Source organism: Chelatococcus sp. YT9, assembly GCF_018398315.1.
Taxonomy (GTDB): domain Bacteria; phylum Pseudomonadota; class Alphaproteobacteria; order Rhizobiales; family Beijerinckiaceae; genus Chelatococcus.
On record NZ_JAHBRW010000002.1, the window covers coordinates 1492540 to 1607882 of the forward strand.

The following is a 115343-nucleotide window of genomic DNA, read 5'->3' on the forward strand; positions in this document are numbered from 1 at the left end:
CCACGCGCTGCACAGGCGTCTCTACACCTTCGACCAGAAGGATGCGCCGGTCGAGCTCACGGGGGTGCGTGTCAACGCGACCGGCCGGCTCGCGAAGCCGCAGGCGGCGCCGGTCGAGGCCGGCGCAAGCGTTGAGGATGCGCGCTCCGGCAGCCAGAAGGTCTACCATGCCGGCGAATGGCTGAGCTGCGACGTCTATGATCGCAGCCTGTTGCCGATCGGCGGCGTCATCGCCGGTCCGGCCATCGTTGAGCAGATGGACGCGACCACCTTCCTCCTGCCCGGGCAGGTCTGCCGCATGGATCTCCATGGCAACCTGATCATCACGGAACGCAGCACCGGATGATACCTGGCCGGCAGCCCGCGGAGATCCTCCGCGGGCGCTGCCCTCGTTGCTGTCAGCGGGAAGACAGGGCTCTTATGCGCACCGGGCCGAGGAGGCCCGAGGGCAGGAGCGGCGAATCCTTCCGATATACGGGGAAGACCGTGAAGCTGACGGTTTCGCCCGTCTCCTTGACGATTTCGTCGCCGATCATCCTATTGACCCAGAGATTGGTGACATCGACCTCGAGATCATTGTCGCCGTCGCGGACATGGTCGGTGATATCGACCTCGTAGGGCTCGGCCCAGCGCAGGCCGACCGGCTTGCCGTTGAGGCGGACGGCGGCGATCTCGCGCACGCTGCCGAGATCGAGGATCAGCCGCTCGCCGGTCTGCCGGGCGCCTTGCGGCAGGGCGAAGCGCTTGGCATAGGTCGCGGTGCCGGAGAAATGGCGGATGCCGGCGTCCGTGCTTTCATTCCAGGCTTCGAGATGCGCGAATGTCGCCTCCGCAGGCGCGCCGCGCTTCGGCTGGAAGCGCAGGTTCCATTCGCCCGCGAGCTCGAACAGCGTCCGCAGCGTCGGCGCGGAGGCCGGGGCCGTGCGGGCGCCGCCATTGCTCAGCACCACGAAGACGGTCTCCCTTGGCCGCAAGGTGAGCGGAACGACCGTGCGGTCGCCTTCAGTGCGGGCGTCGACCGGTGTGATGCGTCCGGTTTCGGGATGCCAGATTTCGGCTGAGCCGCGATTGACCCTGAAACTGAGGTCGAAGGCCGCATCGGTCGCTACGCGGCTATTGACGAAATAGATGTCGAGATCGGGCGTTTGCCGGTGCACAAACATGAGCTTGTGCGCCGGGTCGGCGCGCGTGTAGTCGAAATCGGCGTGCAAGCCGAGCGCTGTCAGGGCCTGTGCAAGCCGGCGCCCCTGGTAGAGACGTCCGCGGCCGATGCCGCGCAATCCCCGTGTCTCGTGATCACCCCACAACTCGCTGACGAGCGCGGCGAAGGCCTCGCGGTTATCGGCTTGGCTCGGGGTGAAGCGTGGGCGCTCGCCGATGACCGTGGCGCCCGCGGTGATGAGCGCCTTCAGCTTCCTGAGGACCGGCAGGGTCAGCGCCACGCTGTTGCCGCCGAGATAGAGCACGTGGTAGCGCATGCCGCTCGGTGTCGCGAGCCTGCCGTCCTCGACGGAGAAGAGATCGAGCAGGGCGTTGTCGTTCACGAAATCGAAGGCATAGCCTTCGGGAATATCCGTGAACTTGTCATGGGCGTAGAGCCCGGTGATGGGCGCCTCTTGCCCGTAGAAGTAGGCGACGTCGGCCACGAAGCGGCCCGCCTGCAGGAGATGTGAACAGCGCGTGAGATAGCTGACCCAGGCCCCGCCCGCGGGCTCCGCCCAGGTGTCGTTGCGGTTGAAATGCTGGCCATAGGGCCCGAGCGTCAGGCCGGGGGCGGCCTCCGCCAGCGGCTGGTGGACGGAAGTGTGGATGACGAAGCGGTTGACGCCGAGCGCCATCATCTCGTCCGCTACGGGCTTCAGCGAGCGCGGACTGTCGCTCCAGCCGCTGAGATCGCCGTTGGTGGTCATCGCCTCGGCCGCGACGAGGTTCTGGCCGTAGAGATGCGCGACCGAGGCCGTTTCCTGCAGGTCGACGCCGTAGTTCGGGATGTCCTCGCCGTGCTCGCGCCGCACCCAGAAGGCGCCCATCGGCACGTCGGAGCGCTCCTTGAAGGCCATGCCGTCGCCGATGGTCGGGCGCTCCCGCTCCATGGATTCGCAATAATGCAGCATGCCGTGGGCGTGGAGGGTGTCGGCGATCTCGCCGTAGTGGTTCTTGACCACGAGGTCGCCGATGGCCCGGCGGAAATCCCAGAGGAAACCCTCCGATTCCGCCACGCCGTCGACCACATAGCCGAACAGCGCCGGCATAAACGGCAGCAGCGGATAGCCGCGCTCCGCCGCGAAGAGCGCCGGCATGTCCTCCGTCCAGTTCTGGGTCCCGGCTTCCCAGCTGTCGGTGATCATGGCGGCGATGCCGCCCTTGCCCAGGGGCGCGCCAGAGGCATCGGCATATTGCGCAAGGTAAGTGTCGAGATAGGCCTTCACATGCGCCCGGTTGAGCTTGTCCACTTCAAGGCCCGTCGCCTCCGGCGAGGCCGGATGGTTCTTGGTGCCCACAAGCGAATAGCCAACGCGCAGTACGACCCATTGCCCGTCCGGCGCGGTCCAGTCGAGCGTCCCCGTCTCAGGATTGAAACGGTCCGTCAGGTCGACAACATCGGGCGACTTCACGATCGCATCCGGCGAGGCGGGATGGCTGGGAAAGGCGTAGAAGTCGTTCAAGGTGCCGAAGCCCGCCTTCTCCTCGAAGCGATTGATGCGCGCGCCGCTGCGCAGCACGAGCTGGCTGACGCGGTGGGCCTTGGGCCGCTCGCTGAAGCGGAAGGGCGAGGCGCGGAAATCGAGCGCCTCGGGCGGATTGGTGAAGGTTACGCGGAAGAAGCGCGCCGTGGTCGGTGTGATCGAGAGCGTGTGCTGCGGCGCGGAACTGCGCCCCAGCTCATAGCCGGGCACCTCGGCGACGGGTCGGAAAGTGACGCCGTCGTCGCTGGCCTCAATGGTGCCGAGCGGCGGCGCCGGCCGCCGCACCTTGGGCTTGGCCCAGTTGTCGGGAGCCACCGCCACGCTGAGCGAGCGGATGGTCTGCGGCGAACCGAAATCGAACTGGATAGAGGCGTGCGCCTCGCCGGGCAAGATCGGCAGGTCTATGGCGCCGATATAATCGTTGTCGCAGAGGATGCCTGCGTCGATTGCCCCGGCGTTCGAGGTGACCGTCGGCGTGGGCAGGGCGTTCCGCTCGCAGGCGGGTAGGGGAAAGGCGATGACGCGGCTGTCGCGGTAGAACGGATCGAGCGGCTTCGGTCCCTGGCCGCCGAGGGAGCCGACATGGCCCGCATTGGGGAAGTTCTGGAAGGTGCCGGCCACGTCATGGGGGCGGGGCAGGCTTTCAGCTGCGCTTCCGCCCTGGACGATGGTCTCGGTCCAGACCAGCTTCTTCATGGCCTGGTCGGGGCTGACCCACGGGCCGCCGGTCTCGCTCCAGCCAGGCGAGCCGGCGATCGCCATCTCGAAGCCGAATTCGCGGCCGAGGTCGACCGCATATTTCAGCGCGTCCTTCCACGGCGCGGTCATGTAGGTCAGGCGCTCGGGCACAACTTGCGGCGTGTTCCAGCCGGCGTCGAACATTTGGAAGCCGCCGATGCCGACGCGGTTCATCCATTCGAGATCGAGCCGGATGCCCTCTTTCGCGATGTTGCCGTTCATCCAGTGCCACCAGACACGGGGTTTGGCGGCATTGGGCGGCGCAAGAAAGCCAGCCTCGAGTTCGCTGCGTGTGGAGCGAGCGGTTTCCGACATACCCTTTCCCTTCCCCTGATCGTCCGTGGCGGCGAACGTTCTTGTGCCGTGATCCGCGGAGCGCGTGCCATCCCGGAGTTTCGACGTTGCGAGCGAAGTCTTGCGAACTCTTACGAAATATTGGCGCGATCTGATGCTCTTGGGCGTGTGGACAGTTGCCGCGGTGAAGCCACCGAAACCTCCACCGTCATCCCGGGGCGGGCCGCGAGGCCCGAGCCCGGAACCCATGAACACGACGGCAGACGCACAGGGTGTCAGTAGTCCGACGCATCTTCTTGTCCGACGCCGTGTTCATGGTTTCCGGGCGCTTCGCTGACGCGAAGCCCCGGAATGACCGCGACACTCCCACAAGGCGAACGTGACCAACTGTCCACATCACCTAACCTTTGATGCCGCTGGCGAAGCCTTTGATCATGTTCTTCTGCAGGAACAGGAAGGCGAGCATGACCGGAGCGATGCCGATGAGAAGCGCGGCGAAGACGATGCCCCATTGCGTCACGTATTGGTCGACGAAGGCATAGATCGCGACCGGCACCGTCGCCCAGCTCGAACCGCTGAGATAGAGGAGCGGCGTCATGAAGTCGTTCCAGATGAAGACGCCGTTAAGGATCAGCACCGTGCCGGTGATGGGTCGCAGCATCGGCAGGATGATGTGAACAAAGGCGACGAGGTCGCTCGCGCCGTCGATGCGGGCGGCTTCCTCATAGGTCCGCGGAATGGTCCTGATGAAACCGGCATAGAGGAAGATGGTGAAGGGCAGCTGGAGGCCGGAATAGAACAGGATGAGCGACAGCGGCGAGCCGAGCAGACCCATGTCGCGCATCAGCTGGTAGAGCGGGATGAGCGCGAGCTGGAAGGGCAGGATCAGACCTGTCAGGAAGAAGAGATAGAGCCCGTAGCCGAGCCGCGGCTTGCATCGCGCCACGAAATAGGCGGCTAGAGACCCGACGGCAACAAGAACCACGAGGCTGCCGGCGACGACTGTAATGCTGGAGATGAGCGCGTCGGCGAGATAGGCGTCGTGCCAGGCCGTCTGGAAGTTCCCGAGATAGGGATCGCTCGGCGGCGACAGCGGCGCCTCGCGCCATTCCGCCTGGGATTTGAACGCGAGGACCACCAGTATATAGATCGGAAAGGCGAAGACAGCCGCAAGGGCGATCATCACCACTTCGAGAACGAAGGTCCCGAATGTGTAGCGGCGGTCATCCACTGGGGATCTCCCTGCGTCTCAGGACATGTGTGGCGGCAAAGACGATGGCGGCTACAAGAAGAGCGAAGACAAGAGCTGTTGCCGACCCGTATCCGTATTCGCCAAATTGAAAGCTTGTTTTGTAGATGATGGTAGACAGTGTCTCGGTCGCGTAGCCCGGCCCCCCACCAGTCAAGACATAGATCTGGTCGAAGAACTTCAGGCCTTGAACGAGACCAATCACCACGTTGATCGTCATGGCCGGTGCAAGCAGCGGCAGGATGATGTAGCGCAGCCGCGCCCCGCTTGAGGCGCCGTCGATTTTGGCCGCCTCGATCAGTTCCTTGGGGACGCCTTGCAGGCCTGCGAGGAAAATGACCATGGCGAGGCCGACCGATCCCCACCCGGTGACGAAAATGACGGAGAACAGAGCGAGCGTGGGCTCGCCCAGCCATTGTTGAGCCCAGCTAGCTGGGCCGAGCAGCTTGATGATCTGGTTGAGTGCTCCGGTCGTGGAGAAGATGTATTTCCACGAGAACGACATGATCACCGGCGTAAGGACAACCGGCATGAAGAAGATCATGCGCAGGAAGTTGCGGCTTTTGATTTCAGTGTCGAGGGCAAGCGCCAGAAGAAGACCAACGATGATTTTGCCCACGACCAAGGCGAAGGCCATTATCAACGTGGTGCTGATTGCGGATAGCGCCTGTGGATCACCAAACATGCGCTGGAAATTGGCGAGGCCGACGTAGCTATAGTCGGGTGTGAGGCCATTCCAATTGGTGAATGCATACCCTGTGCCGGACAGCATCGGATAAACGATGATCAGGCAATAGAGCATAAGAGCGGGGATAACGAACCACCAGCTCAATCCGGCATTGAAAAGACCGCCGAATTTCCATCTTCGCATGCTTGGCGTCTTCGTTGAGAAATCAGCGGTATCGGCGATGCTGCTCATGGGATTAGCCGCCTTTCATGAGACAGGTTCGACGTCACGGCGCCTCCTTGCGGAGGAGGGGCCACGGCCCTCACCCTGACTGGTAGGCCTGGTCCATGCGCTTCAGCACATCGGCGATGGTGGCCGAGCCGGCGAATAGTTCCTGGATGCCGCTGAAGTGGGTTTGCTGCACGCGCGCGTTCGGCCATTTGTTGTCCATGAACATCGCGATCTTGCCGCTGTTCACCATTTGCATGATATCCGCGAAGATGGGATCATATTTGACGTCCTTGCCGAGGACGGGCAGATCCAGCTCGCTCCCCATCAAGCTCAGCATTTCAGGTGAGCCCATGAACTTGAGAAAGGCGAGCGCCGCGTCGGGGTTGCGGGTCTTGGCGTTGATGCCCAGGCTGTTTCCGAGGCTCGACGGCACCCGGGTCTCCGACGGATTATCGGTCGCGGGCGTCGGCCAGATGATGAAGTCGCGGTGGCCCGCGAAATTCAGGATGCCCTTCGTGCTCGGCGACGTCAGAATGGCCATGGCAGCTTCGCCGCTGCCGACCATCTGCAATGCCTCGTCATAAGAGGTGCCGTTCGGATTCGGGTTGAAGAAGCCGCGCTTGTTCAACTCCATGTACTTTTCAAGCGCTTCTCGCCAGCCGTCCGAATTCGCAAACGTGATTTTGCCAGCGCGCATGTCTTCGGCAAGTGCAGGATTGCGGGCGAAACCCGTGGTCGCGACGAGGGCATAGGTGACGAGCTGGGTGACCCAGGGCGAGCCGTTGCCAAGCGCGAGCGGTATCTTCCCAGCGTCCTTCACCTTCTGGCAAAAGGCGAGGAACTCGCTCCATGTTTTGGGCTGCTCAAGACCTAGTTGCTTGACCACCCGCAGATTGGCGTAAGTTCCGATGAGGCTTACCGTTGTCGGCAGGAAATAGGACTTGCCGTTGACGAAGAAGCTTTCCTGGAGCAACTCCGGCACCGCCGCGCCGAAATTCTCGCTCGTGAGATCCATGAGATAGCCAGCCGGCGCGATCTGACCGACGGAGAGCGGATTGCCGCTGCCCGGCCACACGGTGATCACGTCCGGCGCAGTGCCCGCACCAAGCTGCACGCGTGTCGTCGTCTGAATCTGGTCAGTGTTCGCGAACTCTGTCCGCACGTTCACGCCAGCGTTCTTCGCCACGAACGCCTTAGCGACGGCTTGCACGCCTGCTCGCAAGGAGCTGTTGGCGTAGACGCGCAGTTGCCCATCGAGCGCGAGCGCCTTCTCAACAGCGAGTGGGCTGAGGCTCAAGGCGGCCGCCATCTTCATGATAGCGCGGCGAGAATGGATATGCCCTTCGGCGTTCTTCCTAGGCATCGGGACCTCCCTGGCTCCCGTTGCGGAAGCCCTGTCTTTTTGCATTCCAGGCTTCGGCCGATCCATCCCGTTCGTCGCCATGCAGGCGCATGACAGGAGGGTCGGCATTGCCCGCGATCAAGAGAGGATCATAACTTGCTAAGGTCAGTCAAGAGCGAGCAAGTTCGATCAAAAGCGATTGACAGACTGGCATCATCCGCGGAAAGCTCACCGTGCAAAGGGGCTGGCGCAGCGGCGACGGTCGCATGGTTGAACGAAAATGAGCGATTTCGATCGAAACTCGTGGCGGCAATCGGCGCCGTGGTTTCTCCTAGGACGCTTGGACGCGATAGCAATCGCCGGCAAAGCCGGCGGGGAAGGAAACGCTGGGTAGCATCATGCAAGGCACCGATGTGAATATGATCGCCGATCTGGAGGCCGGTTTCGCCACGCCGCCGGATAGCAGCCGCATCATGATGCGCTGGTGGTGGTTTGGGCCTGTCATCGAAGAAGAGCAACTCGACCGAGAAATGCTGGCGATGAAGGATGCGGGGATTGGCGGGTTTGAACTTGCCTTTCTCTATCCAATGCATTTCGACGACGAACCCCAGGGCTTCAGGACGCATCGGTTTCTCTCCGAGGGCTTTCTCAAGCGCGTGAACTTCGTGTCGCGACGCGCCGTGGAGCTCGGGCTGCGTATGGATATCACCATCGGCAGCGGCTGGTCCTACGGCGGGCCCTACATCACAGAGGATCTTGCGGCGCAGAGGCTGCGCAGCGAAGTCCGCGAAATGGCGCCCGGCCGCGATCGCATTGCCCGACCCGTCCCCTATGAGCATGAAGGGCTCATTGCGGTCCTGGTGGGGAAGGGGTCGAAACAGGAGATGCCCCGCAGCTATGAAGTCGTCGATATCGCCGGCGAAGGCGAATTGCAGCTGCCCGCCTGGGACGGCCCGCGCGTGGTGGCGTTCTATTTTTCCGCACCGACCGGGCAGGTGGTGAAGCGCGCGACGATCGGCGCGGAGGGCTATGTGCTCGACCATATGAAGCGCGCCTCGATCGAGCGGCACCTCGCCGAGGTCGGCGACGCCCTTATGGACGCAGTTGAACCGGGGAGCGTCTACTCGATCTTCTGCGACAGCCTGGAAGTCTATGGCGGGAACTGGACTGACGGTCTTCTCGAGGAGTTCAGGCGCCGCCGAGGCTATGAGCTAACGCCCCACTTGCCTTTTATCGAGCATCAGATCGGCGAGACCTGGCCCGAGATCCGCCGCGATTTCGGGCGCACTCTGGCCGAGCTTTACGAGGAGAATTTCCTCGTGCCGATGCGGGCCTGGGCTGACCGGCGCGGCGTTCGCTTCCGCATCCAGAACTACGGCATGCCGCCGGCCTCCATCACCAGCCACCGTCACGCAGGCCTCATCGAGGGGGAAGGCTTCGGCTGGGCCGGCATCCCCCAGACGAAATGGGCGTCGTCGGCCGGGCACCTGTTCGGGAAGCCCGTCATATCCTCGGAGACTTGGACCTGGATCCACTCGCCCGCGTTCCGCGCCACCCCAGTTGATATGAAGGGTGAAGCCGATCAGCATTTCCTCTTGGGAATCAATCAGTTGATCGGTCATGGCTGGCCTTACTCGCCACCGGAGGCCGGCAAGCCAGGATGGATGCTCTACGCCGCCGGCGCGCTCTCCCACACCAATCCCTGGTGGCCTGTCATGCCCGATTTGGCGCGCTACCTCCACCGCGCCAGCTTCCTCTTGCGGCAGGGCGAGCCGGTGGCGGCCATTGGGCTCTACGCGCCGACCCATGATGCCCTCGGCGATTTCGAGGTTGGCACCAAGGAATATCTCAACCTGTGGAAGCAGACCGAGATCCGCATCGGCAAGGTCATTCCACGCACGATTCGCACTACGGGTTTTGACTTCGACCTGTTCGACGACGGGACGCTTAAGGAAGCAGAGAAGCGGTCGTTCGACTGCATCGTGCTGCCGAACGTGCGTTTTCTTCCCGAAGAATCCCGCCAATGGCTTATGGCCTTCGCGGCACGGGGCGGCAAGCTGGTGGCCGTAGGCCGGCGACCCGAGGGCGATTGGCCTGATCTTGCCGTCATCGCGGAAGAGGAACTCGGCGCATGGCTTTCGCGCCATGTCGCTCCGCATATGCAACTCGCGCAGCAAGTGCCAGATATAGGCTTCGTGCGGCGGCGTCTCGCTGATGGCGATATCTATTTCGTGGCCAATACGGGTGCGACGCCCGCGCAAATGTCGGCGCGCTTCGTGTCCGAGGGCACCCACATAGAGCTGTGGGATGCGCTGGAGAACCGGCGCTACCCTGTGGCTGGGCCAGATGTCGCGATTGATCTGCCGGCCTATGGCTCCATCTTCGTGATCCTGCGCCGGTCCGTGGGCGACCATGCATCGGAGGCTCCACGCGCTGCGGCTCTGCAAGCGAGCAGGCCGTTGCGGGATGGCTGGAGCTTCTCAGCCGATGACGGCGCCACCCAGCCCGTCATGCTGCCGCATGACTGGTCGAAGGCGCCGGGCCTCGCCTATTTCTCAGGCCGGGGACGCTATGTGACCCGCGCAACGCTCGATCAGCCGCTCGACGGCAACACGAGAGTGGAGCTTGATTTCGGCGAGGCGGGGCCGTATCGGCAAGAGCTCAACGAACACGGCACGATTCGCGGGAATTCCTATGCCGCCTCCCTGACCCCGCCGCTGCGCGAGGTCGCCGTCGTGCGCGTCAACGGCCGCGAAGTTGGCTCCGTCTTCGCGCCACCCTATGCGATCGATCTCACATCGGCATGGCAGGACGGCGAAAACGAGATCACGGTTGATGTCTACAACACGGCTATCAATCTTCTCGCCGAGGGAGGACGCCTGCCGGACATAGAGCGCCTTGTGGCGCAATATGGCCAGCGCGCGCGGCTTCAGGATCTCGACGATCTCAAGCCCTTGCCCTCGGGCCTCGTCACCGTGCCGATGCTGCGGATCCTGCGTTAAGGCTCAATCGGCAATCGGCGTTCTCAGCCGTCATGGCCGAGCTTGTCCCGGCCATCCCGATGAATTGAGGCGCCTTTCCGGTCGGGATCACCGGAACTCGGTGTTGCCGAGTTCCCTTTCAAGAGCCGAAATCGGGTAAACCCGATTTCGTGGACAGGCCGGGTAATGATAGTGCTGTCTCTTTGGCAATTCTTGAATGTCGATTGAGCCTAACGCGCGAGGCTGATATGCCCGGTGACGGCTTGGTGCCATTGCCGGGCATAGGCACGGTAGAGCTCAGTGAGAAGGGGAAGAGCCCGCGCTTCTGTATCCTGGGCCGGTTGTACAGGGGGCGCGGCACCGTGATGCTGCAGCCCGCTCTCGCCGAGAGCCAATAGGGCCGCGCCTGTGCTCGTGCCGGTCGCGCCTTCCGAGGGGATGACCGGCCGGGCGCTGACCGCAGCAAGGCAATCCCGATAGACAGCGTTGGCTGCAAAGGGGCCCTCGACGATGATCGGGCCGTCGGCGCCGATCAGTAGGAGATCAGTCAACGAAAGAAGCGCGGCATAGAGGCTTGCGACAGCCGTGCGCTCTCCCGCTGAAAGCGTGGCGGGGTCGCGCGTCCAGGTGCCGGCCCCGCTCGGGAAGGGCCCGGTTCCCGGCGTGAATGTGGGCAGCGCCATGAGCCCAGCTGCGAGAACGCGCGCAACTTCAGCTTCAGTGGGAAGCTGGGGCGCCCCTTGCGTGAGGATCTCGAATTCGCGTCCGCCCATGAAGCGCGCGGATGGCGTGGCGCGGCCGAGCGCATCGACATTGGAGAGCGTGTCGCGGGTGGGATCGAGTGTCACCGGCTTGCCGCCGACCGCGAAGGAGACCACCCAGGTGCCCGTCGAAATGACGGAGAATGGCGCAGGCCGCTGCAGGAGATAGGGCAGGAGCGACGCGTTGGAATCGTGGATGCCGGCATGGACCGGTACCGGTTGACGCCCAAGTCCGACGCGTGCGGCGACCTCCGGTCGAAGCGTGCCCAGCACGGCGAAGGAGGAGCGCACAGGCGCGAACAGGTATTGCCAGCCACGCTGTTCAGTAAGGCTGGAAAAGCAGCTTGCGTGCGGCCGCCAGAGATCCGTGTGGCAGCCGAGACTGGAGGCGTCGCAGGCGGTCTCGCCCGTGAGCCGGAAGGCCCAGTACTGCGGGTAGGTCACGATGCAGCGGGTGCGGGCGAATTCTTCCGGGTACGCCTGTTCCAGCCAGTAAAGCTGACGTCCCAGATTGAGCCCGTCGGGAAGCGCCGGCGAGGCTGTTTCGGTGAAATCAGGCCGTATGCGGTCATAGGCGGCGCTGAGCGCGGCGGGCGGCGTTGCCTCATAATCGAGGATGGGCAGGCTTAGTCCGCCGTCCGGATCATTGCCGGGCCGCCCGGAAAGCAAGGCGGCGCAGGCGCCATGCGTTGTGATCGAAATGGCGTCGATTGGGTGATCGGCGGCGATCCGCCCCAGAGCGTCGCAAATGAATCGCCACAGCCTGTCCACATCCACATGCGGATAGGGCTCGCTCGGCAGCGAGGCGTTGGCGCTTCGATGGACCACCACGTCGATCGCCATGGCAATATCATGCAGCACGAGCTTGGCATTGGTTTTGCCGATATCGATGACGGCAACGTAGCGCGGAACGCTCACGTGTCCTCCCTTCCAGCTCTGCGTGTCGGCCCTTGCGTTATCGTGTCGGCCGTGGGGAACAGGGGCCGCGTTAAAGAATCGTTGTTTCAAGTGGTTACGAGGATAAGCGGCAAGCGGGCGATTCACGCGCTTGACAACGCCATATCATTGTCGCGGCCACTCTCGCGATCTTCCTGCGCCACAATCAGTCGAATTCCTGCAGTCTCGATCATCTTGGCTGCAGCATCGGTGAGTCGATCGTCCGTTATAATGATCCCGGCGCGTTCGAGAGGAGCGACGATCATCGCTGAACGGCCGAGGAATTTCGACGAGTCCACCATCAGCACGATCTCTTCCGCTTGGCGCATGAGGCGCTGCTCGGACTGGATGATGAGCGGATCGGCCTCAGCAATGCCCATGGCAGACACGCCTTGCGCGCCCATGAACATGCGCCGGCCGCGAAAATGAGCGATGCCGTCGTTCTCGAAGGGGCTGAGAATGAGATTTTGTTCACGGTAGATTGCCCCGGCTGGCACCAGCACCGTGCATTTCGAATGCTTGAGGAGGTGCTCGGCAATTGAGAACGAATTGGTGAGCACATGCAGCCGTAGGCTGGTGAGATGGTGTACCATCTGGAAGGTCGTGGTACCGCCATTGATGATGACGGCGTCGCCCTCCTCGCAGAGGTCTACTGCCGCGCGCGCGATGGCACGCTTCTGGGCGGTGTTCAAGACCTCCGCGACATGAAAGGGCCTTCCCGAGATCGAGCCATAGGGTGAGGGGTTCAACGCCTCGGCACCACCCCGGACCTTACGAAGCTTTTTCTGCAGCGCGAGAGCGCCGATATCACGGCGGATCGTCGCTTCGGACGCGCCGGTCAGTTCCATGATTTCCTGCACAGAGGCGACCGGGCGTCCCTGGATGGCGCTGAGAATGATGCGATGACGCTCACGTTCGTGCATGAAAGCTCTCCCTCGCACAATCCTTCAGGCATCGGCGCTGCCAAGTCAATCATTGGGGGTCACAACCGACCACTCTTGATCGAATAATGACACATTATGAGCGATATTGTTGACATGTGATCGCGGGCGGGTCATTCCTTGATCATCATGACGGCCACGGGGAAACCCGGAAAGCGCCGCACCTCACGATGAGCGAGGAAACTCTATGTCCGACGTGCTAGACCGCAAGCAGAGCGACCGTCCGCTGCCGCATCTTCTCGCCAATCGCTGGGACCAGGTCCATGCACGCGGCCTGGATGAGCCGGGCTTGCTTCTCTACCGCTCAAATCTCCTGGGTAGTGATAAGCGCATCACCAATTACGGCGGCGGCAATACCTCTGCGAAGGTGCTCCAGCGTGATCCGCTCACCGGCAAGGACACGACTGTCCTGTGGGTCAAGGGCTCCGGGGGCGATATCGGCACGATGGCGCTGGATGGTTTCGCCACGCTCTACATGGAGAAGCTTGAGGCGTTGAGGGGCCTCTATCGCGGCGAGGCCCACGAGGACGAGATGGTCGGCCTCCTGCCCCACTGCACGTTCAACCTCAATCCGCGCGCAGCGTCCATCGATACGCCGCTGCACGCCTATCTGCCCTATCGCCATGTCGATCATATCCACCCGGATGCCGTGATCGCCATCGCGGCGACGCGCAACAGCCGGGCGCTGACGAAAACCATCTACGGTGATGAGATCGGCTGGCTGCCCTGGCGCCGGCCTGGCTTCCAGCTTGGGCTCGATCTCGCGCGCTTCGCCGCTGAGAATCCGCAGGCCAAGGGTGTCGTCCTGGAAAGTCATGGCCTGTTCACCTGGGGTGAGAGCGCGCAGGCCTGCTACGAGACGACCCTCAGGATCGTCAACAAGGCCATTGCTTGGTTTGAGGCCAAGACAGCCGGCGCCACAATCTTCGGTGGGGAACGGTATGAAGCATTGCCGGAGACAGAGCGGCGCGCCATTGCGGCGCGGCTGATGCCCGCGATCCGCGCCTACATCGGCCAGGATGAAAAGAAGATCGGCCATTTCGACGATCAGCCAAGCGTGCTCGAATTTACCGGTGCGCAGGCGCTAGAGGAACTCGCTGCACAGGGCACATCCTGCCCGGACCACTTCCTGCGTACCAAGATCAGGCCGCTTGTGCTGCCGTTCGATCCCACGCGCGGTAATATCGACGAGGTGATCGCCGGGCTCGAAGCCTCCATCGACACCTATCGCCAGGATTACGCCGCCTATTACGAGCGCTGCCGGCACGACAATTCGCCGGCGATGCGTGACCCCAACCCGGTGATCTATCTCGTGCCCGGCGTCGGCCTCATCGCCTTCGCACGCGACAAGGCGACAGCGCGCATCGCAGGCGAGTTCTATGTCAATGCCATTAACGTGATGCGCGGCGCAGCGACCGTCGATACGTACCAGGGGCTGCCCGAGCAGGAGGCCTTTGACATCGAATACTGGCTGCTTGAGGAAGCCAAGCTGCAGCGCATGCCGAAGCCGAAGTCGCTGGCGGGGCGGATCGCGGCGGTGACGGGGGGTGCCGGCGGCATCGGCCGCGCGATCGCTGCCCGGCTCCTGGCGGAAGGGGCCTGCGTCGTCCTCGCCGATATCGACGCGGCGGCGCTCGAGAGCGCAGAGAGCGATTTCGCCCGGCGTTTCGGCGCCGATCAGGTGCGCTCGCAGGTTATCGATGTGACCGATGAACAGGCCGTGCTGCGCGGCTTCCAGGATATCTGCAGCGCCTATGGCGGGCTCGACATTCTGGTGTCCAACGCCGGCATCGCGTCCTCGGCGCCGATCGAGGACACGGAGCTGTCGATGTGGAACCGCAACATCGATATCCTCGCGACCGGCTATTTCCTCGTCTCGCGGGAGGCCTTCCGTCTGTTCCGCGCCCAGAAGCTCGGCGGCTCCGTCGTCTTCATCGCCTCGAAGAACGGTCTGGCCGCATCGCAGAACGCGGCCGCCTATTGCACGGCCAAGGCCGCGGAGATCCATCTCGCGCGCTGTCTGGCGCTCGAGGGCGCGAGCGCCGGCATCCGCGTCAATGTCGTCAATCCCGATGCGGTGCTGCGCGGCTCGAAGATCTGGTCAGGCGAATGGCGCGAGCAGCGCGCGGCGGCCTCCAATCTCGCCGTTGACGATCTCGAGGAATATTACCGCAAGCGCTCGCTTCTGGGGCGGCCGGTGTTTCCCGAAGACGTCGCCGAGGCGGTCTATTTCTTTTCCTCAGATGCATCGTCAAAGTCGACCGGCAATATCGTTAATGTGGACGCGGGCAACGCGCAGTCTTTCACGCGATAGGTGAAACCGCTACTGGCTCTGGAAGCCATGCATCGGTGTCGCCCGCCGGGCGGTGGGTATCAGGGCTCAAAAAGACTGCGGGAGGATGGAATGGCCGATCTGCCGATCGCCGGGGATATCATCGAAGCATCGAACGACAAGCGCCGCCGCGATCTCGATACCGACTATGCGGCGCTCGGCGAGCGCCTGGCGCGCCGAGGCGTCGCCATCGATGCGGTGACCGCGCAACTCGCTGCGTTCACGGTTGCGGTCCCGTCGTGGGGCGTTGGCACGGGCGGAACGCGCTTTGCGCGCTTTCCAGGTGCTGGCGAGCCACGCGGCATTTTCGAGAAGCTCGATGATTGCGCCGTCATCTACCAACTGGGCCGCGCGACGCCGAAGGTCTCGCTGCATATTCCGTGGGACAAGGCTGATCCGCGCGAGCTTCGCGCCAAGGCTGAAAGCCTCGGCCTCGGCTTCGACGCGATGAACTCCAATACCTTCCAGGATCATCCGGGCGATCCGAACCAGCCGCTCACTTACAAGTTCGGATCTCTGACGCATACCGATGCCGCCGTGCGGCGTCAGGCCGTCACCCATAACATCGAGACGATCGAGATCGGCCGGGCGATCGGTTCCAAGGCCCTGACGGTGTGGATCGGCGACGGGTCGAATTTCGCGGGCCAGAGCGATCTGACGCGCGCCTTCGAGCGCTATATCGAGTCCATGCGGTCGATCTATGCGGCGTTGCCGGAGGATTGGCGGCTGTTCTCAGAGCACAAGATGTACGAGCCGGCGTTCTATTCCACCGTGATCTCCGATTGGGGATCGAGCTACATGGCCGCCCAGGCGCTCGGCCCCAAGGCCTTCTGCCTCGTCGACCTCGGACATCACGCGCCGAACGTCAACATCGAGCAGATCGTCGCGCGGCTCGTCCATGCCGGCAAGCTCGGCGGTTTCCATTTCAATGACTCCCGCTACGGCGACGACGATCTCGACGCGGGTTCGATCGATCCCTTCCGCCTTTTTCTGGTCTTCAATGAACTCGTCGGTAACGCCGGGGCGGTCGATACGCTCGATCCCGCGCATATGATCGACCAGTCCCACAACGTGACCGACCCGATCGAAAGCCTGATCCGCTCGGCCAACGAAATCCGCAGGGCCTATGCACAGGCCCTGCTCGTGGATCGCGCAGCGCTCGCCGGCTTTCAGGAGGAAAATGACGCGCTGCAGGCCTCCGAAACGCTCAAGGCAGCGTTCAGGCTCGACGTGGAGCCCATTCTTGCAAAGGCGCGTTTGGAGGCTGGCGGCGCAATCGATCCCATAGCGGCCTATCGCGCGAGCGGCTATCGCCAGCGCGTGGCAGCCCTGCGCCCTGCTTCGGTAGGATCTGGCGGGGGCATTGTTTCCTGAAAGCGGCGCATGCGATCGCTGCCTCAGGACGGCCCGTGATAGATGTAGCCGTTGCCGCGGGAGGTCTTGACGAGGTCGCCGTCGAGGCCGTGACTTTCCAGCTTGCGCCGCAATCGCGTTATTCGCGTGTCTATGCTCCGGTCGAGCGGATCAGTGCCATGGGCGGGAGCCAGCCTCAGGATCTCGTCGCGGCTTAGCATTCTGCCAGGATTAGTGGCGAAGGCCGCAATCAGGTCGATCTCTGTGGGGAACAGATTGACCTCGCGTCCGCCGGGCTCGAACAGCTTCCAGCATTTCAGGTCGAGCCAGAATGCGCCGAACGGCACGAGCGTGCTTTTGTCATTCCTTCTGCGCCGGAGGATGGCCTGAATTCGCGCGCCCAGCTCGAGCAGGGAAAATGGCTTGGTCACATAGTCGTCAGCACCGATCTCCAAGCCCACAACCTTTTCCGTCAGGTCATCGCTTCCAGTCACCATCATGATGCCGAAGTCATAGCCTTGGCGAAGGCGACGAGTGATGCTCAGGCCGTCCTCGCCCGGAAGACTGAGATCAAGCACGACAAGATCGGGAAGCCGCTCGTCCAACATCGCGGATAGGGTGCGGGCATCCATAGCGCAACGTACCCGATGGCCTTCCAAAGTCAGGAAATCCTCGAGCATGCCGCAGAGCGCCCGGTCGTCGTCGACAATAATCAGATCCGCCATTTTGCACTTTCTAAGCCTGCATGACCGTTGTGTCGGCCAGCCAGCCCCTACGCTCTGCGTAACATTATACCGAAAGTTCCCCTGAGCCGCGAAACTTAAGATTCCTTTCGCCCCCGATAACCGCGTCCTGCGACACGGTGACGCGGCGGGCGTCAGCCGGAGCGAGATGCCTTCTCCCCAGTTTGCCCAGCCTGCATCAGCCTGAGGTATGATAACGCGCAGGGGTGTCAATTTTTTTTACCGTGTTGCGCGTGAGTGGTCTTGCTCTACCACCAGTCTATGGCTCAGATCAGGTTGAAGCGGGATGTCGACATCGCGGTGAAACATCGGCTGAAAAGTACCAGGGCTGTCTAGGGAAATGGGGTTTTCAAGGGCTGGGAAAAGAGTCCTGTCTCGCATGTCCGGCATCGGTCCGTCGGCGCGTCTTTTGCTCGTCTGCTCGCTTCCCCTCGCAGGTCTGATAGCTGGTTTGGCCATAGAGCAGTTCGCTCCGCAGCGCCGCGCGTTATTGTCTGAGCTCAACACCTTTACGGCAGAGCAACACTTCGCGCTGCGTACGATGATGATGGGTGCTAGCCGTCAGGTTGAGCACATGCGGCTCACAGTCGAGCAGCATATCGCGATGGAGAGCGAAAACCTGAGTGAAGCCAATGCGCGGAAGTTTCGAATCGTAAACGTGCATTTGAAGCGGGGTTCACTCTCGGCGGTCGAATGGGGCCCTCCTACAAACGTGCAGGAGGATGGCAGTCTTTTTGGCATTCCGGAGCTGCCCGGCCTCCGCGGCGATGCGGCCGGGCCGGTCGATGCGGGCCTGGAGCTTCTTTCCATGCTCAGGCTCGACAAGATCGTGGGCTCGAACGCGCGATGGAGCTACTTCATGCCGGCGAATGCTGAGTTCCTCGCGATCTACCCCGGGGCTAGTCTGGCCGAGCTCGCCCAGGCCGCCGAGGATCGATTCGCTTTCGCCGACATGCGGCAGTTGCTGAGGCAGTGGCAGAATTATCCCGTCTTCCAGCTAGGCCTGCCGCAGAACAACCCGGATCGGAGGTCCTATTGGACGAAGGTCTATGACGATGCTGGAGATGCCGGTCTGATGGTGAGCCAGGCCGCGCCGGTCTATGTCCGTGGCGAGTTCCGTGGGATCGTTGGCGCCGATATCCTCTTAAGCTCCTTCGATGCCATCCTCACACCAATGAAGCAACCGCTCGGGTTGACCGTCATTCTCAATGACCATAACGAGATCCTTGGTCTTAACGGCGCAGCATTCGACGGCAATCTCTCGAAGATGCGCAGTTATCTCAACGCGGATGGACTACTCCAAAAACTACTTTCGTTGAAGCCGGACGATAGTTTCTCATTCATCGATGATAACTGGGTCATATCACGTGTGGGGCCTTACTCCGGTTATCGTCTGATCTATGTTCTGCCTGACGGGGATTTAAACGCTTATCTCTTGCCGCGTTTCATATCTTACGCCCTGATCCTCGGCGGGCTCATCGCCATGCTCGCGATCATTCTCCGATACTTGCACAAGTCTTACATTCTGCCGAGCTTCCGGTTAGCCGACTATCTCGGAGCGAAGGCTGCCGGCATCGAAGCGGCCGCGCCGTTGTTGCCGAAGGGATGGCAGCCGAGTTTCGAGAGGATATCGGAAGCTTTCGCCAACAGCCGGAATTATCAGGAAAAGCTCGAGGAAAGCGAAGCAAGGTTTCTCGCAGCAGCCTCAAGTCTAATCGATGGTTTCGCCATTGTGAGCTCCGAGGGACGCGTCGTCTTCTACAACGAGGCATTTGCGCAGCTCCTGGGATCTGAACGCCGAGCACGGATCGCCATCGGCAGCTACCTGGCCGACCTTCTCGATCAGGACTGGCTCGAGGCCCATGATCCGGAGCCGACGCTTCTCGACGGCCGCTGGTTGAGTTACCGGAAAAGCGCCATGCCGGACGGTGGGACGGTCATCCTCCTCCGCGACATCACAGAAGCGCGGCAAGCTGAGATGCAGTTGCGCGAAAGCGAGACGAGGCTGGCAGCGCTACTCGCCTACGCGCCCGTCGTGATCATGCTGATGAACGCGGAGGGCCACCTCATCATGGCCAATCCGGAGGCCGAGCGCATGCTGAACAGGGAGCTCGGCGTGATAACCGGCAAACGCATGTCGGACTTTATCAATTCGGAAGCGATGATAAAGCTCGACGCCAGAATCAAACATGTGCTGACAACGGGCGAGGTTCAGGTCAGCGAAGAGCACTATCCAGCGCGAGATCACTATCGGGACGCCCTGGCGATCCTGTTTCCGCTCCACAATCCAGAAGGCGCGATAGACGGCGTCGGCATCTTTGCCGTGGATCTGACCTTGCAGAAGGCGACCGAAGAAGAGCTGCGCCGGCAACGTGATGCACTCTACCAGAACGAGAAGCTCGCGGCCTTGGGATCCTTGCTCGCCGGCGTCGCCCATGAGCTCAACAACCCGCTCTCCATTGTCGTCGGATATGCGGGCATGCTTCAGGAACTCGCGTCAGATGAGCCGACCCGCCGCCGTGCGCGGGAGGTGCATGTCGCGGCCGAGCGGTGCGCGCGTATCGTCAAACGTTTCCTCGCCATGGCGCGCTCGAAGCCTGTCGAGAAGAAGTGGGTGGATGTCGAAGCCGTTATCGACGACGTGATGGAGCTCGCCGCTTATGGTCTGCGTGTGAACGCAGTTGAGGTGATCCGCGATAGCGCCTCTGACTTGCCGGCGATACTGGCGGACGCCGATCAGCTCCATCAGGTCTTCATGAATGTGGTGCTCAACGCCATGCAGGCGATGACGGGCATCGAAGGCCAGCGTCAACTGATCATTAAAACCCGTCTTCGTCATCAGGCGATCGTCATCGACGTGCTCGATACGGGCCACGGCGTGAACGATACGGTCAAGCAGCGGGCATTCGAGCCCTTTTTCACAACAAAGCCCCTTGGTGTGGGAACGGGCATTGGCCTGTCTTTGTGCAGCGGCATTGTGGAGGCGCATGGTGGTACTATCACGCTCGATCCCGGACCGGATGGGGGAGCGTTATGCCGCGTAGTCCTCCCCATCTCCGTGGCGCCCCCTTTGCAAGGCGCCGCTGAGCAAACGAGTCAGCGGCGGCCGCTGTCGGGCCGCGTTCTCATCGTTGATGACGAGGCCAGCATCGCGAACTTCATCGCTGAAGCCCTTGAGCGTGATGGCGCAGACGTTACAACCGTGACCAGCGGTTACGACGCGCAGACGGTGCTCGCTGAACAGCCATTTGATGTTGTACTTACGGATTTGCGTATGCCTGGCGTCGGTGGCGAGCGGCTGGTGGCGTTCATTGCGGAGGAGCGCCCCGATCTCGATGGCCGGGTCGTCGTTATGACGGGGGATGCCCTGACATCGGAAACAACCCCCCTTGGTGAGGGGGTGATCATGATCGAGAAGCCCATTGATATCGATGGCTTGAGAGCGCTGCTCCAATCGCTCCTCAACGTGTCAAATGAAGGAGGAAGCAATGAGACAGTGGTTGCAATGGAATAGCCCGACGGATAGGTGATGAACGCACCGACAGAAATTTTTGTCGTAGACGATGAGCCCGGACTCCGCAGTATGATCGAGGACTATCTCGGCATGCAGGGTTTCAGGGTGAGCGGCGCCGCAAATGGAGCCGAGCTCGATCGTCTGATGACATCCAAGACGCCCGATCTCATTCTCCTCGATATCAATATGCCAGGGGAAAGCGGGTTTTCTATCGTGCGGCGTTTGCGGAGCGCTGCGGAGCGCATGGGGATCATCATGCTGACCGCCAACGCCGACGAGAGAAGCAAGCTGCTGGCGCTCGGCCACGGCGCCGATGACTATCTGGTCAAACCCTTCGAAGTGCGGGAACTCCTCGCGCGCGTGCGCAGCGTGCTCCGGCGTATGCCCTCCCGTCCGCTGGACGTGCAGCGTCCGCGGCGGTCTCTGCCTTTAGGGCGTTTTCGCCTCGATCTCGATGGCAAGCGGCTTCTTGATGCCGCGGGCGACGATATCGAGATCAGCAGCATGGAGTACGAGTTGTTGGAGGCCTTTGCGCGCCATCCGCACCAGGTCTTGACTCGCGAGCGTCTATGCGAACTCGCCCATGGCCGGACCCTCGGAGAAGCGGACCGCAGTGTCGATATCCGCATTGCGCGGCTGCGCAAGAAACTTGAGGCAGACCCGTCCAGACCCGAGTTGTTCAAGACCGTTCGGGGCGAAGGCTATTTGTTCGCGCCTTCCGCGGGTTGCAACTAGGGCGCCGTGATCTGCGGATTGGCGCGTATTCATCCAACCGAAAGGCGTGACGTTACAGGTTCTCCTGATCGAGGTTGCGCAGGAGCTTATGGAGCGTCGCGATGAATGCGCGGAACTCGCTCTCGTCGACGCCACTGAACATCTCGTTGTACATCGCGTAGAAGTTCGGCCAGAACTGCGTAAAGATCTCACGCCCTTCCTCGGTGATGTGAATCTCGCGCACACGCATGTCATCGGGGCGTGCGCGCCGGCGGATCAGGCCCTGTTCCTCCAGCGCATCAAGCGTACGGCTCATCGTAGACTGCTCGGTCACGGCGTAGGTGGCCAGTTCGTTGATCGTAAGCCCGGAGGACACGCATAGAGTTGCTAACACGCGCATCTTCGTCGTCGTCAGATTAAAGTCCTTCAAGGCCTCCTGGACCTGAAGGTTCCATCGCGCCGACAGCCTGTTGAGCAAATAAGGCGCGAATTGATTAAGTCCGATTTCTCCGATCGACGGAATGCCTCCGTCAGGCGCGGCTTTCCCGTGAAGGAGGCCGCTGGGGAAGCGTCCGGCTTTCAATGTCTCCGCCCTTTCTCAACCCGAGCGCAGGTCGCGCCGGCCGCTCCTGAAGCCATGTTCACTTCCGGATAAAGCTGGCAGCGGTCTTCGAAATCCAGACGACGAAGCCGAGTGATATCAGGTGCCGCCAAGTTCGATGCCCGAGCCAAAATTCGACAAACCGGCAATCACGATGCCGGTTTGCGATGCTTTCCACGAGCCTTCGTCGTTGGTCAAGTCAGGATTTCGGCACGAGCGCGAGCGCGCGTACCGGGCTCCCCGTTCCGTTCAGGATCTTAAGGGGCGCCACGATGACCATCGCTCCCTTCGGCGGCAGCTTGTCCAGGTTGACAAGGCTGGCGAGGCCATAGCCGCCCTTGCCCAGGATGAGGGAATGGGCCGGGAAGGGAGGATCGAAGGCGGCGGCATTGCCCGCGTCGGTTCCGACGCATTCGTTGCCGAACCCGAGAACGCCCTTACTCACGAGATACTGCACACAGTCGACGCTCGGCCCCGGGGTATGGGGGCCATTCTCATCAGAGTTCAGGAAGGTCTCGGTGATCGTGTTGCGATGATACCAGTCTGAGCGCATCAAAACCCATGAGCCTGCCTCGATCGCGCCGTGCTTGGCCTCCCAGGCGCGGACATGGTCCGCCGTCAGGAGATAATCCGGATTCTCGGCCACCTCCCGGCTCACGTCGATGACATTGGCCGGCGCGACGAAAGTTTGTGGCGAGATGGTATCGGTTGTGTTGCGCGGCTGATCCTTACCGGAAATCCAGTGCGAGGGTGCGTCGAAGTGTGTGCCCGTATGTTCGCCAAGCTCCATCCACCCCCAAGCCCACCACGGCCCGTTGGCATCGTAGTTGGAGATCTCATGCATCTTGAAGTTGGGTGTGTTCTTCCCGAACTGCGGTGGCAGGTACAGAACGGGGGTGTCCGGCCCAAGTGTAGCGGTGAGATCGACGATACTGATATCGCCTGTCGCGAGTGCGGACGCAAGATTGCCGAGAAGTGCTTGAGTCTGCATGTCATGTTCCCTTGGAAAGGCAGCCGGTTGTTGTGTGGGAGGCTGGTTCGGTCGATCAGCTTCGCTCGAATATCGTAAAATGGGTCTATGAAACTTCAAGTATGAAAATCTGGAAAGCTGACCATTATCGTCGCTTGCAGATAACTCGATATATGAAGATGCATGAACTAAGCGTTATATTCGCCTGCCGTTGATTCCGGATTGTCCGGGTTGTCGAGGCCATTGATGGAAGACACGACGGCAGCGAGATCGCTGACGAAAGTCTCGGCATGGCCGGCCGCGCAGCAAAGCGTCAGCATTTGCAGGGTGGCCGGGGCGATAGTTGTGGCGAGGTTGGCTTCATTCGCCATTGCCACGAAATAGGCGACATCCTTGCGGGCGCTGCCAACCGTGAGCTTGCGGGCTTCACCAGGTCTGCCCATGGCAGCGAGAGCCATCGTCTGGAAGGTCGTGCTGTTCATGCCGCTTCCCGAGACCACCTCATGTATGGCGGCGATATCAATTCCAAAACGACGCGCAGCGGTCAGCGCTTCGGCCGTCGCATTGGCAATGGCCATGCCATAGAAGGCGATGATCAGCTTGGCGCGGTGGCCGCTCCCTATACCTCCGAAATGAAAGGATCGGCTGGAGAAGATCGTGAGCAAGGGCTGGATCTTCGCGAACACCGCATCCGATGCGCCGACCATGAGCGTGAGGGTGCCCGCCTGAGCGCGCTCCGGTGCGCCTGACATGCCGATATCGGCAAAATGTGCGCCCCTGTCAGCGTAAGCACGGGCAATTGCGACGCTGGTTTCAGGATCTCCAGAGGTCAGGTCGACGTGTACGAAGCCGAGCGGGGCGGCTACGGCCATCCCCTGGGGACCGTTAACCAGATCTGCAACGACTGCTGAAGAGGGCAGGCAGGTGAAGACAATGTCGCTGGTCGCCGCAAGAGCGGCCGGAGACTCCGCTACGCGATAGTTTGCCGCCAGCGGGGCGGACAGTCCTGTGGGTGTCGTCCGCGGCAGGACGGTGATGGCATTGCCGGCGGCGTGGAGGTGGGATGCAATTGGAGCCCCCATTCGGCCAAGTCCAATAAAGCCGATGTTCATCGCCACCTCATTCCCCACATAGTCCGTTGTGGATTTTGATCAAAAGATCGCAGCTAAGCCCGATCGTCAAGCTGTCACTTATCCGTCCGGCCGTGTTCTGGTGTCTGGACCGGCGCGTAGTCCGCTGGGAAAGCCGCTGCTCCTTGGCAGGAGCTCATGGCAGAGCTCAACATGAGATCGTTTGATCAAACGTCTTTACAGCCGGTGCCATCGCGGCAATACTGCATCGCATAGCGGCTCGGCCATCAGAGCCCACAATCAAGAAGCGGTGCAGGGGTTCTGGTGATGACATCTATCTTGTTGCGGAATGGCAATCTTTTCGACGGCGTGAACAAGGTCTTGCGTCCGGGGACGGACGTTCTGGTCGTCGACGGCACGATCGCGGAAGTGTCCGAAAAGCCGTTGAAAGCCAGCAGCGCGATTGAGGTTGATCTTGGCGGGCGTTTGCTCCTCCCGGGGCTGATCGACGCCCATGTGCATGTATTCGCGGTCAATCTGGTGGCCTCACGTAACGAAAATATGCCGCTGACGCTGATGACGGCTCGGGCTGTGCCGCGTATTCGTGCCATGCTCGACCGTGGTTTCACGTCTGTGCGCGACGTGGCGGGTGGCGACGTCGGCATCCGGGATGCCGTGGCGCAAGGTTTTATTCCTGGGCCGAGACTTTACGTGGGCGGGCCGGCCATGACGCAGACCGGTGGCCACGGCGATCACCGACGTCGCACCGATGATCACTATGACATCGACCACAACAGCAATGCCTTCGTGTTTTTCTACCGCTTCGCGGACGGGCCAGAGGAAATGCGGCGGGTCGTTCGCAACGAGCTGCGCAAGGATGTAGACCACATCAAGGTCATGGCTTCGGGAGGCGTCGGATCGCCGACCGACGCCATCGAGAACATCCAGTTCACACGTGAAGAGCTTGAAGTTGCGGTCTTCGAGGCCGCGCGCCGCGGGAAATATGTTTGCGCCCACACCTACACGGCTGACGCCATCCAGCATGCGGTGGCGAGCGGTGTGCGCACGGTGGAACATGCAAATTTTATCGATCGCAAGACGGCCGATTTTGTCGTCGAAAAGGGCGCTTATGTAGTGCCCACGCTCGTCTGCTACGAGGAGACGGAGAAGCACGGCGATCGCCTCGGCCTTTCGGCTTATGTGATGGATAAGCTGCGCTCAGTAAACCAGGCGGGAATAGAGATGCTAGGCATCTGCACCGACGCGGGCGTCAAGACAGGTTTCGGCACCGATCTCATGGGTGAGATGGAATATGCCCAGTCGGACGAATTCGCGATCCGCGGCCGCGTGCAATCGCCCTTCGACATTCTCTGCTCTGCGACGTCCGTGAACGCCGAGATCCTGCAGGAAAGCGGGCGTCTTGGCGTCATCGCGCCAGGCGCGCATGCGGATCTCATCGTCTGCGACGGTGATCCGACCAGGGATATTGCTCTTCTTGCCGATCCACAGAAGAACCTTCGGCTCATCATGAAAGGCGGAGCCTTCCACAAGAACGAGCTTGCGACGCGGCAAGCCTGACGGACCGGAACGGTTCTGCTGCATGGGTGGGGATGACGGAATGAGTGGTTTGGTTGATTTCGAGATCATTGGCAGGGCGCCTTTCGCTGGCGGCCATGCCTTCGGGCAGGCTGGCGCTTACGAGCGCATTGATGCCCGGGCCCATTTCGTAGTCGATCCAAGCGATCCCGCCTATGCGTGGATGATCGACATCGCGCTTGCCGAGCGGGGCAAAGATGGGCGCGTTCACGCCTCCACCGATCTCTGGCTCCTCAAGCCGGTGGATCTCGGGCGCGGCAATGGCGCGGCCATGATCGAGTTTGTGAATCGCGGCAACAAGCGAGCGCTGCAGTTCTACAATGACGGGCCCGCGAACAACGCGCCGTGCAGCCTAGGCGATGCCGGAAACGGCTTCCTCATGCGCCACGGCTATACCGTGGTCAGCGTGGCCTGGCAGGGTGATGTCCTTCCGGGAGATGGCCGCCTCGTCGCGCGGCTACCAGTGGCACGCCACTCCGATGGGCCGGTGACAGGGCGCGTGCGTGCCGAGTTCATCGTGGAGACCCGGGGCGTGACGTGCTTGCCGCTCAGCGCCAAGTCCGGGACTCGGCCGCTGCCGGCCGCTTCGCTGGATACAGGCGAGGCCACGCTGCGGCGCCGCCGCTATCCCTGGACCGAGGCCGAGCCGCTCGCGGCCAACGCGTGGCAGTTCGCTCGCGTCGAGGGCGGCGGGCGCGGCGGCGGGGGCGACATCTCCGGCGCGGAGCAGGGGATCGTCACTTCCGACAGCCACCTCTATCTCCCCGGAGGCTTCGAGCCGGGCTGGATCTACGAGCTCATCTACACCGCGCGGGATCCGCTCGTGCTCGATCTCGGCTATGCCGCCATGCGCGATCTCGTGAGTTTCTTCAAACACACGGAAGGCGGCGCCAATCTGCTGCGCGCTGAAGGCGCGCCGTCGCTGCGCTTTTACGGCTGGGGTCGGTCACAGACCGGCCGGGGTATTCGGGATTTCATCCATCGCGGCTTCAATGCCGACGCGAAGGGCCGCAGGGTCTTCGACGGGATGCTGACCCATATCGCAGGTGGCGGACGCACGACGATGAACCGCTTCACCAATCTCGTCGTAGCGGCCTCGCGCCAATATGAGGACTGGCTCAATCCATCAGACCGTTTCCCATTCTCCTATGCGACCAGCACCGATCATCTGACCGGCGCGGAAGACGGTATCCTCAAGCGACCCGAGACCGACCCGCTGGTGATCCATACCCAGACCGCGAGTGAATACTGGTATCGCCGGGGATCGCTGGTGCACACGGACACGCGCGGCAATGATTTGCCCCAGCCTGAAAATGTACGCATCTATTTCTGGGCGAGCTCCCAGCACTGGGCTGATCCGCTCGCCACACCCCCGGTGCAACGGGGCGTATGCCAGAACGCGCAGAACATCGTCGCAACATCGGCTTTCTTTCGCGCCACATTGGAACTGATGGATGCCTGGGTGCGCGACGGCAAGGAGCCGCCAGCCAACGCGGTGCCGAACCGCGCGGACGGCACGCTGGTGACTATGGACGAGTGGCGCCGGCAATTTCCGGCAATCCCAAGCGCCGCCTTGCCTGCCCGCCCGAATGAATTGCCCCTGGTTGACTACGGGCCGGACTTCGAGAAGGGCGCCGCCATCGTCGAGCCTCCGGCGGTGAGCGCCACGCAACATTACGCCGTCCTCGTGCCCGCCGTTGAGGCCGATGGCAACGACCGGGCCGGTCTACGCGCGCCCATGGTGGCGGCGCCGCTGGGCACCTATACGGGCTGGAACCTGCGCATCCGGGGACATGGCACGGGCGCGCTGCACGACTTCAGTGGCAGTTATATTCCTTTCCCCGAGACGCCGGAGGAATGCGAGATCACCGGCGACCCTCGCCGCTCGATCACCGAGCGCTATGGCACGCCTGGAGGCTACGTGACAGCAATTCGTCAGGCAGCCGACAACTTGGTGAAAGCGCGCTTCCTCCTCGCGGAAGATGTCGAACGAGCGGTCGTCGGAGCCCGCGATTGGGGGCGCACCCGCCACATTGTGCATTTGCCTTCCGACGCTGGTACGCGGGAATAGGCGAAGGTACCAGCTGCGCCGAGCAGGGGGTGCTTGCCTTGGAACACCTGACCGGCTGTCAAAGGCCGGTCGACCGCAGAACAGGGGAGGCCCGCCCATCGGCGCGATGAACCGGGGCGATCTGATGCTTCGGCTGACAACAACGAGGTTGACGTTATGACGCGATGGACGATTTCTTCAGGCTCGAAATTCGAGGACCTTGCCGGCTATTCCCGGGCTGTCGTGGATGGCGACTGGATCTTCGTATCGGGAACTGCTGGCTATGATCCAGCAAGCACCGCTTTCCCTGATAGTGTGGAAGAACAGACGCGACAGTGCTTGAAGACGATCCGTGAAACCCTGGAAAAAGCTGACGCAACCCTGGCGGATATTGTGATGGTGCGTGTCTATCTCGCAGACCGCGCCTATGTCATGCCGGTATCCGTGATACTTGGTCAAACGTTTTCCGACCCGCGTCCTACCAATACGACGATTATTTGTGGCTTCCCCGTCGAAGAAATCAAGGTGGAGATTGAGGTTACCGCCTTGAAGCGCAGGGGTGAGTGAGTGCGCGTCGGGACAACGACGGGGCACGTATCTCACCCCATAGGCTGTGCTGGGAACGGCGAAGTCGAAAGCCCCCACTGCACGGACTGCTCGGCCCCCGATCATGCCGACTGCTAGGGATGATCTCCAAGGTTTCTTGCGCAGGCCGGCTGTTTCCGAATTCGGGCAATACTGAAGATCCATCCGCGGAGGCGGGAGTAATATGAAACGCGTCGCCAAACGTATCTCCGGAACGTCAAAGAAGACTTTCGGAATGTATGAGAAAGCCTTGTCCTATGAAGGAAAGGACCTCATCCATCTTGAACTTGGGCGACCCTTCGCGGATACGCCAGATCACGTCAAGCAAGCGACCATCAAGGCGCTGCTTGATGGCCATGTTCATTATAGCGACCTGCGCGGCCTGAGGGATCTGCGGGTGGCATTGGCAGACAAGCTGCATCGCCACAACGGCCTCGATGTCTCGCCGGAGAATATCCTCGTCACCAACGGCCTGACCCACGCGGCCTTCGTTGCCTTCATGGCACTGTTCGAGGCCGGTGACGAAGTCATTCTGGTCGAGCCCTACTATCCGCAGCATATCGGCAAGATTGAGCTGACGGGAGCGAAAGTCGTCGTTGCGCAGCTCGACCCGGCCGAAAATTACAAGCTCGATCCCGAGCGTATTGCTACTCAGATCACAGAGCGCACTCGCGCTGTCGTCATCGTCAATCCGGTCAACCCTACAGGCCGCGTCTATACGTTGGAAGAGCTGCGAGGCCTCGCCGACCTCGCAATCAAGCACGACCTCATGGTGCTCGCCGATGAGGTCTATGACGAGATCGTCTACGATGGCCATCGGCATGTTAGCATCGGCGCGCTCGACGGCATGCAGGAACGCACCGTCTCGATGTACGCTTTCACCAAATCCTTCGCGATGGATGGATGGCGTGTGGGCTATCTCGCCGCGCCCTCATGGTTGATGCCGGCTCTTCTGAAGATCACAGCGAATGACGTCACTCATGTGAATACGTTCATACAGTATGGGGCACATGCCGCCGTCACGGGCCCGCGCGAGATTCTTGAGGCGCTTGTCGCGGATGATCGCCGAAAGCGCGATCTGACGGTCCAGCGCCTGAACCAGATTCCCGGAGTGACTTGCCGGCTCCCGGAGGGGACAATCTACGCCTTCCCAGACATCAGCGAGACGGGCATCCCTTCACAGCAATTGGCAGAGATGATCCTCGAGCAGACGCACGTCGTCGTGGAAGCCGGAAGCTTCTATGGCCCGAGCGGCGAAGGACATCTGCGCATCTGCTTCGGCTCAGAATCTTTGGAGCGCATTGACGAGGGCATGGCTCGCTTGGCGACGTTCTTCAATGGTCTCTAGCTTGCATGGCGCCGGCGAAGCCGGCGCTATCTGCCGTTGGGCTTCGGTCTGCGCCGAGCAAAGCGCGGACGCTAGGCTACGCTGGACTTCTGGTCATCCGCGGGGCAGAGCGTCTGGAGCAATGCCTGCGTCGTCTTGATATCTTCGATCAAATGCGCTTTTGCCGCGGCGGTGTCATTCTTCTTGAGCGCGGCGATAATCGCGTAATGATGCTGAGTGTAGATCCGCGAGTCGGTCGTCTTCAAGAGCGGCTCCATATGCCGGGTCAGCATACGCAGATAAGGACCGAAACGCAGCCATAGAGCTTCGATCAGTTGTATCAGCACAGGCGATTGCGATGCACGATAGATGGTGAAGTGGAACTCCTGGTTCCTCGCCATCATCGCATAGACACCGTCCTCAGCCTGAGCGTGGTCAGCCGCTGCCCGCTCGAGCGTTCGCAAGTCTCGCGAGGTGATATGCGGCGCAGCCAACTCCGTCGCAGCGCCTTCCACAATGACGCGCGTGTTGCACAGGTCGTTGAGGCGCGCGCGAGACACCGTCGGCACGCAGGCCGAACCAGTCGATACGACTTCGAGCGCTTTTTCCGCAGTGAGCCTGCGGAGCGCCTCGCGCACCGGCATATGGCTCGTGCCGAAGAGCTCTGACAGCGATGAGATGGTGAGAATCTGGCCAGGGTCGAACCAGCCCGTCATCAGGGCGTGACTGAGGCGCTGGTAGACTTCCTCCTGGATCGTCCGGCGCGAAGCCACGGGCCCTAGCCCCGGATGATCCGGGAGTCCTTGTCCGGTCTCACGCACTCTATCCTCCTCCTTCGCCAGTGACGACGGCCAATCCAAACGATCTTCTCCGCCGCGCGCCATGTGACGCCAGTCCCTATAGCCGAATAATCAGGGGAAATCGCCCTCCGCTCGACAAAAGCCGCATCAACCTGCGATGCCGGCATCACCGCAGCTTGGGGTCGAGCAGATCCCGCAGCCAGTCTCCGAAAATGTTGATCGACACGAGAATGAGCACGAGCGTGAGACCTGGAAAGATAACCACCCACCATTCGCCCGAGAAGAGATAGCCATAGCCGATGCGGATGAGCGTGCCGAGCGAGGGCTGGGTTGAGGGCATGCCGAAACCAAGGAACGACAGGGTGGCTTCCGACATGATCGCGAATGCGATATCGAGCGTCGCCAGCACGAAGATGGGGTTGAGCACGTTCGGCAAGAGCTGGACACCCATGATGAAGACTGGTCCGCGACCGACCAGCCGGGCTGCAGCGACATAGTCTTTTTGGCGCTCCACAAGAACGGCGCCTCGCACAAGACGCGCGAAATGCGGCCAGTGCGAAATGCCGAGCGCCAGGATCACGATTGGCATGGCGAGCGTCGCGCGCATCTCGTTGGATAGAAGCGATTGGCTGATCCCGCCGATCAGAAGCGCCAGCAGCATCGCGGGAAAGGTGAACTGGATATCTGCGATCCGCATGATGATGCCGTCCACCCAGCGGCCGAGATAGCCGCTTGCGAGCCCGGCGATCGTGCCAAGGGTGACGGAGAGTGAGACGGCACAGATGCCGACCAGCAGCGACGAGCGGAGCCCATAGAGGATCAGGGAAACAAGATCGGCCCCTTGGCTGTCCGTGCCGAGCCAATAGCGCGGATCACCGCCTTCCACGAAGGCCGGCGGCAGGTGGGAATCAAGGAGATCGAGCGCGGCGAGGTCGTAAGGATTGGTACGCGCCAACCAGGGTGCAAAAATCGCGCTGAGGGCGAGGATGATGAGCACGGCGAATGCGATGGCCGCGGCGGGCGCTCTCAACAGGCGTCTCACGAAAGCATTGCGCCAGAGAGAAGAGAGGCTCGACGACCGGGCTTTGGAGCTGACGACGGCAGACATGAATGGCCCCGTTATGAACGCGCCGACAGCGTCTTGATACGCAGGCGCGGATCAGCGACGGCATAGAGGAGGTCAACGACGAGGTTGATCCCGACGAAGAAGAGGGCGGCGACCATCAGGAAGGCCGAGATGACCGGAAGGTCGGTCTGGCCGAGGGCCTGCAGGAAAAGAAGGCCCATGCCTGGCCATTGGAAGACTTGCTCGACGACGACCGCGAAGGCAACGAGATAGCCGAGCTGAATGCCGCTCACCGTAATGATGGGGATCAGCGTGTTGCGCAAGGCGTGCGAGAAATAGACGGTGCGGTTCTTTAGCCCGCGCGCTCGCGCAAAGCGAATGTAGTCGCTCTTGAGTACGTTCAGCATTTCTGCCCTCGCGAGCCGGGCAACTAGCGCGATCTGCCCGATCGCGAGCGAGAGGGCTGGCATGATGAGCGATTTCAACCCGGAAACGGTAAGAAAGCCCGTCGTCCAGAAGCCGATGGTGACGACCTCTCCGCGACCGAAGGACGGCAACCAGCCCAAACCGAGGGAGAAGCAGAAGATCAGGAGGATTCCGACAACGAAGGTTGGCAGAGAAACACCAAGGACCGAAAGCGTCATCAAGGCGCTCGCGAAGAACTCGCGGCGTTTTACAGCCGCGTAAACTCCCAGCGGGACGCCGATCGCCAGGGAGAGTGTGAGCGCGACAGCGGCGAGTTCCATGGTTGCGGGGATGCGCTCCGCCAGCAAGGCGCTGACCGGCCTCTGGGCGGCATAGGAGACGCCGAGATCGCCGTGCAGCAGGTTCTGCACGTAATAGAGATACCGCAGCACGAACGGGTCATCGAGATGGAGCCGCGTGCGCAGGGCAAGCCGGTCGGCCGGTGTCGCATCAAGACCAAGAATGCTCGCGACCGGATCGCCGACGACATCGCCCAGTATAAAGGCGAGAATGCTGACGACGAAGACCACGAGTAGCGCGTGGAAAAATCGGTTCAACAGAAAAGCGAGCATTCCGATGGCCCTCGATGCCGACTACAAGACACATTCACTATCGAACTTGCGTCGCACATAATGTTGCGGGCGCAGGGTCAAGCCTCGGCCTGTCGAAAGTGGCATCAATCGCGAGCCACGGCGGATACTGTCCGCGGCTCGCAGCATGTCCGGTTATTTCATCTTGACGTTTTGCAGCATGACCGCTGCATCGGCACGCGCTGAAACGTTGACGGTATCCTTCATGCCCCAGCTGAGCATGGGCTGGAATAGATAGACACCATGGACCTGATCGCGTGCGATCGTGAGGCCCTTGCGGTAAAGTTCAGTACGTTTGGCCGGGTCAAAGGTCTGCACCAATTCATCCACGACCGCGTCGAACTCGGCGTTGGTCCACAGCGCCCAGTTCGTGCCGCCGCGACCCTTCGCCTTATCGCGTGTCGCCATGATCGACACGAAGGTATCCTGGATGTCACCGGAATTACCTGCGCCACCGATCAGGTGGAAGCTCGATGATGGCCCATTCACGAGCATACGTGCGAACTCTGGCCAGACCATCCCTTTGACGCGCACCTCGACGCCGATGCGGGCGAGCATGCTGGCCACCGCGCGGCAGATTTCGTCGGCGTTGGTATAGCGCTCCAGCGGACAGTTGAGCTGAATGGTAAAGCCGTCGGGATAGCCTGCTTCCGTCAGGAGCTTCTTTGCCTGCTGCACATCGTATGGCCGCCCTGTATCGAGATCCTTTTGGAAGCCATCCATTCCGTATGCGCCGCCAACACTTAGTGGCACAGCCTGATTGCGCATGACGCGCTGGACAATCAATTTCGAATCGATGGCAAGGGCGAAAGCCTTCCTGACGCGGACGTCCTTGAGCGGGTTCGCTTGGAGAGGCTTGCCGGACTTGTCGAAGATGTCGAGCGCCACATCGCGTGTGCCATCCAGCTCAAGGAACATGGCAAGCTGTTGCGGCACCTGCTCGATGTGAAAGCCAGGCGTGGACTTCACACGCTCAATATCCTGTATCGGCAGGTCGGTGATGAGGTCGAGCTCACCCGACAGGAGAGCGGCGACCCGCGTAGGCGCAGCACCGATGGGCGTGTAAATCGCCTCGGTGACATTGCCAGGGAATGGACCCCAGTAATTCGCGTTGCGCGCAAAGACGGTTTTACGGCCGGGATCCTGGGACACGAGCTGCATCGGGCCCGTGCCGTTGGCGTGGCGGAGCGAGTATGCCTCGGTGCCCTGGGCGCCCAGATCCGGAAGCTTTTCCACATTGTTGGCCTTGGCCCAGGCCTGCGACATGACGAAAAGACGGACCATCTTGCGCGGCAGGATGGGGTCTGGCGCGCTCGAGATGACATCGACGCTGGTGTCATCGACCTTGACCGCTTCCTTGATGCCGCCGAACAAGGCCGTATAGAGGGGGCTGCCTTTCTGGCGCATGATGGAAAAAATGACATCATCAACTGTCAGCGGCGTTCCATCGTGGAATTTTACGCCGTCGCGGATCTTGAAACGCCAGGTATTGTTGCCTTGATACGTCCACTCGCTGGCAATGCCGGGACCAATCTGCATGTCGTCCTTCAAGTCGACGACAGTGTCATAGATCTGGCGGACCAATGCTGCGGTGACAAAGTCATTGGTCACGTGAGGGTCCATGGTCAGGGGCGGAGTGGTGCCGCCGTAGCGGAGAGTTGCCGCAACACCTTGTGTCACGCCCGATATCGCCGTTGCCATGCAGAATGTCGCGCAGAGCGTTGTAAGCCACTTTGTCCGGATCATGGTCCGTCCCCTTCTCTGTTATAGGCCCATCGTTCACCAAAACGATCATTTGATCAAGGCACTTTACGCGGGCGGTGTTTTTCGTGCATTGTCGGGTATGCCGGCTTCGAGATTGACCGATCGAAGCAAGCCAACGCGGCCGGATGGACGCAGCTGCACGTTCGGCTGGCGCGGAGGCTGGGCCAATCAAGTTACGAGGGGAATAGCTGTGCTACCGTTGGTGACATCGGCTGCTTCTGCGATCGCCGCGCCTGGGCCGGCCTCGCCTCTGGTGGAAGTAAAAGACCTCTGCGTCGCGCTCAATGTCGAGGGAGGCGTGATCCCCGTCGTGCGGGACGTATGCTTCGACATCATGCCCGGCGAGATACTCGGGGTCGTCGGCGAATCGGGCGCTGGCAAATCGATGACAGGAACAGCCCTCACCGGCTTGATCGATCCGCCCCTTGCCATTGTTGGGGGGGAAATCCGTTGCAACCGTCGGCGCATCGACAATCTTCCCCCGGAGCAACTGCGCAAGGTGCGCGGTGCCGAGATCGCGATGATCTTCCAGGACCCGCTGACCTCGCTGAATCCTGTATTCACCGTAGGCAGGCAACTGATCGAGACCATCGAGGAGCATACAGACCTATACGGGGCGGCAGCGCGTCAGGAGGCCATCAACCTGATGGTACAAGTCGGCATCCCCGCCCCGGAGGCGCGTCTTACCAACTATCCGCATGAGTTTTCCGGTGGGATGCGCCAGCGGGTCGTCATCGCGCTTGCGCTGGCCGGTCGGCCACGCCTGATTGTTGCGGACGAGCCGACGACGGCGCTCGACGTCTCGATTCAGGGGCAGATCATCGCGCTCCTGCGCGATTTGTGCCGGCGCAACGGGACAGCCGTCATGCTCATCACGCACGACATGGGCGTCATAGCCGAGGCCGCTCACCGTGTCGCCGTCATGTACGCCGGTCGTATCGTGGAAATTGGCCCGGTAGCTGACGTGATCCGCACTCCCAAGCATCCCTATACACGTGGGCTCATGGGTTCCATTCCGGAGGTGGGGCGCCGTCTGCGTCGGCTGCCGCAGATCGCCGGCGCAATGCCACGGCTCGATGCTATCCCGACAGGCTGCGCGTTCGCACCGCGGTGCCCCTATGTCATGGACATCTGCCGAGACAGGCGGCCCGAGTTGCCACCTGCCACTCCGCATCGCGCCGCATGCTGGTTGACCGAACAGGGAGTGGCCGCGTGAGCACGAGTGCCGCATTGCGCATCGCGATCGACGATCCCGTCGCGCCCGTAGCAGAAGGCGCGCCTGCTGCTGCACTTGTTCGCGTCAGCCATCTGCGCAAGATCTTCGATGTATCTGCGCCATGGATCACCCGCGTCACGACCGGCCAAGGGCGCAAGACGCTGAAAGCCGTGGACGATATCAGCTTCGAGATCCCGCAAGGACAAACCCTAAGCCTTGTCGGTGAGTCAGGCTGCGGAAAATCGACCGCGGCCCGATGCATCGCGGGTCTGCAGAAGCCGACCTCCGGCCAAGTCAGCTATCGCGACACCTCCATCGAGGCGATCGCCGATGGCGCGAGCCCTTATCGCCGCGACATTCAAATGATCTTCCAGGATCCCTATGGCAGCCTCAATCCACGCTGGCGGGTGGGGCGGATCATTGCCGAGCCCATCCTGGCCCTGCGACTAGCGCATGAGGCGCGCGACGTGCAGGAGCGAGTCGCGGATCTTCTCGTGAGCGTCGGATTGTCCGCTACGGACGCCGACAAGTTCCCGCACGAGTTTTCGGGGGGGCAGCGCCAGCGCATCGCCGTGGCGCGCGCGCTAGCCAGTCGTCCCGCCTTTATCGTGTGCGATGAGCCGACCTCCGCGCTCGACGTGTCCGTGCAGGCGCAGATCCTCAACCTCATGCGGGATCTGCAGGATGAGCTCGGGCTCACCTATCTTTTCATCAGCCACAATCTCGCTGTTGTCGACCATATGTCCGACACGGTGGGCGTGATGTATCTGGGCCGGATCGTCGAGCTCGCTGACAAGGAAACCCTCTTCCAGTCGCCGCGGCATCCCTATTCCAGGTTATTGATGCGCGCGATGCCCACGCTCCAGAGCATTGGTGCCATTCGCGAGCCGATGCAGGGCGAGGTTCCCAACCCCATCGATCCGCCGCAAGGCTGTGCGTTCAACCCGCGCTGTCCTTTCGCCGTGGAGCGGTGTCGTCAGGAACGGCCCGAAATCCGGCTGGTCGATGGCAGCCAGGTCGCCTGCCATCGGGCGGACGAGATTGCTTGAGCCAGCCTCCGCAGGGCACCCCAGGCCCGTGTCACGATGATCGACAGCAGTGTGCAATGACCCGAGATATGTCGCGATCTGTTAGCGGTTCGCCTGAATACAGGCGGACGCTTTGGTGGCAAAATGCCGATCGGCTCGCGCCGACCGAACGGTTGACCGCCGACAAGACAGCCGATGTCGCCGTGATCGGCGGAGGGTTCACCGGGCTCACCGCAGCTTGGCACCTCGCGCGACGCGGCCTGCGGGTCACGCTTCTGGAAGCCGGGATGATAGGCGGCGGAGCGAGCGGATTTAACGCTGGCTTCGTCGTGCCCAATTTCGCAAAAGCGGATCCGCCGACGGTAATCGCGCAACTCGGTGAGGAGCGCGGTCGACGTCTGCTTGCGATGATCGGGCAGGGGGCGGATCGCGTGTTTGAGACAGCCCGCACCCATGGCATCGCCTGCGATGCCGAACAGGTGGGCTGGCTCCATGTCGCCCATTCGCAAACCATGCTCGATGTGCTCAGGGAACGCGCCGAAGCCTGGCGAAAGCTCGGCCGCCCTATCCGCATGCTCGAAGCCGCCGAGGCGCGCCAGCTTACCGCAGCACGACATTGCGTCGGCGCACTGCTCGATCCGAGTGGTGGCATGCTGCACCCGCTCAACTACGCCTTCGGGCTGGCGCGGCTTGCTGCAGCCGCGGGGGTGGCACTTTACGAGCAAGCGCGAGTCGATGCTGTCGCACGCAGCGGCTCGCGCTGGCGAGTGAGCACCGCCAAGGGCTCGATTCATGCGGACCAGGTTCTGTTATGCACCAATGCGGCCATGGGAGGCGTGGCGCGGCGGCTGGCCAGAATGGTGGTGCCCTTGCGCGTCTATCAAATCGCCACGAAGCCATTGCCCAGCGCAGAGGTGGAGCGGATCGCGCCGGCACGAAACCCGGTCGCCGACACGCGCGCCAATCTCTTCACGTATCGCCTCGATCGCGATGATCGCTTGATCAGCGGAGGTATGGCGATAGTCCCCATCGCTGCTCATGGGCGTATGGCGCGGATGATCGCAGGCCGCTTGGCTGCCGAGCTTGGTCTCAAATCGGTACCGGAGGTCGAGTTCGTCTGGCGGGGCACTGCGGCGATGACGACTGACTTCCTTCCGCATGTCTACGAATTTGCCCCAGGTTTCATTGGCGGCATCGGCTGCAATGGCCGGGGTATCGCACTCACCGCGATGCTGGGGGAGGTTCTCGCCGATGCTGCCACCGGCACGCCGCTCGCTGATCTGCCGATTCCACCCGCGTCGCCGCGCGCGATACCGTTCCATGCCTTTGCCCAGGCTGCGCCCTCCTTCGCAATCGCGCAGGCGAAATGGCATGATAGGCATCTGGCGAAATGAGATCCCGGCTGATTGTCTGATGCTAGCCATGGGCGGGCAGCTCTGATGTCCGGCAATCGCTCGAACACACCAAGAGGACTAGGCATGTCGCAAACTGAGGAAAAGTGCCTAACGATTGTCAACCCGCCAGGGCTCTATGATCCCTCGCCCTATGGCTATTCCCATCTGGCGTTGGTCGCGCCAGGCTCGCGCCTTGTCTATGTGGCCGGACAGGGGGGAGAAACCCTGGACGGGTCAATGGACCCCGATTTCCGTGCCCAGGTCCGGCAGTCGCTTGCCAATCTGCGGACGGCGCTGCAGGGAGCCGGCGCCACCTTCTCCGACGTCGCCAAGCTAACGGTGCTGATCGTTGACCACAGCGAGGAGCGCCTGGGGATTTTCGGCGCGGAGATGGCGGCCGCGTGGGATGCCGGATTGAAGCCGACGTGCACGCTTATTCCCGTCCCGCGCCTCGCGCTTGATGCCATGCTCGTCGAGATCGAGGCTGTCGCCGTGCTGCCCGCTTGAGCGAGCGAATTGCCCGTCGCTTCGCCTGGTTCGAAGGCCTGATCTCGTGCCATCATCCCCGGGCTTGTCTCGGGGACTTTGATCGGGAACACGTGAATCTCACGGATTGGCTGGCGGGAGACGTCCCGCCATGATCCTCACAGAACCAGGGTCTCAATCGATCTGGCCGTAATCCAGCGTCACGTTCTCTTGACGACCGCGATACATTCGATTTCGTAGCGGAGCGCCTGGGTCAAGCAGTTGGTGATTGTCGTGCGGGCCGGATAAGGCTCGTGGAAGTACTCGGGATATATTGCATTGAATTGCGCGAGGTCGCCCTCGTCGCGCACATAGTTCCGGGTCTGCACGACATGGGCCAGATCACTCCCGGCTGTCTCCAGAACCTTACGCAGATTTTCGATGGAGCGTCGCATTTCTCCAGCGAAGCTATCGGATATGATTTTGCCGGTCGCATCGACAGAGGCTTGGCCGGACACGAATATCAGATTGCCCACGCGCGTGCAGGGGCTGAACGGGAGGTGAGACCGTGGGGTATCGGCGTCTGAGGGATAGTCGATCATTCCGGCTTCCAGTCGGCATGGATGGGGAAAACGCCCGGGCGCAGGCGGCGGAAGGGTAGCGCCGCGATCTGACTCGTGCAGGGGCCCGCCGTCTCGACAGTGAAACTGCCGGCGGCGATGGGGTCATAGGCGCGACGGTGGGCGACCGCCGCCTTCACGCCGATCGCTTTAAGTTGCTCGGGGACAATGCCCTGTGAGCGGAACTGGGCGAGATCGAAGGGCGGCGTCTTGCGGCTGCTAATCAACACCTTGATGCCGTTGCCGACAGTGACCACCGCCGATGGACCCATCGCAAAATGGACACCCTGCGAGGCGGCGAGATGGCTGTTACGATCCTCGAGGGTGAAGTTCCCATCACTGCGGCTGACGAAGCGAACATCCACTTCGATCGGCGGATCCGCGATAGTACTTCCCTTGCCACCGAGGGAGAGACGGCGCGTCTCGCCGGGAGATGCGTCTGCCAGCGCCGCAACCGCGGCGGCGTCGGCGATGGCCACGGCCGCGTTGTCGAGACCATGCTTCAGAAAGGCGCGCAGCACCGCCGTGCCGTCGCCCGGCGCGCCCCCGCCGATATTATCTGAGGGTTCGACCACCACATAGGGTCCTCCAGGCAGCGTCTTGATCCGGGCGACCGCCTCGTCGAGGTTCCACTCCCTCGGCAGGCCCAAGGCGCGGAGATCGATCGCAAGGGCGCACAGGCGCTTCAATGCTGACTGGGCGACCGCATCATCTGCGGTTGTAATCACCGCGAAGGACACACCCGTATCGGGAGTGTCGGAGAAAGAGTAACCGGCGACGACGTTGATACCCCAGATCGCGGGCGTCTCCGTCTCGATCTCACGGGCGAGCGCTTCGAGATCACGCATCGGCCGATCTGCGGTACCTGTCCCGGTCGGCGGCCACATGATGGGCGCCGTCAGGGTGACCATATGCGGGAGCGCCCCTTCGCCCAATGCGCGCGCCAGCAACCGCGCCGAACGGATCGCCGAGTCCCGTGCATCGACGTGAGGGTTCTCGCGATAGGCAACCAGGCCGTTGGCGTGATCGGCCATAGCCCGGGTGAAATTCGCATGCAGATCGAACACGCCGAAAAGCGGCAAGTGCTCTGCCCCGGGAACCGCGCGGATGCGGCTGAGCAATTCCCCTTCGGGATCGACGTAATCCGTCGTCACCATCGCGCCGTGCAGCGCGAGCCAGATGCCGTCCAACCCGCCGTCGGTGAGCGCAGCGGTCAGCACCGTGTGCAGCTTCTCCCAGAACAGCTCGAAGACCGCATGGTCGGTGGTTCCGGAGGGAAGGGCGGTAAAGTCTGCCGCGGGCACGACCTCCCAGCCCTGCTCATCCGCGACCTCGAGGAAACCATCGACCGTGGAGCCATCACCGCGACGGTCTAGGACGTCCCGGATCGTGTAATCGTCGATCCGTGTAATCTCCTCGACGAAGGTGTGGGTCTCGTGGAAAAGGGCGGCCAGCAAGATTCGGGGTCGTTTCGTCATCTGGCGCTCTCTTCCGGGCTCTCTTTCACAGGGGAACGGGACATCTAACTGATGCGGTGAATTCTATGCGGCGGCGCCAGCCAGCAGATACCCCCGCAAGGCCGTGGAAACTGCCGCAAGGTCTAGCATGTAAAGGCTATCACCTTGTGCGCATCTTTGAACGCCGTTCACCACCGCGCAAGTGGCGATTATTCCATGGGACGAAACGATGTCTATTTGACAGCCCTTTCCTCTTGTCCGTTACTGCCTGCACGCCTGCATCGGGCCAATGAACGGAAACAGCCGGACTGACACTGTGCGGTCCGCACATCAGCGGGGATTATCGGATGCGTGTCTTTGCGGCGTCCTTGGCCACGGAAACGAATACGTTCGCGCCACTCTTCGTTGATCGGAGCGCCTTCGAGGGCGCGTTCTATTGCCCGCCCGGAACACATCCCGATACGCCGACCCTGTGCTCGGGACCCATGATCGCGGCACGCGAACTGGCCCAGCGCGAGGGCCTCACCCTGATCGAGGGCACCGCAACCTGGGCCGAGCCGGCCGGGCTCGTATCGCGTGAGGCTTATGAGAGCTTGCGTGACGAGATCATTGGGCAGCTCAAGGCGGCTCTGCCGGTGGATATCGTGCTCTTCGGGCTGCATGGCGCGATGGTCGCCCATGGCTACGACGACTGCGAGGGCGATCTTCTGGCCCATGCCCGCGCGATCGCGGGACCGCGCTGCATCATAGGCGCGGAACTCGACATGCATTGCCACCTCACCGACCAGATGGTGGAGGCGGCCGACGTCATTAACGCCTTCAAGGAATTCCCCCACACCGATTTTCTGGAACGCGGGCGGGACCTCGCGAGACTTTGCCTGAGGGCGGCACGCGGTGAGGTGCGTCCCGTGACCGCGGTCTTCGATTGCCGTGCCATAGCGGGCTTCATGACGAGCCAGGAGCCCGGGCGCGGCTTCGTGGACCGCATGTTGGCGATGGAAGGCCATGGGGACATCCTCAGTATTTCGGTGGCCCATGGTTTCCAGGCGGGTGATGTTTATGACGTCGGCACCAAGGTCCTCGTGATCGCTGACGGCGATGTTGCCAAAGCTTCTGTGCTGGCCGAGCAACTCGGCCGCGAAATTCTGAGCTGGGGGCCGGGCGGTGGCGTGCCGCCACATTACAAACCCGAGGAGGGTATTGCCGAAGCGGTGCGGCTCGCGCAGCCCGGCCGGCCGGTCGTGCTCGCCGACCGCTGGGACAATCCAGGCGGTGGCGTCGCCGGGGACTCCTCGGTGATGGTGGACGCACTTCTGAAGCATCCGGACATTCCGGCAGCGATCGGAGCGATGTGGGATCCGGTTGCCGTCGGCTTCTGCCGCGCGGCAGGAGTTGGAGCGGAATTCCGCTTGCGTTTCTGTGGCAAGGCGGCGCCGACATCGGGCCATCCGATCGATGCCGACGTCCGGGTGCGGGGAGTCACCGATGATTTGCTCATTCCTTTCGAGCAAAGTTGGGTATCGCTGGGGCCGGCCGCCGCGATCTCAATCGGGAGCCTCGATGTCGTCTTGTCCTCGACGCGCGCGCAGACCTTCAGCCCACCCGTCTTCACCAATCTTGGCATCGATCTTGGCGCGAAAACCCTCGTGGTGGTGAAGTCCTCCAATCATTTCTACGCCGCCTTCGCGCCGATCGCCGCGACCGTGCTCTATCTCGATACCGGGGGGCCCTATCCTTCGGACACCCGCATGATCCCCTACAAGAAGGCGCGACGGCCGCTCGCGCCGCTCGATCCAAACCCGCTCCTTTGATCCCCTTTACCTTCAAGGTCCGACGCGATGGCTTCGACCCACATCTCACCTCTGCCGCGGCTTGCGCTGGAGTCCTTGCGCACCGCCGTGCTCGATCGGTCGACCAAAGGCTTGCCGCCAGGCACGGAAGGGCTCAGGCTCGCCGCGGTGGGCGAGCAGGGATGGCATGTGCTTGCGGGAGACCTGCCCTTGCCTCTCGCGGTTATCCGCAAGTCGGTTCTTGAGGCCAACAGCCGCTGGATGAAGGCTTTCACGGCCCTGAATGGCCTGGAAATCTCTCCCCATGGCAAGACCACGATGGCGCCCCAGCTCTTCGACCTGCAGGCGGCGGACGGCGCCTGGGCAATCACTGTCGCGACGGTGCAGCAGCTCGATGTCTGTCGCCGTTTTGGCGTCAAGCGGGTGATCCTCGCCAACCAGCCAATTGGGCGCCAGGCCATCAATGCATGTTTTTCATCCATTCGTGAGGACGCTATCGAGCTCTACTGTCTGGCCGACAGTCTGACGGGCGTCAACCTTCTTGCCGAAGGCGCTACCCGGCTTCCGCCATCGCCTGCCAATCCACTCCAGATCCTTGTCGAGATCGGCTTCGAAGGCGGGAGGACCGGCACCCGCACCCGAGAGGAAGCGCTATCCGTCGCGCGGGCGGTCGGCCAAGTGCCCGGCCTGCAACTCGCTGGTTTCGAGTGTTTCGAGGGACTGCAGCCGACGCCGGCCGGCGCGGACCGGCTCATTGACGAGGTGATCGCCGTCGCCCGGGAAGCGGACGCCGAGGGCCTCTTTGTTACCGGGCGCGCCATGGTGCTCAGTGCTGGCGGATCATCTCTCTTTGACCGGGTCGGCGAGCGCCTGAACGCCGCCGCGTTCTCACGGCCTGTAGTGAAGGTGCTGCGGTCCGGATGCTATCTCACGCACGATTCCTTGAGCTATGCCGCCGCTTTCAAGCGCATCCTCAACGACACCTCGCTTGCCCTGCCCGAGGGCGGGCTCGAGCCTGCGCTGGAGGTCTGGGCCTATGTGCAGTCCCGACCGGAACAAGGACGTACCATGCTGACCGTCGGCAAGCGCGACATCAGTTATGATGCCGGGATGCCGGTGCCGCTCCGCTGGTATCGGCCGGACGGCAGCATGGCGGCGCCGCAATCCATGCCGCCAGGTCATACGGTGCTCGCCTTGAACGACCAGCATTGCCATCTCGGTACGCCTCTCGACAGTCCAATCGCTATCGGCGACATGGTTGCCTTCGGCATTGGCCATCCCTGCACCACTTTTGACAAATGGGCGTTCTTGGCACTGGTCGATGACAACTACCGGGTCGTGGACGGGATCCGCACGTTCTTCTGATCTGGTTCCAGGCGTCGGCTCCGGCTGCGGAAACATCGCTTTCCCGTATCTCCATCGGCGCCGAACGGTTTGGTCGACGTCTTCTCGGTCGCGGGTGTCGCATGGATGCGCTGCCGTGCGTGGGCTCAACTCACATGAAGATGGCCCGGCCTCTGCGCTCGCGCTTCGCAAGCGCCGTAACGTTTCTTGTGACGAAACGAGGGGTTCTTGACGCGAATTCTGCGCGTTACTACGCTTCGATCATGGGGACCGGACAAGGCGGAGGGTGACGCTAGCCGGGAAGTCGGAACAAGCAACGCCTTGGCGAGGAAAAGTATTTCCCAGTCAATTCGAAAATACCGGCCGTGATAAAGGCCAAAGGTGCTCGTTATTTCTGGTATTAACTTGTAAAAGGCGGGGGTGGTCAGGTGCGACTAGCGCTCATTCATATTGGCCAGGAAACCAATGACTTCAACCCGGTTTTGACCCAGCTGTCCGACTACGCCGCCTTTGGAATCCTCGAGGGCGCCGCCATCACGGCAGAGCTCAGCCAGCTTGGCCAAGTCGGCGGACACTATGCAGCGGTGGCAGAGTCCGGCCTTGCCGTCGAGACAATCCCGATCATCCGGGCCTGGAGCGGTGCGGGGGGCCGTATCTCCCGTGAAGCCTTCGACTTTTTCCAGAAGAAGATCAGTGAGGGCCTCGCCGCCGCCAAGCCGGTCGATGGCCTTGTTCTGCAACTGCACGGCGCTTGTGCGGCGGAGGGCATCGATGACGTCGAAGGCGAGCAAGTCGCCCTCTGCCGCAGCATTCTCGGGCCTGACGTTCCCATCATGCTCGGGCTCGACCATCATGCCAATATCACGCAGAAGATCATAGACAACGCCACCATTATTGTCGGACATCGCACGCAGCCTCACGACACCTTTGACACCGGCAAAGTGGGCACGGACGTCCTCCTCAGGGTCTTGCGCAACAAGCTCAAGCCAGCGATGGCATGGCGCAAGATCCCGTTGCTGTCGCACCAGGAGCAATTCCTGACGTCGAAGGGGCCCATGAAGATCTGGTTTGATCGCGCACGGGCTCTGGAGGCCGATCCTCGGGTTCTGCAGGCCTCGAACTACCCGATGCAGCCATGGCTCGACGTGGCCGAGGGAGGGTGGGCAACGGTGGTGGTGACCGATAACGACCCCGCACTGGCCGAGCGTCTCGCCGATGAACTCGCCGATCTCGCGTGGTCGTTACGCGACGATTTCCAGATCAAGGAAGCGGTTTCCGTTGACGAGGCCGTGATGATGGCCGACCGCGCTCCTGACGGCGTGGTTGTCATCAGCGATACCGGCGACACCGTTTTCGGCGGCTCGGCGGGCGACAGCAACCTCATTCTTGAGGCAATCCTTCGCCTTGGCATCAAGAGCCCGACGCTCATTCCGCTGATTTCGCCGCGGACGGTGGCGCGGCTCGCGGAGGCGGGCGAGGGTGCGACAGTGACGCTTCCGCTCGGAGGAGACGCGGCACCGGCATTCTTCTCGCCGCTTGAGGTGACGGGAACCGTACGCAAGGTCGCCGACGGCAAGATCCCCGTCGCTTTCAATCACCAGACCCATATCGACATGGGGCGCGTCGTCATTTTCGATGTGGGGCCATGCACGCTGCTGGTCTCGGAGTTGCGTGGCGTTGCGGGTAATATTCCCGCCGCCTATGAAGCCTTCGGGATCAATCCGCGCGAATACAAGATCGCGGTCCTAAAAACCGCATCCAATTTCCAGTACTTTGCGCCCATTTCAACTCAGGTCATTCGCGCCGATACGCGCGGCCCTGGACAATCCGATGTATTCACACTGCCATGGAGGAATATTCCGCGGCCGGTTTATCCGCTGGAGCGTTTCGAGGACTGGCGTAATCCACAACAATGAAGAGCGGGAACGGGACCTTGTAACGAGGCCCGATATGACAGAGTGGGAGAGCGGCATGACTTACAGGACAATGGGGCAGCGCTTGCGGATGCTCGGCATCGCGGCTTGCGCTGCGGCGGGTCTCGCGATTGCGGGTTTGGCCGTGCCGGACACGGCGTCGGCGCAGGCTTTGAAAGGCGGCACGCTGCGCATCGGCGTTCTCGACGAAATCGCCAATTATGATCCGCAACAACTATCGACGGTGAACTTCTACGTCATCAAAAACCTCTATGACAGCCTCATTGAGTATACCGCCGATGGAAAGCCGGTGCCGAGCCTCGCAACCGAGTGGAAGATCGCGCCCGACAACAAGTCGGTCACGGTGACCCTGCGTGATGGCGTGACGTTCCATAGCGGCACGCCCTTCAAGGCCGATGGGGTCGTTGCAGCCCTCACCAAGGGCGCTGACCCCGCACGCGGCAAGAACGTCTACTCGACCATGGCGGTCGTGAAAGACTGGAATACACCCGATGACCGGACTGTCACGATCAATTTCAAGGACCCGGTGCCGGACCGGCAGATCCTCGATCTTCTGCAATTTCTCATCCCAATCGATCCGAAAGGTGTTGAGACGGTGGAGACGGTGCCGGCGGGAACGGGCCCTTATCTGCTTGAAAGCCGGTCGGTTGGCCAAGGCATGAAGCTGAAGGCCAATCCGAATTACTGGCGCAAGGGCGAGCCGGTTTCGAAGGAGATCGTCTTCACGATCTTCAGTGAGGATGCCGCAGCGACAGCGGCGCTCGAGTCCGGTGCGATCGACATGGTTTATAACGGCTCCTCGCGCAGCGCAGCGCGCCTCAAGAATGCCGGCTATCAGGTATTCGATGGCCCCGGCAAGCTCGTTCAGGTGTTCCGCATCAACTCGACGCGTGGGCCCTTCCGCAACAAGAAGTTCAGGCAGGCCTTCAATTATCTGATGGATCGGGATGGCATTCTGCGCGTGGGCTATGCGGGGATGGGTCAGGTCGTCGCCTTGCCATGGGCGCCGGCGAGCCCGGCTTTCGATGCCTCCTACGCCAAGACCTACGCCTATGATCTGGAAAAGGCGAAGGCGCTCCTGAAGGAATCCGGTCTCTCTCCCGCCGAGATGCAGGACTGGAAACTTCTGGTCAACGGCAGCGATGAGCCCTCCGTCCGGATAAGCCAGGTGGTTCAGGCGACGCTTGCGCAGGCGGGCATTAAGATAGACCTCGACATCCGCCAGGGAGCCGAATTCGTCGATGCGCTGCTCAAGGGCAATTTCGATGCGGTTTTCGGCGGCGTCGGCAACGTGCAGAAGTTTCCCTCGCGGGTCGCCACGAATTCGATCTATCGCACCACGAAGAATCCGATCCTCAAGGATCCGCATCCACACCCCGACTATGTGGCGGCCATTGGCAAGGTCGACACTACTTTCGGCTCGGGCGCCGACGTGAAGGCTGCCTATGACAACCTGAACAAGGTCTTGGTGGAGGAATCCTTCGGCATCCCGACCAACTCCTACGAAGTCGGTCTGATCGTTGCTTCGGACAAGATCGGCGGAATTACACCAGACATGGACAACCTGCTTGTCGCCCGGACCATCGGGTTCAAGTAATGGGTGAAATGGGTCTGGTTTGTCTATCGGGAGATCTGTGCCGCAAGACCGCTGCTGCCGACTTCAGGCCGCGGTCACAAGACATCGACGATAGTCCCTTGCGCGGCGTCGCGGGAAGCCGTTGCTTGGTCTCTTGCTGGCTGGCCGGGAGGGGCTGCCGATGACGATCGGGCACGGCACGCCTGCCGGGCGGAGGTGGCACTCGCTGCCACCCCTGGGCTTGCTCCTTAGCGTCAGCTTCCTCGTCGTCGTGGTGTTCGGCGCGGTCTTCGCAGATGTTCTGCCGATCAATCCCCTCGCTCAGAACGTTGTCGACTCGTTGCAGCCGCCATCGAGCCGTCACTGGTTCGGCACTGACGAACTGGGCCGCGATATCATGGCGCGAGTGATCTTTGGGGCTCGCACGTCGCTGATTACCGCCGCGGGTGCTGTCGTCATCGCAGCGCTCGTTGGGGTACCGATCGGCCTCGTCGCCGGCTATTTCGGCGGATGGCGAGACACAGTCCTCATGCGTCTGATCGACGTGTTGATGGCCCTGCCGAACATCCTGTTCGCCATGGCACTGATCGCTGTGCTCGGCCGCAGCCAGACCGCCGCGCTGGTCGCCGTGGGCGTCGCGGGCATCCCGAGCTTCGCACGCATCGCTCGCGCACAGGTGCTGACCCTGCGTCAGCTCGATTTCGTCTCGGCGGTGCGCGGTTTCGGCTGCTCATCCAGCTACATCATGTTCCGCACGATCCTGCCGAATGCCTTGAGCCCGCTTATGGTGCAGGTGATCGTCCTCTCGTCGGTCGCGATTCTGCTGGAGGCAGCGCTCGCCTTCCTTGGGGTGGGTGTCCCGCCTCCGACGCCGAGCTGGGGTGAGATGCTGCGCACTGGCAAGTCTTATCTCTATGAAGCGCCCTATTACGCGGTTCTGCCGGGGCTCGTCCTGACGCTGACCATTCTCTCCTTCGACACGATCGGGAAGGAGCTCTCTATGGTTCTCGATCCCCGTTCGAGCGCCGGAACTCCCGGAGAACTCGAGCGAGCCAAGCCATGACGAGCTTCATCCTGCGTCGGCTGGCGCAACTCATCCCGGTCCTTCTCATCGCCTCCTTCGCTATCTGGGGCATGATATTCGCTGTGCCGGGCGGTCCGGTCGGCATGATGGTCGGTGAAAACGCGACAGCGGAAGAAATCGCTGCCGCTACCCGGAAGCTCGGCCTCGATCGCCCACTTCCCGTCCAGTACTTCAATTGGTTGACGAATGCGTTGCGCGGCGACTTCGGCCAATCGATCCATAGCCACGACCCCGTGACCAAACTGATCGGGGAGCGGTTGCCGGCGACGCTACAACTGGCATTGGTCGCAATACTCGTGGCGCTGCTCATTGGTATTCCGGTGGCCATCGCCGGCGCGGTGAAAGAAGGATCGTGGATCGACCGGCTGTTGAACGGCTGGAATGCGCTCGCGCTGGGCGTGCCGACCTTCTGGCTCGGCATATTGCTCATCCTTCTGTTTTCAGTCGAGCTACGCTGGCTGCCGTCCGCGTCCCGCTACATACCCCTTTGGGAGGATCCTGTTCAGGCGCTACGCAGCCTTATCCTGCCGGGCTTAACGCTCGGCCTTTATGTCTCCGGCATTTTGGCCCGGTTCCTTAAGGCATCACTCGTCAGCGAGGCGCGAGCCGACTATGTCCGGACGGCGCGCGCCAAAGGGGTCTCAGAGCGCCAGATCGTCGGGTATCACATTATGCAGAACGCGCTGTTGCCCTTCATCACGATCGTCGGCCTGATGGTGGCAAACTTCATCGGCGGTGCCGTCGTAACGGAGGCGGTATTCACCTACCCGGGCCTTGGCCGACTCCTGATCCAGGCGATCAGCACGCGGGATTATCCGCTGATTCAAGGATGCATCGTCGTGATTCTGGTGATCTACATGGCGATCAGCCTGATTGTTGACGTCCTCTATGCAGTCATCGATCCACGCATCGAGTACCGGTGAAGCTGCAGCCCACGCAATCCCGGCGCGGAGGGAAGCCGTTCTGCGTGGAGAGGACGGAGAAATAGGCCTTATCCGACGCAGCGGATTTGGCCGGATGCCCCGCGGTCAAAGGGGCTTGTCATGCGGCCGTCATCATCACGAGGGCAAATGCGGGAATGATGATTGCCGCTTCCCAACACCCTCCCTCCGGGAGGCTATTGCCGTTGGTCCATCCAGCTGCCGCGGCTGTGCCGCTGCTCGCCCTGGACAAATTCACGGTTTCCTTCAGCCATGCGGGAGGCCAAACGCCTGTGGTGCATGGCATTGATCTGACGCTTCAGCGCGGCGAGGCGTTGGGCATAGTTGGCGAATCGGGCTGCGGGAAGAGCGTGACCTGGCTTGCGGCGCTCCGACTTCTTGGCAAGCGGGCGGTGACATCAGGCCGTGTTCTGCTCGATGGCCGTGATATGTGCGCGTTCAGCGAACGCGAGATCGCAGATGTCAGGGGCGGCCGGATAGGCGTGATCTTCCAAGATCCGACAAGCTGCCTCAACCCCGTGTTGCGTATCGGCACGCAGATCGGTGAGGCGCTGCGCCTGCACCGCGGGCTCACCGGCAAGGCGGCAGAACGTGAAGCACTCCGTCTGCTCGATCGGGTTGGCATGGCCGACGCGCCGCGTCGTCTGCGCCAGTACGCGCATGAGTTGTCAGGTGGCATGAACCAGCGGGTCATGATCGCGATAGCGCTCGCCGGCGAACCGGATGTACTCGTGGCCGATGAGCCCACCACGGCGCTCGACGCGACCATTCAGGCCCAGATCCTTGACCTTATCCGCGACATTCGACGGGACACCGGCATGGGTCTCGTGCTGATCTCGCACGACCTCGGCGTCATCGCCGACCTATGTGACCGTGTGGCGGTAATGTATGCAGGGCGGGTCGTCGAGACGGCTGTGACCGACGATCTGCTCGGCTCACCCTGCCACCCCTATACGCGAGGGCTCCTGGCGGCATTGCCTTCCCTGGAGGGGCCACGCGTGCGTCTGACCCCCGTGAACGGCACGGTGCCCTCGCCGGAGGCGATGCCACCCGGCTGTGCCTTCGCGCCGCGCTGCGCCCATGCAAAAACGGAATGCAACAGTCGCATACCAGTGTTGGCATCGGCCGGTCAAAGCCATCTGTCGGCCTGCCTTCGGCTCGATGTGCTAATGGGTGAATGGAGGCGCCAGTCGGCGCGTGACGCGAGCCGCCACGATCCCGTTACGCAGGATCTCGGTTGGCAGGGTAGCGATGGGCGCCGGGAGTTGTCGGCGTGAGCGCACTCCTGAACGTGCGGGATCTCGCGCGCCAATATCAGGTCGCGGGCGATCGCGGCGAGAAACGTTGGCTGCACGCCGTGGACGGCGTCAGCTTCTCCCTTGATGCCGGGCGGACGCTCGGCCTGGTCGGCGAATCCGGCTGCGGCAAGTCAACGACCGCCAAGCTGGTCCTTGGCCTCCTGCCGGCGACCCGCGGGCGTATTACCTTCGCAGGGGAACCGGTCTCGGCAACACGCGACAGTCGGTGGCGTGCCATGCGCCGTAGCATGCAGATGGTGCACCAGGATCCTCTCGCGGCGCTCGATCGACGCCTCACCGTTGGCGAGCAGGTCGTGGAGCCGCTCGTTATTCACGGCTTGGAAGACGGTGCGCAGGCGCGACGGGAGAAGGCGCTCGCTTTGTTCGATGCCGTCGGCTTGCGTGCGGCGATGTTCGAGCGCTATCCTCACGAACTGTCCGGTGGCCAGAGACAGCGCGTCGTCCTGGCGCGTGCCCTTGTGCTCAATCCACAGCTGGTCGTCTGCGACGAACCAATCTCGGCGCTCGATGTGTCCGTCGCGGCGCAGGTCATCAACTTGCTGCAGGACCTGCAGCAGCGTTTCGGCATGGGCTATCTCTTCATCAGCCATGACCTCAAGGTCGTGCGACAGATCGCCGACGAGGTGGCGGTGATGTATCTTGGCCGGATCGTCGAGCAGGGCGCGCCTGATGACCTGTTCCACACGCCGGCGCATCCCTATACGGAAGCCCTCGTCTCGGCCGTGCCGACGGTAGCGCGCCCAGACCGCAAGCGTATCGTTCTTACGGGGGATCCGCCCAATCCGGTCGAACGTCCGGCGGGCTGCGCTTTCCACCCGCGCTGCCCGCGCGCGAATGCGGTTTGCCGGAGCGAAACCCCTCCACTGCGGCGCGTCGCGGACGGGCGGCTGGCTGCCTGCCACTTGGTGCCGGCTGCCCAATCGCAGCCCGTTGCTGCGTAAGGGAAGCCGCATCTACAGCGGCGGCATGAGCTTTGTCTATCAAGGAAGAATTGCTATGGCGCAAGATGACAAGCCGACGGTCCGCCGGGTGATCGTGACAGTCTTCGACGGGTTGCGTCCGGATCTGGTATCGCCGGAGCTTACGCCGAATATTCTCCGCGTCGCCGCACAGGGCACATGGTTCCGCGAGGCGCGCAGCGTCTTCCCCTCAGTGACGCGCGTGGCGACGACTTCCATCGCGACAGGTGCCCCACCGACGGTGCATGGCATTGTCGGCAACGCCTTCTATCATCGCGAAGCGCTACCCGATGACATCTTTCTGACCGGTGACATCGACCACATCCGCCGGGCTGAGCGCTATCACGGCGGGCGGATGGTTGACGTGGATACACTCGGTGACGTGCTAGCTCGGGCGGGTCGGCGTCTCGCAGTCGTGCATACAGGGTCGGCCGGCGCCGCGCATTTCATCAACCCGCGCGCCAAGACGAATGGCCACTGGACATTCTCGATGCACGGACCAGAAAGCACGCAGACGCCCGAGGCAGTCGCGGAGGCCACGGCGCATATTGGGCCGTTGCCGAAGCGCGAATTGCCGCGTCTCGGCGAGATGCGCTACGCGGGGAGGCTGATGGTGGACTATGTGCTCCCGAAGCTTCAGCCGGATGTAGCCATCGTATGGTTTAATGAGCCTGACACGACCTTTCACTATAAGGGGCTTGGATCGCAGGAGGCCAAGACCGGCCTCGCCGAGGCCGACCGGGCTCTGGGCGAGATTCTCGATTGGATCGAGAGCCAGCACGACGGCGAGAGCGTCGCCGTCATCGTGGCGTCTGACCATGGTCAGATCTCTACGGGCGCCGTCCAGCCGCTGTTCGCCGATGCGACGGCGGCTGGGTTCAAGGTCAATACGGGCCATGACATCAGCGATGTCATGCTGACTGTGACGGGGGGCATCAGCGGGGAAATTCGGTTGCGCGGTGACGATCAAGCCCTGGTCGGTCGCATGGCGCGCTGGCTTATGGAGCAGCCGCTCGTCGGTCATGTCTTTTCCCGCGCACGGAATGAGGTCGAAGGCGAGATCGCCGGCACGTTATCGCTCGACCTCATGGGTAACGGCCATCTTCGCCAGCCCGATCTCATGTTCATCCTGCGTTCTGACCTGTCCGAGGATCAGTTCGGCCTGCCTGGCCTTGGTGCCATGACGCCGGGCGACGTTCCGCTCGGCGGCGGAATGCATGGCGGCATCAATCCGCATGAGCTCAATACGGTTCTGATCGTCGGTGCCGAGACGGCAGAAGGTCGCGGCTCGCGGACGTCCATGCCAGCGGGAATCATCGACATCACGCCGACAGTTCTCGGGCTTCTCGGTATGGCGCCGTCCCAGACCATGCGTGGCCGTAATCTTACGCATCCATTTCCCGGGGAGCCGCAAGTCAAGCGGTATTCGGCTGGCGATGGTAGCTTCGCGCAGCATGTGGACATGGTCGAGCACGCCGGCAGACGGTTCATCCTGGGCGGCGGACATTGATCAGTCGCCTGCGCATCCCTCGCCATTGGCATCAATTGCCACGAAGAAGGATCTGATCTCCGCGCCTATACCGCATCGATCATAAGATTATCTCCCAATATCCTTTGGTTGGGAGTTCCGATGCAGCGGGCGTGGTGGTTTAAACTGGTAAATGCCTTTGTCGGATTCAGCGCAGCGTTCCGAGCGCCGGTGAACGCATCGGCTATGGGGTACGAGCAGTTTCGCGACGCCCTGGCACGTGGCGCCATGCCAGCTATTGTCGTTGACTTTGCCAGATGCCGAGACGACAAGGGAGAGAGAGGCCCGTCGGCGGTGGCTGTGATCCGCTTCCCAGCATACAATCTGTTGGATGCTTACATTGCGACATCAGGCACTCATCTTTTCGAAGCAGCTGATGGAACGATGAAGCTTGAGTATGTTCGGGCGCGGTTCAAGCCCGATAATGCCGTGGAGCTTACTCTCAAGCGCATCGATCCCGCGACTTACCAGCCAGCATCACCGATCTCGCGCTATCACTGCAATCTGCGCGATGGTTCGGTGCAGTTGAAGGGCGAATAACACGTCCGCGCCTTCCAAGAGGGGCGCCTTCTTGGGAGGGCGCTCATTGAACAGGCTGCCGGCACACTGCGGTCCATTCGCATCGAGAGCGTGATGTGGTTTTGCGATCTGCAGTGAAGATGAGGGAATGCGATAAACCGAATTAAGTAGATTATTCTATAGAATATCGTGTCTATTTCTCGAAATCTGACGCATATATAGTATATCAAATCATTCTTGATTATTCTGTTTCTTCGATCTTCTGCGCATGATATTCTCGAATATACTTGACTTCATCAAGTATTGTTTTCGGTGTAACGTCATCTGGAGAAAATCATGGCCAAAGAAGCAAAATGGTTGACGCTTGCGCGCGGCCACGTTGGCATGCGCGAGGTCCCGGGACCTGCGCACAACCAGGCCATTGTCGATTGGTGGAGGGACATGGGGGCGCCGTTCCGTGATGACGAGACGCCATGGGGTGGCGCCTTTATGGATCACATCCTTCGGAGCTCTGGCGAGGAGACGGTCGCCACGGGACAGGTTGCGCGCAAGTGGCTCAATTTGCCAGTCAAGCTCGACGCGCCGGCGGTCGGCTGCGTTGTTGTGCTCTGGCGTGATTCTCCCTCTTCATGGCAGGGTCATGTAGGCTTCCTGGTGGGGAAGACGGAGGCCGGCGATCTCCTCCTTTTGGCGGGCAATCAAAGCGATGCGGTGAGTATCGAAGCCTTTCCTGCCTCGCGGGTCCTTGGCTACCGTTGGCCGAGCGGGCAGCCTGATCGGGAGCTCTATGACCTCCCCACCCTCAGCAAAACGCAGATAGACGCTTTAAACGCGGCTGTGCCTGTTCATGACCACTCAGGGTCCGCGCGGTCGGCCCGCGCCGTCGATTTGCTCGCGGATGATGTCAGCGCACTACCGTCCGCTGACATCGACCTGAGGCCCGCCGTGGAGTTGGTTGGCCAAGTCGGTTCCGGGATGGCTACCATTGGCACCAGTCCGACAGTGGACGAGGTCTGGGCCTAGAGAAGTTCATCGCAATACTGAGACGACGTCACGCATCGGCTCCCAGCAAAGAGCGGGATCCGATGCGCTGCTGCTTACGCGACTGGTAACGATATTGATACCGGTAGCGGTGCGGATGATTACATCATATCTTTAGGCGCCGCGCTCGAGCGCGTCTTGATCGAAAGTCGAACTTCAAGGTCGCGCTATTGCCGTTCCGCTTCGGGGCGTGAACGCCTATGATGCGAGCGTGGCCTGACGTGATCCTCGCAGGTGAGCACGCCGTCGATGTTCGTTCCCGAGACCGGGGTCTCGGCGACTGTTCGTCGAGTGCAGCTACCTGAATCACAGGATCGTCGGGCCGGACAAATCCAAAAGGCAGAGATAACTGCCGCAGCAATATTGAATGGGAGGATTTGATGGGGCGTTTCGCCTGGAATCTCATGGCCGCTTGCGCCGTAGCCGCATTGTCAACGGCCGCCTTGGCGCAGGCCCCGACCAGCGTCAAGATCGGTGTGTTGAACGACCAATCGGGTGTCTATGCGGACTTTGGCGGGAAAGGGTCTGTCGAAGCGGCCCGGATGGCCGTTGAGGATATGAAGTCTGAGCTCGGCGACCTTAAAGTCGAGATCGTCTCCGCTGACCATCAGAACAAGCCAGATATCGCGTCCAATATCGCGCGGCAGTGGTATGATGTCGACGGCGTCGATATGATTACGGAGCTGACGACGTCCTCGGTCGCGCTCGCGGTCCAGGACATCACCCGCGAAAAGAAGAAGATCAACATGGTGGTCGGCGCGGCCACCGCAGCGCTCACGGGTGCGTCCTGTTCGCCCTATGGCTTTCATTGGGCCTACGACACGCGTTCCCTCGCGGTGGGCACAGGCGGAGAGGTAGTGAAGGAGGGCGGCGACAGCTGGTTCTTCCTGACCGCAGATTACGCCTTCGGCCATCAGCTGGAAAAGGACACCAGCGACATCGTCAAACAGTCGGGCGGGAAGGTCCTCGGCGCGGTACGCCACCCCTTGAATACCTCTGATTTTTCGTCCTTCCTGCTGCAGGCACAGTCATCCGGCGCAAAGATCGTCGGATTGGCCAACGCTGGTCTGGACACGACGAATTCGATCAAGCAGGCGGCGGAATTCGGCTTGGTCGCCGGTGGCCAGCGTCTGGCGGGGATGCTGTTCACATTGGCGGAGGTCCATGGGCTTGGTTTGCAGGCGGCGCAGGGGCTGGTGCTGACAGAAGGCTTCTACTGGGACAAGGACGACAAGAGCCGCGCCTTTTCCAAGCGCTATCTCGAGCGCACCGGCCATATGCCGAACATGATCCACGCAGGGACGTACTCGACAGTCGTCAATTATCTCAAGGCTGTGAAGGCGGCAGGAACAAAGGATGCTGATGCTGTCGCACGCAAGATCCGTGAGACGCCCGTAGATGACAATTTTGCCAAGGGTAAGGTACTTCCCAACGGCCGGTTCGTCCATGACATGTATCTCTTCCAGGTGAAAGCGCCGAATGAATCGAAGGGGCCATGGGATTACTACAAGTTGCTCGGCACCATTCCCGGCGAAAAGGCCTTCTTCACGGTTGAAGAGTCGGGCTGCAAGCTGGCCGGCTAAACACAGGCCCCTCTCACATCGGGCGGCGTCCTGCCGCCCGATCGTCGCGGCTGTCGGATTGGTCCCTGGTCGGAGTGTCCATGAGCGCTGATTTCGTTCTGGAAGCCTTTAACTTGCGTCGGGAGTTCAAAGGGTTCGTTGCCGTCCGGGACGTGAATCTCAAGATACGACGCGGATCGATCCATGCCCTGATCGGTCCGAACGGGGCCGGCAAGACCACCGTATTCAATCTCATCACGAAGTTTCTGAAGCCGACGTCCGGCCGGATCATCTACGACGGCACGGACATCACGGCCGAAAAGCCCGCCCAGATCGCCCGTCGAGGCCTCGTCCGCTCGTTTCAGATCTCGGCCACCTTCCCGCACCTGACGGTGCTTCAGAACGTGCGGGTGGCCCTGCAGCGCAAGGCGGGTCTCGCCACGCAGCTCTGGCTTTCGGAGCGCGTGCTCACACGGCTCAATGGCCGAGCAGGCGAACTGATCGAGGCGGTGAACCTGCAAGATTATATCCATACCGAAGCGGCCGAATTGTCCTATGGGCGCAAGCGGGCGCTGGAATTCGCGACGACGCTCGCGCTCGAGCCCACGGTTCTCCTCCTAGATGAGCCGATGGCGGGTATGGGGCACGAGGACATCGACCGCATTGCGCAACTCGTGCAACAGGCGGCCGTCGGACGAACCATCCTGATGGTCGAGCACAATCTTTCAGTGGTCTCGCGGCTATGTGACACGATCAGTGTGCTTCAGCGCGGCGAAATCGTCGCCGAAGGCAATTATGCAACCGTCTCAGCCGATCCGCGCGTGCGCGAAGCCTATCTCGGCACGGAGGTGGGGTGAGATGGCGGATGCGTTGCTCTCTGTCGCCGGACTTGAGGCGTGGTACGGCGAGGCTCATGTGCTGCATGGCGTCACGCTGGATGTGCACGAGGGCGAGACCGTTACGCTGCTCGGCCGCAATGGTGCGGGCAAGACGAGCACGCTGCGGGCCATCATGGGGATGATCGGGCGGCGCACGGGCTCCATCCGTCACCGCGGTGCCGAGACAGTCAATCTCGCCTCACATTTCATTGCCCGCCGCGGTATTGGCTATGTGCCTGAGGAAAGAGGCATCTTTGCAAGCCTTACGGTCGCTGAAAATCTTGTTCTCCCCCCCGTTGTGGCGTCAGGCGGCATGACGGTGGAGGCAATCTACAGGCTCTTCCCAAATCTGGAAGAGCGCAAGGGGAGCCAGGGCACGAAACTCTCGGGCGGAGAGCAGCAGATGCTGGCCATAGCCCGCATCCTGCGGACGGGCGCGCGCTTCATTCTGCTGGACGAGCCCACGGAGGGGCTTGCGCCGGTCATCGTACAGCGCATCGGCGAGGTCATCAGAGCCCTGAAAAGTCAAGGCTATACCATTTTGCTCGTAGAGCAGAATTTCCGCTTCGCGCAGGGCGTGGCAGACCGCCACTATGTCATGGAGGATGGCCGCGTTGTTGCCCATCTCTCCAGCACAGAACTTCCTAACAGGATGGATGTCCTGCATACTTACCTGGGAGTGTAGCCGGTGATTTCCACGCAGCTCCTCTTTGGACAACTTTTGCTTGGGCTGATCAACGGATCGTTCTACGCGCTCATGTCGCTTGGGCTTGCTGTCATTTTCGGCATGATCAATGTCGTCAACTTCGCGCACGGTGCGCAGTACATGCTTGGCGCTTTCGCCGCCTGGCTACTGCTGCGGTTTGCAGGAATCGGATTCTGGCCAGCGCTTATCGTCGCCCCCCTGATCATCGGCCTGATCGGTATCGTGATCGAGCGCCTGATGCTGTCACGTCTGTACAAGGTGGATCATCTCTACGGCCTCCTTCTGACCTTCGGCCTAGCGCTGATCATTGAAGGTGGTTTCACCCACATCTATGGCACGTCAGGGCAGCAATATGCCGTACCGGCCGCGCTGACAGGCGGCTGGAATCTCGGCTTCATGTTCCTGCCCATCTATAGGGCCTTTGTGGTGCTGGCCTCGCTCATCTTGTGCATCGGGACCTGGCTCATTATCGAAAAGACGCGGATCGGCGCCTATCTCAGGGCGGCCACCGAAAATCCGGCCCTGGTTCAGGCATTCGGCGTCAACGTGCCTTTGCTGATGATGCTGACCTATGCGGGCGGCGTCGCTCTGGCGGGGCTTGCCGGCGTGCTGGCGGCACCGGTTTATCAGGTCAGTCCGCTGATGGGCAGCAACCTGATCATCATCGTGTTTGCGGTGGTGGTGATCGGCGGCCTCGGCTCGATCATGGGCGCGATCGTCTCCGGCTACGTGCTCGGCGTTTGTGAAGGCCTGACCAAGGTGTTCTATCCCGAAGCGTCGAATATCGTCGTCTTCGTCATCATGGCGATCGTGCTGCTGCTACGGCCGGCCGGGCTGTTCGGCAAGGGGGACTGAGACGATGGACAAAAAGGCTCGCCTTGCCCTCGGCGCCGTGCTCGTTGCTCTCGCGCTGGTCGCGCCTTTCCTGCTCTATCCAACTTTTGCGATGAAGCTGCTTTGTTTCGCGCTGTTTGCAGTGGCCTTCAATCTGCTGATCGGGTTCACGGGACTTCTGTCGTTCGGCCACGCGGCATTCTTCGGTACGGGAGGCTACATTGCGGCTCACACGGCCAAGGTTTGGGGCCTCACCCCGGAACTCGCGATCCTCACGGGCATGGTCGCAAGCGCCTTCTTTGGTTTGATCATCGGTTTCCTCGCAATCCGTCGCAAAGGTATCTATTTCGCCATGATTACCTTGGCGATGTCGCAGATGATCTTTTTCCTCTACCTGCAGGCGCGCTTCACGGGCGGGGAAGACGGCCTGCAGCGTGTGCCGCGGGGTCATCTCTTCGGACTGATCGACCTCAGTCATCCACTGGCGATGTACTATACAGTCCTCGGCATCTTCCTGATCGGTTTCTTCATCGTCTGGCGGGTGGTGCATTCGCCCTATGGCCAGGTCTTGAAAGCGATCCGCGAGCATGAACCGCGGGCGATCTCGCTCGGATATGATGTGGATCGCTACAAGCTGATCGTCTTCGTCATCTCCGCCACGATCGCCGGAATGGCCGGCGGAACCAAGGCGATCGTTTTCCAGTTGGCGTCGTTGACAGATGTCACGTGGCAGGCATCGGGACAGGTCGTTCTGATGACGTTGCTCGGCGGTATCGGAACGATGCTCGGGCCGGTCGTCGGTGCCTTTCTCGTTGTCTCGCTCGAAAATTACCTTGCCGCCTATGCCGTGCCCGTGCCGGTCGTCATCGGTGTTGTATTCGTGGCCTGTGTGCTCCTGTTTCGGCGTGGCATCGTCGGAGAAATTGAGCACCGTCTGGCGCGCAGCAGGAATTGAGTGCACGGGATAGGCTTTCGAGCGGTATTCTTACCGGGACCCGCCGAGAAAAACCGACAGCACATGTTTCAGGAGAGCCACCATGCATAGCATCGCCTTCATCGGCCTCGGCAACATGGGAGCGCCGATGGCGCTTAATCTGGTCAAGGCTGGTCACGATGTTCGCGGATACGATCTCCTGCCGGCAAACTGTGAAGCCGTGCGCGCTGGTGGCGTGGCGATTGCGGAGTCTGCGCCTGAGGCGGCTGACACGGCCGAGATCGTCATCACCATGCTGCCGGCCGGCAAGCATGTTCTGGCGGTCTGGAACGATGTGCTGGCGAAGCGCGATCCGGGAAAGCCGGGCCCGCTCCTCATCGATTGCTCCACCATCGACGTTGCCAGCTCACGGCAGGCCCATGAGCGCGGTCAGGCAGCGGGCTGCCTGACCCTTGATGCCCCCGTGTCCGGTGGAACTGTCGGAGCGGCTGCCGCCACGCTGACATTCATGTGCGGCGGCAGTGCGGAGGCCTTTGCGGCCGCCGAGCCTGTGCTCGCAACCATGGGGCGGCGCGTGGTGCATTGCGGGCCGAACGGCAACGGCCAAGCGGCGAAGATCTGCAACAACATGATCCTCGGCATCTCCATGATCGGCGTGTCGGAGGCCTTCGTGCTCGGCGAGAAGCTCGGTCTCTCTCCCCAAGCCCTATATGATGTTGCTTCGGTCTCTTCAGGCCAGTGCTGGGCACTGACCACCAATTGTCCTGTGCCTGGCCCCCTGCCCACGTCACCGGCCAACCGGGGTTACAAGCCCGGCTTCGCTACGGCGTTGATGCTGAAGGATTTGACGCTGGCCCAGGAAGCGGCCGCCGCGGTACATGCCGCCACGCCGTTGGGGCTCGAGGCGGCAGCGCTCTACAACACGTTCGCGGCTCAGGGCCATGGCAACCTCGACTTCTCCGCGATCATCGAGTTCCTGCGCCGGCGCAGCGGGGATACGTCCACGCCGGGGAGCTCCGGCGTGGCGCCCTGAGGGGCTGGGCATCTGACGAAAAAGGGCGGCCGAAGCCGCCCTTTCCTGCTCATGGAGAGCTCGCGCTCAAACCTTGCCGAACGAGAGATTGTCCGGGCGCAGATCCATGAAATAGAAGGTTGTCGGACGCCAGGCGATCGACTTCTTGATCGCGTAGGCCTCGCTCGGCTGGTAGAGGATCGTAGCCGGGGCCTCGTCTTCCCAGATGTCGAGCATCTCGGTGAAGAGCGCCTTGCGCTTGGCGGGATCCGTCTCCGCTTCCAAGGCGCGGCCGGCCTTGTTGAAGGCGTCGGCGGATTGCCAGAAGCCCTGCTTCTGGATCTCGCCGTCGGCGCCCCAGGCCACCCAGATGGCTCCGAGCGGATCGGGCAGGCGCGTCGAGTTCGACCAGTTGAAGATCTGTGCACCGGGACCGCGCTGCTGCGTGGAGTTCTCGATGACTTGTAGTGAGGCGTTGATGCCGACAGCCTTCCATTGTTCGATAAGGATCTGGCCCGCTTCAAGCGCGTTCGTATAGTAATTCGCCTGCGTGCGATAGACGATCGGCTCGCCGTTGTAGCCGGCTTCCTTCAGCAGCGCCTTCGCCTTCTCCGGGTCGAAGGGCAGTTTGCGGCCTTCGACGAACATCTGGCCGTATTCCGGGAAATTGTGACTCTGAGGAACGAGCGCCGTGCCCTGCCACAGGCTGTCTACGAGCGCCTGCCGATCGATAGAGGCGACCAGCGCTTGTCGAATGCGCTTGTCGGACAGCACCTTGTCCTTCTCGTTGAAAGCAAGAACGTGGACATTGGCGAGGACGACCGAGCGAACGTCGATGTCCTTGTAGTCGCCTACCACGCTCATCTGGTCCGGCGGAATATTGGTGATCAGATCGTAGTCCCCCGCAACGAGGCCCGCGACGCGCGCCGCCAGTTCCGGGACGCGCTTGAAGGTCACGCGCTTGGCGGTGGGGCGGCCCATGAAGTAATCATCGAAGGCATCGAGCACAGTGGCTTCCGACGCGCTGTGATTGACGACCTTATAGGGGCCGGTCGCCACTGGCTTCTTGGAATAGGCCTCGAAGCCCATTTCCTCATAAGCACGCTTGTTGACGATCCACGCGCACCAGGACGCAAGGCGCTGCTCGAGCAGCACATCCGGAACCCGGGTGCGGAAACGGACGGTGTAGCGGTCGATCGGCTCGACGCTGGCCAGAACGCCAAAATAGGGTTTGCCGCCAGGGATCTGCGCCTTGTCGCCCCAGAGGCGACCGTCGCGGAAGGTATAGGCCACATCTTCCGAGGTCAGCTCGTCACCATTGTGGAACTTCACGCCTTCGCGGAGCGTCACGACAAGTTCCGACGGGGAGACGCGCTCCCATTTGGTGGCGAGATGCGGCTTCAGCTCCGAGCCGCCGCCGTCCGGCGAGCCAAGAAAATCGCGCCGGATCAGCGTGTCGAAGATCGAATAGGTCACGCGTGTGCCGACATTGGAGAGCTCGCGCGCCGGTTCGAGCGTTGCCGGGAGGTCGGCAACTGCGATCGTGAAGTTTGGGCGGTCACCAGTGGCCGCAAAGCCACGGGTCGCGCTCATCAGGAAAGGAGCCGCGACGGCTCCTTCCAGAAGGCGGCGGCGTGTAAGGGAAACCATGGTCAACTCCTTTGAAGTGTATGGATGATCTGCGCCGATAGTTGGCGTACTCGTGAAATGCGGGGCGCGCCTGGTGCCCCGCGTGGGGTTACGAGCGGCCGGAGGCGATGAGCCGTGGGTCATCGAGAAGGATGGCGTCGGGCGCGATGGCCGCGAGCCCCTCAAGCCCCTCGTGATCGATATGCCCGACTGGGAAGGGCGGATATTCGCCAGGCAAGGGTTGGCTCCGCGGCTGGCCCACCATGACCGCGAGGCGCAGGCCTTCCGCGCGCGCAGACTCGGCCCGCGGGGCGGTAGCGGCACCTTCCCACAGCCGGAACCAGTCGGCACCTGCGCGCCGCGCCTCGGGCGCTGAATCCGGATCATCGAGGAATGCGAGGATATTGACCGCGTCCGAACGCATCCGGGCGGCTTCGATCAGCGATAGATTGCGCAAGCCGAGCATGGTGCGCTCGATAGCCTCGCGTTCCGCCAGGAGCGCCATGATGGGAGCGAGGATCGCGCTGTCGGTGATCTTCACATCGAGAAGGACGCCTAACCCCCTGGAAACCGTAAGCGCTTCGTCGAGCGTCATCACGGCCGGGAGGCAGTGGCGCAAGTCGCGGAGGCTTAGCGTACTGACCTGGCGCGGGTCTCCCGCAAGCCGTGAGAGATCGGCATCGTGCACGCAGACCAGAGCACCATCGGCTGTACGTCGCACATCCGTCTCGACAGCATGCGCCCCGGCACTGCGCGCTGCGACAAAGGCGGCCGGGGTATTCTCAGACGCCAGCAGGGCGCCTCCGCGGTGAGCAATGACGAGTGGAGGCGCCGCAGGCTCCATCCAGGCAAAGGCCATGTCGGTTTATCCTCGGTCGACGGTTGGATCGAGACGGTCGCGCAGCCAGTCGCCGAAGAGGCTCATCGCGAGCGTCGTCAGGAAAATGGCACAGCCCGGAAAAACGGCGATCCACCAGGCATTCAGGAGGTAGCGCCTGCCTTCTCCCAACATGAGGCCGAGCGATGTCCCCGGCGGCTGCACCCCGAGGCCGAGGAAGGAGAGGGAGGTCTCCAGAAGGATGGTGCCTGGAAAGTTCAGCGTCGCCTGCACGACGAGTGCCGCGACGATGTTCGGCAGGAGGTGCTTGAGGATGACCCGGCCGGAACGCGCGCCGAGGGCCTCGACGGCATTGATATAGTCGCTCGTCTGTTCAGACACCACGAGACCGCGGGCGAGCCGTGTGTATTTCTCCCACCCGTCGAGGCTGACGAGGATGATGAACAGAAAGACATTGTTGCCGAAGAAAGCAAGCATTGTCAGGGCGAGCAGCAACGCGGGGATTGCCGCCTGCGTATCGACGAGCATCATGATCGCCTGGTCGGGCCAGCCTCGCAGCCGCGCAGCGATGAAGCCGAGTAGGGTGCCGAAGACGGCGCCAGTCAGCGTGCCGAGAACTGCGATCAGGATTGATGTGCGGATCGCGTAGATGAGCCGGCTCAGGATATCGCGGCCGAGCTGGTCGGTGCCGAGATAATAGGTGAAATCACCTTGCACACTCATCGGCGGCCGCAGCCGCGCGGCGAGATTCTGCGCGGTATAGTGAGCTGGCGCCAACCATTCGGCGAAGATGGCGACGAGGACCATGAGCACGAGAAAGGCGGCCGATACGATCACGACCGGCGACATGCCGAGAGAGGCGGAGGGGCGTCCGACTGGCGCCGAAGTATCGAGCGTCGCCATTACGCCTGGGCTCCCGAGGCTTTGCTGAAGCCGCCGAGGCGCGGATCGATCAGAATATGGAGGACGTCGACCAGGAGGTTTGCCAACACCATGATCAGGGTAATCGTGATGATCACCGCCTGCACCACCGGCAGATCTCGGGTCGCCACGGAGTCGACGAGCAGGCGGCCGATGCCCGGCCAGGCGAAGATGGTCTCGACAACGGCGCTGCCGGCAAGAATGTTGCCGATTTCGATGCCCAGAAACATCAACAGCGGCACGGACGCATTAGGAAGCGCATGGCGAACGATGACGCCGACCGGCATCACGCCACGACCACGAGCAGCTCGGATGAAGGGTTTGCCGAGAACTTCCAGCGTCGATGTGCGGGCAAAGCGGGCAAGGCGGCCCGCGAGGGGGAGGCCGAGCGTAACGACGGGCAGGATAAGATGAATAAGGCTATCGGAGCCCGCGGATGGAAGCACCCTGAGCTTTAGCGCAAAGAGGAGGATCAGCAGGATGCCGAGAAAGAAGACGGGTACGGCATAACCAAAGACGGCCGATGCCATCGCCAGCCTGTCAATCGCGCTGTTATGCTTGAGAGCGGCCACAATCCCGAGCGGGAGGCCAATGACGAGTGCCAACAAAAGAGATGAGAAGCCGAGGAGGGCGGTATTCGGCAAGGCCTCGATCACTGCATCGAAAGCGGGGCGGTCGTCCGCGAAAGATAAGCCAAAATCTCCGCGCAGCGCGCTGGTAAAATATCGGATATACTGGTCGTATATTGGCTGATCAAGGCCCCACAATTCACTGTAGTAGGCACGTACTTCAGGAGGGGTATCAACGGAAAGCATGATCTCGGCGGGGTCGCCCGCCAGCCGTAAAGTAATGAACACGGCTGAAACACAGATGAATAGCGTGAGAACGGCGCGAGCCGCCCGCACAGCCAGAAAGCGCAGCATGGTGAAACCAATCAGATTCTGGTGTCCATATGAAAGGACCTATGTGCTCTCTGTTCCACGACAGCCATATGACAGCCCTTGCCGCGGTGCGACTCCAGGCCCGGCCGTCCCCCGAACATTCTGCAGACGGGAGCGACTTGTCGGCTAAACCATGTTTCACTCCAAGATGCCGTCTCAGGCGCGTAGCGCTGCTGCCGGTGATTGCCGATAGGCGAGGACGGCGGGGATCAGCGCCAGGAGCGCCGCGAAGACGACGAGGAGCAGCGCGGACCAGAGATCGCTTCGGGCGAACTCCACGGGCAGCCTGACACCGCTGCCTTGGGTCACGAGCGCGGACAACGCAAGCGCTGCGGCATAACCAAAGACGAAGCCCAGCGCGATCCCGACGAGGATCAGCAGGAAAGGCTCCAGCCAGACGATGAGCGAGACTGACAGTTGGGGTGCGCCAAGCGCACGGAGCGCGCCGATCTGTCGGCGACGCTGGGAGAGATGAAGGATCGTCACGAGCACGAGGGAGGCGGCAACCAAAGCCTGCGCGCCGATCGCGACGGCGGTGAGGACGAGCTTTGCATCACCCAGCGTTGCATAGAGCCGTGTCAAGACCTCACCGGGAAAGACCGCCAAGGATGTCTCGCTGCGATAATCCTGGCGTAGACGATAGGCATCAGCGATAGATTTGGGCTTGACGAGAACAGCTGGGATGCCGGGGGTGCCAGCGCCGAAGTCCTCGTTCAGCGTTGCCAACTGGGCCTCGCCCTGATGATGTTCTTCTTCGCTCGCGTGGGTGCCCTCGCTTCCATGGGCGTGGTCCTGCTGGCCCACCTCCCCATGATCGCCATAGGCGTTCTTGCCATCGACACCTTCGCCGTTGTGACCTTCACCGGCAGGCTCATGGTCATGCCCGGCGTGGTCGTGCGCTTCCGCCATTCCATGGATGTGCCAGACGGCGCTGATCGGCACAAAAATGGCACGGTCCCATGGCGTTCCGGTCGGAGCCAGCTTGCCGACGACTGTATAGGCAAGTTCCGTATGGGTATGGCCACCGGTTTCGGCCGTACCGTGCACGGGCTTGATGACAGTATCCATTGGAAGATCAACGGCAGATCCGATCACTGCCTCGGTTTCCGAGGCGAAGAGACGGCCGGCTGAAAATCCTGATGACGTGTTCTGGACAAGGGTGGACGTCGTTCCGATGATGGGATACCCGGAAAAACTGTCGCCGAAGCCGACGGGCGCAGCCCAGACAACGCGCGGATCTTTTGTCAGATCCGCCAGGACGCCGCCACGGAGCAACGGCAAGGCTGCCGGCTGCAGAAAGACCGTGGACAGAAGAAGCTGGGTTTCGCTGCCGGGCGCGCCGATGATAACATCGAACTTGTCGGCAGCGCGCGCACTGCCGAGGCGCAGGGCGCGCTCCTGCAGAGTGACGGTGACGCCGAGCGCCGTCGCGAGGGCGACAAGGGCAATGATCACGATGGAGCCTGCCCAGAAGCGTCGCAAATCGGCGAGGATGAAGTGAAGCACAGCTGTCCCCTGGCTAGCACCGCGCCGTGTCAGCGACGATGCGTCCGTTCGCGAGCTCGATCCGTCGTTCGAAGCGCGCAATCAGGCGCTTGTCGTGCGATACGGTGATCAGTGTACTTTTCTCCGCCGTTGCCAGTTCGAAGATGAGGTCGCCAACCGCCTTGCCGTTGTCTTCATCGAGGCTGGCCGTCGGCTCATCCGCGACAATGATCGAGGGCTTGCGCAGGAGCGCACGGGCCACGGCGACGCGCTGCATCTCGCCCCGCGACATCGTCTCGACGCGTTGCTGCGGCTGCTTGAGCCCGGCGCGCTCGAGAAGATCACGCGCACGTTGCACATGCTGGGGCATGGTCGCGAAGGCAAGGCGTGCGGGAAGCAGTACGTTGTCCAATGCGGAGAGGCCAGGAAACAGGTGGAAATCCTGCATCACGAGGCCAATGGTCTCACCACGCCAACGGTCGCGCTCACCTTGCGAGAGGGTGCCGAGATCCGTGCTGTTCCACGTGATGCGTCCTTTGCTCGCGCGTTCGAGGCCGGTCACCAAATTGACGAACGTGCTCTTTCCAGATCCCGAAGCTCCGGCGATGGCGACCCGCGTTCCCGCTTCGATCCTGAGGCTCGCAATGCTCAGCACGGGTGCCGTGAGTCCCGGGAAAATCATCTCGACGCCATTGAGGCACAGATCGTGAAGCGCCATCAGACGATACTGTATTGAGCATCACGCAGGCGTAGAAGGCTGACGAAACCGGTCTCCGGATCGGTCCAGGATCCAGTTTCGAGCTTGCCATGAACTTCTATCGTCGTGCTCGGCTGAACAAAGGTCTGCTTGTCGCCGAGATAGACCACGACGATATCGTCGGGCCAATCAGCGTCTGACGAACAAAAGGGGCAAAGCGCCATCGGAATCTTTGTCAAAACGAAAAAGTTCGCTTCAGCTTTCAACGGCGGTGCCATGAATCCGCGCATCGCCACCGTTCGGCCCTTCAACGCATTGACCTTCGCCGAGAATTCGAGCCCGAGCACGCCGACCTTCCCGTAGAGCTCCTCGAATGTGAGGCTTGGCGCCGCAGCCCAAACCCTGGAGGCCCAGGCAGCGGCGGTTGTTCCGGCGAGCGTTCCCAGGATCTGGCGGCGCGTTGGGGCTGCGATGGTCTTTATCTTGGACATCGATGTCACTAATGTTTGCCAGTTTCCACGAATACAAACACACCCGGATGCGTGCCCGGGTGTGTTCATAGCCGTCGACGGGATTACTGCGTCTGCTTTACGCCGAGCGCCATGACATCGGCGAGGATCCGATAAACATCGCTCTGTTCCATGTAGCCTTTGAAGCTTTCAGAACCTGGGCCCGATGACTGCAGCACGACGTCGTCGACCGCATGGACGCCGGTGTCGTTGTCGCGCGGGATGTTGCCCGCGACAAAAACGGCGCCGGGCACGTCCTTGTAAGCCTCGTTGGCCACATATTCCTTCTTCTCGTTCTGGATAGCCGGAACGAAGGGGCCATCGAGCTTCGGGCGATAGGTCTCGTAGTGATCCGGGCCGTTGTTGGCGTTCAGGAACAGACGACGGGACACGTCGACGCGATCCGGATATCCATCGCCATTGCTATCCACATAGTTCGGGAAGCCCGCGGAGGCATAAGTGCCAACCTTCTCGCGCATTTCATCGCCGGCCTTGCTGTCGTCAACTGTACCGATGATCGACACGCCGTGGGTATGATCGCCCGTCACGATGATCAGTGTGTCAGGGTTCTTGGCCGCGAAGTCGCGCGCCACACCGACGGCCTTGTCGAACTCGATGGTGTCGATGGCTGCGCGATCCCAATCGAGCGGATGGGACATCTTGTCGATATTGGCCGCCTCGACCATCAGGAAGAAGCCATCGGGATTCTTCGACAGTTGGTTGAGCGCGGCCTGCGTCATTTCAACAAGACCGGGCTGGTTCGGGAACTTGTCGACCGTGCCCTTCTTCAGGAACTCACGGTCGAGCGTGGAGTCGAGATTGGCGGTGTGGAACAGGCCGAGCACTTTGCCCGTGTTTGTTCCGGCGACGTGAGCGAGCTCGGCCTTGTCGGTGGCAAGCGCGTAACCCGCATCCCGGAAAGATTTTATGAAATCCTTCTCGTCCTTGCGCTTCGAGCCAGGCGTTGTCTTCGGCAGGAAATAGGCGGAGCCACCGCCGAGCACGACGTCCGGCTTAATCTCGAACATCATCTCGGTGATCTCGGCCTTGTCGGCGCGCTTGCGGGTGTGGGCGACGACGGCGGCCGGTGTCGCGTCCTGCAGCTCCGACGTGCTTACGATGCCGATTGACTTCTTCGTCTGGCGGCGCAGGGCCTCGGCCAGCGTCTCCACCCTGGGATCGTCGAGACTGTCGGGGGTGCGGTCGGCATAGACGCCCAGCGCGTTGACGGCCGTCTTGTGTCCAGTCATGTAGGCGGACATCGTGTTGGCGCTGTCGGTCGCCACAGCCTCGGTCGAGGACGTGCCGATGAAGGCCATGTGGTCGAGGTCGTCCATGTTCAGACGGCCATTCGCCTTACCCTCCATCATGCCCTTGGACATGATGCGGGCAGCCGTGCGGTGGGCAACCGAGAGGCCATCGCCGATCAGGAAGATTACGTTCTTGGCCTTCGGCTTGTCGCCGGTATTGTAGACGTCCCAGGTGATGCTCTTCGTTTGGGAACCTGCCGACACATCGACCTTGTAGGCACCGGGAGTGGCGAGCGAGAGGCCGCGCAGGATGAGCGCAGAGCCGAGCACCTTGTCCTTTGCACCCTTTTCCTCGGCCACGAACTCGGCTTCCTTGCCGAAGACGGTCTTGTAGTCCTGGCCGTTGACGGTAACCTTGATGTCCTCGGGCTTCACCACACCGTCGAACTCAACCTTGAAATCGAAAGGCGAGGAGGTGAGGATGGTCGCGCGATCCAGCGGGTAGACCGTGGCTGCTTCGGCGGCGCCGGCAAGGGCCGTGGTCGCGAGCAGTGCGACAAGAAACTGCTTCATGGGTGCCTCGTAGAGCATCGGATGATCGATGCCGGGCGTATAGCCCCTCCACATGACAACTCTATTGCGGACTGAAAAGCTTACCCGGCAACGTATCCGCGGCTGAGAGGCAAAAAGTTGGAAGCCGGTGCTCCCGCTTTTGTGAAACCGGCCAGGGCGGTCGGCAGTGCGCCCCCGTCCAAACGCCCTCCCAACCGTGTGAATTACCCGTGAAGGATTGATCAGGATCAACCCTGCAGAAAGCTGACACCTTACGGTTCGTCGTTACAGTATGCCACGTTCTGCAAATCGGTTCCCTGTACGACTGGTAGGTAACGCCGTGAAAAAAGATAGTACCGTGAGAAACAAGTCCCGCGCGGGTGCTGTCGAGGCAGCGGTGATGCAGACCGGGCACGTCATGCCGTTCCCGGGGGTGTCGCAACCCTCACTGCGGCCGCAGGCACAGCCCGTGGCTTCGTCTCCAGCGGCACCCGTTCGTGCTCACCACCAGGCCGACGGCAGTGGCCATGAAGCCTTCGCGGCCGTTGACCGCATGCGCGAGGCGCTGACGGCTCAGATGACCGGGGGCTTGTCGCCGGCGGCGACGGCGCTGGCCCTGTTCGATTGGTCCGTTCATCTGGCTCATGCGCCGGGAAAGCAAACCGAGCTCCTGACAAAGGCAGTCCGGAAGGCGATCCGATTTGCGGGCCATGTTGCCGTGGCAAGCCATGAGCCGCAGACACCGCCATGCATCGAGCCGCTGCCCGGAGACAACCGGTTTTCCGGCGAGGCCTGGCAGAAGCCTCCGTTTAACTTTCTTGTTCAAGCCTTTCTGCTCAATCAACAATGGTGGCACAACGTGACACGCGATGTGCCCGGCGTGACGCCGCATCATGAGGACGTCGTATCGTTCACGGCGCGTCAGCTCCTCGATGTGGCGTCACCGTCCAACAACATTTTCACCAATCCAGAGGTCATCGCCAAATCCTGGCAGACCGCAGGCCTCAACTTTCTCGAAGGCTACAAGAACTGGCTTGACGATGTCAGTCGCCTTGCGACCGGCCAGCCTGCCGCCGGCACGGAGAATTTCGTGGTTGGGCGGGATGTCGCCGTGACGCCGGGCGAAGTTGTCTTCCGCAACCATCTCATCGAGCTCATCCAGTATAAGCCGGCGACAGCAGATGTTTTTGCTGAGCCCATACTGATCGTGCCCGCCTGGATCATGAAATACTACATTCTTGACCTCTCCCCGCATAACTCTCTTATCCGTCATCTTGTGGAGAGCGGTCATACGGTGTTCTGCGTGTCCTGGCGCAATCCGGACGGGGCTGATCGTGACCTTGGGCTCGATGACTACCGTCGGCAAGGCGTGATGGCGGCATTGGAAGCCGTCAATGCCATCGTTCCCGGTGTCAAGATCCACGCGACCGGGTACTGCCTTGGTGGCACGCTGCTGGCGATTGCTGCAGCGGCTATGGCGCGCGCAGGTGACGATAGGCTCGGTTCCCTCACACTTCTTGCCGCCCAGACGGATTTCAGCGAGCCGGGAGAGCTCGCATTGTTTATCGACCATAGCCAGATGCACTTTCTCGATAGCATGATGTGGAGTCGCGGCTATCTCGCCGCTGACCAGATGGCGGGAGCATTCCAGCTGCTGCGCTCGAATGATCTGATCTGGTCGCGGCTCGTGCATGATTATCTCATGGGCGAGCGTGCCCCGATGATCGACCTGATGGCCTGGAATGCGGATTCGACGCGGATGCCGTATCGCATGCATGCGGAGTATCTTCAGAAGCTTTATCTGGACAATGAGCTTGCGGCGGGCCGCTTCATGGTCGATGGACGCCCCGCTGCGCTTCAGAACATCAGGGCGCCGATCTTCGCGGTAGGGACAGAGCGGGACCATGTCGCGCCTTGGCGCTCCGTCTATAAGATCCACTATCTCACCGATACCGCGGTGACATTCGTGTTGACCAGCGGTGGCCACAATGCCGGTATCGTGAGCGAGCCAGGCCGCCCCCGTCGCCGCTTCCGTGTGGGGGAGAAAAAGGCGACTGATGTGTGCCTGAGCGCGGACGAATGGGCCGAGGCGACAGGGCAGCAGGATGGGTCATGGTGGCTGGCGTGGGGAGAATGGCTGGCTCGACATTCGACACCGGAGGGTGTCGCTCCTCCTGCGATGGGCGCTGAAGACAAGGGCTACAGGCCGCTCGGCGCAGCGCCCGGCTCCTATGTTCAACAGAGGTGAGGCTGAGGTGAACGATACTTTGCTCAAGAACCGGACGTTCGACGAACTCGCTCTGGGCGAAAGCGCCTCCCTGACCCGGACCGTTGGCCGCGATGATATCGACCTGTTCGCGACTGTCTCGGGTGACGTCAATCCGGCCCATCTCGATACCGCTTTCGCGGCATCCGATCGGTTTGGCCATATCGTCGTCCACGGCATGTGGACTGGAGCGCTGGTTTCCGCTTTGCTCGGCACGAAGTTGCCGGGTCCAGGAACGATCTATCTCGGGCAGGATCTGAAGTTCTGTCATCCCGTGCTGCCCGGCGATACCATCACGGTGACGGCGACGGTCAAGGAGAAGCGCGCAGAGAAGCACATCGTGCGCCTCGACACCCGCTGTACCAACCAGAGGGGTGAAGAGGTACTGACGGGCGTGGCGACCGTGATAGCGCCTCAAGCCTCGGTAAGCTGGCCGCGCATGAAATTGCCGGATGTCACATTGCGCCGTCATGACCGCTACGAGGCTTTCGTTCAAGCGGCTCGCGATCTGCCGCCTCTGCGCACCGCCATCGTGCATCCCTGCTCGCCGGAAGCGCTGAGCGCGGCCATCGAGGCGCGCGACGAGGGCCTCCTTGATCCGATCCTCGTTGGACCCGAAGGAAAGATCCGGGCGGTTGCGGCAGCGGCGAAGATTTCGCTCGCGGAACTGGCAATTGAGCCTGTCGCGCATAGCCATGCGGCCGCCGCGCGAGCCGTGGAGCTCGCGGTCGCCGGCAAGGTCGCGGCGTTGATGAAGGGCAGCTTGCATACCGATGAACTGCTCGGCGCCGTTGTCCATCCTAACTCGGGATTACGTACGGAAAGGCGCATCAGCCATGTCTATGCCATGGATGTGCCAGCTTATGGAAAGCCGCTGATCGTCACAGATGCGGCGATCAACATTCAGCCCACGCTCGAGCACAAGCGTGACATCTGCCAGAATGCGGTGGACCTCTTGCGAACGTTGGGCATTGCCGAGCCGAAAGTCGCAGTGCTCGCTGCAGTCGAAACTGTCAACGCCGCCATGCCGTCGACACTTGATGCGGCTGCCCTGACGGTGATGGCGGCGCGCGGGCAGATCATCGGCGCTTGCGTGGATGGTCCGCTCGCCTTCGACAACGCAATCAATCCCGAAGCGGCGCGAACGAAAGGAATCGTCTCACCGGTGGCGGGGCAGGCGGACATCCTCCTTGTACCGGATCTGGAGGCCGGCAATATGCTCGCCAAGCAGCTCATCTATTTCGCCGGCGCGGATGCCGCCGGCCTCGTGCTGGGAGCCCGTGTTCCTATCATCCTGACCAGCCGCTCGGACTCGCTCAAGGTGCGGATAGCGTCCGCCGCCTTGGCCAAGCTGGTTTCCGCCGGCCGTGCCATCGTCAAGGAGGCGGTGCGGTGAGCGATCGGCTGCTCCTCACGTTCAACGCAGGTTCGTCTACGGTCAAGATCGGACTGTTCGGGCGTGTCGACGGACGCTGCCTTCGGATTGGCAAGGGGACGATCGATTTCCGGCGCAGGCCGCTCACATTCCACCTCACCGAGGGGCCGGCTACAGCAGATGTAGCCCTTGCAGCGGCGCCTGACGGACCCATCGAGGACGTGCTGGCTGAAACCTTCCAGTGGCTAGCGCAGCATTTCGATATCGCTGCGGTGACTGCCGTGGCCCACCGCGTTGTGCATGGTGGCGACGCCTACTCCCAGGCGGTGCTGATCGACGACGCGGCACTGGACGGGATCACTGCGCTAACACCCCTCGCGCCATTGCATCAGCCGCAATGTGTGCGGTTGATCCGCGCGATCCGCCACCTGCGCCCAGCCTTGCCGCAAACGGCCTCCTTCGACACCGCCTTCCACCGCACCCAGGGCGACGTGGTGCGCCGTTTCGCGCTGCCGCGTGTGCTGCATGATGCAGGGATCAAGCGCTACGGCTTCCACGGATTGTCCTACGCGTTCATCGCCCGGGAACTTGCGCGGCTCGCACCAACTGCTGCCGAAGGCAAGGTTGTCGCGGCTCATCTCGGCAGCGGCGCAAGCCTCTGCGCACTCGAGGCCGGTGTGAGCCGGGATACGAGCATGGGCTTCTCAACCCTCGACGGCATTCCGATGGCGACGCGCTGCGGTGCGCTCGATCCGGGGGTGATCCTGTATCTCCTTGAGGATGGAACGCGGGATCTCGCCGCGGTCAATGATATTCTCTACAAGCAATCCGGGTTGCTCGGCATGTCCGGGATCAGCGCCGACAGCCGCGAACTGCTGGCGAGCGACGAGCAGGCAGCCCGTGAGGCGTTAGACGTTTTCGCATTCCGCATCGCGGGGGAGATCGCGCGTCTCGCTGCGACGCTCGGCGGCCTCGATGCGGTGGTTTTCACCGCGGGCATTGGCGAGAACCAGCCACAGGTGCGTGCCGCTGTCGCCAAGCGTCTCGCTTGGCTCGGCCTCGCGCTCGACGGGCGTGCGAATCTGGCGAATGCGGAGGTGATCAGCGCAGCGGGGAGCCACGTGAGCGCGTTCGTCATCCCCACCGACGAGGAACAGGTGATCGCCGACGAGGCCGAGGTGGTGTTGGCTCAGGCGCTTTCTAGCGGGGGCTAATGGAGCCGGCGCCCGACCTCAGTGGCTCGTGGATTGCGGAGCCGCTTTGGCAGGCTGGTATTCATCCGGCCGCGCGAGCCTTCCTTCCTCCGCCTTGAAGAAGAATTGGCTTGCGACCAACCAACCCTTAAGCGGCCTGAGGGGAAGGATGCAGGAAACAAGCAGCACGGGTAGGGTCGTGAGGAGATGAACCCACCACGGCGCTTCGAAGGCTACATCGATCCACAGGCCGAAAAGAACGGCCGGGATGCAGACGAACATCATGACGAAGAAGGCCGGGCCATCAGCGGGATCGGCGAACTTATAGTCGAGGCCGCAGACCTCGCACTCCGGCGCCAATGTCAGGAAGCCGTTGAAAAGATGGCCTTGCCCGCAGCGCGGACAGCGCCCACGCAAGCCTGTGCTCATGGGCGGCAACGGCGGCCACTGCTCGTTCTTCGACATCATGTCCCGGGACATAGCATGTTCCTCGATAGGGGAAGGCCGGCTGCTCACACAGTCTGTATGGTGAATGTATGCATACATAATCCGCGTTCAATGGCCAATAAGCCATGGTGTCGCTGGCGGAGCCGCACAAGGTGAAGAGAAAGCGGACTTGCGGAGGAATCCTGAGCTACGATCAGATCCATACATCATATAATTGTATGGCTATTCGCCCGTCATTTACGAAGCGGCCCTTCGCCGCCGGTATCAGGCGATGGCAGGCGGCGCGCCCGCGCCGTTCGCCTCTGGCCGGTTCCTCTCGACGCTCTCAAGTCAGGGCTTTGTAAGTTCGATGGGATGCTTCATCGTGGCGTATCTGAGCACATAGTCCGCGACGCGTCGGATCCCGCCCCTTCTTGTTCAATAAAGACGAGGCTGTCACCATGAATGCTGTCATTCAACTGCTTGGTCGCCGTTTGCGCCTCGGCCTCATCGGCGGGGGAGGGACCTCCCTCATCGGCCCGGTGCATCGTACCGCAGCCCGATTCGACGATGGCTTCGAACTTGTCGCCGGCGTTCTATCCTCCCAGTCCGACCGTGCGATGAAGGAGGCGGAAGTGCTCGGTCTGCCCCGGGGCTACAGCGACGTGGCGACTATGCTGGCGGCGGAGGCTGAACTGTCCGACGGCATCGATGCGGTTGCGATCATGACCCCGAATGATAGTCATGAGAGATTCGCCGAAATGGCCCTCGATGCGGGTCTCGATGTGATTTGCGACAAGCCGCTGACGAATGATTTGGTTTCGGCGCGTGCCTTGGTGACCAAGGCACGCGAGCGCGGCCTCATTTTTTGCCTCACTCACAACTATTCAGGCTATCCGATGCTGCGCGAGGCGAAGAGCGCGGTCGCGGCCGGTGAACTCGGCACCCTGCGGCTTGTCCAGGCGAACTACGTGCAAGGGTCGCTCGGCTCGCATGTCGAAGGCAACCCCGGCGCCATGACGGATCGCCTGCGCTGGCGTCTCGATCCGGCGCGCGGCGGGTTGAGCCATGTGCTCGGCGATATCGGTACCCACGCCCATCAGATGCTGACGTTCGTGACCGGGCGCAGGGTTGAGGCCGTGCTGGCGGACGTCGGCGCCGTCATTCCCGGCCGCGAGGCCCACGATACGGCGTCGGTGATCCTGCGGCTCGAAGGCGGCGCGCGCGGCGTGATGTTCGTGACCAAGGCGGCCACCGGTGCTGAGAACGCCCTGACCCTGGAAGCCTATGGGGAGGAGGGGGGGCTTGCCTGGGCACAGGCCAGCGCCAACGAGCTGCGCGTCATGCGCAATGCGCGGCCGGCGGAGGTGCGAACGCGGGGGCTGCCGACCCTCCATCCCTACAGCCGGCAGGCTGCGCGCCTCCCGCCGGGACATCCAGAAGCCTTCTTCGAAGCCTTCGCCAATATCTACCGGGATTTCGCATCGCTCGTCGCATCGCGGCGCGCGGGCCGTGAGCCGGACAGTTTCGCGCGCATGGTGCCGACGGCCGCGGACGGGGCGGAAGGTCTTGCCTTCATCGAGGCTTGTCTTGCCTCGACCGCAAGCGGCACATGGGCGCAGGTTCCGCACGTCTGACCGATTGTCGGGCGCAGGTCGCCGGGCATTCATACAATGACAGAGCAGGGGAGGACGTGATGACAAAGCCGGTCGTGCTTCTAGATCCCTTTCCGCGCCAGCGCCAGCGCATCTTCAATGCGGCGCAATGGGAGCGCCTATCGGCAATGGCCGAGATCATCGAGGACGAGCAGGGACCGATGCGCGATAGCCTGGTCGAGGCGCGACTTCCCGAGGCCGTCGCCATCATCGGGCAGACGGCTTTGCCGACTGCACGCGTGGAGCGCGCCGCCAAGCTGCGGGCCGTTTTGAATGTTGAAGGCAACTTCTACCAGAACATTGACTATCACGCCTGTCTGGCGCGCGGCATCGCGGTATTGTCCATCGCGCCCGCTTTCGCAGTGCCCGTGGCGGAGATGGTGCTGGCTTTGGCGCTCGACCTTGCACGGGGCATCACGGCGGCCGACGGCGCAGTACGTGCGGGGCGGGAGCGCTACGGCCTCGCAGGAAACGCCGATGCCCTGCTGATCAGCGAGGCGCGAGTTGGGCTGATCGGCTACGGCAATATCGGGCGAGCCCTTCGCCGCCTGCTCAACGGTTTCGCGGCCGATATCCAGGTCTATGATCCCTGGTTTCCGGATAACGTGTTGCGTGCCGAGCAGGTGCGGCCAGCGGATCTCGGCACCGTGCTGTCCACCTCCCGATTTCTCTTCATTCTCGCGGGAGTTACGTCAGACAACCAGGGGTTTCTTGGACGCCCGGAACTCGAGCGCATCGGGCGCGACAGTGTGGTTGTGCTTGGCAGTCGCGCGGGCGTGGTGGACTTCGAAGCTTTTGTCGACCTCGCCAATGCCGGACGTTTTCGAGGGGCAACGGACGTGTTTCCGGCCGAGCCGATCGGTGTTGGTGACCCCGTGCGCCAGAGTCGTCTATTGCTTTCTCCCCATCGCGCCGGTGGCATTCCCGCCGCGATGGAGATGATCGGCGAGATGGTGCTCGATGATCTCGGCCTCGTCCTGCGCGGCTTGCCGCCACAGCGCATGCAGCCGGCACGCTGGGAAACGGTCTGTAAGATGCGCAGCCCCCCGGCACAGGGCGGTCATCCCACCGACGAAAAGGATTGAGGGCTCGGGCCGCAACTGCCGCTATTCGGGCGGCTTGATCTGCCCTGCTTGCCAGAGAGTTGGCCGGGATGCCTCTTCACGTCCGGAGAACGCCTTCTCATGGCGCGGCTTAGCGCGCTTGTTCCTCATTCTGCATGACGATCCGCTCGGGTGGCCTGATTGATTTTCTGACGCAGAGGAGCATGCGTTGAATAGGACCTGCGTGAACGCCACCGTTGTGCTGGCCTTATCACAAAGATTAGAGAAATAATAATTTGTGATTGCTAAATATTTCCCTTCCCGTTTGACGGGGCGACTTGCGCTGAATCGAATTAGCCGATATGTGTGTGGCCGTCCGTGTATCGGAAGTATCGTTGATCGGAGGCCGTTTGAAAAATTCAGCGTCGTGATGAAGATATGATTTTTAAATTCGATTTATTCCGCTTTATGATCTATTTTTAAATATTTCAAATACTGGGATATATTTTATTGAACATTGGAAATGGGAGCGTTTTAGATTTTGCGCTGCCGCAATTTCCGAGGATATGGACCTGCCGATAATTCGGTTCGCACAGCGATGCTTCGCGAGCGGAAGCCTCCGGTGGAGATTGAGGATCGATATGAGCGTTATTCGTGAGCGCGATGTGGCGGCGGTCGTAGGAAGGGTGGACCGCTTAGTCGTTGAGGAGTTGCTGCGAACCGGTGCAACTAGACTGGAGCTGAAATGCGCCTATGCCTTTGTAAAAGGGCCGGCCAACGCGAGCGCGAGGGCCTATGACGTGCTGTCGCGACGCATGCAAAGGCTTGTCGATCTCCTGACCGTCGCGCTGGTCGATGCCGCGGATGCGCCGGTGTCCGCCGCCTCATGCGAGGAAAGGATCGGGTATCGTGCAGCGTAATACATCCTCGGAGGACAGGAGCTTCTACGAAGTCGAGCTGCGGCAGGCAGTCATGGCGGCATTCTGCAATGTGTTGCACGGCAGCCGTCTGCCGCCGATGACTGTCCTGAGCATGGCGGCCGAAGCACTAGGCTCGGTCTACAGGGAAATTCACGATGCTCATCGTGGCGACAATGCATGTCCTTGTGGTTGGCAACCGGATCCTCAAGCGGATATCGCAATGCTGCAAAAGGCACTGGTGATGACGGCGCAGCGCAGTTCCGACCCGGATCTCCGCCAAATGCAGATTGCCGGCCGCGCTTAAGTCACCGCAATTGGCTTGTAACGAGCCGCGCAGCTGTGACGTAACGCGGACCATCCTGCGGCAGGTCGCGGCGATAAATCTATCCCTCGAAGCCCCGCTTGCGTTCGCAATATTATGAACGCACCAGACGCGCGACGACCTTGTCCACCAAGGCATCCGGCGGTTCAGTGCCATCCAGGGTCAACACGCTTTCATCAGTGTCCGGTAGCTCGAGGGCTGCGAACTGGCTGTCGAGCAGCGATGGCGGCATGTAGTGGTCCGTTCGGCGCTTCATTCGTTCCGCGATCATGTCTCGATCGCCGACCTGGTGGACGAAGAGAATGTCGGGACAGCCTTCGCGCAGGCGATCACGATACCGCCTCTTGAGCGCCGAACACGCGAGCGCCACGGAGCGGCCTTCGGCGATCGAGTCATGCAGGAGCGCGGCGAGCCTTTCGAGCCAGGGAGCCCGGTCGTCATCGTTCAGTGGGATGCCGGCGGACATCTTGGCGACATTGGCCGGCGGATGGAAATCGTCGGCGTCATAGAACGCGACGCCGAAGCGCTCGGCAAGCGCGAGGCCGAGTGTGGTCTTGCCGCTACCCGCGACCCCCATGAGTACGATGGCGACCGGCTGATCAGAGTGTCGCAAGCACGCCTCCATCGACGTAAAGGATCTGGCCATTCACGAAGTTCGAGGCGCTGGAGGCGAGAAATATGGCGGCGCCCTGCAACTCCTCCACCTTCCCCCATCGGCCAGCCGGGGTACGGTTCTTCAGCCAGGTGTCGAATTCGGGATTGGCGACGAGCGCGGCGTTGAGCGGCGTGTCGAAATAGCCGGGGCCGATCGCATTGATTTGCAGCCCGTAACGTGCCCAGTCCGTGCACATGCCGCGGGTCAGGTTCTTCACCGCGCCCTTGGAGGCGGTGTAGGGCGCGATGGAATAGCGGGCGGCCTCGCTTTGCAGGCTGGCGATATTGATGATCTTTCCGCGCTTGCGCGGGATCATGTGCCGGGCGACGGCCTGCCCGACGTAGAAGACGCTGTCGAGGTTGGCGCGCATAAGTTCGTGCCAGGTCTCGGCCGGGTAATCCTCGAGGGGCGTGCGCCGCTGGATTCCGGCGTTGTTGACGAGGATGTCGATCGGGCCGACGTCACGCTCGACGATCTCGATGCCCGCGACAACGGCCTTTTGGTCGGTGACATCGAAGAGCGCGGTCGCGACGGTCAGGCCCTCGCCCCGGAGGCGCTCCGCGGCCGCTTCGAGGCGGGTGGCGTCACGGCCATTGATGACGATATGCGCGCCGGCCTTTCCTAGACCCTGCGCAAGTGCATAACCAATGCCCTGGCCGGCGCCGGTGACAAGCGCGATGCGTCCGGACAAATCAAACAATTGTAAACTCATGACGTTTTCTGTCCCGTGACGTTCCACCATCGGCGAACCGCAGTACCGAGCGGTCTTGATCATCGCGCGCCGTGTCGCTCCTCCCCGGGGCGACACCCTAGGCTCATTGAGGGTATCAGACCGGTGGCCATTCGTGATGGAAAACCCCATCCCGGTCGAGCCGGCGGAAGGTATGGGCGCCGAACAAGTCGCGCTGCGCCTGGATCAGGTTGGCGGTGCCGCGCGGCCGGCGCAGGTCATCGAAATAGGCGAGTGCGGCCGAGAGCGCGGGAACCGGGATGCCCGCGAGCACAGCCTGCGCCACCACCCGCCGCAGCGCGCCCTGGCCTGCCTTTACGCGGTTCACGAACTCTGGCACCTGGAGGAGGTTTTCCGGTGCCTCGCTCGCATCGAACGCGCGCGTGATATCGTCGAGGAAGCGCGAGCGGATGATGCAGCCGGCACGCCAGATCTCAGCGATCTTGCCGAGCGGCAGGTTCCAGCCAAAGGCTTTCGATGCCTCCTGCATGATGACGAAGCCCTGCGCATAAGCAATGATCTTGGCTGTTTCTAACGCCTTTTCGAGCGCGTCCAGGTCGATGCCGGAGAGCTTCTCGGCGGGCGCGAGATCATAAATTGCTCCCGTGCGGGCGCGTTCAGCCCGATGGGCGGAGATGATGCGTGCTGAGACCGCGGCTTCCAGGGTCGTGGCGCTGACGGCGAGTTTCTGCGCCTCGATCACCGCCCAGCGGCCGGTGCCCTTCTGACCGGCCTCATCGACGATCACATCGACCATCGGCTTGCCAGTGTCAGGGTCGATCTCCGCGAGGGTGACGCCCGAAATTTCGATGAGATAGGAGGAGAGTCCGCCCTCGTTCCAGCGGGTGAAAACCTTCGCCGCCTCAGCGGCCGGCAAGCTGAGACCATCGCGCATGATGCCGTAAACCTCGGCGATCATCTCCATGTCCGCGTATTCAATGCCGTTATGGATGGTCTTGACGAAATGACCGGCACCGTCGGGTCCCATATGCGCCACACATGGCACACCGTGGTACTTGGCGGCGATGCGCTCGAGGATCGGGCCGATGATCGCATAGACGTCGGCATCGCCGCCCGCCATGATCGATGGTCCATGGCGGGCTCCGAGCTCGCCACCCGACACTCCCATTCCGACGAAGCGGATTGGGCTGTCTTTCAGCGCTGCCGCGCGGCGGCGGGTATCGTTGAAATCAGCGTTGCCAGCGTCAATGACGATGTCGCCCTTTTCGAGGAGCGGCTCGAGCGCGGCGATCTGCTCGTCGACGGCCGCGCCGGCCTGCACCATGAGAATGATGATCCGCGGGGTGGAGAGGGCGGCGACAAAAGCGTTGAGGCTATCGGTAGGGACCAGGGACTGCGCGAGCGCCGGATTGGCCTCCACGAGTTCCTGCGCCTTGGTCGTCGTGCGATTAAACAGCGCGACCGTCTGTCCGCCTTGGTCCGCCAGGTTAAGGGCGAGATTGGCGCCCATGGTCCCGAGACCCAGAACGCCTACTGATGCCTTTGTCGTCATATCTCGTTCCTGTTTCGCGCGAAGGCGGGATATTCCCTGACCAGCAGGGCCGTCTCGCGATACGCCATCCCTGCTGAGGGCAGGGCCGAGGTTGGGCCGTCGATCAGGTGAAAGCCATCTGAACCTTGACGGCGCGTGAGCGGTCAAGCGCAAGGTTGAAGGCCTCATTCGCCTCCCGGAAAGGGATCGTGGCGGTGAGCAGCGGTTTCACATCGATCAGCCCACGATTCATCAGCTCAACCGCGAGGTTGAACTCGGAATCGAAACGGAATGTCCCACGCAGCTGCAGTTCCTTGGCCACGATGACATTGATGGGGAGGGTCATGTCACCACCGAGCCCAAGCTGCACGATGACCGCGCCCGGCCGTAGGGCGGTCAAGGCGCCCACGAGAGCGGACTGGTGTCCGGAGGCCTCGAACAGCACATCGAAGGTGCCCTTCTCGGCTCCATAAGCCTCAAGGGCATCAGGCTCGGCGGCGATATTGATGGCCCGCGTGGCGCCGACCTGGCGCGCGATCGTCAGGGGGAAATCGCTGACATCGGTGACGACGATCTCGGCCGCGCCTGCATAACGCGCGACGATCACGGTCAACATGCCGATCGGCCCGCAGCCGGTGACGAGCACGCGCTTGCCCATCAGCGGCCCGGCTTGGCGCGCGCCATGCAGGCAGACAGACAGGGGCTCTCCCATAGCGGCTTCACCCATGGTCACGGTATCCGCGATCGGCACCGCCTGTTCGGCCTGTATCGTCAGGCTCTGGCGAAAGCCGCCCTGAGCGTGCGGAAAGCGCATGGCGCTGCCGAGAAAATGCATGTCGAGGCACTGCCGCTGGGCGCCCTCGCGGCAATATTTGCAGACGCCGCACGGGCGGCTCGGATTGACGGCGACGCGGGTGCCGACGGCGAGATGACTGACGCCCGCACCGAGTTCCACCACCGTCCCGGCTATTTCGTGGCCGAGCACCATGGGCTCCTTGATCCGGATCGTGCCAAAGCCGCCGTGGCTGAAATAGTGCATGTCGGATCCGCAAATGCCGCCGGCCTCAATACCGACGCGCACTTCCCCCGGGCCTGGCGCGACAGCTGCAACCGCCTCGACGCGCAGATCCTTCGGTGCATGAACGACAACGCCCAATGGTGACGACATGTGGTTCCTCGAACAATTCTCATGGCTGGACCACGCCGGCCCATTTCCGCGTGAGAGTCTATATCGGTTTGCGCGATGTCCGTCATGATGACGAGCACGAGCAGCACAGTGCTTGTTCTACGCCCCGTATCGGGCCAACTCCAAGGATACAACGACCTCTTCCATCACTTTTTTGCACAGATGGAATGCGACGCGGCCCGCGGCATGGGTGATGATGCTTGCCGTGCCGTGGCTTGGCGGTTATCCACGGGACAGGGCATTGGCACTGCGGTAGTTTTTCCCATGGGTGAAGGCTCGATCCTGATCCGTTCGGCTGCGTCCGGCGCGCTTGGCCTGTGAATAAGCGCGAGGCACCGCCAGATGATGCTCCCGGCGCATCGAACCAAAGCACGGCGGCAGTGACATTCGTCGCCCGCGTTCAAAAACACTTCTTCTATGGTTGGATCATCGTCGCGGCTGGTTTTTGCGCGCAGATGATCACCAGCATCTCCATGCAGGGGCTTGCCATCTACGCCCAGCCGTTGCGCCAGGAGTTCGGCTGGACGGCGGCGCAGATGTCGTTCGGGCGCTCGATCCAGACGGTCGATACGCTTCTAGGGCCCTTGGGTGGTGCCCTTGTTGACCGGTTTGGCGCCAAGCGCCTGATGATTGCGGGAACGATCCTCTATTGCGCAGCCTTTGCCCTTTTTGGGACGATGAGTTCGCTGGTTGGCTTCTACATTGCCTGTCTGAGTATGGGCCTTGCCAATAGTCTGATCGGCCTTCTCACGGTCAGCCAACTCGTCAATAGTTGGTTTTCTGCACGCCGTTCCACGGCCATGGGGCTTGCTGTCGCGGGATTCGCGGTGGCGGGCTTTGTTGCGCTTCCGTTGATCGTCCTGGCTGAGAGCCATGTTGGCTGGCGTCTTACCGCTATCGGCACCGGCTTCGCGATCGTTGGTTTCGGCCTTCCGGTGATGCTGCTGGTGCGCAGCCATCCTGAAGCACTGGGGCTGAGGCCCGACGGGCAGCCAGTGCCCGTCGCGGGCGCGCTTCCCCCCAAGCCTTCCGGATCCGAGGGGCTTTCGCTGCGCCAGGCGCTCGGGACAAACGCATTCTGGTTCGTGACTGCGGCCATGGCGTTTTCGAATTTCCATCAGGCGGCGCTCCTGGTGCATCTCTTTCCGTATCTCGAGGGGGTCTCAGGCCGCGCTGTCGCTACCCTCTTTCTCGCCGAGGTGAATGTCTTCAATCTTGCCGGCCGCATCTTTGGCGGCATGCTTGGCGACCTTGCGCCGAAGCGTGTGCTCCTCGGCACCAACGTCGTCGCCGCGGCCGCGGCCCTCATGATTCTCGCTGCTTCACCCAGCGTGATCGCCATCGCGATCTTTGCCGCGATTTTCGGCTTCGCCTGGGGTACGCGCACCGCCGTATCAAGCGCCCTTATCGGGGAATATTTCGGCCGCCGCTCCTACGGCAAGATCGCGGGCATCGTGCAGACCTTCGCGGCGGTCGTCACCATCATCAGTCCGGTCGCTGTCGGGCTTATGCTCGACGCCTCCGTGGGCTATGCGCAGGTCTTCATCGCGCTCGCGGCGCTGACGGCCCTTTCAGGCCTATTCTTCTTTCTCGCTCACAGGCCAACTCCGAAAGGAGCGATGCCATGACAGCGCGTCCCATCCTGCGCTATCCCGATCCCCGCCTGCGTGACGTCGCGCAGGCTGTGGTCGCTTTCGATGGGGCGCTACGTCAACTGGCGGATGATGTCGCCGATACGCTCGAGGCAGCCGCCGGCCTCGGACTCACGGCGCCCCATATCGGGATCCTGCAAAGGGTTGTGGTCATCAGCATGCCTGAGGACCGGACCGCCCGCATCTATGTTAATCCGACGATCGTTGAGGCCTCCGAGACGCTCATGCGCCATGAGGAAGGCAGCTTATCCATGCCGGGTGTATCCGCCGAGGTGGAGCGGCCGCGCGAGGTGGTCTGGCGATATCAGGATCTGAATGGCAATGAGCACACCGAGAGGGCGGAGGGGCTCCTCGCGATCTGCCTGCAACACGAGATAGACCAGCTCGATGGCATCTTTTGGCTACAACGGCTGTCGCGCCTGAAACGCGAGCGGCTCGTCAAGCAGTACGACAAGCTGCATAAGCGAGGCTAGCGGGACTTAGCGGTCGTCATCATGAACGAAGCTGCAAAGATGGATGCGGGTTAGTCTTGCAAGCCGGCGTTCAAGCAAACCGCTTGCGCGAAAGGCGCCTGCGATCCTTTGCCGTGTCGCAAGCCGAGATGTCGCGGAAGGGGTCACGAACGGATGGCCGAACTTCTGAAAACGACGAAGTTATAGAGCAGGAAGTTGGAGACGAGCCCGGCGCCTACGCCGGCTGCCAGCGCAATGAAGGGGAGGAGGCCTTCACGTCCGAGCGCTGCGATGACGAGAAGATAGAGTCCGATGTTGATGGCGCCTGAAAAGAGCGTGCAGAGACCATAAAGGGCAAGCTCCGAGCCACGGCTACGGCCGCGGTCCCGCTGCCTGGCAAAGGCGATGCTGCGGTTGAGCACCCAAGTCGTCAACATGGCGGCGGTGAAGGAGATGCCCCGAGCCGAGAGCGCCGAGAGCTCCCAGCTGTTGAGGCCGACCCACAACAGGCCGGCATCGACCAGGAAACCGACACCGCCCGCAATAAGGAAGGCTGCAACCTTAGCAGCGCTCTCCCTGTTCAGCATCCCGTCGATCACCGACGATTTGCTGCGGGGGCTGCCAAGCTGAGATAGCTCAACAGCTTGAACTCGCGACGCGCGCGGGCGACGCTGTCGAGAACGAGCCCCGCCGTCAACGCCAGAAGCGACGAAATGACAAGTCCGGTCGCCAACAGAGCGGTCGGCAGTCTTGGCACGAGACCGGTTTCCGCGAACGTGACGACGACCGGCACGCCGAAGGCGATGGCAAGGAGCGCGAGCACGGCAGCGACTGCCGCGAAGAACTGCAGGGGCTTCTCGTCGCGAATGAGATGGCTGATCAACCAGATAATGCGGAAGCCGTCGCGATAGGTACGCAGCTTACTCTCTGATCCCTCTCCGCGCTCGCGATATGGGGTTTGGATTTCCGCCACGGGGAGACCAAGCTCGAGGACGTGAATCAAGAGCTCCGTTTCGATCTCGAAGCCGCTGCTCTTGATGGGGAAAGATTTCACCATCCGGCGGGACAGGGCCTTGTAGCCCGAGAGCATGTCGTTGTTGCGCTTGCCGAAGATCATGCTGACGAGGGTCGACAGCATCCTGTTCCCGAACTTGTGCCCGGCCCGGAAAGCGGCCTCGTTTGTGGGCACGCGTGCGCCATTCACGAGATCACAATTGTCACGCAGGACAAGCTCGACGAGGCGGGGAGCCGATGCGGCGTCATAGGTGTCGTCGCCATCGACGATCACGTAAACGTCGGCATCGACATCCGCGAACATGCGGCGCACAACGAAACCTTTGCCCTGCCGGGGCTCGCTCCGCACGATGGCACCTGCTGCCGTCGCGATGGCCACGGTATCGTCAGTAGAATTGTTATCGTAGACGAAGATGTCGGCTTGAGGCAGGCTTGCGCGAAAGTCCCTGATCACCGCACCGATCGACGCGGCCTCGTTGTAGCAGGGTACCAAAACGGCGATGCGTGGTTCGGACGACATGCTCACCTAGTCTTCGTTCGTGACAGCCTCAACGGGCTATCGCCGCCTGTTTCGGCGTTCATAGCGCATCATCCATGCGCGTTGGCAAGAGGGAAGTCGCTTCATCTTCCCGCCGAGGCCTCATCGTTCACTTCGGCGCGTCATCGAGAGGCTGGCAGGCGCTCACGCTCAATTGAGACACGGCAAAATTGAGTGGCCGTGTATCGTCCGATATCTTGAGGGTCGCTGGCGACTGGATGTCTGAATCTGTCTGGAAGGTCAGTAATATGGCACCCTCCTTGGGTAACTGCGCGGCTGGAATGCATAGATCCTGAGGGCCCGGGTCTCTTGTCAGGTTCAGGGTAGCCACCGGGGCGCCGCCGACCAAAACATGAACGACCTTGCTTCTATCTTGCGGTCGGGGCAAGGCGTGCGCGGTCAGGGTGAGGCGTACGCCATCCGGAAAATCATCGCCAACGAGGCGGAAGACGAGGGTCGCCGCCTGGCCACTGGCCCAGGTACCCCAGCTTTCAGGTCGAGACCATCCATCCGCCAGGAGAAGAGTACCTGCCTCTCCGCCAGCAAAAGAAACCTCTTCGCCCTCGCGCAGGCCGAGTGCCAAGCGAATGTCTGCTGGCTCCTTCACTGGTTCTCCAGCGCAGACGAGGAGGGGAGTGCTCTTGTCGGCGATCGTGCGGCACGGAAGGCGCAGTGTGCTGTCTCCATAGCGATGCGCCAAAAGTGTTCGCAAAGCGAGCGGGATCGGGCCGACCGGGCTCACAAGTCCAGCCATCGCCAGCTCCGGTGCCGGCGCAGCAGGGGGGGGCTGCGGTGGCGTAACAAGATGCCAAGTGAGGCTTTTAAGGTCGAATGCGCAAAGCCCGTCCGTCAGATCATGCGCTTTCGCATACTCGTAAACCCGCCAGGAGTAGTCCGGCGACAGCGGATCGGTAAGGTCCCATCCCGGCGGTATGAAGGTATGCATGCCGAGCAGAGTTGGGAGATTGATCCTTTCGGCGATTAGCATCGCTTCCGTGCTGTGAATGTAATACTTCGTATTGACCGCCGACTCCCCGTCAGAACGATAGGGATTGATCGTGTAGAACGTTTTGCACTCGCGGGGTGGTTTTCGAATGTCGCCCAGCGCTTTGACGTCCGCAGCCTTTACACGCGCGATCGGAAAGCCGGAATATTGCTCGGCGAGAACGGCCACACCCATCAAGATCGCGGCCAGGCTGCTCCAGGGCGCGCGATATCGGGCGAAAGCGTCAAGCGCGATCGCCAAGGCGATAGCTCCAAATGTCAGCAGCAATAATTCGAAGCGCACGATGACGCGTACCGCCTTCGCGCCGGGCACGACGTAATAGACGATCCCCCACAACGTGAAGCCGCCAACCTGAATGAGCAAGACGAGGCCGACTGCCAACCCCACGAGCAAGCATCTGAAGGCGAAATCTTGCCGCGTTGGCAGGATTGCCGGAAACTTGAAGGCACCAATGAGCGCCAAGACGAGCAACAGGAGGTGGAGGGGAGTAAACCCTCGCCAGAGCTCGAACTCGCCGATGCCTTCGCCGACCGTCGCAAAGCGCAGGCTCTCGAACGTCGCGCTCCATATCGGATTATCCGGACCGACATTGATGACATCGACCAGGCGGGGTGCATTATGAATGACGGCCGAGAACTGATGCATCCCGGTTATCGCGGCTGTGGGGCCGTAAGTTAACCAAAGCGGATGAAGTCCCACTGCGAAGATCAAAAGGCCTGGAACGAGGACGAGCCAGCGGTGGCCAGCCGTCAATTCGCGAGCAATCCCCATCACCGATCGACTGTCGACCACGAGCGCTGCACAGAGCGTTATGATCATGAATAGGCCGGTCATCCAGAAGGTGTAGAAGGACGTCATCGGCCAACAGGCTAGCAGAAGACCAGTTAGGCAGCCCGTGATCAGGGCCGCCCGCCGACGTTCCTTCATCAGCAGTTCATGGATGCGGGCTATCAGGCAGAACAACAGCGGGGCATAGGCGACCGTTGTTAGCTGTGTATGCATGGTGCCGAGATATATGCCGTTCGCGATCGTAGCCAGCGTCGCGCCAAAAGCCGTTGCGGGAATGGATAATCCGAAATATCGGCGCATGAGCACCCAAGCCGCAAAAAAGCCCACCGCTCGCGTACCCGCGTGGGTCACTTCCATGGCCGCGAAGGGGTTGAGGCCCGCAAACCTAAGGATTGAATAGGGAATGCTGGCTAGAAAATAGCTGTCGTTGTATCCAAGAACGTTCTCATAAGGTGCAAACACGATAGGATTGCGCCACTCGTACCAGCCGCGGAATACTCCGAACCAGTGTTCTAATATGGATGCCTGGATAACGGGATCGAACCGGTCAAACGTGTATCGGAATGTGTCTGAGCCGATATGCGTTCTGTAGAAGTATAGTAACGCTATTGCGCACAAGATGAGAGCAAGACAAGCTTCAAGAGCCGTGGAACGCCCTGAAATGCCGCGCCCACGCGCAAGATAATCGCTCGTCCGCATCATTGCTGGATATCGACGCCGGAAGGCGGAATAGCGCCAGCTCCTGCGGCGGAGAGACTCCGCGACGAGAGAGGGATGCACGCCGAAAGAGCACCGCACGACCGCATAAGATTATTTGCCACTGCGTGAGAAATACCCGTGTAGCCACGAGTTCACGCTCCTGCCTACACCGTCCCAGCGCGCCGTGGCAAGTGACATCCCCTGCTCGCGGCGCATCAAAATATGCGGCCTGTCTCAACGTGGCATGCCGTCTTCTCTAGGCAAGGTCACAATCCGTGCGTCCGCTATCGCTATCCCCCGGGAATCACGCGGCGCGCAGTTCGAAGCCCGCGATTGTACTGCGCATCACGGGCGGAGCGGACCAGGCGGCGCGCAGATCCGGATTAAGTTCCGGCCAGCGCCGATCCGGGTCAGGCCATGGAATGGCCTCAACCAAGCTGCGCGTATAGGGGTGAGCGGGCTTTTCTATGACCTCGGCGGGGGGGCCGGCCTCCACGAGATGTCCTTCGTGCAGCACCAGCACATAGTCGGCGACATGATAGGCGGTCGCCAGGTCATGGGTGATATAGATCACCGAGATGCCATGAGCGGTGCGCAGCTCCTGCATATTCGCAAGGATGGACATGCGGAGGGACGCGTCGACCATCGACACGGGTTCGTCGGCGACGATCAGCTTCGGCTTCAGCAGGAGAGCGCGGGCAACCATCAGGCGCTGACGCTGACCGCCCGAGAGCTCATGCGGGAAGCGGCCGAGAATTTCGCCGGCACGCAGGCCCACGGCGGCGCAGGCTTCTTCCATCCGTGCATAAATGGCCTTCCGCCCTTGGGCGAGGCCAAAGCTGAGGAGAGGTTGCGCGAGGGTGCGATCAACCTTGTAGAACGGATTGAATGAGCCATAGGGATCCTGGAAAATCGCCTGGACGTCCCGACGATAGCGACGCGCCGCGTCACGCGAAAGCTGCGCCAGGTTGTGCCCGCGATAGAGCACAGCGCCAGCACTCGGCGTCTCGAAGCCGAGGACGAGGCGGGCCATCGTGGTCTTTCCCGAGCCCGATTGGCCGACGACCGCCACAATGCGTGGCGCGTCGCTCTCGAGCCGAAAACTGCAAGGCGCCAGGGCCGTCTTGGGCGGGCCCGCGAAAAGACCTCCGCCGAATGTCTTGCTGACTTTCTCGAAGGCAAGCAGGGGCTCCGTCGATCGCGACGGCAAGGCACCATCCGCTCTACCATCGGGCTCCTGGCGCGCCCCAAGTGTTGGCACGCTCTCGATGAGCATGCGCGAGTAGCTGTGCCGCGGCTGGCGGAACAGGCTGCGTACTGCAGCGTCCTCGACGATCAGACCGTCCTGCATCACGATCATGCGGTCGGCGACCTGTGCCATGAGGCCCATGTCATGACCGATGAGGATCAGGCCGCAACCCATTCGCTCCTGAACTTGCGTCAGGGTTTTCATGACCTGGCGCTGGGTGATGACATCGAGCGCGCTCGTCGGTTCGTCGGCGATGATCAGGCTTGGCTTCAATGCAATGGCAATGGCGATGCAGGCGCGCTGCTTCATGCCCCCGGAGAGCTGATGCGGATAGCGCATGGCAACCGCTTCTGGCAGACCGACGCTCGTGAGCACCTCCGCCACAAGCGTATCCTGCGCGGCCTTCGCGAGAGGCCCGCCGTGGTCGGTCACGCCGTCCAGAATCTGCTCCCGGATGCGGAGCACCGGGTTCAGCGCATTCATCGCGCCCTGCGGAACATAGGAGACGTGGCGTAGACGCGCCTCACGGATCGCGCGCCCTTGCAAAGACAATAGATCCATCTCGCCGAGATGCGCGGTACCGCCCGCGATGCGGCCGGGCGGCTTGATCATACGCATGAGCGCGAGCGCCGTCGTTGTCTTGCCGGAACCGGATTCGCCGACGAGCCCGACGCGTTCGCCTGCCGCGACGTCGAATGAGACGTTGCGCACGGCATGGACGACTTTCGTGGCTGTGTAGAAATCGATGCTGAGATCCCGCACGGAGAGGAGCGGAGCTTGGAGGAGGGGGGCTTGGAGGAGAGGAGCTTGTCCGGCATCCATGGCGTCATGCCCTCCTTCGCAGGCGCGGATTGGCGAGTTCATCGAGGCCCGCATTGATGAGATAAAGACCGACAAAGAGAACGATGAGGATTCCGACCGGTGGGAGGATCCACCACCACAGCCCCCGCAGGAAGGCCGAGAACTCCATGATCCAGAATATTGTCATGCCCAGCGTCGGCTCGTTCTGTGGGCCGAGACCCATCGCCTCCAGCCCGACGCTGGCGAGAATCGCGGCCGCGACCGCGGTGACAAAGGAGGAGACAAGGAAGGGCAGAAGATTGGGCGCAATCTCGAAGAAGATGATGCGCAGCGGGCCAAGGCCCGAGAGCTTCGCCATATCGACATAGCCCGATGATCGCATCACAAGCATCTGGCTGCGGACCTGCCGGGCGGGGCGGCGCCACGCGAGTGCAGCGACGATGAGTGCCATCCCGACCGAGGTGAGGCCCGTCTGCACCACGGCGGAGATCATGACGAGGAAGAGGATGGCAGGAACCGTCAGCAGCACGTCGACGCACCAGGTGATAATGCGGTCCGTCGTGCCGCCGAAATAGGCGCTGATGAAGCCGATCGCACTGCCGACCACGACGCCGAGCCCGCCTGCGATGACGCCTGTTCGGATGGTGAGCCAGGTACCCTCGATCATCACCGCCATGAGGTTGCGGCCTTGCGGATCTGATCCAAGCGGCAAATCCGGGCCGGGTGGTGCGGCAGGCGGCGCTGAGAGGGGCGCGGCAAGCTTCACGTCCATGATGAGCCGGCCAAAAAGGGTGAAGGCACCGAGTGCAAGGATTAGCCCAAGGCCCATCACAAGGGAGGGATTGCGCAGGAGGTAGCGACCGCAGGCCAGCATCTTCCCGTGGAACGAACCCCAGTCGGCCTCTTCGGCGATCTGCACGACACGATCTGACATGGCTCAGGCCTCCACCCGCACGCGTGGATCGAGCAAGGGATAGATCAGGTCCACGATGAGCATCGACAGGGCGACCGTCAGCGTCAGGATGAAGACGATGCCGTATATCGTCGGGAAGTCGTAAAGCTTGATCGAGTCGAGTAACAAGGTGCCGACGCCGGGATACGCAAAGACGATCTCGACGAGAACTGCACCAGTGACAATCTGACCGAAATAGAGGGCAAGAGCAGTGACTTGCGGGAGTACCGCGTTGCGCATGCCGTAGCGCAGGAAGAGGCGGCCGGGGCGAAGGCCCTTTGCGTCGGCAAAGGTCATGTAGTCCTCGCCTTCGACCGTCACCATCATGCCGCGCATGCCGATGGCCCAGGTGCCGATCGAAGCGATGATGATGGACAGCGCAGGCAAGATGGAGTGGTACAGCACTTCCAGCGCGAAATCCCACGACCAGTCGGGAATGGAGATGATGCCGTAGCCGCCGGAGAGGGGGAACCAGCCGAGCTTGGCAGCAAAGAAGTAGATGAGTACGAGACCGATCAAATAGAACGGGATCGCCGAGAAGACCATCATGAGCGGCGACAACACCTGCAGTATGCGGCTGTCGCGCTTCCAGGCGGCAGCGGCGCCGAGCAATGTTCCGAGAATGAAGGCGATCAATGTCGTCGTGACCATCAGGCCGATCGTCCAGGGCATCGCCGCGCCGATCAGCGCTGAGACTCGCACGGGATATTGCGTGATGGACTGGCCGAAATCGAACGTGAATACATCATGGAGATAGCTCAAATACTGCTGCCAGAGTGGTTTGTCCAAGCCGAACTTGACGTTGAACGCTTCGGCCATTTCCTTGATCTTCGCCGGATCGACGCCGGATGTGCCCGCCATTTGCGTGAGCTTTTCGGCGATTGGATTCTTCGGCGCGATCCGAGGGATGAAAAAATTGATCGTGCCAGCAGCCCAAACAACGGCCAGCACCATCACGAGACGACGCGCTATCAGGCGAAGGGGCACGACTGCCTCCGTGTCCGCACGATGATTGATCAGGATGCCGGCTTAAGCTTCGGCATGACATAGCCAAAGCTTCCGGACGTATACCAGAAGCTCGGCTGCATATAAGGATCCTCCTCGCTCGGCCAGCCCGTCCAGTAAGTCTGGTTCATGGGAACGCGGTGGTACCATTCCGAAATGGGTGCCTCGACAGCTTCGCGCATCCAGATTTCCATCGCCGCTTTGACGAGATCCATCAAGCGCGGATCATTAGGCGGCACTTTTGCGGCCTCATCGACGATCTTGTCGTAATCGGCATTCGACCATCGGGCAGGCAGGAGGATCGGTTGCCCCACCGGCAGGGCATTGCGGCTGTGGTAGTTTTCCAGCGTCGCATAGGGATCGCTGATCGAGCCGCGATGGCCGAAGAGGCATAGATCGTATTTGCCGTCTCGCATGATCGCGCGGCTTTCTGGGGTGGAGCGGAAGCTCGCGTCGACCCCGGCGTTCTTCAATTGCTGGGCGACGACCGGCCCGATCGCATTCAGAACCGGGATTGCCTCAATCACGGCCGACAGCGGCTTACCGTCCTTCGCCCAGATGCCGGCATCGTTCTTCGTATAGCCCGCCTGCTGCATCAGCGCGTCGCCCTTGGCCTTGTCAAAATGGCCAATGCCGTATTTGTCCGCGATGGGGCGGATTGCGTCGATGTAGGGTTTGAGCGAGCCAAAACCGGGATAGGGATCGTATTTTGCCTCGCTCGCGCCGGCATAGGCGGTATCGATGAGTTGCTTACGGTCGAGATAATGGTTGAGAGCGCGGCGAACATTGACATCAGCCCATTTCTCGCTCTTGTGATTAAAATAGAGCGAGGTCGGCCACCAGTCCTTCGCTCCATAAGGCGAGTTCTTACCTGTAAAAGTCGTAATCTTCGGGTTCTGGGTGACGAGTTGCTTCATCACCTCACTGATCTGGATGTCGTTGACGATATCGACTTGGTTGGCTGCGACGAGCTGGGCCATCCGATCCCGGGTGCCGCCAGGGATCGTGATGACGCGCTCCATGGCGGGCATGGTCGCAAGGCCAGCCTTTGTCGCCCACCATTCCGGCCGCCTGTCCATGAAGATCTGATTGTCTGTGAAGCGCGTTACCTTCCACGGACCGGTGGTGAGAGGCCAGCCCTTGGCGACGTCAAAAAAGGAGAATGCCGCCGGGTCGGATATATCGCGCCAGACATGGGCCGGCAGCCATTGCAAGCCGATATCGAAGTAGTTGATCAGATACTTGAAAGCAAAGCGCGGGTCGCCTTTGTTGAGATCGATTTTCACAGTCAGCGGGTCGAGCTTGGAAACGGCTTTCACTGCCTCGGCGACGCCGGACGATTGTGTGAGATCGCGCTTCCCCTTGCCGTTCGCCATCAGCATCTCAAGCGTATAGACGACATCATCGGCGGTGAAGGGCTTGCCGTCGCTCCAGGTGACGCCGTCACGCAGCTTCACCGTGAACGAGGAATAGTCATCGTTGTTGTCAAGGCCAGCGGCAACCCACGGAATGACCTCATTCTTGTTGGAGTTGTAGTAAAACAGCGGCTCAAACATGTTGATGATCGAGCCGCGGAAATCTTCGTTATTGATCGAATAGGGGTTGGCTTGGCCGACGTTGCGATAGACCGGTGCCTCAGCCTGAACGGCGACGATCAGGGTCTTGTTGCGGGCAACACTGCCAGGCGCCTGGCTGAACGCGGCCTTCGGGGCGGCGACGCTCAGGGCGGCCATCGAGACGGCGAGGCTATTGAAACTCCGGCGGGTAATCATGCTGTTCCTCCTCGATCGGCGCTCCTGTCACGCGGAGCTTTTCTTACGAATTCTTTTGAATGGCGGAGCCTCGATCGTTACTCGGCGGCGTGCCTTCGTGAAGCGTTGGGACGCCATGGAATGTGAGCGCCGCCTGTGACCTGGATCGTCGCGCCCGTGACGAATGATGCGGCATCAGAAGCGAGATAGAGCGCCGCCCCGACGATATCATCGGGTTGTCCCGCGCGGCCGATCGGATTGGCGGTGGCCGCAACCGCCTGCCATGCCGCCGGGTCACGGCGGCGAAAGGCGTTGCGATCGGTCTGAACGAGGCCCGGGGCGATATTGTTGACAGTAATGCCATATGGAGCGTTCTGGACGGCGAGATTACGGACGAGATTCTCCAGCGCGCCCTTCGTCATGGCATATATAGGCATCTCGCCGGAAGGGGCCGTCTCCTGAACACTGCCGATAGTGACGACACGCCCCCAGCTTTGGTCGCGCATGAAGGGCAGGACGCCCTGAAGTATCGCGATATTTGACAGCACGTTGATCTGGAGCTGCTGCATGACATCGGCGTGGGATTGCTCAAGGAAGTCCTTGTGAATCTGGATGGACGCGCTGAGCACCAGAATGTCTATGCCCCCGAGTGAAGCGATAGCTTCTGCGGCGACCTGCTCTGCGCATCCGGGCAGCGTGAGATCTCCTTCGACAGTCGCGGCTATGCCCCCGGACTTTGCGATTTCGCCCCGCAGGCGATCCGCGGCATCGGCAAAGCCAGCGCGGTTGTCGGCCTGCGCGCAGTAATTCAGGGCGAGTCTCGCACCACATGCGGCGAAGCCACGCGCGATGGCGGCGGCGATGCCGCGGCTGGCGCCGGTCACCAGCACGCGACGGCCTGTGAGATCCGCCGTGAGAGGCATGGCCGCGGCAGAGGTGCGGATCGGAATGGTCATGCGTCACCTCCTGCGCCAGCGATGCCGGCAAGGCTTGCCGGGCGTGTCAAGTTTTGTGTCGTATGGCGCGCGAGGACCTGCCGATCAGGCTCTGTCCCGAACCCTGGCAAGGGATCGATCGCGATCACGCCTCCCGCGATCTGGCCGGCTGCGCCGCGGATTTCATCAAAGAGCGGGCTCTCGCGCACCTGCCGTTCAAGAATGAGGAAGGAGGGGAGTGCCGCTGCCATCTGGAGGCTGATGCGATCAAGCACCGGACCGACGGGATTGTGCAGGCTGACGGCGACACCGGATGCGGCCGCCAGTTCGAGAATTGCCAGTCCAGAGCGCAGGCCTGTCCAGCGCAGGTCCGGCAGGATGGCGTCGCATGTGCCGCGCACGAGGAAATCGCGGGCTTCGGTCATCGTCGCGAGCTGCTCGCCGCCGGCGATCCTGACCCCGCGATCATTCGCAAAGCTGCGCAACGCCCTTGCCGTTTCGCCGTCGAAGGCGTGCTCGTCAAGAGGCTCTTCGAACCAGAAGAGAGATGCCCCGTCGACGGCGCGCAGCGCCTCCCGAGCCATTACCGGTGAAAGGCGTGAGTGGCAGTCCACGAGCAGGGCCGCATCTGGCCCGATCGCTTCGCGCACGGCCTCGATCCGCGCGATGCCGTCAGCGAGCAAACGCTGGCCTGTGGCGTAGTCGGCGCGCGCCCAGTTCAGGCCATCGAACGGGGCGATCTTGACGGCCGTATAACCGTCCATCGTTACGACCTCGCGAGCGCGCGCGGCAAAGCCCGCGGGGCTGCGGTCAGCAATGCCGCGGTTGATATTGGCGTAAACGGGGATGCTCATGCGCTCGGGGCCCCCAAGGAGCGCTGCGAGCGACAGGCCCGCGCGGCGGGCGAGCGCATCAAGAACCGCCTGCTCCACCGCGCGCATGACAATTGTTCGGGCCAGGGATGCATGCGCCACGCGCAAGCGGCCGACAATCTCCGCGGGGCCGGCGAAGCCTACCCCGAGGAGCAGCGTGTTGGCGTGGGCGATTTCCGCGAGAACGGCTTCTTCCGCGCCGGCGAGCGTCGCTTCCCCCCAGCCTGTTGTGCCCTCGGCCAGGGTCAGTTCGACGATGATCCAGTGTGTCTTCTGCGAAACTGCCACGAGGTGGGCATGCAAGGTCTGGATCACCAGCGGCTTAGCCCCGTCCATGGACATTTTCTCTCCCCGCGTGTTATTAGTTCCATATCATGAGACTATTGCGATTGATGTCAACTTGATTTCTCATTTATGCAGATCTGAAACGGGAGACCGATGTGACGGAGCCGGCAAGTGAGACGGAGCAGGACGGTGATGTCCCGGGCGCGCAAGCTTTGTTGCGGGGGCTCGATGTCTTGCTCGCCATCGGAACGGCGCCGCAGCCGCCGCGCTTCCGGGACCTCGAGAAGTCCATCGGCATCCCGCGCGCGTCATTGCATCGGCTACTGGCTGCGCTGGCCAGCAGGCGCCTGATTCGCCATGATGACCGCACGCGCACCTATCATGTCGGGATGCGCGTGCTCGAGCTTTCGCGCCGCAGCCTCGATCAGAGCGGCATCATCCGCGCTGCCAAGCCCGAACTCGCCCGTGTCGCGCGCCTGCTGCAGCGTACGATCTGCGTGATGGTTCTCGATAATGAGGACGTCTTCGTTCTCGATTTCGAGGATGCTGATCCATCCTATGGGCGTCTGGTGCGCTTCTGGCCGCGCTCACGCGCCATCGAAAGCGCGGCGGGGCGCTCCTTGCTCGCCGCCCTTCCAGAAGATCGCTGTGACGCCTTCCTCAAGGGGCTGCTATCGCAGCCGCCCCTTGAAAAAGCGGCGATGGACAGGCTACGGGCCGATCTCGGCGTAGCCAAGGCTCTCGGTTATGCGGTGATGACGCGCGAGCCGGTCTCCGGGCGAGCCGGCGCAGCATCGGCTATCCTCGACGAGACGGGTTATCCCATCGGCGCCTTGGCCTGTCTGTTCGAGACCGATCAGGTTGCTGCGGAGGACCTCCATGATGCGGGCCGTGCCCTCGTCGAGGCGGCGCGCCGCGCCTCCGGCCATATCGGGATGGGCTACGCAACGCGCCCTGTTCAGCCGCGACCGGAGAGGCAGGTTGGAAGCCAAGTGGAGGTCTTGCCAACGGGACGCGACTTCGTGGGTGAGAATCCGGTCTGGAGCCATACCCGCAGGCGCCTCTATTGGGTGGACGTGCTGGCGCCGGCGCTCCGCTGGTGGGACCCGGCGAGGCGTGAGGCAGGACGCATGGAGCTTCCACGCTTGACAGCGGGCATTGCCTTTGACGATCAGGATCGCCTGATCGCCGCCGGTCAACATGGGTTGTTCCTGCTGGACACCGACAATGGTTCGGAGCGCCGGCTCGTCGATCCCGAGGCGGACCGTGTCGATAACCGCTGTAACACGGTCGGCGTCGACGCCAAGGGCCGGCTGTGGGTCGGGAGCATGGCCATCAATCACGAGATCGGGCGCGGTAGCCTCTATGCGGTGGAAGGAGATCTCGCCGTACACCGCCGCATCGATAAGGTGGGGATGGCTAAGAATGTTGCCTTCGATACCAGGAGCGAGCGGCTTTACTTCGCCGATTCGGCAAACAGTGTCGTTCTTGCTTTCGACTATGATTTGGAAAGCGGCCTGATCACGAATAGACGCGAGTTCCTGGACGCCACCGTGTTGCCGGGCAACCCGAATGGGATAACCGTAGATGCGGAGGATCATCTCTGGGTCGCGTGCCTTGGCGGCTGGCGCGTATGCCGCTATGCGCCCTCTGGCCGCCTCGCCGAGGAGATCATTCTGCCTGTCCCGATGCCGACCAACTGTGCCTTCGGCGGCGATGACCTTTCAACGCTTTACGTGACATCGACATGGATTCGCCTCCCGGCCGGTCTCTCCGCTCAAGCGCCGGCCTCCGGTCAGGTGCTCGCGATCCGCACCGGCACACGCGGCCAGCCGAGCCGGCGCTTTCGCGAAAGCGCCGTGGAGGTGCACCGCTCATCCGATTGAAGCACTGAACCTCAGCCGTCATGCCGGGCTGTCCCGGCTATCCCGAGAGGTGCGGTCCTCTGCAGTCCCGGTCCATGGGCAATATGGCAGCAGCCGCGTTGCCGTCCGCGGGTGAGGGGAGGCGCCTCACCTCGCAGCTGTTTCCCTTCTCCCTCTCCAGCCGGGAAGAGGCCCGGGGCGGCCTGCTTGGTCTCAGGCCAGCCGGACCGGACTATCCTGGCGTATCAGTCCGGCCGCCTTCAGCTCGTCCCAGAAGCCCATGGGGATAGGGAGCTGGATCATCTCCGCGGCCTGTTTCACTTCCTCTGGCGAGCTGAAGCCCGTGGCGACACTCGCAACGAGTGTATGTCCTAGCGCGAACTGCAGCGCGGCGGCGATCAAGGGAACGCCGTGGCGCTCACAAATAGCTTCGATGCGGCGGGTGCGGTCGAGAATGTCAGCCGGCGCGTCGGTATAGAAATATTTCGCCCCGTCGCGTGCGCCCGTTGCGAGTATCCCCGAATTGAAGGGCGCGGCCGCTATCACCGATATGCCCTCGCGCTCACATCGGGGAAACAGCGTATCGAGCGGCGTCTGTTCCAGCAGCGTGTAGCGCCCCGCGAGCATGAAGCAGTCGAACTGTCCGGCATCGGCAAAGCGAACGAGGATGTCGCTATCGTTGACGCCGACACCGATGGCTTTCACCTGGCCGGATCGCCGCAATTCATCGAGGGCGCGGTAGCCGCCCCCCATGACTTCATCGAAGCGCCGATCGACTTCGTCTCCGTGCCATCGCCTATTCACGTCATGAATGAAGACGATGTCGAAGGCGAGGAGTCCCATGCGCTGCTGGCTGTCCTCGAGCGAGCGCATGACCCCATCATAGCTGTAGTCGAACACGACCTCGAAGGGCAGCGGATCGACATACATGCTTTGGGGCCTGACACCGCTCGCCGGCGGGCGCAGGAGCCGGCCTATCTTCGTCGAGAGAACGCACTCCTCGCGCCTGTCGCGTAGAGCGTCGCCCAGGCGACGCTCGGCGCGCCCGAGACCATAGAAGGGCGCGACGTCGAAATAGCGTAGGCCGCAATCGAGCGCCGCGGCGACGGTCTGCTCGGCCTCAGCATTGCTCAGGCTGCGATAGATGCCGCCCAAGGGCGCTGCGCCAAAGCCCAGCACCGAAATGTCGAGCCCGCTGCGACCAAGTGGCCGCGTTGGCAGCAGCCCTTCGTTCGCAGGCGATCGTGTCATGGTCATCATACGCCCTGCTTCATGCGCACCGTCACGCCCGCTTTCTCCTCGCGCAGGCGCAATATTGAGGTCACGTCGAGGTCGGCAAGCCCGGAATTCTTCGCTTCCCGAAGGGTGGCATGGGCGGCGGCACCAACGGGTGTCTCGACGCCGAGGGCTTCGCCCATGGCGATGGCGAGGCGCTGATCCTTCTCGCCCAGCTTCACCATGAAACCGGCGCTGAAGTCGCCAGACAGGCCCTTTTTCGGCAGCGCAACGGCGAGCTGGTTGTTCCACGCCATCGTCGTGCGCATGACGTCGGTCATCAGCTCGAGAGAGAGCCCCGCCTTCGTGCCCATGACGAGAGCCTCGGTCGTCGCGGAGAGAATGGTCGCGGCGAGGAAATTGTTGGTCAGCTTCAGGGCCTCTCCCATGCCGAGCGCGCCGCAGTGGAAAAGGTCCGCACCCATGCAATGGAGGATGGGACGCACCCGTTCGATGGCGGCCGTGTCCCCGCCCACCATCAATGTCAAGGTGCCGGCGATCGCGTGATCGACCGTCTTGCCGACGGGGCTGTCGACCATGACGATACCTTTTGCGGCCAGTGCCGCGCCGACCCGGCGCGTCACGGCCGGGTCGATCGTGCTCATATCGATGAGGACCGAGCCCGGCTTCATCACGTGGATGAGCCCACCTTCGCCTAGGACTGCCTTTTCCACGTCGGGCCCGTCGGGCAGCATGGTGATGACGACATCGGCCCCCTCGGCGACGTCGCTGAGCGAGCGCGCCGCCTCACCGCCCGCCGCGACATGGGCTTCGATGGCGGCCGGATTGAGGTCGAAACCCTTGACCACATAGCCTTTGCGCAGAATGTTGCGCGCCATCGGACCGCCCATCGTGCCAAGCCCGAGAAACCCGATTCTATCCATCTTTACTGTCCTCTTCGGCTCGACGCCGTTGCTCACTTCTTGACTGTCCAGCGCTCACGCTCCCATGTCGGGAGACCACGCAGATCGCTCGCGTCGCTTGCCGTGAAAGCGCTCATTTCCGGCTTCGAACCGGCCATCTCATAGGCTTGGCGCATCAGCGGCGCGGCCTTGCCGACATTGTCGAGCACAACACTCCATTCGAGAGGCGCCGGGATGAGCTTGCCTTCCACCATGAACTTCGATGTCTCGACGATGGCACCGACGTCCCCCTGGGTCGGCCAGATCCAGCCGCGTTTGAAGAGCACCTCGTCTCCAACCACCTTGGCGCCGAGGTCGGATGGCAGTCCCCAATATTTTTCCACGCTGTCCGATATCGCAGCCGGCGACATACCGCCGAGAGCATCAACCGCTTCCTGCATGGCTACCATGAAGGCGACCGCGAGCTTCGGATTCTGCTCAAGCAGACTGTCACGCGCCATCCAGAAGGATCGATGGAGATAATATCCATCGGGGTAGAAGGCCGACTTTTTGACCGATTCCAGGAGATGTCCAGCGCCTTCTCCGGCCGGACCCTTGTAGTGATCCTCCGTATAACCGAAGGAATTGACGATCCCGACCGTGCCCACCTCCTTCTGGGCCTTGAGAAAGGCCGGATAGATGAGGACCGCCGCATCCATGCCGCGTGGAATGGTGGCGGCCTGCGCCTGGGTCGGCGTGTTGATCATCTTGATGTCGAAGTCGCGCGGATTGCCCGACCCAAGTTCCGCGAGAATGATCTGGGAAAACGCGTTGTAGGGGTCGCCACCAAGAAGTGCGCCAACGGTCTTGCCCTTGAGATCCTGAATGTTCCGGATGTTGGAATCGGCCCGGGTCGCAACGACGAAGCGGAAATGGCCCTCGCCCACATTGAGGACGCTCCAGGGCTGCTTGGCCGCGAGGCCACGAATGATTGGCGTGTTGCCCCACATGCCGAGGTCGAGGTTATTACTGACGAATGCTTCGACCATGGGCTGCGCAGACGGGTAGTCGCGCCAGTCGACCGTGAGGTCGTAGCCGAGCTCCTTCGCTTTCTTTTCGAAAGTCTTGTTGTTGATCATATATTGTGTTGTCGGCGAATTACCCGCGGCCCAGGGCTGACGGCCGATTGAAATCTTGGCTTCTTGCGCCCGCGCAAGGTGCGGTGCGGCGACTAGCGCCGTACCTGCGGCAGCTGCGGTGGCGATGAAGCGCCGCCGGGAAAATTGTTTCTCTGTCATGCCTTGTCCCTCCCTTGTCCGCTTCGTGCGGTGTTCATTATGAAGTTCAGTGCCTGTCTATCGTCGCCTCATAGGCCTCATGGCGGATGAGCTGCCAGATGTCGTCCGCGAGCTTCTGGAACTCCGCTGTCGCGCGCAGGCTCTCGCGGCGAGGTCGCGGCAAATCGATCGTCATAAGCGTTTTGATATGTCCCGGATTGTTGCTCATGACCGCGACGCGGTCGGCCAGAAAGACAGCTTCATCGATGCCATGGGTAATGAAGACGACCGTCTTGCGCTTGGCGCGCGGTAAATCTTCTCCCCAGATGCGCAGCAGTTCTTCCTGAAGGATCAGGCGCGTCTGCGCATCGAGCGCGGCAAATGGCTCGTCCATGAGCAAGACTTCAGGCTCGTTCGCAAGCGCCCGCGCGAAAGCGCAGCGCTGGCGCATGCCGCCGGAGAGTTCATGCGGATACTTCGCTTCTGAGCCCGTCAGCGAGACAAGATCGATATAATGGCGCACAAGCTTGTCGCGCTCAGTTGCGGGCATCGGCGCCGACGCCCTGTAGCGCGGGCCGAATTCGATATTCTCGCGCACGGTTTTCCACGGAAAAAGCGCATAGTCCTGGAAGACCACTCCCCTTTCGGCCCCGGGCGCGCGAATGGGCTTGTCGTCCATCGTCAAGCCGCCCCGGGACGGTGCGGCGAGCCCGGCGATCATATTCAGGATCGTGCTCTTGCCACAACCGGAGGGCCCAACGATGCACAGGAACTCGCCCTGGAAAATGTCCAGAGACACGTCGGAGATTGCGAGCGTGCGCTGGCCGGTCCGCGGCGCAATATATTCCTTCGTGATCCCCTCAAGGCGGATCTTGGGTACCGCTAAATCTAACGCTTCCATGGGATCATCCAGTGTTCGATAGCGCGTATGCCGCGATCAATGACCAGCGCAACCAACCCGACGCCGATCATGCAGACGATTATACCGGAGAGATCGACGCTGTAGGCGTAGAACACGAACATCATCTGGCCGATGCCGCCTGAGGAGCCTCCGCCGGCCTTTGCGCCGACGGCGAGCTCGGCGGCGATGATCGATGTCCAGGCCATGCCGAGCGCGAGCCGCGCGCCGACGAAGAGATTGGGGAGCGCGCCCGGCAGAACGATGGTTCTCAGGATCGTGGCCTTGCCGACGCCGAGCGTGCGCGCTGCCCGGATAAGCCCCTGGTCAATGCTGCGCACGCCGTGAATGGTGTTGACGAGCATCGGAAAGAAGGCCGCATAGCCGACGATGAAGGCCGCAGCTGGCGTTCCCGTGCCGAACCATAGGATGGCGAGGGGCAGCAGCGCGATGGGCGCGATTGGCCGGAAGCTCTCGACGATCGGATCAAGGTTGCGACCCACGGGCTCGAAGGCTGCCATGGCTGTTCCGAGGACGAGCGCGAGCGATGCGGCGCAAGCGAAGCCAAGGAGAACGCGCTGCAGGCTTTGGATCATCGCAAGCGGGAGCTCACCGCTGGACAGAAGCTGCCAGCCCGTGGCGACGACCTCGGCTGGAACCGGCATGCGGCTCGTCGAGGCGTAAGTCATGGCCGCGATCTGCCAGACAGCGAGAAGCAGTAGAGGCAGGACGAAGGGCTTGTAGCGGAGCTGGAGGTTCACGCGACAGTCCCCCCCGCCTGCGACCACGGCGTCAGCCGGCTTTGGAGGCCTCGCAACAGCCGGTCGAAGAGATAGCCGAGAAGACCGATGATGAAGACGAATGCCAATACTTTCGGAGTCATCAGCAATTCCCGGTACCACTCGATGGCGAAACCGAGCCCCGATGGCGCACCGATAAGTTCAGCAGCAACCATTGCCATCCAACCCGCGCCGGCTCCAAGCCGGGCGCCCACCAGAATATTCGGCAAGGCAGCCGGCAGAACAACGTGGCGCACGATGGAGTGCTGGTTGACGCCGAGAACCCGGGCGGCGTGGATCAGGCCGGGATTGACGGATGTGACGCCGACGACAGTATTGATGACGATGGGGAAAAAGGCGCCATAGAACATGATTGCTGTCGGCAGAGCTTCGCCAACACCCAGAATGAACATGCCAAGCGGGATCCAGGCGATACCGGAGATCGGCCGCAGCAGCTCGATAAGGGGATCAACGAGTTCGAAGACGGTACGATAGAGGCCCATGGCAAAGCCGAGGGCAATTCCACATATGAGCGCAAGCCCGAAGCTCACCGCGAGCCGAGATAAGCTTGCCGCTACATTGCTGAATATTTCTCCATCGGCAAAGAGTTCAAGCAAGGCCTCGAAGCTGTCGAGCGGCGAAGGCAGAAGAATAGGGTTGGCCACCCACATCGAGCCGAGATGCCAGACCACAAGGAACACGGCCATCGAACGCAGATAGACGAGGAAGGCGCTCAGCCAGCCGAGCAAGCGCACCATTGCAGGCGAGGGCCAAGCAGCACGCGAATTGGCATAGGCGCGCATGTCCTTGGCCGCTGATGCGGCGATGCCGTTGTCTTGTCGAGCCGCCAATGGGCTCCTCCCAAACGATTTTTGTTGAATTGCGAAGAATGGTACCGGTATCATTCGACAACGTCAAGCGACGAGAGTATGCGACAGGCATGGTCGATGTCTCGGAACCTCCAGGGCGCGGAATGAAGCGCGCCGGCATTCGCGATGTGGCGCGGCTCGCAGGGGTCGCGCCGATGACCGTTTCGCGCGCCATCTCCTTTCCGCATCTCGTGTCTGAAGAAACGCGCAAGAAGATCTCGGTTGCCATCGCGGCGACCGGCTATATTCCGAACCGCGTGGCGAGCAGCCTGTCGTCAAACCAGACGATGACCATCGGCGCGGTTATTCCAACCCTGCGCAACTCGATCGCTGCCGATTTCGCCGACGGTTTCGGCCATGTTCTCAAGGCGCGCGGTTATCATCTGCTCCTCGGCAACAGCGAATTCGCACCGAAGGATGAAGAGACCATCGTCGCTGAATTCCTCGCCCGGCGGGTTGACGGCATCTATCTGACAGGCGCGACCCATACCACCAGGACCCGCAAGATGCTGCGGGACAATGCGATTCCGACAGTTGAGATCGCGATCCTGCCGCAGGATCCCATCGATATGGCCGTCGGCTTCTCAAATTTCGACGCAACCTATGACGTCACCCGCATGTTGGCCGAGCAAGGTTACCGTAAGGTGGCGCTCTTCACGACCTTCACGAAGGACAATGAGCGGCAGAGCGAGCGACAGGCAGGATACCGTGCTGCGGTGCGCGATTGCGGGCTCGATCTTGATCCCGGCTTAGTCGTGGAATTGGAGATGAGCCTGAAGGCGGGTGGCCGCGAACTGCGCGCACTGATCGATCGGCGGCCGGACGTCGAGGCGCTGTTTTGCACCGGTGACTATATCGCCGCGGGCGCGCTGTTTGAGGCGCAGCGTCTCGGCATTCGCGTGCCGGAGGACCTCGCCCTCGCCGGTTTCGAGGGTTTGGAAATCGCCGAAAATCTCAATCCGTCGCTCACGACGGTGCGGATCCCGCGTTTCGAGATCGGCGCTCGTGCCGCCACAATGCTGCTCGACCGTGTGGCCGGGTTGCCGGTCGAACAGCGCGTCGTCGACATGGGATTCGAGATCATCAGGCGTGGCTCGACGGCTGCAACCGGCCGGAACGCGCCGGCTGTGGCCAAGAAGAAGGCGAGGGGAAAAGCAACGTGAGGGCCGTCACACAGGCAATAGACGTGCTGGGCGAATCGCCGGTTTGGTCGCAGTGCGAAGAAGCACTTTATTGGGTCGACATTCGCGCGCCGTCCGTGGCCAGACTTGACGCAAACGGCGTTGTGACGCGGTGGCCGCTGCCCGAGCTCGCGGGTGCGGTGATGTTGCGTCGTGGAGGAGGGCTTGTTCTGGGACTGAAGTCCGGCCTTTATGCGTTCGATACCGCCACCGCGGCTTTGCTGCCGCTGCTGCCGGTGGAGGAAGGCCACGCGGATAATCGCATCAATGACTCGCGATGCGACGCGCGAGGGCGCATCTGGTTCTCGACGATGTGGGATTTCGGACGCGCCACCACGGGAAGCCTCTATTGCGTCGGTCCTGGTGTGTCCTGCAAAAGGGTCCTTGACGGCTTGACAGTTCCCAACGCGATCTGTTTCTCCCCGACGGGCGACAGGGCCTATTTCGCCGATTCCTCACGCGGTGCGATCGAGTGCCTGGATCTCGATGTCGATACCGGTGAGATCAAGGGGCGAAGGCCATTCGTCCCGGCCGGCGTGGCGCCCGGCAAGCCCGATGGCGCGACCGTCGACGCGGAAGGCTTCGTCTGGAACGCGCGCTTCGGCGCGGGCCGCTTGGCGCGCTTCTCGCCGGATGGACGCCTTGACACGCTCGTGTCATTACCTGTCTCCAATCCCACCTCCTGCAGCTTCGGCGGGCCGGGGCTGCGCACGCTTTTCGTCACCACCGCGACGCAGGGTCTTACCCCGCAGCAGCGGGAGGCGGAGCCGCTCGCCGGCGCGGTGCTCGCCTTCGAGCCCGGCGTTGCAGGGCTTCCTGAGCCCTTCTACGCCGGCTGATCGCGACGACTGACAACAGTGACGTCCAAAGGAAGAATAGAATGGGGAAGGTTCAAGAAGTGATGCAGGGTGACACTGCGAGCTTCCTTGGTTTTCCGCGCGCGCACGGCCGGGCGGGTGTTCGCAATGGCTTGCTCGTGCTCGGGATCAACGGGTTGATCGCGCCCGCGGCCCATCGCATCGCGGCGGCCTTGCCCGGGAGCACATGTGTTGCGACACCCTACGGGCGGGGCCAGCTTGGGCCCGACAAGGCCATGCATACCGCGCAGCTGGTCGGTCTCGGTTGCCATCCCAACATCGGTGCGACATTGATCGTCGGCGTCGACAGGCCGAGCGCCGACGGCCTCGGCGCGGCTATCACGGCGCGGTCCGGCAAGCCCCTCGCTATCATCACGCTCGATGATGTCCATGAGGACGCGCTCCTGCTCACGGAGCGCGGCATTCGCCTTGGGGGCCGGCTCACGCGCGACCTGTCGGAGGAGCGCCGCAGCATGGTGCCCGTCAGCGATCTGTTCATCGGCATCGAATGCGGACATTCGGATGCAACCTCCGGCATCATAAGCAACCCCCTCGTCGGTGCGATCGCCGACAGCCTCGTTGATCTGGGCGGCACGGCTGTCATCGGCGAAACGCTCGAATGGCTGGGGGCGGAGCATGTGCTCGCCGAGCGCGCCGCTGATGCAATCGTCGGCGCAGCTGTGGTCGCTGCCGTCACCCGCCGAGAGCAGGAGGTCGCTGCGCTCGGCGTCGACCTGCTCTATAACAACCCCGGCCATGAGAACGTGCGCGGCGGGCTCTCGTCAATCGAGGAGAAATCGCTCGGCGCGATCGCCAAGGCGGGCGAGCGACCCATCCGATCCGTGCTCGACTTCGCCGAACCGCCATCGGCGCCCGGGCTGCATGTTATGGACGGGCCGGGCTTCTCCCCAGAATCGTTGACGGGCTTCGCTGCCGCTGGCGCGCAGATCATGCTGTTTACAACCGGTCCTGGAAACAGCTTCTGCAGCCGGCTCGCCCCGACGATCAAGATCAGTGGCCATCCCGGCACCGTCCGCGTGCTCACGGAGCAGATTGATTTTGATGCGAGCCCGCTGTTCCGTGGCGAGAAGGCTGCAGATGCCGTCGCGGCCGAGCTGTTCGACCTGATGCTTGCGGTCGCCTCGGGCACTGCGACCTGGGGCGAGATTTTCGGCGAAGGCGACGAGTGCTTCGCCCGCTTTGGAGGATCATTTTGATGGCCGCCATCCATGCGCCCAAGACCGGCGAAGCCTGGGATGCGATGGCGATCCATCCTGACGACACGGTCGCCGTGGCCTTGCGGGACCTTGCCGGAGAGGCGCAGGTGCGGATTGGTGGGAGTATCCATAAGGTCTTGCTCCGCGAGCCCATCCCCCTCGGGCACAAACTGGCGTTACGCAGTCATGGGATCGGCGAAGCTGTCCTGAAATACGGTCAGTCGATCGGGACCGCGACAGCGGCAATTCCCGCCGGCGCCCATGTCCATGTGCATAACATGGCGAGCCGTCGCGCGCGTAAGATGGACTAGCGTCGCCGCAGTGAGACCGGCCTGTCTCCTTGGGTTACTCACGCGGCAGTCCGCTTAACGGGCAGGGCCAGCTGGAATCAACGCAGGGCCTCGATGCAGCGGGAGAGTAATGCAGCCGCTTCCTCGTGGCGCTGCGCGATAGTCCAGGCGCCATGAGGCAGGCTGAGCGCGGCCACATAGCCGGCAGGGGTTGGCAGGCTGGCGACAGCGAGACCGGCAAGCTGAGGATGAGGCTGCAGCAGCGTGATGGCACGGGGGACGGTATCAGGAGGCGGGACGCTGAAGTCCACGAGCGGCACGGAGAGGCCTGTCCCTGCCGCCTTGAGGACGGCTTCCTTGGCTGTCCAATACTGATGGAACAGAATATCACGCCGGACTCGCGGGGCAGCCTCGATGGCGGCCGCCTCCATTGGGCTGAACCATTCACGCGCAAGCACCAGCGCGTCGCTGCCCGCGATTTCCTCAATATCGATTCCAGCCGGACAATCGGCCGTCGCCACAGCGACATACGTCCCAGAATGGGCGAGGCTGACATGTATGCCGTCCTCTTCGCAGACCCATTGCCCGCTCGTCTTGCGAATGAGCGGAACAGCAGCCGGGTGGCGCCCGATCTTCATGCCGAGCGCTGCGCGCAGCAGCCCATGCGCCGTCACGAAGCGGCCGCGGTCGGCAGCATGGCGAAAGCCTTCGGCGCGCGTGATCTCGCTCGGTGCGAGAACGTCGGTGAGCGCGGCGAGCTTCGCCGCATCGGTCTCGACAGACGCGAGGGTGACTTCGGCATGGAACGTCTTCATGAATGCCAGACCCCCGCGTCATGCGATTTGCGATCATAGGGTGAGTTGCGACCATCGCAAAAGACCGGTCTTTGTCGTCAGCCATTGGTGCCAGCCGGCGACCATCACTGGCAGCCAGGACGCGGCCCTTCTGCCCGATCAGGTAAGCCCGAACACGGTGGCCGACATCTATGTGGACGCTGACGCAACTGAGTACACCTGATGTGGCGAGACGCAGGGATGCGCTTCGCAGCGTTTGATAATATTCCTCGATCTTACCGACGCGTAATATTACGATCGACAAGAATAAGTGTCACCCCCGCGACCAGGCCGCAAATCCCCGCCACGACGGCCGCCACGGAAAATCCATCGGCGAAGGCCTGCGAGAGCATTGCCCGCAGCACGCTATGCGCCACAGCCAGCTCCGGAGCCGGCGCATGTCCTTTCATCAGGTGCGCTGCTACGGCTGAGGCGTCCGCGACGGCGTGGGATGAAAGATTGCGGGTGAGGGAGGTGACGGCGCGCTCGCTCATAAGAGACCCAAGCAGGGCGATCCCCACTGTCATGCCACTTTGGCGCAGGGCGTTCATCATCGATGAGGCAGCGCCCGTTCGCTCGCGTGGCGCTGCCATCATGACGGCGGTTCCCGTGGAGGGGACCGCAAGTCCCATGCCGCAGCCAAGCAGCGCGAAGAGAAAGGCTATCGTCCCATAAGGCGTCGTTGGAGTGAAGGTGCTCATCGCCAACATCGCGAGGCTGATCAAGGCATATCCCAGCAGCATCAGGCGGGGGATGCCGAAGCGCCCCGCCAGCCAGCCGAAGTTCGACGACATAATCGCCATCGCCATGAACACGGGCGACATGCGCCATCCCGTGGCTGATGCCGACCATCCTTGCGCCTGCTGCAGAAAGAGGGAGAAGAAGAAAAGGCTCGTATAAGCCGAGAATCCCAAGACAAATGAGATGAAGTTGATATTGGCGAAGCTCGGATCGCGGAACAGATCAAGCGGCAGCACGGGCCGCGTTACCCGCATTTCGATGATGAGGAAGGCCGGTAAGGCGACTGCGGCGACAAGAAAAGCCGTCAGCGTGGCCGGAGCTGTCCAGCCGCTGCTGCCGACGCTGATCAGCGCGTAGGTCAAGGCTCCGAGGAACAGGATGCTGAGCACTTGGCCCCACGGATCGAGAGCCGCATGCGTTGGATCGGAACTCTCGGCGATGCCACGTATGCCAAGGCTGATCGCGAGTATGCCTATCGGTATGTTGATCAGGAAAATGCTGGGCCAGCCGACGTTGTCGACCAGCAGACCGCCCAGCATCGGTCCAAGCACCAGTGAGACGGCACCAAATGAAGACCAGCCGCCAATCACGTGGGCGCGCTCCCGCGGATCGCTGAACGCCTGGGTTAGTATCGACAGCCCGCCGGGAACAAGGAGAGCGCCGCCGACGCCCTGCGTCGCGCATCCTGCGATGAGAACCGCGAGGCTAGGCGCTGCCGCCGAAACTGCGGACCCGAGCGTGAACAGTCCAACCCCCAGGAGCCAAATCCGTTTGCGGCCGTAGCGATCCCCCGCGGAGCCTGCCGAGAGCATGAAAGAGGATAGTGAAAGCGCGTATGAGCCCACCACCCATTGCAGGCCAGCCAGATCCGTCCGCAATGCGACCTGTATCGCGGGCAGGGCAACGGTCACGATGCTGATCGCGAGGGTTGCCATGAAGGTGCCGAGATAAACAGCTGCGACGAGGATGGTTCGCTGAGGAAGGGACATGAAAAATGCACGTCGTCCGAAGGTATCCAGAGGTGTTAGGGATGATAAGCGGGCGCGTCAATTAAAATGAAACCGGCGCGAGATTATCGCTTGTGCCTCAGATCGAAATTTTCAACGGAACGTTCCAGGGAATTGCATCAGCGATGTAATGCTTGCGTTATTTGCTCAATACCTGGAGGAAAGCTCCGCGAATCGTAACCCCGGCGCTCGTCCGCCCCGTAGCAACAGTTCGCGGAACGGTACATGGACGAGCTTGGACAGGCGCTGTCCAAGAACAAGGTGCTGGATCGGCAGGTGAGGGCGCTATACCTATAGCTCCGGAACGAACCAAGTCCGGGAGCAAGGCCATGACCGCGTTCATCTGCGTCACCTGCGGAACGCAATATGCGCCGGGAGATGCGCCGCCCGAGCGCTGCATCATTTGTGCGGAAGAACGGCAGTTCGTGGCGCCGGGGGGCCAGACGTGGACGACGCTCGCGCGCCTGCAACGTTCCCACATGCCGATCTTCCGCTATGAGGAGGAGTTGATGGCGGTCGGCATGGCGCCGGCTTTCGCGATCAATCAGCGGGCGCTCATCGTGCCATCGAGCGGCAGCAATATCTTATGGGACTGCGTCAGTCTCGTCAGCGACGCCATGGTGGATCTCATCAACGGCATCGGTGGTCTCAAGGCGATCGCCATCTCACATCCACATTACTACACGACCCTGGTGGAATGGAGCCGCGCGTTCGGCGGCATCCCCGTCTATCTCAACGCGGCCGATCGGCAATGGGTAACGCGGCCAGATTCCTGCGTCGTCTTGTGGGAGGGCGATTCCCTGGAGATCGACCCGGGTGTCACGCTCGTGCGGACCGGGGGGCACTTCGATGGAGGCACGGTGATGCACTGGGCGGCAGGGGCAGGCGGGCGAGGCGCGATTTTGTCGGGGGATCTGCTGCAGGTCGTTCCCGATCGCAGGCATCTCGGCTTCATGCGCTCCTATCCCAACCTCATTCCCCTCGGCGAGGACGCGGTGAGAGCGGTGGCGGCCCGGGTTGAGCCCTTCGCCTATGATGCCATCTACGGCGCGTTCTGGGACCGCGTCATTCAGACCGGCGGCAGAGAAGCCATGGCGGCTTCGGTCGCGCGCCATATCGACTGGCTTGGCCGGCCTGCGCCCTGAAACGGCTTCCGCCCGCCCGCGCATTGCGCATCCGCAGAAAATCGATCACAGAGACAGCGCAGAGACAAGCGAGGATGCATCATGGGCGGGGTCTGGGAGTTGATCGCCAAGGCGATCCCGATCGGTATTGGAGCCACTTTACTTTTTGACATCTGGCAGCAGGTTCTTCGCTTTGCCCTGAGTGGTCCCGCCCCGTCCTGGAAACTGCCCGGGCGCTGGTTCGGTTACATGCCCCGCCTCACATTCGTCCATCCCGAGGGGGTCGCCAAGGCGGCGCCACTGCCGGGGGAAGACGCCATCGGCTGGATCATGCACTATGTGGTCGGCATTTCCTTTGCCGTCGCCCTGCTCGCCATCTGGGGCACGGACTGGACAATCGCGCCGACTTTCGGCCCGGCGCTCATTGTCGGCCTCGTCACCGTCGGCCTCGGGTGGTTCCTTATGCAGCCCGCCATGGGAAACGGGGTTGCCTGCAACCGGGCGCCCAATCCCACGAAAGCCAGGGCGCTCGGCATCATTGCGCATGTGGTCTTCGCGATAGGCCTTTATGGCACCGCGTTGCTGTTGGCTTAGCGCATGAATACGCAGGTGTGCGTATCCCTCAAGTATTGGCGTTTCCGATGTCAATCATCTTCTTGGCGAGTATCGCCGCGGAGAAGCCGCCGTCGATATTGACCGTGGCAATCCCGGGCGAGCAACTGGCCAGCGCCGTGCTCAGCGCGGCCTGGCCGCCTGCCGCGACGCCATAGCCGACCGAGGTCGGCACGGCGATGACGGGCGCCTTGACGAGGCCCGCGAGCACGCTGAACAGGGCGCCTTCCATGCCGGCGACCGCGATAACCACGTCGTGGTGCCGGATCTCCTCAATCCGCGCCATCAGCCGCCATAGCCCTGCGACGCCGACATCGGCGATCAAAGGCGCGTCGATACCGTGAAACCACAGCGTCCGCTGCGCTTCCAGCGCGACGCCGAGATCCGATGTGCCGGCGGCGACGATCACCACGGAACGCGATGGCTGGGGGCCCGCGTCTCGCCCCCCGAGACAGGCGGTCCGCGAGCGTGCGTCATAGTCGAGCCCGGCGCGGCTCGCCTCGGGAAGGCCGGCCCAGATTTCCGGGCTGAGGCGCGTCAGGAGGAGGGGCCTTTCTTCGCCGCGCGCGGCGGCGATGATCGCGGCGATATCGCCGGCCGTCTTGCCGGCACAGAACACGGCCTCCGGCACGCCGGTGCGCGCCTCCCGCTCCCAATCCAAGATGAAATCTGCCATGATGAAATCCGCCTGATGCAATCCGCCCCGGTCAGGCCCTCAGGAAGGCCGATCCGCGCCTGTAGGAGCGAATGCCGGCGAATTGGCGGCCCGCCTCACGGCACATGTCGCGGGCGATGGCCGCGACGGCTGCCCTGTCGCCGTCGCTCTCGATGACGATGCCCTGATGCGTGACCCGGCAGCGCAGGGGAGCAGCCCGTCCCGCACCCGCACCGACGGCCGCCGCGAGACGCGCTTCCACTGCCTCCACGAAGGCAAGGTCCTCGGCACGCACGGTGAGCCCCGTCTCGATACGGCTCGACAGGCAGGGCTGGGCCGGCAGCTCGGCGAGGTCGTCGAGGCCGTGGACGGCGGCGAGCGCACGGACGGCGGCCTTGTCCAGAGCCGCCTCGATATAGGGATGAATGACGGATCGCTCCTTGGCCGCGATCAGGCCCGGCCGGTAGTCGTCGAGATCGTCGAGATTGGCGCCGGATGCGATCACCGATTCCCCGCTCAAGGCGCGGATGCGGTCATAGAGATGAGTCTTGCAGAAGTAGCACCGGTTGACCGGATTGCTGAGATAATCGGGATCGTCGAACTCTCCGGCTCCGACCACGTCGAGCGCCCAGCCGTGGCGCGCCGCATGCGCCTTCACCCGGGCCGTCGCCGCAGCCGGGACAGCGGGCGAGACGGCATGAACCATCCTGGCTGTCCGGGGATGCCAGCGATGGGCGACATAGGCGAGGGTCATGCTGTCGACCCCGCCCGAGACGGCGATGGCCAGCGGCTGGAGCTTTGCAAGAACCACGCGGAGCCGGTCCTGCGCGGCGATGGTGCGTACCTCCATCATGGCTTCCCCCGGCGGGCGTAGCCCGCAGCGAGCCGGCGACGGGCGGCCAGACCATCCGCAGCGGCAAGCGCGTCGCTTTCGACCTTGATCGTCGTGCTGCCGTCCGGCCGCGAGGCCTCCTTGGCCGGCAGCGCCGCCCCTTCATGCTCCACGGTGACGACGGCCCGCTGCAAGATCTCGCGCGCCGCGTGATGCCAGCGTAGGCCAAGTGTCGAGGTTTCGAGGAAACAGACCTGCGCCACCGCCTCGCGCCGGGCTGGCTCGACAAGGAGCCGGAAGGTGTGGATGAGCCGTCCCTTCTTTCCCGAGGCCGTCGCGACGACGACATCGCGCACGCCGGCGGTGGCGCGCAGCTTGTCGGCGGCGATGGCGATCTCCTCGCCGGTCATGTCGTCGATGTCGAAGGCCATCACCACGACCTCGTCCTGGGCGGGTGGACTTTGCGTCTCGGCCGCGACGGGCGCGCCGAAGGCCAGCGCGCGCAGAATGTTGGGCATGACCTTGAGGTCGCGTGTGCCGGCTCCGGTGCCGGTTGCGACGAGCCGGCCCGCGGCGGTGGCCGCTCCGTCCGGTGCCGCTACCAGATGCTTGAGGATCGCCGCGCCGGTTGGTGTCACCCGCTCGCCGGCCACGCCGTCATCGCGGAAGGGAAAGCCGATCAGGATCCGCGCGGTCGCAGGGGCCGGCACAGGAAGAAGTCCATGCTGGGTCTGGACGAGCCCGGCCCCCCGCGGCAGCGCGGAGACGCTCCATCGGGTTCCCGGCAGGGCGGCGATGATTGAGCCGGCGGCGACCACGTCCGCCAGCGAGTCCCAGTCGCCGATCTCATGGAAATGGACCTCGTCGATCGGAACCCCGTGGATGAAGGCCTCCGCTTCCGCCAGAATGCTCAGGATCGCGATCGCGTGGGGAGCGGTGCCGGGCTTCAGGTCGGCCTCTTGGATGCGTCCGACCATGTCAGTGAACCGGCTGCCAGGCCCATGATCCGCATGCCGGTGGATCGCAACATGCTCCGGGGCAGCGCGCTCATCGCTGCGCGCCTCACTGTCACCGTTTGGATGGTTGTGATCAGCTCCGCCACCGTGACGGCTGCTTGTGTGTCCGCGGTGGTGGTGCGCCTCCGGCGGTCGCGTGGCCTGGAGCTTGAACCGCTGTACCCGGATCGCGCCGCTCGTGCCAGCCGTAAGCGAAGGTCGCCCGGCCGCTTCGGGCAGAACCGCTTCCAGATCCCTCAGCACCCGCTCCATGAGTTCCGGAAACGTGTCGATGAGCGCTGCGCAGAACATGTCGCCGGCAACGCCGCCAACCGCGTCGAGATGGATATGGGCGATGCCCTCGCTCATGCCGCAACGACCGGGACGACATAGGGTCCTTCGGGGATTATGGCGATGCTGCGGTCCTCGTGCCGTGCGATGCTTTCGGCGATGGCCGCGTCGAGCGAGGTGGTGATCTCGACACCCGTTGCGGCCCTGTCGGCATCGTTGAGGCCAGTGGTGTAGAGAACCACGCGGCCGGCATTCAACGGCTTCAGCTGCATCTGCGTCTGCCACTCGTCGATGTCGGCGAGTGACTTGG

At 62.1% G+C, this 115343-nt stretch carries 99 protein-coding genes (2 of these 99 only partly in view); 49 read left to right on the top strand and 50 right to left on the bottom strand.

Annotated features, from left to right (window positions below; translation table 11 throughout):
• Nucleotides 1-346: the end of a hydantoinase/oxoprolinase family protein gene (locus tag KIO76_RS26825; protein WP_213326622.1), read on the top strand. Its footprint begins 1733 nt before the window's first position; only the last 346 of its 2079 coding nucleotides appear in the window; the start codon falls outside the window, past its left edge; it ends in the stop codon at nucleotides 344-346.
• A gap of 52 nt (nucleotides 347-398) precedes the next feature.
• On the opposite strand, the gene KIO76_RS26830 is transcribed toward KIO76_RS26825, so the two are convergent.
• The 4 genes from KIO76_RS26830 to KIO76_RS26845 all read right to left on the bottom strand — a co-directional run bounded on the left by KIO76_RS26830 (nucleotide 399) and on the right by KIO76_RS26845 (nucleotide 7229).
• Entirely contained in the window at nucleotides 399-3740 is a 3342-nt protein-coding gene (locus KIO76_RS26830) for a glycosyl hydrolase (RefSeq protein ID WP_213326623.1), read from the bottom strand.
• A 379-nt stretch (nucleotides 3741-4119) separates the two neighbouring features.
• The gene (locus KIO76_RS26835; protein WP_213326624.1) at nucleotides 4120-4950 is read right to left on the bottom strand and encodes a carbohydrate ABC transporter permease; all 831 of its coding nucleotides are present in this window, start codon (nucleotides 4948-4950) and stop codon (nucleotides 4120-4122) included.
• A complete protein-coding gene (locus KIO76_RS26840) occupies nucleotides 4943-5887 on the bottom strand; it encodes a carbohydrate ABC transporter permease (protein ID WP_213326625.1) in 945 nt (314 codons plus the stop codon). The genes KIO76_RS26835 and KIO76_RS26840 overlap by 8 nt, the downstream gene beginning before the upstream one ends.
• 70 nt (nucleotides 5888-5957) lie before the next feature.
• On the bottom strand, nucleotides 5958-7229 hold the full coding sequence (locus KIO76_RS26845; protein WP_213326626.1) for an ABC transporter substrate-binding protein: 1272 nt from the start codon (nucleotides 7227-7229) through the stop codon (nucleotides 5958-5960).
• A 377-nt stretch (nucleotides 7230-7606) separates the two neighbouring features.
• On the opposite strand from KIO76_RS26845, the gene KIO76_RS26850 reads away from it, so the two are divergent.
• Nucleotides 7607-10210: a glycosyl hydrolase gene (locus KIO76_RS26850; RefSeq protein WP_213326627.1), complete on the top strand. Its 2604-nt coding sequence runs from the start codon at nucleotides 7607-7609 to the stop codon at nucleotides 10208-10210.
• A gap of 209 nt (nucleotides 10211-10419) precedes the next feature.
• Here the strand turns inward: KIO76_RS26850 and KIO76_RS26855 are convergent, their stop codons facing one another.
• Together KIO76_RS26855 and KIO76_RS26860 are read right to left on the bottom strand one after the other, a co-directional pair.
• Nucleotides 10420-11868 carry an FGGY-family carbohydrate kinase gene (locus KIO76_RS26855; protein WP_213326628.1) on the bottom strand — a complete coding sequence of 483 codons (1449 nt, stop codon included), beginning with the start codon at nucleotides 11866-11868 and terminating at the stop codon, nucleotides 10420-10422.
• A 122-nt stretch (nucleotides 11869-11990) separates the two neighbouring features.
• Nucleotides 11991-12809, bottom strand: coding sequence for a DeoR/GlpR family DNA-binding transcription regulator (locus KIO76_RS26860; protein WP_213326629.1), 819 nt, complete (start codon nucleotides 12807-12809; stop codon nucleotides 11991-11993).
• Nucleotides 12810-13014: 205 nt separating this feature from the next.
• On the opposite strand from KIO76_RS26860, the gene KIO76_RS26865 reads away from it, so the two are divergent.
• A complete protein-coding gene (locus tag KIO76_RS26865) occupies nucleotides 13015-15141 on the top strand; it encodes a bifunctional rhamnulose-1-phosphate aldolase/short-chain dehydrogenase (protein ID WP_213326630.1) in 2127 nt (708 codons plus the stop codon).
• 90 nt (nucleotides 15142-15231) lie between these two features.
• The gene (rhaI, locus tag KIO76_RS26870; RefSeq protein WP_213326631.1) at nucleotides 15232-16533 is read left to right on the top strand and encodes an L-rhamnose catabolism isomerase; all 1302 of its coding nucleotides are present in this window, start codon (nucleotides 15232-15234) and stop codon (nucleotides 16531-16533) included.
• 23 nt (nucleotides 16534-16556) lie between these two features.
• Here the strand turns inward: rhaI and KIO76_RS26875 are convergent, their stop codons facing one another.
• The gene (locus KIO76_RS26875) at nucleotides 16557-17237 is read right to left on the bottom strand and encodes a response regulator transcription factor (RefSeq protein WP_213326632.1); all 681 of its coding nucleotides are present in this window, start codon (nucleotides 17235-17237) and stop codon (nucleotides 16557-16559) included.
• Between the two features lie 397 nt (nucleotides 17238-17634).
• Here KIO76_RS26875 and KIO76_RS26880 point away from each other — a divergent pair, with 397 nt between their 5' ends.
• Nucleotides 17635-20769 carry an ATP-binding protein gene (locus KIO76_RS26880; protein ID WP_213326633.1) on the top strand — a complete coding sequence of 1045 codons (3135 nt, stop codon included), beginning with the start codon at nucleotides 17635-17637 and terminating at the stop codon, nucleotides 20767-20769.
• A 15-nt stretch (nucleotides 20770-20784) separates the two neighbouring features.
• The gene (locus KIO76_RS26885) at nucleotides 20785-21504 is read left to right on the top strand and encodes a response regulator (RefSeq protein WP_213326634.1); all 720 of its coding nucleotides are present in this window, start codon (nucleotides 20785-20787) and stop codon (nucleotides 21502-21504) included.
• Between the two features lie 52 nt (nucleotides 21505-21556).
• Here KIO76_RS26885 and KIO76_RS26890 read toward each other — a convergent pair whose 3' ends face one another.
• The 3 genes from KIO76_RS26890 to KIO76_RS26900 form a co-directional block, all read right to left on the bottom strand.
• Nucleotides 21557-21913, bottom strand: a complete 357-nt coding sequence (locus tag KIO76_RS26890) for a MarR family winged helix-turn-helix transcriptional regulator (protein WP_349629432.1) — start codon at nucleotides 21911-21913, stop codon at nucleotides 21557-21559.
• Nucleotides 21914-22283: 370 nt separating this feature from the next.
• Entirely contained in the window at nucleotides 22284-23075 is a 792-nt protein-coding gene (locus KIO76_RS26895; protein ID WP_213326635.1) for a cyclase family protein, read from the bottom strand.
• Nucleotides 23076-23242: 167 nt separating this feature from the next.
• A complete protein-coding gene (locus KIO76_RS26900) occupies nucleotides 23243-24166 on the bottom strand; it encodes an NAD(P)-dependent oxidoreductase (protein WP_213326636.1) in 924 nt (307 codons plus the stop codon).
• Between the two features lie 285 nt (nucleotides 24167-24451).
• Between KIO76_RS26900 and KIO76_RS26905 the strand changes: the two genes are divergently transcribed.
• The 4 genes from KIO76_RS26905 (at nucleotide 24452) to KIO76_RS26920 (ending at nucleotide 29703) form a co-directional block, all read left to right on the top strand.
• On the top strand, nucleotides 24452-25702 hold the full coding sequence (locus KIO76_RS26905; protein ID WP_213326637.1) for a metal-dependent hydrolase family protein: 1251 nt from the start codon (nucleotides 24452-24454) through the stop codon (nucleotides 25700-25702).
• A 40-nt stretch (nucleotides 25703-25742) separates the two neighbouring features.
• Nucleotides 25743-27791: an alpha/beta hydrolase domain-containing protein gene (locus tag KIO76_RS26910; protein ID WP_213326638.1), complete on the top strand. Its 2049-nt coding sequence runs from the start codon at nucleotides 25743-25745 to the stop codon at nucleotides 27789-27791.
• Between the two features lie 156 nt (nucleotides 27792-27947).
• Entirely contained in the window at nucleotides 27948-28337 is a 390-nt protein-coding gene (locus KIO76_RS26915; RefSeq protein ID WP_213326639.1) for a RidA family protein, read from the top strand.
• A 202-nt stretch (nucleotides 28338-28539) separates the two neighbouring features.
• Nucleotides 28540-29703, top strand: a complete 1164-nt coding sequence (locus KIO76_RS26920) for a pyridoxal phosphate-dependent aminotransferase (RefSeq protein WP_213326640.1) — start codon at nucleotides 28540-28542, stop codon at nucleotides 29701-29703.
• 71 nt (nucleotides 29704-29774) lie between these two features.
• Here KIO76_RS26920 and KIO76_RS26925 read toward each other — a convergent pair whose 3' ends face one another.
• The 4 genes from KIO76_RS26925 to KIO76_RS26940 form a co-directional block, all read right to left on the bottom strand.
• Nucleotides 29775-30503, bottom strand: a complete 729-nt coding sequence (locus KIO76_RS26925; RefSeq protein ID WP_291975879.1) for a GntR family transcriptional regulator — start codon at nucleotides 30501-30503, stop codon at nucleotides 29775-29777.
• A 145-nt stretch (nucleotides 30504-30648) separates the two neighbouring features.
• Entirely contained in the window at nucleotides 30649-31590 is a 942-nt protein-coding gene (locus tag KIO76_RS26930; RefSeq protein ID WP_213326642.1) for an ABC transporter permease, read from the bottom strand.
• Nucleotides 31591-31601: 11 nt separating this feature from the next.
• Nucleotides 31602-32585, bottom strand: coding sequence for an ABC transporter permease (locus KIO76_RS26935; RefSeq protein ID WP_213326643.1), 984 nt, complete (start codon nucleotides 32583-32585; stop codon nucleotides 31602-31604).
• A 153-nt stretch (nucleotides 32586-32738) separates the two neighbouring features.
• Nucleotides 32739-34349 carry an ABC transporter substrate-binding protein gene (locus KIO76_RS26940; RefSeq protein WP_213326644.1) on the bottom strand — a complete coding sequence of 537 codons (1611 nt, stop codon included), beginning with the start codon at nucleotides 34347-34349 and terminating at the stop codon, nucleotides 32739-32741.
• A 208-nt stretch (nucleotides 34350-34557) separates the two neighbouring features.
• On the opposite strand from KIO76_RS26940, the gene KIO76_RS26945 reads away from it, so the two are divergent.
• From KIO76_RS26945 to KIO76_RS26960, 4 genes are all read left to right on the top strand, one after another.
• Complete coding sequence (locus KIO76_RS26945) at nucleotides 34558-35583, top strand: ABC transporter ATP-binding protein (RefSeq protein ID WP_502761907.1); 1026 nt, start codon at nucleotides 34558-34560, stop codon at nucleotides 35581-35583.
• 26 nt (nucleotides 35584-35609) lie between these two features.
• On the top strand, nucleotides 35610-36632 hold the full coding sequence (locus KIO76_RS26950) for an ABC transporter ATP-binding protein (protein WP_502761914.1): 1023 nt from the start codon (nucleotides 35610-35612) through the stop codon (nucleotides 36630-36632).
• A 68-nt stretch (nucleotides 36633-36700) separates the two neighbouring features.
• Entirely contained in the window at nucleotides 36701-38005 is a 1305-nt protein-coding gene (locus KIO76_RS26955) for an NAD(P)/FAD-dependent oxidoreductase (RefSeq protein WP_213326647.1), read from the top strand.
• Nucleotides 38006-38089: 84 nt separating this feature from the next.
• Nucleotides 38090-38512 (top strand): RidA family protein, encoded by a 423-nt coding sequence (locus KIO76_RS26960; RefSeq protein WP_213326648.1) that lies wholly within the window; start codon nucleotides 38090-38092, stop codon nucleotides 38510-38512.
• Between the two features lie 179 nt (nucleotides 38513-38691).
• Here KIO76_RS26960 and KIO76_RS26965 read toward each other — a convergent pair whose 3' ends face one another.
• Both KIO76_RS26965 and KIO76_RS26970 read right to left on the bottom strand, forming a co-directional pair.
• Nucleotides 38692-39072: a RidA family protein gene (locus KIO76_RS26965; RefSeq protein ID WP_213326649.1), complete on the bottom strand. Its 381-nt coding sequence runs from the start codon at nucleotides 39070-39072 to the stop codon at nucleotides 38692-38694.
• The gene (locus tag KIO76_RS26970) at nucleotides 39069-40568 is read right to left on the bottom strand and encodes a M81 family metallopeptidase (protein ID WP_213326650.1); all 1500 of its coding nucleotides are present in this window, start codon (nucleotides 40566-40568) and stop codon (nucleotides 39069-39071) included. Before KIO76_RS26970 ends, KIO76_RS26965 begins: the two co-directional genes overlap by 4 nt.
• A gap of 326 nt (nucleotides 40569-40894) precedes the next feature.
• Between KIO76_RS26970 and KIO76_RS26975 the strand changes: the two genes are divergently transcribed.
• The 17 genes from KIO76_RS26975 to mmsB all read left to right on the top strand — a co-directional run bounded on the left by KIO76_RS26975 (nucleotide 40895) and on the right by mmsB (nucleotide 60529).
• A complete protein-coding gene (locus tag KIO76_RS26975; RefSeq protein WP_213326651.1) occupies nucleotides 40895-42358 on the top strand; it encodes a M81 family metallopeptidase in 1464 nt (487 codons plus the stop codon).
• A 27-nt stretch (nucleotides 42359-42385) separates the two neighbouring features.
• Nucleotides 42386-43702, top strand: coding sequence for a type III PLP-dependent enzyme domain-containing protein (locus KIO76_RS26980; RefSeq protein ID WP_249730057.1), 1317 nt, complete (start codon nucleotides 42386-42388; stop codon nucleotides 43700-43702).
• A 407-nt stretch (nucleotides 43703-44109) separates the two neighbouring features.
• The gene (locus KIO76_RS31690; protein WP_213326652.1) at nucleotides 44110-45597 is read left to right on the top strand and encodes a M81 family metallopeptidase; all 1488 of its coding nucleotides are present in this window, start codon (nucleotides 44110-44112) and stop codon (nucleotides 45595-45597) included.
• Nucleotides 45598-45652: 55 nt separating this feature from the next.
• Nucleotides 45653-47212 carry an ABC transporter substrate-binding protein gene (locus KIO76_RS26990; RefSeq protein ID WP_213326653.1) on the top strand — a complete coding sequence of 520 codons (1560 nt, stop codon included), beginning with the start codon at nucleotides 45653-45655 and terminating at the stop codon, nucleotides 47210-47212.
• Nucleotides 47213-47372: 160 nt separating this feature from the next.
• Nucleotides 47373-48254 (top strand): ABC transporter permease, encoded by an 882-nt coding sequence (locus tag KIO76_RS26995; protein ID WP_213326654.1) that lies wholly within the window; start codon nucleotides 47373-47375, stop codon nucleotides 48252-48254.
• Nucleotides 48251-49198 carry an ABC transporter permease gene (locus KIO76_RS27000; RefSeq protein WP_213326655.1) on the top strand — a complete coding sequence of 316 codons (948 nt, stop codon included), beginning with the start codon at nucleotides 48251-48253 and terminating at the stop codon, nucleotides 49196-49198. Before KIO76_RS26995 ends, KIO76_RS27000 begins: the two co-directional genes overlap by 4 nt.
• A 203-nt stretch (nucleotides 49199-49401) precedes the next feature.
• Nucleotides 49402-50493 carry an ABC transporter ATP-binding protein gene (locus KIO76_RS27005; RefSeq protein ID WP_502761908.1) on the top strand — a complete coding sequence of 364 codons (1092 nt, stop codon included), beginning with the start codon at nucleotides 49402-49404 and terminating at the stop codon, nucleotides 50491-50493.
• Entirely contained in the window at nucleotides 50490-51476 is a 987-nt protein-coding gene (locus tag KIO76_RS27010; RefSeq protein WP_213326656.1) for an ABC transporter ATP-binding protein, read from the top strand. Before KIO76_RS27005 ends, KIO76_RS27010 begins: the two co-directional genes overlap by 4 nt.
• A gap of 55 nt (nucleotides 51477-51531) precedes the next feature.
• Nucleotides 51532-53004 (top strand): alkaline phosphatase family protein, encoded by a 1473-nt coding sequence (locus KIO76_RS27015; RefSeq protein ID WP_213326657.1) that lies wholly within the window; start codon nucleotides 51532-51534, stop codon nucleotides 53002-53004.
• 120 nt (nucleotides 53005-53124) lie between these two features.
• Complete coding sequence (locus KIO76_RS27020) at nucleotides 53125-53562, top strand: VirK family protein (protein WP_213326658.1); 438 nt, start codon at nucleotides 53125-53127, stop codon at nucleotides 53560-53562.
• A 315-nt stretch (nucleotides 53563-53877) separates the two neighbouring features.
• A complete protein-coding gene (locus tag KIO76_RS27025; protein WP_213326659.1) occupies nucleotides 53878-54564 on the top strand; it encodes a TIGR02594 family protein in 687 nt (228 codons plus the stop codon).
• A gap of 422 nt (nucleotides 54565-54986) precedes the next feature.
• Complete coding sequence (locus KIO76_RS27030; RefSeq protein ID WP_249730187.1) at nucleotides 54987-56165, top strand: ABC transporter substrate-binding protein; 1179 nt, start codon at nucleotides 54987-54989, stop codon at nucleotides 56163-56165.
• Between the two features lie 80 nt (nucleotides 56166-56245).
• Nucleotides 56246-57001 carry an ABC transporter ATP-binding protein gene (locus KIO76_RS27035; RefSeq protein WP_213326661.1) on the top strand — a complete coding sequence of 252 codons (756 nt, stop codon included), beginning with the start codon at nucleotides 56246-56248 and terminating at the stop codon, nucleotides 56999-57001.
• A 1-nt stretch (nucleotide 57002) separates the two neighbouring features.
• A complete protein-coding gene (locus KIO76_RS27040) occupies nucleotides 57003-57707 on the top strand; it encodes an ABC transporter ATP-binding protein (RefSeq protein WP_213326662.1) in 705 nt (234 codons plus the stop codon).
• A 3-nt stretch (nucleotides 57708-57710) separates the two neighbouring features.
• A complete protein-coding gene (locus KIO76_RS27045; protein ID WP_291975894.1) occupies nucleotides 57711-58583 on the top strand; it encodes a branched-chain amino acid ABC transporter permease in 873 nt (290 codons plus the stop codon).
• A 4-nt stretch (nucleotides 58584-58587) separates the two neighbouring features.
• Nucleotides 58588-59517 (top strand): branched-chain amino acid ABC transporter permease, encoded by a 930-nt coding sequence (locus KIO76_RS27050; RefSeq protein WP_213326663.1) that lies wholly within the window; start codon nucleotides 58588-58590, stop codon nucleotides 59515-59517.
• Nucleotides 59518-59599: 82 nt separating this feature from the next.
• Entirely contained in the window at nucleotides 59600-60529 is a 930-nt protein-coding gene (mmsB, locus tag KIO76_RS27055) for a 3-hydroxyisobutyrate dehydrogenase (protein WP_213326664.1), read from the top strand.
• Between the two features lie 66 nt (nucleotides 60530-60595).
• On the opposite strand, the gene KIO76_RS27060 is transcribed toward mmsB, so the two are convergent.
• The 8 genes from KIO76_RS27060 to KIO76_RS27095 form a co-directional block, all read right to left on the bottom strand.
• A complete protein-coding gene (locus KIO76_RS27060; RefSeq protein WP_213326665.1) occupies nucleotides 60596-62158 on the bottom strand; it encodes an ABC transporter substrate-binding protein in 1563 nt (520 codons plus the stop codon).
• 88 nt (nucleotides 62159-62246) lie between these two features.
• A complete protein-coding gene (locus tag KIO76_RS27065) occupies nucleotides 62247-62996 on the bottom strand; it encodes a glycerophosphodiester phosphodiesterase (RefSeq protein WP_213326666.1) in 750 nt (249 codons plus the stop codon).
• Nucleotides 62997-63002: 6 nt separating this feature from the next.
• Nucleotides 63003-63878: an ABC transporter permease gene (locus KIO76_RS27070; protein WP_213326667.1), complete on the bottom strand. Its 876-nt coding sequence runs from the start codon at nucleotides 63876-63878 to the stop codon at nucleotides 63003-63005.
• Nucleotides 63878-64819, bottom strand: a complete 942-nt coding sequence (locus KIO76_RS27075) for an ABC transporter permease (protein WP_213326668.1) — start codon at nucleotides 64817-64819, stop codon at nucleotides 63878-63880. Before KIO76_RS27075 ends, KIO76_RS27070 begins: the two co-directional genes overlap by 1 nt.
• A 174-nt stretch (nucleotides 64820-64993) precedes the next feature.
• Nucleotides 64994-66343 carry an FtsX-like permease family protein gene (locus tag KIO76_RS27080; protein WP_213326669.1) on the bottom strand — a complete coding sequence of 450 codons (1350 nt, stop codon included), beginning with the start codon at nucleotides 66341-66343 and terminating at the stop codon, nucleotides 64994-64996.
• Between the two features lie 13 nt (nucleotides 66344-66356).
• Complete coding sequence (locus tag KIO76_RS27085) at nucleotides 66357-67040, bottom strand: ABC transporter ATP-binding protein (protein ID WP_213326670.1); 684 nt, start codon at nucleotides 67038-67040, stop codon at nucleotides 66357-66359.
• Complete coding sequence (locus KIO76_RS27090) at nucleotides 67040-67510, bottom strand: hypothetical protein (protein ID WP_213326671.1); 471 nt, start codon at nucleotides 67508-67510, stop codon at nucleotides 67040-67042. The genes KIO76_RS27085 and KIO76_RS27090 overlap by 1 nt, the downstream gene beginning before the upstream one ends.
• Before the next feature lie 83 nt (nucleotides 67511-67593).
• The gene (locus KIO76_RS27095) at nucleotides 67594-69351 is read right to left on the bottom strand and encodes an alkaline phosphatase (RefSeq protein WP_213326672.1); all 1758 of its coding nucleotides are present in this window, start codon (nucleotides 69349-69351) and stop codon (nucleotides 67594-67596) included.
• A 397-nt stretch (nucleotides 69352-69748) separates the two neighbouring features.
• Here KIO76_RS27095 and KIO76_RS27100 point away from each other — a divergent pair, with 397 nt between their 5' ends.
• From KIO76_RS27100 to KIO76_RS27110, 3 genes are read left to right on the top strand one after another with little or no spacing between them, the layout of a single operon-like run.
• The gene (locus KIO76_RS27100; protein WP_213327133.1) at nucleotides 69749-71578 is read left to right on the top strand and encodes a PHA/PHB synthase family protein; all 1830 of its coding nucleotides are present in this window, start codon (nucleotides 69749-69751) and stop codon (nucleotides 71576-71578) included.
• Complete coding sequence (locus KIO76_RS27105; RefSeq protein ID WP_213326673.1) at nucleotides 71562-72992, top strand: bifunctional enoyl-CoA hydratase/phosphate acetyltransferase; 1431 nt, start codon at nucleotides 71562-71564, stop codon at nucleotides 72990-72992. The genes KIO76_RS27100 and KIO76_RS27105 overlap by 17 nt, the downstream gene beginning before the upstream one ends.
• Nucleotides 72989-74185: an acetate/propionate family kinase gene (locus KIO76_RS27110; RefSeq protein ID WP_213326674.1), complete on the top strand. Its 1197-nt coding sequence runs from the start codon at nucleotides 72989-72991 to the stop codon at nucleotides 74183-74185. The genes KIO76_RS27105 and KIO76_RS27110 overlap by 4 nt, the downstream gene beginning before the upstream one ends.
• Nucleotides 74186-74203: 18 nt before the next feature.
• Here KIO76_RS27110 and KIO76_RS27115 read toward each other — a convergent pair whose 3' ends face one another.
• On the bottom strand, nucleotides 74204-74644 hold the full coding sequence (locus KIO76_RS27115) for a DUF983 domain-containing protein (protein ID WP_249730058.1): 441 nt from the start codon (nucleotides 74642-74644) through the stop codon (nucleotides 74204-74206).
• Nucleotides 74645-75051: 407 nt separating this feature from the next.
• Here KIO76_RS27115 and KIO76_RS27120 point away from each other — a divergent pair, with 407 nt between their 5' ends.
• The 4 genes from KIO76_RS27120 to KIO76_RS27135 all read left to right on the top strand — a co-directional run bounded on the left by KIO76_RS27120 (nucleotide 75052) and on the right by KIO76_RS27135 (nucleotide 78512).
• Complete coding sequence (locus tag KIO76_RS27120) at nucleotides 75052-76227, top strand: Gfo/Idh/MocA family protein (protein WP_213326675.1); 1176 nt, start codon at nucleotides 75052-75054, stop codon at nucleotides 76225-76227.
• Between the two features lie 59 nt (nucleotides 76228-76286).
• Complete coding sequence (locus KIO76_RS27125) at nucleotides 76287-77330, top strand: NAD(P)-dependent oxidoreductase (RefSeq protein WP_213326676.1); 1044 nt, start codon at nucleotides 76287-76289, stop codon at nucleotides 77328-77330.
• Between the two features lie 599 nt (nucleotides 77331-77929).
• Nucleotides 77930-78208, top strand: a complete 279-nt coding sequence (locus KIO76_RS27130; protein ID WP_213326677.1) for a hypothetical protein — start codon at nucleotides 77930-77932, stop codon at nucleotides 78206-78208.
• Nucleotides 78198-78512, top strand: coding sequence for a hypothetical protein (locus tag KIO76_RS27135; RefSeq protein ID WP_291975905.1), 315 nt, complete (start codon nucleotides 78198-78200; stop codon nucleotides 78510-78512). Before KIO76_RS27130 ends, KIO76_RS27135 begins: the two co-directional genes overlap by 11 nt.
• Before the next feature lie 112 nt (nucleotides 78513-78624).
• On the opposite strand, the gene KIO76_RS27140 is transcribed toward KIO76_RS27135, so the two are convergent.
• From KIO76_RS27140 to KIO76_RS27155, 4 genes are all read right to left on the bottom strand, one after another.
• Nucleotides 78625-79143 (bottom strand): gluconokinase, encoded by a 519-nt coding sequence (locus KIO76_RS27140; protein WP_249730059.1) that lies wholly within the window; start codon nucleotides 79141-79143, stop codon nucleotides 78625-78627.
• Nucleotides 79130-79897 (bottom strand): SDR family oxidoreductase, encoded by a 768-nt coding sequence (locus KIO76_RS27145; RefSeq protein ID WP_213327137.1) that lies wholly within the window; start codon nucleotides 79895-79897, stop codon nucleotides 79130-79132. The genes KIO76_RS27140 and KIO76_RS27145 overlap by 14 nt, the downstream gene beginning before the upstream one ends.
• A gap of 115 nt (nucleotides 79898-80012) precedes the next feature.
• A complete protein-coding gene (gene gnd, locus KIO76_RS27150) occupies nucleotides 80013-81596 on the bottom strand; it encodes an NADP-dependent phosphogluconate dehydrogenase (RefSeq protein WP_213326678.1) in 1584 nt (527 codons plus the stop codon).
• Nucleotides 81532-82575: an L-idonate 5-dehydrogenase gene (locus KIO76_RS27155; protein WP_213326679.1), complete on the bottom strand. Its 1044-nt coding sequence runs from the start codon at nucleotides 82573-82575 to the stop codon at nucleotides 81532-81534. Before KIO76_RS27155 ends, gnd begins: the two co-directional genes overlap by 65 nt.
• An 84-nt stretch (nucleotides 82576-82659) precedes the next feature.
• Here KIO76_RS27155 and KIO76_RS27160 point away from each other — a divergent pair, with 84 nt between their 5' ends.
• The 3 genes from KIO76_RS27160 to KIO76_RS27170 are packed head-to-tail and all read left to right on the top strand — an operon-like array spanning nucleotide 82660 to nucleotide 84718.
• Nucleotides 82660-82914 (top strand): hypothetical protein, encoded by a 255-nt coding sequence (locus tag KIO76_RS27160; RefSeq protein WP_213326680.1) that lies wholly within the window; start codon nucleotides 82660-82662, stop codon nucleotides 82912-82914.
• 59 nt (nucleotides 82915-82973) lie between these two features.
• Entirely contained in the window at nucleotides 82974-84221 is a 1248-nt protein-coding gene (locus KIO76_RS27165; protein ID WP_213326681.1) for an MFS transporter, read from the top strand.
• Nucleotides 84218-84718, top strand: coding sequence for a peptide deformylase (locus KIO76_RS27170; protein ID WP_213326682.1), 501 nt, complete (start codon nucleotides 84218-84220; stop codon nucleotides 84716-84718). The genes KIO76_RS27165 and KIO76_RS27170 overlap by 4 nt, the downstream gene beginning before the upstream one ends.
• 143 nt (nucleotides 84719-84861) lie before the next feature.
• On the opposite strand, the gene KIO76_RS27175 is transcribed toward KIO76_RS27170, so the two are convergent.
• From KIO76_RS27175 to KIO76_RS27215, 9 genes are all read right to left on the bottom strand, one after another.
• Nucleotides 84862-85284 carry a GtrA family protein gene (locus tag KIO76_RS27175; RefSeq protein ID WP_213326683.1) on the bottom strand — a complete coding sequence of 141 codons (423 nt, stop codon included), beginning with the start codon at nucleotides 85282-85284 and terminating at the stop codon, nucleotides 84862-84864.
• An 8-nt stretch (nucleotides 85285-85292) separates the two neighbouring features.
• Nucleotides 85293-86231, bottom strand: coding sequence for a glycosyltransferase family 2 protein (locus KIO76_RS27180; RefSeq protein WP_213327138.1), 939 nt, complete (start codon nucleotides 86229-86231; stop codon nucleotides 85293-85295).
• Nucleotides 86232-86358: 127 nt separating this feature from the next.
• On the bottom strand, nucleotides 86359-88506 hold the full coding sequence (locus tag KIO76_RS27185) for a hypothetical protein (RefSeq protein ID WP_213326684.1): 2148 nt from the start codon (nucleotides 88504-88506) through the stop codon (nucleotides 86359-86361).
• Between the two features lie 541 nt (nucleotides 88507-89047).
• Entirely contained in the window at nucleotides 89048-90814 is a 1767-nt protein-coding gene (locus KIO76_RS27190; RefSeq protein ID WP_213326685.1) for an ABC transporter ATP-binding protein, read from the bottom strand.
• A gap of 4 nt (nucleotides 90815-90818) precedes the next feature.
• Entirely contained in the window at nucleotides 90819-91727 is a 909-nt protein-coding gene (locus KIO76_RS27195; protein ID WP_213326686.1) for an ABC transporter permease, read from the bottom strand.
• Nucleotides 91728-91730: 3 nt separating this feature from the next.
• Nucleotides 91731-92732 carry an ABC transporter permease gene (locus tag KIO76_RS27200; RefSeq protein ID WP_213326687.1) on the bottom strand — a complete coding sequence of 334 codons (1002 nt, stop codon included), beginning with the start codon at nucleotides 92730-92732 and terminating at the stop codon, nucleotides 91731-91733.
• A 29-nt stretch (nucleotides 92733-92761) separates the two neighbouring features.
• Nucleotides 92762-94522 (bottom strand): ABC transporter substrate-binding protein, encoded by a 1761-nt coding sequence (locus KIO76_RS27205; RefSeq protein WP_213326688.1) that lies wholly within the window; start codon nucleotides 94520-94522, stop codon nucleotides 92762-92764.
• Between the two features lie 77 nt (nucleotides 94523-94599).
• Nucleotides 94600-95457: an SDR family NAD(P)-dependent oxidoreductase gene (locus tag KIO76_RS27210; protein WP_213326689.1), complete on the bottom strand. Its 858-nt coding sequence runs from the start codon at nucleotides 95455-95457 to the stop codon at nucleotides 94600-94602.
• Nucleotides 95454-96644, bottom strand: coding sequence for a mandelate racemase/muconate lactonizing enzyme family protein (locus KIO76_RS27215; RefSeq protein ID WP_213326690.1), 1191 nt, complete (start codon nucleotides 96642-96644; stop codon nucleotides 95454-95456). Before KIO76_RS27215 ends, KIO76_RS27210 begins: the two co-directional genes overlap by 4 nt.
• Nucleotides 96645-96748: 104 nt before the next feature.
• Between KIO76_RS27215 and KIO76_RS27220 the strand changes: the two genes are divergently transcribed.
• The gene (locus KIO76_RS27220) at nucleotides 96749-98479 is read left to right on the top strand and encodes an SMP-30/gluconolactonase/LRE family protein (protein ID WP_213326691.1); all 1731 of its coding nucleotides are present in this window, start codon (nucleotides 96749-96751) and stop codon (nucleotides 98477-98479) included.
• Between the two features lie 192 nt (nucleotides 98480-98671).
• Here KIO76_RS27220 and KIO76_RS27225 read toward each other — a convergent pair whose 3' ends face one another.
• From KIO76_RS27225 to KIO76_RS27250, 6 genes are read right to left on the bottom strand one after another with little or no spacing between them, the layout of a single operon-like run.
• Complete coding sequence (locus tag KIO76_RS27225; RefSeq protein ID WP_249730061.1) at nucleotides 98672-99715, bottom strand: aldo/keto reductase; 1044 nt, start codon at nucleotides 99713-99715, stop codon at nucleotides 98672-98674.
• Nucleotides 99715-100653, bottom strand: coding sequence for an NAD(P)-dependent oxidoreductase (locus tag KIO76_RS27230; RefSeq protein WP_291975920.1), 939 nt, complete (start codon nucleotides 100651-100653; stop codon nucleotides 99715-99717). The genes KIO76_RS27225 and KIO76_RS27230 overlap by 1 nt, the downstream gene beginning before the upstream one ends.
• Nucleotides 100650-101873 (bottom strand): ABC transporter substrate-binding protein, encoded by a 1224-nt coding sequence (locus KIO76_RS27235; protein ID WP_213326693.1) that lies wholly within the window; start codon nucleotides 101871-101873, stop codon nucleotides 100650-100652. Before KIO76_RS27235 ends, KIO76_RS27230 begins: the two co-directional genes overlap by 4 nt.
• Before the next feature lie 46 nt (nucleotides 101874-101919).
• Nucleotides 101920-102753 (bottom strand): ABC transporter ATP-binding protein, encoded by an 834-nt coding sequence (locus tag KIO76_RS27240; protein ID WP_213326694.1) that lies wholly within the window; start codon nucleotides 102751-102753, stop codon nucleotides 101920-101922.
• Entirely contained in the window at nucleotides 102741-103511 is a 771-nt protein-coding gene (locus tag KIO76_RS27245) for an ABC transporter permease (protein WP_213326695.1), read from the bottom strand. The genes KIO76_RS27240 and KIO76_RS27245 overlap by 13 nt, the downstream gene beginning before the upstream one ends.
• Nucleotides 103508-104380, bottom strand: coding sequence for an ABC transporter permease (locus KIO76_RS27250; RefSeq protein WP_213326696.1), 873 nt, complete (start codon nucleotides 104378-104380; stop codon nucleotides 103508-103510). The genes KIO76_RS27245 and KIO76_RS27250 overlap by 4 nt, the downstream gene beginning before the upstream one ends.
• Before the next feature lie 38 nt (nucleotides 104381-104418).
• On the opposite strand from KIO76_RS27250, the gene KIO76_RS27255 reads away from it, so the two are divergent.
• The 4 genes from KIO76_RS27255 to KIO76_RS27270 are packed head-to-tail and all read left to right on the top strand — an operon-like array spanning nucleotide 104419 to nucleotide 107964.
• Complete coding sequence (locus KIO76_RS27255; RefSeq protein WP_213326697.1) at nucleotides 104419-105561, top strand: LacI family DNA-binding transcriptional regulator; 1143 nt, start codon at nucleotides 104419-104421, stop codon at nucleotides 105559-105561.
• Nucleotides 105558-106418 carry an SMP-30/gluconolactonase/LRE family protein gene (locus tag KIO76_RS27260; RefSeq protein ID WP_213326698.1) on the top strand — a complete coding sequence of 287 codons (861 nt, stop codon included), beginning with the start codon at nucleotides 105558-105560 and terminating at the stop codon, nucleotides 106416-106418. The genes KIO76_RS27255 and KIO76_RS27260 overlap by 4 nt, the downstream gene beginning before the upstream one ends.
• A gap of 41 nt (nucleotides 106419-106459) precedes the next feature.
• Nucleotides 106460-107653, top strand: a complete 1194-nt coding sequence (locus tag KIO76_RS27265; protein ID WP_213326699.1) for a UxaA family hydrolase — start codon at nucleotides 106460-106462, stop codon at nucleotides 107651-107653.
• Complete coding sequence (locus KIO76_RS27270) at nucleotides 107653-107964, top strand: UxaA family hydrolase (RefSeq protein ID WP_213326700.1); 312 nt, start codon at nucleotides 107653-107655, stop codon at nucleotides 107962-107964. The genes KIO76_RS27265 and KIO76_RS27270 overlap by 1 nt, the downstream gene beginning before the upstream one ends.
• Before the next feature lie 77 nt (nucleotides 107965-108041).
• On the opposite strand, the gene KIO76_RS27275 is transcribed toward KIO76_RS27270, so the two are convergent.
• Entirely contained in the window at nucleotides 108042-108758 is a 717-nt protein-coding gene (locus KIO76_RS27275) for a 4'-phosphopantetheinyl transferase family protein (RefSeq protein WP_213326701.1), read from the bottom strand.
• Here KIO76_RS27275 and KIO76_RS27280 point away from each other — a divergent pair.
• Nucleotides 108757-108960, top strand: coding sequence for a hypothetical protein (locus KIO76_RS27280; protein WP_213326702.1), 204 nt, complete (start codon nucleotides 108757-108759; stop codon nucleotides 108958-108960). The genes KIO76_RS27275 and KIO76_RS27280 overlap by 2 nt on opposite strands.
• Nucleotides 108961-109012: 52 nt before the next feature.
• On the opposite strand, the gene KIO76_RS27285 is transcribed toward KIO76_RS27280, so the two are convergent.
• On the bottom strand, nucleotides 109013-110506 hold the full coding sequence (locus KIO76_RS27285) for an MFS transporter (RefSeq protein WP_213326703.1): 1494 nt from the start codon (nucleotides 110504-110506) through the stop codon (nucleotides 109013-109015).
• A 347-nt stretch (nucleotides 110507-110853) separates the two neighbouring features.
• Between KIO76_RS27285 and KIO76_RS27290 the strand changes: the two genes are divergently transcribed.
• Together KIO76_RS27290 and KIO76_RS27295 are read left to right on the top strand one after the other, a co-directional pair.
• Nucleotides 110854-111669: an MBL fold metallo-hydrolase gene (locus KIO76_RS27290; RefSeq protein ID WP_213326704.1), complete on the top strand. Its 816-nt coding sequence runs from the start codon at nucleotides 110854-110856 to the stop codon at nucleotides 111667-111669.
• Nucleotides 111670-111750: 81 nt separating this feature from the next.
• Nucleotides 111751-112242, top strand: coding sequence for a DUF2938 family protein (locus KIO76_RS27295; protein WP_213326705.1), 492 nt, complete (start codon nucleotides 111751-111753; stop codon nucleotides 112240-112242).
• A 28-nt stretch (nucleotides 112243-112270) separates the two neighbouring features.
• Here the strand turns inward: KIO76_RS27295 and larB are convergent, their stop codons facing one another.
• The 4 genes in view from larB to KIO76_RS27315 are tightly spaced (at most 31 nt apart) and all read right to left on the bottom strand, a layout consistent with a single transcriptional unit that may run on beyond the window.
• Complete coding sequence (gene larB, locus KIO76_RS27300; RefSeq protein WP_213326706.1) at nucleotides 112271-112936, bottom strand: nickel pincer cofactor biosynthesis protein LarB; 666 nt, start codon at nucleotides 112934-112936, stop codon at nucleotides 112271-112273.
• 31 nt (nucleotides 112937-112967) lie between these two features.
• Nucleotides 112968-113768: an ATP-dependent sacrificial sulfur transferase LarE gene (gene larE / locus KIO76_RS27305; RefSeq protein ID WP_213326707.1), complete on the bottom strand. Its 801-nt coding sequence runs from the start codon at nucleotides 113766-113768 to the stop codon at nucleotides 112968-112970.
• Entirely contained in the window at nucleotides 113765-115111 is a 1347-nt protein-coding gene (gene larC / locus KIO76_RS27310) for a nickel pincer cofactor biosynthesis protein LarC (protein WP_213326708.1), read from the bottom strand. Before larC ends, larE begins: the two co-directional genes overlap by 4 nt.
• Nucleotides 115108-115343, bottom strand: the end of a protein-coding gene (locus KIO76_RS27315) for a nickel-dependent lactate racemase family protein (protein WP_213326709.1). It continues 1060 nt past the right edge of the window; 236 of the gene's 1296 nt are visible here — the last part of the coding sequence; its start codon lies off the right edge, out of view; its stop codon occupies nucleotides 115108-115110. Before KIO76_RS27315 ends, larC begins: the two co-directional genes overlap by 4 nt.

What these genes read in the sequence shown, in the direction of transcription:
- KIO76_RS26830 (WP_213326623.1), bottom strand. Translation starts at nt 3,740, where the DNA reads ATGTCGGAAACCGCTCGCTCCACACGCAGCGAACTCGAGGCTGGCTTT.
- KIO76_RS26840 (WP_213326625.1), bottom strand. Translation starts at nt 5,887, where the DNA reads ATGAGCAGCATCGCCGATACCGCTGATTTCTCAACGAAGACGCCAAGC.
- KIO76_RS26845 (WP_213326626.1), bottom strand. Translation starts at nt 7,229, where the DNA reads ATGCCTAGGAAGAACGCCGAAGGGCATATCCATTCTCGCCGCGCTATC.
- KIO76_RS26850 (WP_213326627.1), top strand. Translation starts at nt 7,607, where the DNA reads ATGCAAGGCACCGATGTGAATATGATCGCCGATCTGGAGGCCGGTTTC.
- KIO76_RS26860 (WP_213326629.1), bottom strand. Translation starts at nt 12,809, where the DNA reads ATGCACGAACGTGAGCGTCATCGCATCATTCTCAGCGCCATCCAGGGA.
- KIO76_RS26865 (WP_213326630.1), top strand. Translation starts at nt 13,015, where the DNA reads ATGTCCGACGTGCTAGACCGCAAGCAGAGCGACCGTCCGCTGCCGCAT.
- rhaI (WP_213326631.1), top strand. Translation starts at nt 15,232, where the DNA reads ATGGCCGATCTGCCGATCGCCGGGGATATCATCGAAGCATCGAACGAC.
- KIO76_RS26875 (WP_213326632.1), bottom strand. Translation starts at nt 17,237, where the DNA reads ATGGCGGATCTGATTATTGTCGACGACGACCGGGCGCTCTGCGGCATG.
- KIO76_RS26880 (WP_213326633.1), top strand. Translation starts at nt 17,635, where the DNA reads ATGTCCGGCATCGGTCCGTCGGCGCGTCTTTTGCTCGTCTGCTCGCTT.
- KIO76_RS26885 (WP_213326634.1), top strand. Translation starts at nt 20,785, where the DNA reads ATGAACGCACCGACAGAAATTTTTGTCGTAGACGATGAGCCCGGACTC.
- KIO76_RS26895 (WP_213326635.1), bottom strand. Translation starts at nt 23,075, where the DNA reads ATGCAGACTCAAGCACTTCTCGGCAATCTTGCGTCCGCACTCGCGACA.
- KIO76_RS26900 (WP_213326636.1), bottom strand. Translation starts at nt 24,166, where the DNA reads ATGAACATCGGCTTTATTGGACTTGGCCGAATGGGGGCTCCAATTGCA.
- KIO76_RS26905 (WP_213326637.1), top strand. Translation starts at nt 24,452, where the DNA reads ATGACATCTATCTTGTTGCGGAATGGCAATCTTTTCGACGGCGTGAAC.
- KIO76_RS26910 (WP_213326638.1), top strand. Translation starts at nt 25,743, where the DNA reads ATGAGTGGTTTGGTTGATTTCGAGATCATTGGCAGGGCGCCTTTCGCT.
- KIO76_RS26915 (WP_213326639.1), top strand. Translation starts at nt 27,948, where the DNA reads ATGACGCGATGGACGATTTCTTCAGGCTCGAAATTCGAGGACCTTGCC.
- KIO76_RS26920 (WP_213326640.1), top strand. Translation starts at nt 28,540, where the DNA reads ATGAAACGCGTCGCCAAACGTATCTCCGGAACGTCAAAGAAGACTTTC.
- KIO76_RS26930 (WP_213326642.1), bottom strand. Translation starts at nt 31,590, where the DNA reads ATGTCTGCCGTCGTCAGCTCCAAAGCCCGGTCGTCGAGCCTCTCTTCT.
- KIO76_RS26935 (WP_213326643.1), bottom strand. Translation starts at nt 32,585, where the DNA reads ATGCTCGCTTTTCTGTTGAACCGATTTTTCCACGCGCTACTCGTGGTC.
- KIO76_RS26940 (WP_213326644.1), bottom strand. Translation starts at nt 34,349, where the DNA reads ATGATCCGGACAAAGTGGCTTACAACGCTCTGCGCGACATTCTGCATG.
- KIO76_RS26955 (WP_213326647.1), top strand. Translation starts at nt 36,701, where the DNA reads ATGTCGCGATCTGTTAGCGGTTCGCCTGAATACAGGCGGACGCTTTGG.
- KIO76_RS26960 (WP_213326648.1), top strand. Translation starts at nt 38,090, where the DNA reads ATGTCGCAAACTGAGGAAAAGTGCCTAACGATTGTCAACCCGCCAGGG.
- KIO76_RS26965 (WP_213326649.1), bottom strand. Translation starts at nt 39,072, where the DNA reads ATGATCGACTATCCCTCAGACGCCGATACCCCACGGTCTCACCTCCCG.
- KIO76_RS26970 (WP_213326650.1), bottom strand. Translation starts at nt 40,568, where the DNA reads ATGACGAAACGACCCCGAATCTTGCTGGCCGCCCTTTTCCACGAGACC.
- KIO76_RS26975 (WP_213326651.1), top strand. Translation starts at nt 40,895, where the DNA reads ATGCGTGTCTTTGCGGCGTCCTTGGCCACGGAAACGAATACGTTCGCG.
- KIO76_RS26980 (WP_249730057.1), top strand. Translation starts at nt 42,386, where the DNA reads ATGGCTTCGACCCACATCTCACCTCTGCCGCGGCTTGCGCTGGAGTCC.
- KIO76_RS26990 (WP_213326653.1), top strand. Translation starts at nt 45,653, where the DNA reads ATGACTTACAGGACAATGGGGCAGCGCTTGCGGATGCTCGGCATCGCG.
- KIO76_RS26995 (WP_213326654.1), top strand. Translation starts at nt 47,373, where the DNA reads ATGACGATCGGGCACGGCACGCCTGCCGGGCGGAGGTGGCACTCGCTG.
- KIO76_RS27000 (WP_213326655.1), top strand. Translation starts at nt 48,251, where the DNA reads ATGACGAGCTTCATCCTGCGTCGGCTGGCGCAACTCATCCCGGTCCTT.
- KIO76_RS27015 (WP_213326657.1), top strand. Translation starts at nt 51,532, where the DNA reads ATGGCGCAAGATGACAAGCCGACGGTCCGCCGGGTGATCGTGACAGTC.
- KIO76_RS27020 (WP_213326658.1), top strand. Translation starts at nt 53,125, where the DNA reads ATGCAGCGGGCGTGGTGGTTTAAACTGGTAAATGCCTTTGTCGGATTC.
- KIO76_RS27025 (WP_213326659.1), top strand. Translation starts at nt 53,878, where the DNA reads ATGGCCAAAGAAGCAAAATGGTTGACGCTTGCGCGCGGCCACGTTGGC.
- KIO76_RS27030 (WP_249730187.1), top strand. Translation starts at nt 54,987, where the DNA reads ATGGCCGCTTGCGCCGTAGCCGCATTGTCAACGGCCGCCTTGGCGCAG.
- KIO76_RS27035 (WP_213326661.1), top strand. Translation starts at nt 56,246, where the DNA reads ATGAGCGCTGATTTCGTTCTGGAAGCCTTTAACTTGCGTCGGGAGTTC.
- KIO76_RS27040 (WP_213326662.1), top strand. Translation starts at nt 57,003, where the DNA reads ATGGCGGATGCGTTGCTCTCTGTCGCCGGACTTGAGGCGTGGTACGGC.
- KIO76_RS27050 (WP_213326663.1), top strand. Translation starts at nt 58,588, where the DNA reads ATGGACAAAAAGGCTCGCCTTGCCCTCGGCGCCGTGCTCGTTGCTCTC.
- mmsB (WP_213326664.1), top strand. Translation starts at nt 59,600, where the DNA reads ATGCATAGCATCGCCTTCATCGGCCTCGGCAACATGGGAGCGCCGATG.
- KIO76_RS27060 (WP_213326665.1), bottom strand. Translation starts at nt 62,158, where the DNA reads ATGGTTTCCCTTACACGCCGCCGCCTTCTGGAAGGAGCCGTCGCGGCT.
- KIO76_RS27065 (WP_213326666.1), bottom strand. Translation starts at nt 62,996, where the DNA reads ATGGCCTTTGCCTGGATGGAGCCTGCGGCGCCTCCACTCGTCATTGCT.
- KIO76_RS27070 (WP_213326667.1), bottom strand. Translation starts at nt 63,878, where the DNA reads ATGGCGACGCTCGATACTTCGGCGCCAGTCGGACGCCCCTCCGCCTCT.
- KIO76_RS27075 (WP_213326668.1), bottom strand. Translation starts at nt 64,819, where the DNA reads ATGCTGCGCTTTCTGGCTGTGCGGGCGGCTCGCGCCGTTCTCACGCTA.
- KIO76_RS27085 (WP_213326670.1), bottom strand. Translation starts at nt 67,040, where the DNA reads ATGGCGCTTCACGATCTGTGCCTCAATGGCGTCGAGATGATTTTCCCG.
- KIO76_RS27090 (WP_213326671.1), bottom strand. Translation starts at nt 67,510, where the DNA reads ATGTCCAAGATAAAGACCATCGCAGCCCCAACGCGCCGCCAGATCCTG.
- KIO76_RS27095 (WP_213326672.1), bottom strand. Translation starts at nt 69,351, where the DNA reads ATGAAGCAGTTTCTTGTCGCACTGCTCGCGACCACGGCCCTTGCCGGC.
- KIO76_RS27100 (WP_213327133.1), top strand. Translation starts at nt 69,749, where the DNA reads ATGCCGTTCCCGGGGGTGTCGCAACCCTCACTGCGGCCGCAGGCACAG.
- KIO76_RS27105 (WP_213326673.1), top strand. Translation starts at nt 71,562, where the DNA reads ATGTTCAACAGAGGTGAGGCTGAGGTGAACGATACTTTGCTCAAGAAC.
- KIO76_RS27115 (WP_249730058.1), bottom strand. Translation starts at nt 74,644, where the DNA reads ATGTCCCGGGACATGATGTCGAAGAACGAGCAGTGGCCGCCGTTGCCG.
- KIO76_RS27120 (WP_213326675.1), top strand. Translation starts at nt 75,052, where the DNA reads ATGAATGCTGTCATTCAACTGCTTGGTCGCCGTTTGCGCCTCGGCCTC.
- KIO76_RS27125 (WP_213326676.1), top strand. Translation starts at nt 76,287, where the DNA reads ATGACAAAGCCGGTCGTGCTTCTAGATCCCTTTCCGCGCCAGCGCCAG.
- KIO76_RS27130 (WP_213326677.1), top strand. Translation starts at nt 77,930, where the DNA reads ATGAGCGTTATTCGTGAGCGCGATGTGGCGGCGGTCGTAGGAAGGGTG.
- KIO76_RS27145 (WP_213327137.1), bottom strand. Translation starts at nt 79,897, where the DNA reads ATGAGTTTACAATTGTTTGATTTGTCCGGACGCATCGCGCTTGTCACC.
- gnd (WP_213326678.1), bottom strand. Translation starts at nt 81,596, where the DNA reads ATGAGGCCTTCAACCTTGCGCTTGACCGCTCACGCGCCGTCAAGGTTC.
- KIO76_RS27155 (WP_213326679.1), bottom strand. Translation starts at nt 82,575, where the DNA reads ATGTCGTCACCATTGGGCGTTGTCGTTCATGCACCGAAGGATCTGCGC.
- KIO76_RS27160 (WP_213326680.1), top strand. Translation starts at nt 82,660, where the DNA reads ATGATGACGAGCACGAGCAGCACAGTGCTTGTTCTACGCCCCGTATCG.
- KIO76_RS27170 (WP_213326682.1), top strand. Translation starts at nt 84,218, where the DNA reads ATGACAGCGCGTCCCATCCTGCGCTATCCCGATCCCCGCCTGCGTGAC.
- KIO76_RS27175 (WP_213326683.1), bottom strand. Translation starts at nt 85,284, where the DNA reads ATGCTGAACAGGGAGAGCGCTGCTAAGGTTGCAGCCTTCCTTATTGCG.
- KIO76_RS27180 (WP_213327138.1), bottom strand. Translation starts at nt 86,231, where the DNA reads ATGTCGTCCGAACCACGCATCGCCGTTTTGGTACCCTGCTACAACGAG.
- KIO76_RS27190 (WP_213326685.1), bottom strand. Translation starts at nt 90,814, where the DNA reads ATGGATGCCGGACAAGCTCCTCTCCTCCAAGCCCCCCTCCTCCAAGCT.
- KIO76_RS27195 (WP_213326686.1), bottom strand. Translation starts at nt 91,727, where the DNA reads ATGTCAGATCGTGTCGTGCAGATCGCCGAAGAGGCCGACTGGGGTTCG.
- KIO76_RS27205 (WP_213326688.1), bottom strand. Translation starts at nt 94,522, where the DNA reads ATGATTACCCGCCGGAGTTTCAATAGCCTCGCCGTCTCGATGGCCGCC.
- KIO76_RS27210 (WP_213326689.1), bottom strand. Translation starts at nt 95,457, where the DNA reads ATGACCATTCCGATCCGCACCTCTGCCGCGGCCATGCCTCTCACGGCG.
- KIO76_RS27215 (WP_213326690.1), bottom strand. Translation starts at nt 96,644, where the DNA reads ATGGACGGGGCTAAGCCGCTGGTGATCCAGACCTTGCATGCCCACCTC.
- KIO76_RS27225 (WP_249730061.1), bottom strand. Translation starts at nt 99,715, where the DNA reads ATGACCATGACACGATCGCCTGCGAACGAAGGGCTGCTGCCAACGCGG.
- KIO76_RS27235 (WP_213326693.1), bottom strand. Translation starts at nt 101,873, where the DNA reads ATGACAGAGAAACAATTTTCCCGGCGGCGCTTCATCGCCACCGCAGCT.
- KIO76_RS27240 (WP_213326694.1), bottom strand. Translation starts at nt 102,753, where the DNA reads ATGGAAGCGTTAGATTTAGCGGTACCCAAGATCCGCCTTGAGGGGATC.
- KIO76_RS27255 (WP_213326697.1), top strand. Translation starts at nt 104,419, where the DNA reads ATGGTACCGGTATCATTCGACAACGTCAAGCGACGAGAGTATGCGACA.
- KIO76_RS27265 (WP_213326699.1), top strand. Translation starts at nt 106,460, where the DNA reads ATGGGGAAGGTTCAAGAAGTGATGCAGGGTGACACTGCGAGCTTCCTT.
- KIO76_RS27270 (WP_213326700.1), top strand. Translation starts at nt 107,653, where the DNA reads ATGGCCGCCATCCATGCGCCCAAGACCGGCGAAGCCTGGGATGCGATG.
- KIO76_RS27280 (WP_213326702.1), top strand. Translation starts at nt 108,757, where the DNA reads ATGAATGCCAGACCCCCGCGTCATGCGATTTGCGATCATAGGGTGAGT.
- KIO76_RS27275 (WP_213326701.1), bottom strand. Translation starts at nt 108,758, where the DNA reads ATGAAGACGTTCCATGCCGAAGTCACCCTCGCGTCTGTCGAGACCGAT.
- KIO76_RS27285 (WP_213326703.1), bottom strand. Translation starts at nt 110,506, where the DNA reads ATGTCCCTTCCTCAGCGAACCATCCTCGTCGCAGCTGTTTATCTCGGC.
- KIO76_RS27290 (WP_213326704.1), top strand. Translation starts at nt 110,854, where the DNA reads ATGACCGCGTTCATCTGCGTCACCTGCGGAACGCAATATGCGCCGGGA.
- KIO76_RS27295 (WP_213326705.1), top strand. Translation starts at nt 111,751, where the DNA reads ATGGGCGGGGTCTGGGAGTTGATCGCCAAGGCGATCCCGATCGGTATT.
- larB (WP_213326706.1), bottom strand. Translation starts at nt 112,936, where the DNA reads ATGGCAGATTTCATCTTGGATTGGGAGCGGGAGGCGCGCACCGGCGTG.
- larE (WP_213326707.1), bottom strand. Translation starts at nt 113,768, where the DNA reads ATGATGGAGGTACGCACCATCGCCGCGCAGGACCGGCTCCGCGTGGTT.
- larC (WP_213326708.1), bottom strand. Translation starts at nt 115,111, where the DNA reads ATGAGCGAGGGCATCGCCCATATCCATCTCGACGCGGTTGGCGGCGTT.